Origin of the sequence: Methanosarcina siciliae T4/M, assembly GCF_000970085.1 — an archaeon.
Lineage (GTDB): Archaea > Halobacteriota > Methanosarcinia > Methanosarcinales > Methanosarcinaceae > Methanosarcina > Methanosarcina siciliae.
The window spans coordinates 1209936-1325278 of sequence record NZ_CP009506.1 but is presented as its reverse complement, the minus strand read 5'-3'; the positions used below and the strand labels follow the sequence as shown (position 1 = coordinate 1325278).

The following is a 115343-nucleotide window of genomic DNA, read 5'->3' as shown; positions in this document are numbered from 1 at the left end:
GCCCTTAAAAAAACGGAACTTGACGGACTTGACGGGCTTGATATCGCGGATGCCGGGGTCTGTGGACTTGATCTCCTGAACCTGCTCGACGGGGCAAGCAAAGTCATAATCGTCGATGCAGTCCTGACCGGCAACCGGAAAGGTTCGGTACACCGCATCGAAGGCGGGGACCTGATAGAGGGCACTGAGCTTCACACCCTGGTCTCGGTTCATGATCTCACAATTACCGATGTGTTGAGAATTGGAGAGCAGGTGCAGCACCTTCCGGAAATCGTGGTAATAGGGATAGAGATCGGAGAGCTGGCTACTGAATTCTCCAGGGATATCAGTCCTGAAGTCCTCGGGGCTGTGGATGAAGCTATAAGGCTTATCAGGAAAGAGATCTCTTCTCTACTTTGACCTTTTTTGTTTTTGTTTACTCCGGTACCCAGTTACTGTAGAGATACCACTCCAGTAAAGCCGTATCGCTATCGGTTTCTATGTCAAATCTCCAGTCAAGTGGCTCTTTACCAGCTATGGAAAACTCGAAATCGGCAGCGTCTTGAGCTTGAATCGTGGCACCCTGGGATTCTCCATTCTCGGCTTTTATCCGGATAGTTGACGCATGGACATGGAGATTTTTTACCTTAAAGTGCATCGATTGACCACCCTGAATTTCAAGGTAACTATCCTCGTTCCATATCCCTGAAGAGTGGAATTTGCGGCCCTGGCTGTTAACCGGGGGGATTTCCGGAGTCACAGGTGCAGCGAAAGGTGCAGTTGAAGGCGGCTTTGTTTTGACATGCCTGAGGGTATGTTCTGGTCTGGCCGAAACTTCCCGTACCGATGGAACAGGGGGTACGTGTACTTCTTTGACCGGGGGTAAAGGTTTAAGGCCCGGAACTGCCTCCACAGACGGAACTTTTGGTTCCTTTACAGGCGGGACGGGAGGTACTTTCGGCTCAACTGGGGATTCTCCCTCCAGTCTAACTGTAGACGCCCTTGGTGACCTGACCGGAGATTCCGGTTTTAATGGAGTTGAAATCTTTGACATCTGAGGTTCCGTTGATGGTGAAGTCGAAGGCTCCGGGGGTCCGGTGTAAAATTCTGAGTCAAGGTTGCCTATAGTCTCTGCTCCTATTATACCATCAACTTTCAACCTTCGCGCTTCCTGGTAACTTCTGACAGCTATCTCGGTTTCGCCTCCAAAGACGCCATTGGCTCCGACTTTTGGCACGGGAATACCAAGAATCATCAGAGCTTCCTGAACTTTCTTCACTGCAGAACCGCTGTCTCCTCTTTGAAGAACCCTTTCGTTGTCATAGCAAGCCTGCAAAACCTCGTCGCCTGCAAATATCCGCGACTTTAAATCGTGACCGTCCCCAATAGTCATATCATACCCCACTTGATGAATTCTATCTCATGATATGTAGTGTATCTTGTTTTTTTCTATATTAACTACAAATACTAAATTTAAAATTTCAATATATATCTCAATATATAAAATAGATATTAAAATATATAAATCTTTAGAAAAACTATATTTATTTTAACTGTAGTCGGGATATTTCGACAAATTGAAAAGCAAATCTAATAGGTAACGGAATAAGTAATAGACTACAGGATGGCGGTAATATATCCGTATGTCAGGTTAAAGAAGAATTCTTTTAAATTTGATATATTTGTAAATATTCTTTCTAATTAATATTTAATTTTCTTCAGAACTTATCCGCGTAAGAGCTGGGAGAGGTATAGTTTTCCCATCGAACCGGTGGACGAAAACCAGGAACTCGAAAAAAGTTATCTTCGATCTCTGGGGCTTAACAGGTTATTCAAGGCTGAAATAGGCTTTTCCATAATAGTCTTTTAATACAATAGCGTCTTTTTCTTATTATATCTCTATATAAAGAAATATTAATTATTCCGGGGGAAGCCGAACGAGTGAAGAATCTTTACTTGAAAAGTTTAAAAATCTCGACTTCATGAAAATGGACCGTCGGACTTTTATAAAAGCCGTCGGGGTACTGGGAGCTTCGCTGTTTTTGCAGACCTATAAAAGTGATCTGGCAAAAGCCCTTGAACTTTCTGAAACTAAAGTATTGTGGCTCCATGGGGTAGAGTGTAGCGGTTGCAGCATATCAATGCTTGACGGAGGGACACCCGATATCGTAGAACTGCTCCAATATTTAAACCTCAATCTGCTCTATCAGGAAATCCTGATGATGCAGCAGGGAATTTTCGTAGACGGAAAACCTGCAAATACCAGTGATCTGAACTCTGAGCTCCTGCTGGATGAGATTCTGGAAAATGAAAAAGGATATGTTTTTATTTCTGAAGGTGGAGTCCCGAACGGGCCTGATGGTACGGGTAAATATCTGGTAATCGGAGGCAGGACATATAAGGAAGTTTACGAGAAAGCTGCAAAAAACGCCTCGGTAATTATAGCAATCGGGCAATGTGCTACTAACAGTGGAGTAAATGCTGCGAAAAGTGATGTCAAAGAACTTCTTGACCACCGTGGGATCGCTTTTACGATGGAAGATTCTTCAAAAGGAATCATTGATCTGCTCGGAATTGATAAACCGGTTATCAACATTAACGGCTGTCCTGCTCACCCCGACTGGGTATTTCTGACAATAAGCGCGGTTGTCCTGGGAAAAATCAAGGTGCCTGATGATCTCCCTTACGTGCTGGACAGATGGAACCGACCGAAAGTTTTCTTCCCTCCGGATCATGTTATACACGACAACTGCCCACGCCGCGGATATTATGACCGCGGGGAGCTTGACCTGACAGTAGGCGGACCGAATTGCCTCTGGAAACTGGGGTGTAAAGGGCCGTATACCCATGCTGATTGTGCCACTCGTCACTGGAACGGACACCAATCTTTCTGTCCGCAGGCAGGGTCTCCCTGTATAGGCTGCGTACAGCCGGGGTTCCCGGACAGTACCAGGCCCTTTTTCGTGGAAAGTGAAGATGCCGGAATTGTCGGGACGCATCTTGATACTGTGGCAGGTGTGGCAATAGGAGGGGCACTTCTTGCTGCAGGTGTCCACGCTTTAAGAAGGACTGTTTTGAAAAAACCTGGGGAAAAAGAGGAAGTTGCGGAAGAGAATATTTCCGGGAAGACCGGAGGTGAAAAGTAATGGTACAGGTAACCGTAGATCCCCTTTCCAGAATTGAAGGACATTATAGGATTAATACTGAAGTCGATGGAGACGGCGTGATTACCGATGCCCAGAGCAGTGCTCTGCTCCTTAGAGGTTTTGAGAAATTTCTTATGAATCAAGACCCGAGAGATGCGGCCCTTTTAACCCAGAGGATCTGCGGGGTCTGTCCGGTTAGCCACAGCATAGCTGCAGCAAATGCTCTGGATGAACTCTTCGGAGTAGTCGAAGAAGTACCCCAAACTGCTCTTGTGATGAGAAATATTCATCAGGGTCTGAATTTCATAGCCAGTCACGCAGCCCACATCTATATACTCTGGGGCCCTGACCTTGCAAACCCGGCTTATCATGATATCCTCATGCAATACGGAGATACGGGAAATGCAGTGTGGGGAGAGTTGGCCGGACGTTTTATGCCTATAGTAAATCAGTTTAACGGAATACGTTATCCTGCCGGATCTTCTTACCTCGGTGCCATCGGGGAACAGCGTAATATGCATGATGCCATTTCTCTTGTTGCAGGCAAAATGCCTCATGCCGTTTTACAGCATGTAGGAGGAGTTGTTTATTCCCCGACGATTGCAGATATCAATGAGCTTGCAGCTTATGTTGAAAAAACTGCGAAGTTTGTTGAGGCATTTACTCTTGGGCTCTCTCCCGACACCTGGATTGAAAATACTTACAAAGCTTCTTCTCCGCAAAAAGCTGTCAATTTCGTCTTGGAACGCCTGCAGGAGCTTCTGGATAATTCCCTTGTGAGCAATGACTTCTCCCACTCCTCTGGCTGGGGAGATGTTCCTCTTTTTGCAGCTTTTGGCTCGGAACTGGTCGGAGAACAGCTTCTCGGGCTGCCCATCAGTATGAAAATGGACCGGGCAGGAGCTTATCCTGATCCAGATAAGATAGGTTTTCTTTCTTACGGAGTTTTCTTCAAGCCTGAAAATGGGGATGGGTATGACCCCACAAGCCCTGCTGATGACAGGGTTATCCCATCCGGGTATATGAACGGAAATCTGGAACTTGAAGAATTCGACTACAGAATAATCTCTGAAAGCATTAATCACTCTTTCTACATTGACGAGGAAGGAGACCGTCCTCCATGGAACGGAGTTACGGTTCCTGAAAGGGATCCTGACAAAATCGATTACACAAAAGGTTCGGAAAGCCGTTATTCCTGGGCAAAGGCCCCTAATTATGGGGGTATTCCCTGTGAAGTCGGGCCGCTTGCCCGCCTCATGATTATGGGAGAGCCCCTTACAACCGGACTGGTTCAGGCTTTCCGGGAAAACGGCTATTCTCCCGTAAACAACTATACCCGCATGATAGCAAGGATGCAGGAGGTCCTTGTAATGATATCCGAACTGATGAAATGGATTTTGCAGGATCTTGAGGCGGGGGCAAAGGTGGCAGTGCACACCGATCTTTCGATGGCAAAGAATTCGACAGGAATGGGCCTGTGGGAAGCTCCTAGAGGAGCTCTGGGGCACTGGATTGCTACAGGTTCGGATTCGATGGTTACCCTGTATCAGGCCGTGGTTCCGAGTACCTGGAACCTTGCTCCTCGGAATTCACGGGGAATTCCCGGTCCTGTTGAGCAGGCCCTCATAGGCACAAAAATCTCGGCTGCGGAAAATGCCCTGGGTGTTGACTATGCAAACCCTCTCGGGATTTTACATACGGGTCGCTCCTATGATCCCTGCCTTGCCTGTGCGGTCCATACAATCGACAGAACCGGAAAGCATCCGGAGCATACTATCAGGGTGCTTTAAGGGGGAATTGCTATGGTACGGTCTGCTGAGAAACCTGCTTCAGGAAAGATGGTAGTTGAGCGCTATACCTGGCTTGAGAGGATTACTCACCTGGTTCACCTGCTTGCCATGTTTATCCTTCTGATCACGGGGTTCAGGATCTACTTCGGCTGGGATTTCATGGCATTTCAGACTGCCCGGGCGATTCATATGATTGCGGTTCCTTTTTTTCTGGCCGCGAACTGGATCCTTGTCCCTTATAATATTTTTTCCTGCAAGGGGGAGAGATGGTGTGTCAGGTCCAGGATAGATCATTTCAGGGAAGCTTACATATTCGAAGAGGAGGATGCAGAACGCCTTTTTGGCATCATAAGGAATTTTTTCGGGAAAGGCAGATATCCTGCTTTTACTCTCTATGATGAACGAGAAGGGCATTACATTACAAAACTCCATCCCGTGCTCAAGCTGCTGATTATTTTCGAAAGCACCGCAATTGCCCTTATTGCCATAACAGGAATAGTGCTTTACGATATTAACTGGGCTCCTCTAGGGCTCCCTATATCCGAATGGATCCTTTCAATAACCTGGTATTTTACGTCTTTGCTTAACGTGAATGCGCTGAGCCTGATCCGTACTGTGCATCTGCTTGCAGGTTACTGGTTTGTCTTTGAGCTTGTTGTCCACGTGGGCATTCTTGAGTTTGACCCGGACGTATGGAAATATCACAAAGCGATCTTCTGGTCCGGAAAGGAAGATTTGTCAGATCGGAATTTTGTCAGGGTAATGGAAGATGATTGATTACTGAACTACTTGACTTAATGAGTTTGATAGAGGCTGATATGGCTGATAAGGATAGGACTAACGGACTTTATGAGTTTAATAGAGACTAATAACGGCTAATAAGAACAGAATTATTGGACTTATTGGAAAATAATAAAGGTTAATCAAAGATAATAAAGGATACATGTTAAAGGATACATGTGAATTAATTCGCTTAATAGACACAATAGAATACAATAGATATATCTAAACGATAATGGCCATAGAAATACATATTATTGGTGATTAATGGGGGTATTTTGTCCGGGAATCAATTAAAAAAGGCAGGAAAATGTCTTATTTCCATCTTTTATATTTTGTCATATATTAATATATAAATAAGTATGAAAATTTCCAAATGTTTATATATTGTTTCCGATATAATTAATATATGGGAATATGCATGTATGGACTGGTTTCAGTCAGAACGAAAGTCGGGCAGATCATCCTCAACCTTTTTATCCTTTTTTTGATGGTGATGCTAGGGTTATTTGTGGTTGAGGTTGCTCTCAAATGTTTGATAATTCAGGGCCCGTATTGAAAACTCGGCTTTTTATTTTTTCTCTTTCTTTTCTTTCTTTTAATCCTCTTTTTATACTTTTGAGCCCTATAGTGGATCTCAGCTTGGATGGTAATCCTGCTTGCCGATGGTCAGGGTTCTTACAGCGATTATTACACCCAGCAGGCAATAAATAATGATGTCACCGTTTATACTATTGGTCTTGGCAGTGGAGTCAACAGTGCTCTGTTAACCAACATCGCAACATCCGCCGACGGCCAGTATTTTCCCGTATCTTCCGCTGAAGACCTGCCGGATGTCTTCCGTACGATCTCAGGAGAAATTGAACCAACAGATACTGATGTAGGTGGGTTGCTTGATGGGGAAGAAGCCGGCAAATTAGTCGAGTATAACGGCAAACAATACTTCCAACTATTCAGCGATCCGATTACAGAACAATAGCGAGATTGTTTCTTTGATTTTTTTCTTAGTAAATACCGATCTGCTGCGTCGAACGTGACAACAGCGGTTTGTTACAGCGACTAAAGGTTTTACATAACAAGCCTTTAATTTGTCCTCTTGAGCCAGTAAAAAAGGACTGCGTACTCCTGAGGTTCAACCCGGACGGGAAATGCCAGTTCCAGACTCAGGCCTCGAAATAAGGTTTACCAGCCTTTAAGAAATAGATTGTTTTTGATATACTTGATGAAAAATTATCCGACTTATTCGGCCAGTATTTCTTTCCTAATTATTTCCTCTTTATCCATTTTTAAGTGGGAAACATCGCTGATTCCGTTACTGTCAAGTAATTTTCGTATTTCATCCATATGCAGTTTGTTTTCATCTTTTATTCTTATGAGAGCCTCTTCCCGGGTAATCAGGCCTTCTCTTACCATTTTGGAATAAAAATCATCTTTTTCTGTCATGTTGAGGGTTTTTAGATACATAAAATCTTTTAAATGACTTACAGTGCAGTCAAATCTCCAGGATGAACTGAACCTTCTCGGGCTTTCCCAGTTCAATTCCTTCTTGATTCTTGACAAAACTTCCTCTTCTTCCCAGGGAATGTAGTGAAATATGTCTATAAACTCAATATCCGGGGACAAAAATTTGGGTCCGAAGCTGTAAGGGTTCCCGTACAAAAATCCTGTTATCATTGTGGAAATACACATCGGATGGCAATACATAGGGTTATTTAACATTTCACCCGCAATTCCTCCAAACCCTTTTACGCCAAAACTTTTTTTTAAGATCTTCGTGTAAGTTTCGTCTGTTGAAACATTCAGTAATTCTCTTTTAAAAGATGTGTATTCATATGGATTGCCTCCTGTAACTATACATTTCACATCATACTTTTTTGCGCATTTAATCACATTCGGAAGAATCAATTTACAGGCAATACACATCATAGGTATGGATGCAGGAGACGGTTTACGAAGCCATGAAGTAAAATTATGTTTAAATGTTTTTTCATGAATATTATTCTTCAATTTGAAACTAACAACGTCAACATTTAACGCTTCTACAGCATTTTCAATATTGGTCTTAGCCTGGGGGTCAGTAAACGGATTTTCATAGTTAACTGCCAGAACTTTCAGGTTATAATCCTTTACAAGTTTGAGGAGTGCGTAACTGCTATCCCGCCCGCCACTTATTCCTATGGCACAATCATATTTGTTGCTATCTTTGCGATGCGAGTGCAATAATTCCCTAAGTTTTGGCTCCCCTTCATACTGGACTTTTATGTGAGAACGGCAAAAATTACAAACACCATCTTTATCAAAAATAATGTTTGGTGTTGTTTCAGGTAATATACACCTGCTACATCTTTTCAAGTATTCATTCTCTGTCATAACTCCCCCACCCCATGATTCACTTTGCTAATTTTGAATAATTTATAACTTTATGTTGAAGCTGGATTAAAAACGGTTTAATATTTTAGTTTCATCTGGAACTTTTTTACTTTTATAATCCCCCATATATATAATAGCATAAATGAACTTAAAATTAACTATTTTTAAATTTGGAACTTCTTTAATTTCATAATCAATCATATATATTATAGTATAAATATACTTAATATCAATTATTTTTTATAATAACTTGAGGGTATATCCGTCGGTGCTTTATTCATCGAATTCGTAACTTTTTTGGTTAAATAGGAGACTTAAAAAAGATTTTCCTGGTATTTGACAGGTCTAAATGCTTCACGAAATGTGAACATTGAGGAATTTTATGTTATGTAATAGAACAGGTGCCCGTTTAATACGGTTCTACTTAAATATCTAAAGAACAGCTAAAAAGCTGGTCTGAATTTTCTGCTTACTTTTTATCCTCTCATATTTTTCCTCTCATATTTTTCATTTCTTCTCCCCGTACCACTCATTCCTAGCTTCCACAAGCGCCCTGATATTTGCAAGCGGAGTCCTCGGGGCAATCCCGCAGCCAGGGGCAAGGATATCCACACCGCAGGAAAGGCACTGCTTTGCTTCGGCTTTCACGGCGTCAGGGGTTCCGAAGAGCAGGGTCCTTGAGGGGGAGACATTTCCTATTAACCTTGCCCTGCCGTTAATGGCTTCTTTTGCGGCTTTCAGGCTGACTTTTTCTTCGATGCTGATGGCTTCGAAACCGCATTCCGAAAGAGTTCCCAGGGTATCTCCGGCATCGCCACAGATGTGCAGGATTACGGGGCCTTTTACTTTTTTGCAGAGGCGTTCGTAGAAGGGTTTGACGGAGTTTTCAAGAACCGAAGGAGGCATCATTCTTGAGCCTACTATCCCGCCGTCGGGCATGGAGAGGGCGTCTGCACCGCAGTCGAAGAGGGCGTTTGCGTATTCGATGCAGATCTCGGTGCAGGTCTCCATGAAGGCACTGACGTAGTCGGGTTTTTTGATGGTCCAGATAAGGTAATTCTTGACTTCTGCAAGGTGGGTAAAAACAGTAAGGGGCCCTTCCATCCCTGCTATGAGGGGAGTTTCTTCTTTCCCGTTTTCTCCGCCTGTCCGGGCTGCAAGGATTTCGGTTGCTTTGAGGACGGTGGGAATTCTTCCTTTTTCGAGCAGGGCTTCAGGGACTTCCAATTTTTCCGGACCTCCGGAAAAAGGATGGGACAGGACTGAGGGCTGGATATCTTTCGTGCCCATCCGCACGTTGCAGCCCATGGTTTCGGCAAGCACGGTCAGGCAGTAGGGGTAGCGCACGGCTTCAAGGCCTGCAATTTCGTAGCCTGCAAGGGCGAGGGTTGCCATCTTTTCCGGGTCTGAATGAGCTTCCGGCCAGGCGGCGCCGGTCAGGTCCATCAGTTCAACGGTTCCGGTCTGGGTGACGGACAGGGCAGGGGTCATGTCAACTGGATTTCCGCGAAGAGCGTTAAGAAAATTTTTCCTGAGATTTCTTTCCATTTTTCTGGCTCCGATGTTTTAAAAATGATATTTTTTGAACTGATTTTTAAAATTCTTTAAATTATTCTTATCGCTTCATTCAAATCTGTTCCTTTTTTGGAGTTATTGCAAGTCCGGAAACAGGCGGGTTTTCGATACTTCCTGCATTTCAATTTCTTCCAGGATTTCGAACGCGAGATTTGCTGCAAGCTCATTTTCTGAAGCAAGTAATACCTGCATCCGATCTTTATCTTCTTTCGTACAAATTTTAATGAGGGCTACGACAGCTTCTGCTTTTACAAAGCGGTTCCGGTCATAAAGTGCATTGATCAGAGGTTCGATAGCTTTTTTGGGTTTTATCCTGCCAAGAGCTTTTGCCGCAGCAAACCGTGTAAAGTCGTCTCTATCGGCAAGAGCAAGAATAAGAGGTCCAACTGCAGTTTCAGCTTTAATCCTGCCCAGGGCTTCGGCAGCTCCCCATCTGCCTTCATTGTTTTCATTAAGGAGTGCATCAATAAGAGGTTCCACGGCTTTTCCGGATTTTACTTTGCCAAGAGCCCGGGCAGCTTCCCTTTTCACAAACCCGGATGAATCAAAAAGCATGGTATCTATCAGGGGTTCCAGGGCTTTTTCAGATCTTATCTGCCCGAGGGCTTCAGCTGCAAAACGCCGCACGTTTTCGTCTTTGGACTTGAGGGAATCGATTAATCGGGGAACAGCTGTCTCGGAAGCAAGGCACCCCAGTACTCCGGCCAGCAGCCTTCTGACTTCCTCATCTTCATCGTCAAGCGCATTAATCAGGGACTGAAAAGCTCTTTCAGGCCTGTTTCCGGATATATTTTCCAGAGCTCTGGCTGCTTCCCTCCTTACAAACTTATCTTCATCCTGAAAGGCATTATCAAGAATGTCGAAAACTTTATCCGATATCTGGTTCCGAGTCTCCTCAGAACTCGCCTCCTCAGAACTTATCTGGCCCAGGGCTCTTACTGCTCCCTGCCTCATGAAATGGTTATCTGACTCAAGCGCATGAATAAGCAGCTCAAGGACTTTTTCAGATTCCAGTTGCCCGAGTGCCTTTGCTGCTTCTTTTCGGACAAATCGGTTTTCATCCCCCAGTACCAGAAGAAGAGGGACAACAGCTTCCCCGGATCTTGCCATTCCGAGTGCCTTTGCCGCTTCCAGCCGAACCAGGTGGCTTTCATCACCGAGCCTCTTTACAAGTGCGTCAACAGCTGTTTTTGACCCTGCAATTTCGGGTCCTCTCTCTCCGAGGGCTTCAGCTGCCGCCTTTCTTACGAATTCGTTCTCATCCGAAAGCGCGGAAACAAGGAGATCAAGTGTTTTTTCCGAATTTAACACTCCGAGTGCTTTTGCTGCTTCTCTTCGGACGAAGTGGCTTTTGTCATCAAGTGTACAGATAAAAGTATCAGGGGTTTTATCCGATTTTATTGTCCCCAGTGCCTTTATTGCTATCCATCGTACAAATTCGTCCTCATCCTGCAGGGCATCCATGAATGGTTCAACAGCTCTTTCCGATCTCATCTGACCCAGGGCCTCGGCAGCTCCCCATCGAACAAGTTTATTCTCTTCCTTAAATGCTTTTATGAGAGGGGCTGCCGCTTTTTGAGGATTTGCCCTGCTCAGAGCTCCCATTGCCCCAAAACGGACAAAATCATCTTTATCTCCAAGTGCGGAAACAAGAGTTTCAAGAGCCCTTTCTGACTCTATCCGCATCAGTGCATTGGTTGCTTCCAGGCGGACAGCCCGGTTCTTATCCGCCAGTGCGTTCGTCAGCAGGTCGACAGCTTTTTCCGTCCCTATCATACTGAGAGCTTTTACGGTTTCGATCCTCACAGAGTAATCCTCATCCCCAAATGCGGCTGTTAGGGGGAGAAGGGCCATTTCCGATCCTGTCTCCCCGAGAACCCTTACAGCTTCTCTTTTCACTCCCGTATTCCCGTGTTCAAGCACTCCTGAAATGGCTTCAATTCCGCAGTCTCCAAGCCTGCCCAGGCTCCGGATCACTCTCATTTTTTCCAGCGTGTACCTGCTGTCCAGTTTTCCGGCAAGTAATGAACATAATTTTTCTTTTGTTTCGAGGCTTATCTTAGTGGCACATTTTGAAGCAAGTTCCGGGTTTTTGTCTAAAATTATGGAGTTTACCAGTTCTTCTCCCGATTCGACCATCTCCGAGATAAATATTACAACATTTTCCCATCCGGGGTGCCCGAATGCTTCTGAGATCCCTATCCCCTGCTCAAAGTGTTGTTTCAGCTTTAAAGCTGCAAAGTATTCCTGAAGGTCCCGATTTATCCCGAACTTTACTTCTGAATGGTCTCTGGTCAGGAGCCCCGGCCCGAAGCAGGCCTTGAGAAGCTTTCTTGCTTCTGTTTTTTTTGATTCTGTTTTTCCGGATGAATTTTGTTTTGTAGGATTTTGTTTTGTATATTTTTCTGCGGTTTTAAGGGCATATCCGTACTTGCAGGAAAGCGTGTGCTCGCACTGGAGCTTGAATGCCAGGTCCATTAGAAAACTTTCAATCTCTATTCTTTCGAAATCCACTTCTTCCGAGTCTGTTCTCTGAGTACTTTTGTCAGACAGTTTTTCAGGGTTTTTCGACTCTCTGCTTCCCGGACCGCAGTTTTCCATATCTTTGCCTTTTTTCATGGAGAGTATCTTTTCGGAACTGAAGAGATCTTCTTTAATCCCGGAATTCCTGAAAAGTTCTGAAATAAAAACCTGGTAAAGTTCTGCCCGATTTGAGGGGATATAATCAGGGTCAAAAGAAGCAAACTCGTGATTAAATCTCTTTTGTCCTATCATCCCCATTCGAGCGATTGAAGTTTTAATCCAGAGTTTGAGCAGCAGGGGATTTCGGAGAAAAGGATGCGAATTGATTTTATTCAGGCTTCTGTTTTTCAGAATTTTTGCCTGCCTTTTGTTAGGGACGGAACTCTCTATAAAGAGCCCTATTTTTTCATCTGAGAATTTCTCAAGCTCGCAAACGGCAAATGTACTTTTTATACTTCCAGAGGGGCCGTATCTTGAGGCGATAACGTATCTGCAGTCTTCATGATCGGAAATGAAATCGGAAATTTCGTCAAGGGGTGAAAAGCTCTCGGAAGATCTGAGCATGTCAAGCCCGTCTAAAAGCAGCAGGGCTTTTCCTTCGAGTAATTCTCTGAAAGCAGGTTCCATAACCCCTTTTTCTTTTGTTTTTGCTTTCAAATAAGCATAAAAAGAACCTTTAACATAAGAATCAAGGGCTACATAAATAGGAATGTATTCTTCTTTTTTTTCGAGATATTCTCCGGCACAGGTGGTATTCAGCCACTTGAGAGTACTCGTTTTTCCCGAACCTGCTTCTCCGTAAATTATCAGGCGCTTTTCTTTTTCTACAAGCTGGGAAATTTTGAATTCATGGGCAAGAAAAGTATTCTCCTCAAAAATACGGCGCGTGATAGGTAGTATTTCTCTTGCAGACATTTCAATATAGAGATCAGGCATTTCACCTGCAGCTTCAAGTATTATGTTTTTCAGATATTCTTCTGCGTCCCCGCATGAATTTCCTTCAGCTCTTTGCATAAAGTTCTCCCAATTTTATAAAGAATATCCCCATTTTCTTTTCAGTTCTATCCTTTTTGTCATGAGAAACTCTCTTTTTGTTATTCATGTTTTACAGGAATCTTTTAATTCCAGTTTACCCTGTGTTCTTTGTCCGGGGCTTTTACAGGCTGTTGTTTTCAGTCGGTGTCCCGGACTTTTTCCACGACTTTCTTATTATACGAATTCACAATATCGCTTCGGGTGATGAGGCCGAGGAGTTTAGTTTTGTCCATGCGGTCCACGACCGGGAGCCTGCCTATTTGCTTTGAACCAAGGCGTTTCAGGACTGCTTCAAGGGTTTCATCGGGGTAGGCGATTTCCACATCGTGGGTGGCTATATCCCCTATCTTTTTGTCGACTTCTCCGTACTTTACCTTGCTCCGGAGGTCTGAGAGTGTCACTATCCCTGAAAGCTTGCCTTTGGAATCAAGGACCGGGAAACCTGCATGACGGCTTGCTTGCATGAGGGCGATGAGAGTGCCCACGTTCTTTTCTTCGGAGACGGTCTGGACGTGTGTGACCATGGCATCCTTTACAAGCATGGATACCATGATATCGACTTCCCTGCCTTTCCTTATTTTGAACCCTCTCCTGCGTAGCCCTTCCGTAAAAATGGACTCGGAATAAATGGCATTGGACATTACGTTGCTCAGTACGCAGGCAAACATGAGGGGGAGGATGAGACTGTAGTCCCTGGTAATCTCAAAAAGAATCAGGATAGCGGTAAGAGGAGCTCGGGCAGTCCCGGCAAAGACTGCCCCCATCCCGACCATTGCATAGGCACCTGACTCGGCTATTGTCCCCGGGAACAGTACGTTTGCGGCTGTCCCGAAAGCTCCTCCCAACATCGCACCAGCGAAAAGGGAGGGGACAATCGTTCCTCCCGAACCTCCAGAGCCCAGGCTCAGGGAAAAGGCGATGATTTTCAGGAAGAGCAGGATCAGCAGGAGTTGGAAAGTGAACTCGTTATTCAGGGCATCCATTATTACATTATAACCCATCCCCAGGACTCTGGGGTAAAAAAGGCCGATTACTCCCACGGCAAGCCCTCCCAGGGCAGGTTTGAAGACCGGATGGAGGGGGATTCTCGAAAAAAGGTCTTTTGTGTAGTAGAGTGTCCGAATCAGCATTGTCGAGACGATCCCCGCAAGGAGGCCGAGGATAAGGTAGAGCCCTAGTTCTTTGTAGGGGCTCACCAGCTGGTAGGGAGATATCTGGATAGGCTTTATCCCGAAAAGCGTGCTTGAGACCAGAGTTGCAAAGACCGAGGAGATAACTATCGGAATGAAAGTCCTGGTTTCAAGCTCCCCGTAAATCACTTCTACTACGAAAACTACCCCTGCAAGCGGAGCGCTGAATGCAGCTGCAATCCCACCGGCAGCCCCGCAACCAAGGAGGGTCTGGAGTTGTCTTTCCGGGCTTTTCAGGATTCTCCCCAAAAGAGCCCCCGTCCCGGCCCCGGCGAGTACCCCCGGAGCTTCCTTTCCCAGGGCACCTCCAGAACTGATTGTGATTATCGAAGCAAAAACTTCCAGAAAAGTATCCTTGAGCTTGATCCTTGCTCCGCGGAGGGTTACGGTTTCTATGAGCCCTTCTACGCCGTATCTCTTTTTTATCAGATAGTGGGAGATTAACCCCACCAGCAGCCCTCCTATGGCGGGCATGAGTATTACATAATAGTATGGGAAGTCGTGTAAGGAGAATCCCTGCTGCATTCCGAAAAGAGTATTACTGTACTGGAGGGCGCGGTCATAAACTCCTATTACGAGGCCTGTCAGGAGTCCGATTAAAATTGCAATTGAATTGACCCTTGTAGCTTCGGTATCAAATCGGGTGATATACTCCATTAGCTTTGGGTATTCTTTTGTGTTGTGGAGTCTGAATCTGGACTCTGGACCAACTTCCAAATGTTCGCGCCTCGAGGTAATTTTTTGTGCTTAAAAATCTTTTTGAAAAAACAAATCTTCGGGGTTCCGAATTTTATTTTCCGGAAAATCTTTTTCTGCCCCAGAAGATTTCGAGCATTTATTTAAATGTATCTTTTAAAAATATATAAATATGTTTTTCGTCCAGCCCCCTCCTCTAAAATTCATATTTTTTCTTTTATTCTCTCTCTAATTATTAAATTTATGCGCTAAGTTATTTATCTATTTTTTCCGAATAAGTTCCAGTACATCACAGAGTTTCTTTGCAGTTTCGGAAACGGTCTGCATCCCTACGGCATCTCCCTCTGCCGGGTTCCAGGCAATTCCGCCGAAGTGGGCGTTGTCTCCGACCACAATCATTCCGTGAATGTGCATCCAGTCGTGAATGGACTGAATGGTTTTTTCCTGGCCTCCGTTTCTTGAGCCTCCGATTGAAAGAGCTGCTCCAACTTTATCCTTGAGTGCAAAGTCTTTGCGGCGAAGCAGGACACTCCTGTCAAAAAGAGCTTTGAGCTGGGCAGGGTAATTTCCCATGTATACGGGGGCTGCAACAATTATGCCGTCGGCTGCCTTCATCTTTTCATAAACTTTTTCCATATCGTCATCAATCACGCAGGAATCTTTTTCTCTGCAGGTTCCGCACGCTTTGCAGGGGGCAATATCCTTGTTTGAGAGAAAAAAGGTCTCGGTTTCAAATCCCTTTTCTTTTGCAAGCTTGAGAGCAACTCCAATCATTTTCTCACAGTTTTGCCCCCTTCTCGGGCTGCCTGATATCCCTAATATTTTCATTCGTATCATTCCGGAATTCTTTTATACAATTTGTCATTTATATTCATAATAATTGTTTTAAATTCTTACACCTTTGGTGTAAACTTCTCTCAAATATTTGTATATTTTGGGATTCATATCCTGACTTATATTTATAACGAGAGCACGAAATATATATTTTTTATTTTTATATATTTCTCTATGCTTTTTACGTAAATTTATATATCAAAACCCAGCTAACTTAAATTACTCTAATTATATAGGAGGTTGGTTGATTGGTAACATTTTTAGAGAAGATCAGTGAAAGAGCAAAGAAACTTAACAAGACAATCGCTTTACCTGAAACTGAGGATATAAGGACCCTCCAGGCAGCTGCCAAGATCCTTGAAAGAGGTATTGCAAATGTTGTCCTTGTCGGTGACGAAGCCGACATTAAGGCGCTCGCAGGAGATCTGGATCTCTCGAAAGCAAGAATTGTTAATCCTAAAACATATGAGAAAAAAGATGAATATATTAACGCTTTCTATGAGCTGAGAAAGCACAAAGGTATATCCCTCGAAAGTGCAGCTGAAGTTATGAGCGATTACGTTTACTTCGCAGTTATGATGGCAAAACTCGGAGAAGTAGACGGAGTAGTATCAGGCGCTGCCCACTCTTCTTCAGACACCCTGAGACCTGCTGTCCAGATAGTTAAGACTGCTCCAGGAGCAGCACTTGCATCCGCTTTCTTCATCATTGCCGTACCCGACTGTGAATACGGGTCCGACGGGACATTCCTCTTTGCCGACTCCGGCATGGTCGAAATGCCAAGTGTAGAGGATGTTGCAAACATTGCAGTTATTTCTGCAAAGACCTTCGAACTGCTGGTTCAGGACACTCCATATGTTGCAATGCTTTCCTACTCTACCAAGGGAAGTGCACACAGCAAACTGACCGAGGCAACAGTCGCTTCCACAAAGCTTGCACAGGAACTTGCTCCTGATGTTGCAATCGACGGTGAACTGCAGGTTGACGCAGCAATTGTCCCCAAAGTTGCAGCTTCAAAGGCCCCCGGAAGTCCTGTCGCAGGCAAAGCCAATGTCTTTATCTTCCCCGATCTGAACGCTGGAAATATTTCATACAAGATCGCTCAAAGGCTTGCCAAGGCTGAAGCATACGGTCCTATCACCCAGGGGCTGGCAAAGCCTATTAACGACCTGTCCAGAGGATGTAGCGACGAAGATATTGTTGGTGCCGTTGCAATTACCTGTGTCCAGGCTGCCGCCCAGGACAAATAATCGAAAATCTTTCGGAAGCGTTTTATTAACTTTCATACATATTATTATGTATCCGGTTTTATCTACCGGGAAACTCTAAACGTGATTTGAATACAATGGATTGAACTGGGGTTTACAAATGAAAGTACTGGTTATAAACGCAGGGAGTTCTTCTCTTAAATATCAATTAATTGATATGACAAACGAGTCCCCTCTTGCAATAGGGCTCTGTGAGAGGATTGGTATTGATAATTCTATCATCACTCAGAAGAGGTCTGATGGAAAGAAATTTGAAAAACAGGTAGACCTTGCCACTCACAAAGTAGCCCTTGAGGAGGTCGTCAATGCTCTGACGGATTCCGAGTTCGGTGTCATCAAAAGCATGGATGAAATCAATGCAGTCGGGCACAGAGTTGTGCACGGTGGGGAAAAGTTCACTGCCTCAGCTCTGGTTGATGAAAGCGTAGAACAGGCAATCAAGGACTGCTTTGAACTCGCTCCTCTACACAACCCTCCGAACATGATGGGAATTACTGCCTGTCAGGAGATCATGCCTGGCGTCCCGATGGTTGTTGTGTTTGATACGGCATTCCACCAGACACTTCCGGCATATGCCTATATGTATGCTCTTCCGTACGATCTGTATGAGAAGTATGGGGTCAGAAAATACGGTTTCCACGGTACTTCTCACATGTATGTTGCCAGAAGGGCTGCTGCTATGCTCGGAAAGCCCATAGAAGAAACCAAGGTTATCACCTGCCACCTCGGAAACGGCTCAAGCATTACGGCTGTTAATGGCGGAAAATCCGTTGAAACTACCATGGGCTTTACCCCGCTCGAAGGAGTTGCAATGGGCACCAGGTGCGGTTCGATTGACCCTGCAGTAGTCCCCTTCGTTATGGAAAAGGAAGGCCTTACAACCCGAGAAATAGACACCCTCATGAACAAGAAGTCAGGTGTGCTTGGAGTATCCGGGCTCAGCAATGACTTCAGGGACCTTGATGAAGCAGCTTCCCAGGGTAACCAGAGAGCAGAACTTGCCCTTCAAATTTTTGCGTATAAAATTAAGAAGGTCATAGGCGAATATTTAGCCGTGCTCAATGGTGCAGATGCAGTAGTCTTTACCGCAGGAATCGGAGAAAACAGTGCAAGTATCAGAAAGAGAATCCTCTCCGACCTTGAGGGTCTTGGCATCCAGATCGATGAAGAAAAGAACAAGATCAGAGGCCAGGAAATTGACATCAGTGTTCCCGAAGCAAAAGTCAGGGTACTCGTTATCCCGACTAACGAAGAACTCTCCATTGCAAGGGACACAAAGGAAATCTGTGAAACTGAAATGAAACTGCGAAAATCGGTTCCAATCTAAAATCAATACCAATCTAGTTGGATCTGATGGTAAAGGATATTTTTCCTTTGCCTCTCTTATTCTTTTTTTCCCGAATTGCGCCTCGGGAGTACGCGGTCCGTTTCGCTGCGCTCAAGCGGACTACTTGATGTGTTTTTAAGATATTTTTGCTCAAGAGGACTAACTTCTTGGCAAATGAATGTTATTTTCCCTGATTCAGGTAAACTGAGTTACAGATTTTTCATCCACGCAACCTTATTCACTATATCGTATCTTTCCTTACACTCTACACGGGAAATCAGTTTTTCTTTTCACGTCTTTCAACGGGTGGCTAGACAGGCTGTCGGTTTGTCTTTTATTCTGTTAGCTAAAATGGACTTTTCGGGGCTTGTAAGTAGAAAGCGAGAAACCTCTTTAGCTTTAATACCGCGGAATCCAGAATTTTATAACTTATATATGAAATTTATTCTCTTAAATGATAACTATCCTTAAGGGTATCTTATGGCTATGAAACAGGTAGACCTTTCTCTTTCGGAATCCGGTCCGGACAGAGTTTTGGCAGCTGAAATTCTCAGGGCTGCACGAGAGGCTGAGCGGTGCACGCTGGGCCTTGAATCTTTTGGTATTCTGAAAGCTTATGGTATTCCTGCAGTAAGGACTGCCTTTACAAAGACTGAAGAGGAAGCCTTCGGAGTTGCAGAAGAGATTGGTTATCCTCTTGTGATGAAAGTCGTCTCTCCGCAGATTTCCCACAAATCGGATGTCGGAGGGATCAGGCTCTCCCTGGAAAACGGAGATGAGGTGCGGGCTGCCTACCGCGACATGATGGAAAACATCCCTGAAAAAAGGCCTGATGCGGTTCTTGAAGGGGTCCAGCTGCAGCAAATGCTCTCAGGCGGAAAAGAAGTAATTATCGGGATGGTTCAGGACCCGACCTTTGGGCCCATGTTGATGTTCGGGCTTGGGGGGGTTTATGTGGAGATCCTCAAGGACGTGCAGTTTGCAATTGCCCCAGTGGACGAAGAAGAAGCAAGGGGGATGGTCACAGGGATTAAAACCTACCCGCTCCTCGCCGGAGCCAGGGGGGAAAAGCCTTCGGATATTGATGCTCTGATTGATGCCATTTTAAGAGTTTCAAGGCTTGTCTGCGATTTTCCGGAAATTGAAGAATTTGAGATCAATCCCATGATGGTTCTGGAAGAAGGAACAGGAGCTTGTGCAGTTGACATGAGGCTTAAGTTAAAGAAAAACTGATACTTTTGAGAAAAATTGTTACTTTGAGGAAGGCCCAAACTTTACAATAAAAATACGCATTTTACTGAAAGATCAAGTTGATTTCTTCTTTTCAGAGCCGGTCTTTTTTATCCCTTTGTTTTTCCTAACTTCTCCATAACCTGCCGGTTTTTCTTCTCTCTCGTTTTTCCAGTATTTTCATCTGGCCTATTTGTATATTATTTATCATTATTCTTTTATCAGCCGGCCCATTCCCTGTCACATTTATGGCTGGTTCTCTTATTTTTCAATATGTCAGCCCAAAATAATATTTCACTATCGGTTACGGGTGGTTTCAGAATTCTGAGACGTCTTGGGGTCAGGTCAAACTAAAATTATAACATTTGTTTCGTACATACTGGAGGTAGTTAATGAGGTGGTAGTACGATCCAGGAACGAAAAAGATTCGTGCTGGCTGTGGGTATCCTGCTCCTGTCAAGCATTGTCGCCATTGATCTTCTGCTTGAAGACTCACCGGTGGTGATCCAGCTTGATGGAGACGCATTCAAAGTTATAGATATACCATATGTGTACACGGTAAAAGAAGCGTATATCCTTCTTTTCTCCGGGTTTATGGGAGGGCTGGCTCTGGCTCAGGTTTTGCGGTCTTCAGGACTTCAGGAACCTGTTTTTTCCGCAACGGGCTCTGCAGCTCAGGTAAAGGCTCTCAATTTTGCGGCAGAAAAAGACAGAGAGGAGAAGTTTGAGGTTCTGGAACGTAGATTTGAAGTCTCTCCTGAGAATGCCTTTATTGAAAAGCCTCAATTCGAGAGGTCTAACATCGGCCCAACTGATGTTCTTTTACGAGCCCTTGAAGGAGATGAAAAAAAAGCTGTTGGACTTATTGTAGCAAAAGGAGGACGAATTCTCCAGAACGAACTCGTAAATTCTCTTGATTTTTCCAAAGCCAAGGTTTCCAGGGTTCTCATGAATCTGGAAAGAAGAGGCATAATAACAAAGAAAAAGTACGGACTTACCAACTGTATTTCGATAGCTGACGAGCTTCAGGATAGCGAGGCTGAGGAGTGAATGAAATGAAGAAAAGTACTCTAATTTCAATTTCAGTCATTTTACTGGTCCTGGTTCTGGGTGGGTTATGGTACTATGGAAGTGGGGCCGATGTAAAAATTACTGATATGTATGCTTCTCCTTTCGGGGCCGGTGACCCTGGAAAGCTGAACATAACGCTTCAAAATAACGGTTTAAAGCCCGTGGATATTTGGCTTGAGATTGAGAACGCTTTTGTGGATGAAACTGGGACGAGCTACTCAACATCAAGGCTGGTAATTTCCGATAATTCCACAGGTCCATGGGATGAAGGGTCAGTTTCTCTTCAGAGGCCGATAAGGCTTGTTCATGGAAATAACTCAGTCAGTGTATGGCTTGGGTATAAGCTTCCGGGAGAATACCCTGTAAAGGTTAGGGTAGTTCAGAATGGCAGACTTCTGGACGAAGACACTTATCTTGTAAATATCCCGCTTCCTGAACTACATCTTAAGCTTGAGAATGAACTTGAACGCAGAAATACCTCTGATGTGTATAAGGTTTATGGCTACCTTATAAATTACGGGCTGAGCTCTGCAGACAAAGTGAGTACTAACTTAACAGTGACAAACGAAAGAACAGGGAAAACTGTGTTTACATCTTCCGAGTTTTATTCCGTGGGCGGCCAGGATAAAAGTGCCCTAAGAGCCTGGCCAGGTTATCCATATGCAATTGTGGAAATTGCGCATGATAAACCCTCAGGAGATCCATATAAGCCTATCCCGATTGTGATTATCGGGCAAAACGGGGATCGCTTCCTGCTGAATATAACATCCAGATGGCAGGATCAGGTAACATCTGCCGAATTACATATTCCGGCTCAGGAGGAGGGCAGGTGAAGCATATGATAAAAAGAGATGAACTTTTCAGTTGCAAAAGTGCAAAACTTTTGATTCTTATGTTTTTGCTTTTCGGAATCTGTGCTGGCTGTCTTGAAAAGGATCCGGTAGAGGTCCGGGTGAATACACTGGTTCGGGGTCTCGGAGATGAGGACGAGAGAGTCAGTTCGGTTTCAGCTAATGAACTTTGCGCGATCGGAGAACCTGCAGTAAATCCTCTTATAAAAGCTTTAAAAGACGATAATCCGCAGGTTCGAAGCCTTGCTGCCCAAGCTCTTGGAAAAATAGGCAACAAAAAAGCTACAAATTCGTTAATAGAAGCTCTGAAAGACCCGGTTCCGGAAGTTCGTATGAACGCAGCTTTTTCACTTGGGAGACTTCAAGCCACTGAAGCTGTTGAACCCCTTATTGAGCTTTTGGAGGACGAAAACGGAGAGGTAGTTCGCTATACGGTAATTGCACTTGGAATGTTGAAAGATTCCAGGGCTACTGAACCTCTTTGTGAGGTTCTGAAACGCGATGATGCCAGTGCAAGCTATGATGGCAATTCGAATATACGCTCTGAGGCTGTATTTGCCCTTGGAGAAACTGGAGATCCGCGGGCAGTTGATACCCTCCTGAATCTATTAGATGATAAAGAAATTGGGAGTCATGCAGCTTCCAATCTTGGCCGTATTAAAGGGGAATATGTATTCGGAAAACTTATTAAGCTGCTGGACAGCAAAAATCCTACAGTCCGGATCAATGCCGTATCTGTATATGAGCATATTCAGGACCCTGATGCTGTTCCCATTCTTGTTAGGATGCTGAATGACCCTATTCCAGAAGTGCGCAGAGGAGCTGCTTACGCTTTGGGTCATTTTAATGAGTCTGAGGAAATTGCCCAGACTGAGCAGCCTCTAATTAATGCCCTCGGAGACAGTAAAATAGAGGTACAGGCAGCTGCGGCTGGTTCTCTTGGACGTATCGAGAGCAAAAAAGCTATACCACCCCTTGCTGAGCTCATTCAGTCTAAAGATTCTACTCTCTGCCAGACTGCTGCTATTCATTCCCTGGCTAGATATAAAGATCCTGAGGCTGCAGACGCTCTTATTGACGCTCTTGGAAATGAGAACTGGCATATTAGAATGGAAATTGTTTATTCTCTTATGGAAATTGGGGATGTCCGGGCGGTCGATCCTTTAATTTCCTTGCTTGGGGATGAAAATTATAAAGTAAGACAAGGTGCCGCAACTGGGCTTGGAAAACTTGGCGATAGGAAAGCTGTTGAGCCTATCATTAAGTCCCTTGAGACCGAAAGGGAGCAGAATGTCAGAATTTCGGAAGTTCGAGCTCTCGGGATACTGGGAGGACCAGAAGCTATCAAAGGTTTGAGCCGAGTCAGTACTGACAAAGACGAGTACAGAAACGTCAGGATCAATGCAGAAAAAGCGCTGGTAATACTTAACGAAGGGGGGACAGTGGATGTCTCCTTTTTTTATTAATTAGTATGTTTGCATTATGAAGATGCGGATTTAATGTAATAGTTTTGGATTGAAAAATTACAAGATGAACAAATTCCGCGAATATTTCAAATCTTTACAGTCTACGAGTTGTTGATTAATAACGTCAAACATTAGCGGACACTCCGCTAGGTTTGGAATTTCCAAAAAAATACTAAAATAAGGAGGAAACAATTTAATGAAGAAACATACGGTATTTTTGCTGGTTGCCTTTACTATTTTAATTTTAGTTGCTGCAGCTAACGCAAATGCAGTAGACAATGCAAGCAGTATAACCAACGTTTGCGATGTGGCCGGCGCCGACTATAAAAGTGAGAGTTGGTCTAACGGACAATATCCAGTAATCGATTTATTTGGAGAAAAAGAAGTCTCACTATTTACCACTAATGGAAATATTGGGAATTCACATGTTAACAAACTTGCCAAGTTAATTCTTGACAATAATGAAACTTACATCCTCAAAGACGGTGAAAAACTCGATCTCAGCAATGGATATGCTTTCGAAGCCAAGCAGATCAATATTGACAATGAGGAAATATGGTTTGAGTTCAGTAAAGATGGAAAATATATTGCTGATCAAATAGTCTCAGCCAGTACTGATAGCAACAAGACATGGACTGTTACCCTTGACAATGTTCAGGGTGAAAATAATATCGTTGTCATGAAAGTTCATATTAAAAATCTATTTGTGGGTGTGGAAAACTGTATCGTTTTTATCGATGGGATCTGGCTAATTGACTATACAAATGCTACAACTCTCGAGGTAGGCGATAAAATAGGAGAATTCACTCTTGAAAAAATCGTCAGCGGAGTAGATGAATCTAATCTGGGAGGTCTTGTTTTCGAAAGTACTGTGAACAATTCTTCTGTAACCTGTAATGTAATCGGTACCGATTATAAATTCAATAGCTGGTCTAATGTTGCAGCAGAGACTGCAAACACGGCAGATGCTGCAAGTACAGCAGATAATGTAAGCAATATAACCGACGTTTGTAATGTTGTTAGTACCAGTTACAAATGGGTGTCTAGTGAACAATATCCAGTAATCGATTTATTTGGAGATAAGTATGTTCCGCTGCTTACCACTAATGGAAGTATCTGGGATGCACACGTTAACAAGCTTGTCAAGTTGATTCTTGATAGTAATGAACGTCACGTTCTCAAAGACGGTGAAAAACTCGATCTCGGCCAAGGGTACGCTCTCGAAGCCAAGCAGATCAGTATTTCCAATAGGCAAGCCTGGCTCGAGTTCACAAAGGACGGAAAGTATGTTGCTGATAGAATAGTTACAATTGATGATGACAAAAATACAACATGGAATGTTACTCTTGACAATATTCAGGGCGAAAACAACGTTATTGTCATGAGAGTTCACGTTGACAGAGTAGGCGGATTTGTAGAAAATGATATCCTTCAATATAGTGATGTCGTGATTGACGGAATCTGGCTTACTGACTACTCAGATGCCAGAAACCTTAAAATCGGAGATAAAATCGGAGAATTCACGCTTGAAAAAATAATTAACAGAGAAAATGTCTCTAATCAGGGGAGCCTTGTTTTTAAAAATGCTACGGGATCTTCTATAAACTGTGATGTTGTTGATGCTAATTATAAATGTGAAAGCTGGTCTAATCAGTATCCATCAATCAATTTATTTGGAGAAGAGTATATTCCGTTGCTTGCCAATAGCGTCCCAGCACGGAAACCTTATAACGATCCAATCTGGGAATGTCACGTTGATAAGCTTGCTAAACTCGTTCTTGATAGCGATGAGAAACACCTCCTAAAGACCGGTGAAAAACTCGATCTCGGCCAGGGCTACAGTCTCCAGGTCAAGGAGATCGACGTTGATGGAGAGAGAGCTTGGATTGAATTCGATAAAGATGGAAAATATGTAGATGATACTATCGTTTTAACTTATCCTAATGAGCATTATTGGACTTGTTTACGTGACAATATTCAAGGCGAAGACAATATTCCTGTCCTGATAGTCTATGTTAGCAAAGTCTATCAGGACGGAAACGACAGTATTGTCCAGATTGACGGGATATGGCTAATTGATTATGAAAATGCCAGAACCCTCAAAATCGGGGATAAGATAGGAGAATTCACGCTTGAAAAAATAGTTATCGGGACAAATGAATCTAATCTGGGAAGTCTTGCTTTCAAGAAAACTCAAAATGTTGATTCTTTTTCACCCACATCCGAAAAGGTGCCAGTTGCATCTACTAACAAAAGTACAAGATCATTTATTCCGTGGGACTGGGACTTTTTGGAATTTATCACAAATAAAGGCAAATGAAGTTTCTTTATCGTGGTAAATTTTGCACTGTTGCAATATCTAACAAAGCATGCGGAGGGAGTAACATCTTAAAAGCTTTTGGAATAGCGGCACTTACGGTTTTAATACTGGTGGGTGTCACAGGTGCCTCACCATTTGCATATATTGCAGACTTAGAGAGTAACAATGTTTCTGTAATTGACACTGCTACAAATATTGTTACAGCTACGGTGAATATGGGAAACGAGCCCGCAGGAGTTGCAGTTAATCCGGACGGAACAAGAGTATATGTGACAAACTGCATGAGCAATAGTGTCTCTGTAATTGACGCAGCCAAAAATAAGGTAATAGACACAGTATACGTAGGAAGCTACCCTTATGGAGTTGCAATCACTCCGGATAAAACGAAGGTGTATGTTGCAAACGTTGCGAGCAACACTATCTCTGTAATTGACACGGCAACAAACAATGTTACAGCTACAGTAAAAGTAGAAAACTTGGCTTACAAAATTGCAGTTGCCCCGGACGGAAAAAAATTATATGCTTTGAACCACGGCATTCCTCCTGATTATCAAGGTACTGTTTCTGTAATTAACATAGCAACAAACACTATTACAACGACAGTAAATGTGGAAAAAGATCCACGAGGAATTGTAGTCAGTCCGGATGGAACAAAGGTGTACGTTGTTAACTCTAATGGTTATCCTTACTACAAAGGTACTGTTTCCGTAATTGACACTGCAACAAACAATGTTATAGCTACAGTGCCTGTAGGAAACTTGCCACAAGGAATTGCAGTCAGTCCAGATGGAACAAAGTTATACGTGACAATAGGTAATCCAGGCAGATATCCTTTAGAAAAAGTAGGTGGTGTAACTGCAATTACAGGTGCCGTTGATGTAATTGACACAGCCAAAAACGAGTTTATAGGCAGAGTGGGTGTTGGATCAGCTCCTCAAGAAGTTGCAGTCACTCCAGATGGAAATGAGGTTTATGTAGTGAACTCTGGGAGCAACACTACTTCTATAATTGATACAGCTACAAACAAAGTTAATGCTACGGTGCCTGTAGGAAGATCTCCTGTTGCTGTGGGGATTGGTCCGGCAACAAAATTCAGTTCTACTACTGAGCCAAACAGTACTTCTTTATTAAGCCCTATAAGTCAAACCGAGAACCAGATAAATGATACCGGGATGATAGTAAATGTAGGAACAGTAGATAAGCAGGAAAAAGAATCAATTCCTACTAAAGCACCAATTCCTTTTTTAAGCCCTATTTGGGAACTCATAACAATTATAGGGACAGTTGAATTTGTAAGAAAGATGAAGTAATAATGTGATTATGTTGGCACATTTTGTTATTTGACCCAGCAACTCTAAGCAAGGGAGATCTTACTTTTCTTCCTTGCTTTTCAATCAGTCTTGAATTAAACTTAAAAAATATCTTTATACCTATAAAATCAGGTCATTTATCATATTGTTTTCTTACTTTAGGAAATTGAACCGAAAACTTTTTAGAGAATTTTTCTAGCTGAAAGCCTGCTTAGAGGAATCTTTCGATACAGCAAAAGGCTTAGATGAAAATTTGTGAAATACTCTCAAATCTGGTCAATTACCCAGTAATAACCTCAAAAAGCCTTGAAATTGAAGTATTAAGCTCTCCAATAAAAAATTTCGAAAAGTATGTTCCGAAAAACAGGCTTCCAATTGAATTAAAACTCATAATAGAAATCAGGCTAGCCATTCTATGAAATAAGGATAAAATAAGACAGGTCTCAAAGCAGAATTATTCCAACATGAACAGGCTCGGATGTGATTCTAAGTGTTAAAGAACATATCAATGGTAATTGCATTTATGGTAACTGCATTTTTGCTTGTAACAAATATAGCATTCGCAAACACGATATCAGAAAATCCAAATCTTAACGTTGCATCGCTTGATAAGTTCCTCAATCTCGAAAAAGGAGTTGTAACAACTTCAACGGCATGGAGTCCTGATGGCAGTAAAGTTGTGTTTTCCTGGGAAAAACCCGAGGATTGTCTGGCAGAAGTGTATCTTGCAAACGGGAATGGGACAAATATACTTGAGCTTCGGTCTAAAGCTGAAAAGCCTTCCTGGAATAACTCGGAGGAGGTATTTTTTGTGCTGCAAGAAGGGGCTGTGGTGCTTGCCGACTATAAAGGAAATGTGATCAGGACTTTTCAGCCGGAGAACGAAGGGGAAGAATGTGTAAGTTTTTCTCTCAGTCCTGATAAAGAAAAAATAATAGTCACTTCTAAGGTCGAAAATGGCTATTTCCAGACTTATATTTCTGATATTGACGGATCAAAACTAAAAAAATATGTCTCTTATGATAGCGATACGAACTCGGAAGAATCTACCGTTTCCTGGCAGCCAGATGGTTCCCTCGTAGTGGTAAACAAAAAAGGAAATTTATACATTCAGGAGGGAGAAGAACATGAAGAACGTTTGCTTTATGAAGGCAATACTAGCAATCCCCTGTGGTTCCCGGATGGAAAGAAAATACTATTCGTTGAAAATGAAAACCAGCTGTATTCAATCGATATGGATGGAATCGACCTGTCCTTTATTACAAATTTCGGCCTGACTACCTCTTATTTCTGGAGCTTTTTCGGAGCTTCCCAGTTTTCAATAAGTCCGTCCGGAAATATTATAGCATTTACATCTTCCCTTGATCCGGCTAACGGAAAAATTCTTGAAAATGAGCCTATCCCGTCAACACGCCAAAACATCGCTGCTCCTTTATTTATTATTAATTGGATGGTTCCAACCTTACTCAGGTGACTCCTGCAGTAAAGGGTAGATATGACGTATCAGGAGGATGGAGGCCTGAGGAAAACAGTTCACTGTCAGATCTGTGATATTTTCCAGAGACGACAGCGGTTACGTTGGTGTTTCACTGGTTGAATTGGATTCAAGGAGCTCTTCTTCAGTCTGGAAAAGTATGCCTGTAAAGGAGATTCTCAGTAAAGAAAAAACGGGTACCTTTGGTGAAATTACAAGCAATGAATCTATATCCGCAAATACATCAAATGCCTACCATAAAGATACAAAAATAAAAATTTTCCCTGTATATTTATTAGTCTAGCAATAATTTCAAACGTTTGGGGTTCTGATAAAAGACCTTGATTTTTTCCGGGTCTTTATTGGTAACAGTCAGATGTTAGCGGGTGCTATGCTAGATTTTTGCAGGCCCCATAAAATATTCAATCACTTCATAAAAAAATAAGGAGTAATGAACAAAATGAAGAAACATACAGCAGTTTTACTGGCTGCTCTTGCTGTCTTTGTTGTAGTTGCAGCAGGCAATGTAAGTGCAGCAGACAATGTTAGCGATGGAAGCATTATTTGTAATGTTACCACTACCGGTTATGAGTGCGATAGCTGGTCTGATGAACAGTATCCTGTAATCGACTTATTTGGAGCGGAATATGTTCCGCTGTTCCCCACTGATGGAAATATCTGGGATTCGCATGTTAACAAGCTTACCGGTTTGATTCTTGACAGCAATGAAACGCAAGTCCTCGAAGCCGGTGAAATCCTCGACCTCGGGCAGGGTTACGCTCTCGAGGTCAGGGAGATTGACATTGACAGTGAGAAGGCCTGGCTTGAACTTACCAGGGACGGTCAATATATAGCCGATAAAAATGTCTCAATGGATACTGATGACAACAGGACATGGACTGTTGCTCTTGACGATGTTCAGGATGGAAACAATATTGTTGTCATGAAAGTCCATGTCAAAAATTTATTCGTGGGGTCAGAAAAAAGGATCGTCTGGATTGATGGAATTTGGCTTGCCGATTATGCAAATGCCAGAACTCTCAATGTCGGAGATGAATTCGGGGAGTTAGATGAATTCGGGGAGTTTACACTAAATCAAATCATTAATGGAACAGATGCATCTAACCTGGGAAGTCTTGTTTTCGGAAGTGTTTCAGTTACTGATGATACTCCAGTTACTTATGATACTTCAGTTAATGATACTTCAACCGCTGGTTTTTCTGCATCTCTTTCTTCTAAAAACGAATCGAATAAATTCACCAACACAAGTACAGAACCGCCTGCTTCCTGGTACTGGAACTTTTGGAAATCTTTCACAATGAAACTCAAGTAAAAACTGATCATACTGAATACAAATTGTCATTCAGTTTTCAGAAGAACAAATGGGTATTTGATTGTAAAGGCTCAAGGGTTCAGAGTCCGAAGAATCGAGAAGGTTTGAAACTCCGGACTAATAAGGGAAATAGAATTTCTGGCCTGATATGAATGATAAAATCTCCGGAAAAAGGAAAATAAAAGTTCCGGGCAGTAAAGAAAAATAGAATCTCGGAATAAAAAAGGAATAAGAGAAGAAATAAAAATGAGGTAACTGTAATGTTTTTGGGTTCTTTACTTTCGGGAATTGGAAAGGAGGTTGAAAGGTTTGGAGAGAACTGAGGATTTAATCCCCGTGCCTGTCCTGTCTATCTCGGAGGAGGTGTCTCTGCTTGCAAGGACTCTTTCAAGGCCCCTTCCGATGCAGATACTTAAACAACTTCAGGAAAAACAGATGTCTGCAGGCGAACTTGCCTCAGAGCTCGGTCTCCGCTTGAATACACTGACCTACAACCTTGAGGTGTTGAAAAAGGTTGGCTTGGTAAAGGTCAGAAAGGTAAAATGGAGCTGCAAAGGCCGTGAGGTTAAAATCTATGCCCCTGCGGAACAGCCGGTTTTGCTGGTGTCCCGGGAAGACGGGGAGAGCGACCCTTTTGTCCTGGATGTTCTGGAAAAAACTCTGGAAAACTGCCGGACAAATCTTTCCGGACAGACAGCCACTCTTTCCGAGGATCCAGGAAAAAAAGATGAGCGTGTACCCTCCTACAAAAAGCACAACGATCAGGACGCTCTCCCAGCCTATACCCGTTATGCCGTGCTTTTCCCTATTAAGGAGGTCCATGACAGGGGTTGAAACATGCTTCATAATTACAGTCTTACCTCTTTCGGTCTAACCTTTTCCAGTCTTACCTCTAAAAATCTTTTCAATCATCCACAAGTTCTATTGCGTCGGTCGGACAGACGTCTACGCATTGTTCGCATTCGATGCAGTCCTCAGGACGTGCCACAACTGCCCTTTTTCCTTCTTCTCTCTCTTCCGCGTCAAACAATTCCACAGGACATACATCGTAGCATTCAAGTGAACCAACACATTTATTGTAGTCAATTTTGGGGTGCATTTTCCATCTCTTCCGGATTCTCAATATATTGAGTTTAATTTATTCTGGAATTTTGATTTCCTTCTGAAATTCAGGCTTTAGCCGTTGTTTTATTCCTTTCTTTTCTAACCGGTTGTTTAGTTGTTTTATTCCTTCACTTTTTAACCGGTTGTCTGATCCCTCTGCTTTATCTTATCACAATAAGGGACTTAGAACTCAGCTCTCAACAAGCTCGATAGCTTCTGCCGGGCAGGCTTCCACACACTGCTCACACTCGATGCAATTTTCAGGGTTAGTTACCGCGGCTTTTTTTACATTATCGATCTCGTTAATGTCAAAAACTTCTGCAGGGCAGACCTCATAGCAGGCGAGAGCGCCGTTACATTTGTGATAGTCGATTACCGGATGCATACTTCCTCCATTTTATCTGGTTTTTACAAATTAGAAAGTTGAATTCCTGAGCTAATTACTGCTAATAATTGCTCTAAAAATTAGTGCCGATTGATAATTTCCAGCTTCATTAATCAGGTTCCGTACAGGATTTTACTGGATTTTAACATCTACGGTCTCTGTACTTTCCCTGTAAGGCACTTTTACATAGAGTTTTCCATCAACATATTTTGCAACAGCTTTTTCAGGGACGACCGCGCAGCAGAAAGCATAAGTCCCAACATACTCTACCCCGGTTTCTTCCCTTTTTGCTTTTACAAAAAAGCCTTCCTCGACCATTTTCAGTTTGATATTTTCTTTCTTTACCCCAAACATATCGATTTCAATGTCCAGATTCCCCTCATCGTCCGAACATGAAAATACGTCCGGTGACATCTTTACCATTGATATATTCGTACCCCCAGGCTGCTATATAAAAGTATAGAACAAATTCAAATAATAATTGCGGGATCGTTTTATTTATATTTTATGAACAATAACTTCGTTTTATATTTCCTCCAGCTTTCCCTTTCACTTGCTTCTTCTGCTTTCCCTTTCACTTGCTTCTTCTGCTTTCCCTTTCACTTGCCTCTTCTGCTTTCCCTTTCACTTGCCTCTTCTGCTTTCCCTCTCACTCGCCTCTACCACTTTTCCCTGCTGCTTACACTTTCCACTTTCTCCTACTGCTTACCCCCTACTACCTGTACCTTCCCCTTTCCCTTCCTACTTTTTCTATTGCCTTCCTCTCTCGAATTCTTCTTTGCCTGATCTTACTGCTCTTCTTTATCAGTTTCTTCTTTTTTTACTTCCACAGATCCCTGTTTTTGTCTATGAAAGCCTTCTGAACTTCTATTTTCGAAGCCGTATAAATTAGCGCTGCAGGGTGGTAGAGTTTCAGGATCATTCTTCCTTCATATTCTACAGGAACTCCCCATTCCAGTTTTCTTTCCGGGCAATATGCCTTTTCAGCTGTGTTGCCTAGAAGGATTATAATTCCGGGGTCAAGCAGGGTTATCTGGGCAATAAGGAAGGGTTTGCAGCATTCTATTTCACTCGCTTTTGGCCTTCTGTTTTCCGGAGGGCGGCATTTGACGGTATTTGCTACGAACCAGTCTTCTTCCGAGAGTCCCATATACTCAATTATTTTGTCCAGCTTTTTTCCTGCCCTTCCGGTAAAAGGTATTCCGGTTTCGTCTTCGGTTTTTCCGGGAGCTTCTCCTATGAACATTACTTTAGGGTTGCAGGACCCTTTTCCTATAACTCTTTTAGTCGCACTTTTCTGGAGAGGACATCGTGTACAGGCTATTGCTTCCCTTGCGACGGTCTCATACCCGTTCTCCACCAGTTTTTGGACCCTCTCTTCAAAATTTCCGCAGTTTTCTTCCTTGGCTGCCACAATTTTTAGCTCCTTCATTTTCCTTGTTTTTTGGGTAGTAATCCTGATATCACTCTTTACAGTACTCCTGAGAATACAGCTTTTTCCTGAAAATGGTATCCAATCAGTAAAATTTTTTATCCGATGTGAACGACCTTTTTCTTCCTTCTTTTCTTATAAAATCGGTAATCCATCTCTTGGGACTCAAACAGGAACAAACTTATTTATGTAAAAAATTCCATGACAAAGATAACCAATACTGAAAGAATAAGATTCTCAAATATTTTATCTTTCAGATTTTATTCTCCTATATATATAAAATCTCGTTTACAAAGGTGTGCTGAGGGTAATGACTTCCAGAAACTTTCTTACGATCGATGACTTTGACATACGCGGAAAGACGATTCTTTTAAGGGTCGACATGAACTCTCCTATGGACACACAGGGCCATATTTTGGATGATATGAGGATTAAAAGCCACATTGCGACCTTGAAAGACCTCGAGAGCGCAAAAGTCGTTCTGCTCGCTCATCAGAGCAGACCCGGGAAAAAAGATTTCACTACTATGAAACCCCATGCCCACCTGCTGTCCAGATATCTGGGTAAGCAAGTTACCTATGTGGATGACATTTTCGGGACATTTGCAAAAACCCATATCGCTTCTATGGAAGACGGGGACGTAATCATGCTTGAAAACGTCCGGTTTTATTCGGAAGAGAGCCTTGAAAGAACACCCACAGAGCAGGCCAATACCTATATGGTTAAAAAACTGGCGCCTTTTGTTGATATTTTCCTGAACGACGCCTTTGCAGTAGCTCACAGGTCGCATCTCTCGGTTGTAGGCTTTACCGAGGTCCTTCCGTCAGGCGCGGGCAGAGTAATGGAAAAAGAGCTTATTTCTCTGGATCGGGGAGTAAAAGGAGGAGAAAGGCCAAGCATTTTCGTGCTGGGTGGGGCAAAGGTAGACGATTCTCTTAGAGTGACCGAAAATGTCCTTACAAGTGGCGGGGCTGATAGGGTGCTGCTTACAGGTGTGGTTGCAAATGTTGCTCTTGCTGCTTCAGGAGTAAACATCGGGAAAGTCAACATGGATTTCATCAAATCTCAGGGTTACGAAAACCAGATTGAAAAAGCAAGAGGATTGCTTGCGAAGTTTGAAGACAGGATCGGCCTTCCAAAAGACGTGGCCTTAAATGATAACAAGGAACGCGTCGAAGTTCATATATCCGAGCTTAACTCCGACTCTCTGCCTATTAATGATATCGGGCTCGAAACTATTGTGGACTATACAAATGAAATCCAGAACTCCAAAACCGTTGTCTTAAACGGCCCTGCAGGAGTTTCCGAGATTGAAGATTTTGCCCTCGGGACTCACGAAATTATAAAAGCTGCCACGAAATCCGATTTCTCGATCATTGGCGGCGGTCACATCTCAGTTGAGGTTGCACATCTCGGCCTTGAACACCGCTTCTCGCATATCAGTACAGGTGGGGGAGCCTGTATTGATTATCTTGCGGGAGAAAAGCTGCCGGGAGTCGAATCTCTGAAGGCTGCCTACATAAAATATCAGGAAGCTAAAAAGCTTTAAGGATTTATTTCCTGCAAGTTCCGGCAGTCAGAAAATATTTTGCCTGGTATTTCCTGCAGGAATCCGGACAATACCAGAAATGTACTTTAACCAGCTCCGATAAACATACTGTTTACCAGCTTTCGTATCCAATCACATCTAACCTGTGATGATATTCCCGGGCTGGCATTTACAGGCTTCAAACCGAGAGACTTCAAGGCATAATTAATAGGTTATACGCAGTTTACAGGTGTTGGTTCAAGCATGCTTACAGAAACAGAAGGCAGGGCTGCAGTCAAGCTTGCAAGAAAAACCATTGAAACGCTTTTACTGGGGGGCAGGGTTCCCGGATCCCGGGATACAGGTACAGATCTTCCGCCGGTTTTCGGGGAAAACAGGGGAGTTTTCGTCACACTAACGGAAAAAGGAGTGTTGAGGGGCTGTATAGGGCATCCTTACCCTGACTCTACGCTTGAGCAGGCTATCATCGACTCTGCAATCTCTGCGGCAGTGCGCGACCCTCGTTTTCCTCCGGTCGGGGGAGAAGAGCTGGAAAGCCTGATTGTCGAGGTTACAATCCTGACTCAACCTGAAAAGATCAATGCCCCTCCTAAAGAACTTCCTGATAAAATAGAGATCGGAAAACACGGGCTTATCGTAAAACAGGGATACTGTCAGGGACTGCTGCTTCCTCAGGTCGCTCCTGAGAATGATATGGATTCCATAGATTTCCTGAGCCATACATGTATGAAAGCAGGCCTTTCTCCGGACGCCTGGGTCAAAGGAGCAGAAGTCTACTGCTTCGAAGGGCAGATCTTCAAGGAAAAGGAACCCGGAGGAGAAGTCATAGAAGAAAAGTTTTGAGGTTTCTGAACACCTCAAATTATGAAATTTTTTAAGGTCTGGTTTTAAGGTCTGGTTTTAAGGTCTGGTTTTAAGGTCTGGTTTTAAGGTCTGTCTATTTCTCGTTATTTTCCAATATTTCCATCTTTTCTTCGTTTCATATTTTTCTTTCATTCTTCCTTCATTTCATCTTTTTCTCTTCCGTCTTTTTTCTTTTCAAATTTTCTTTATTACGTTTGAGCAAGACGATTTCAACATTGTTTTATAGTGTAAGATATTTGTTATTTTTTGGATAATTCTCACTTTTAAGTTGAGTTGAGCAAGAAACATGAGCACCTGTAACCTGCAGAGAAATGCGTTTCCGGAATTTTTCAGCAATATTAATCATGAGCTCTATGTCCTCTCCTTTTCCAGGTTCTGCGAAGATCTGGGTTCGGGGATGCTGGTTGCTTTGATTCCTTTATATATCTCCGACCTTGGGGCATCTTTTTTTTCCGGGCTTCCACTTGTTACCAGAGCGGGGCTTGTAATTACGGTTTTCGGGCTTTTCAGCGCCCTTACGCAGCCTATTATGGGCAGGCTTTCGGACAGGTTTGACCGCAGGAGACCTTTCATCCTCTTCGGGTTGATAGGGTATACTTTCTTTTCTTTCCTTTATTCACAGGTAACGAGCTATGAGCAGTTGCTTTTTATCCGGCTGCTGCAGGGGATTACCGTAGGGGCAACCATACCTGCGGTTATCGCCATGGTTACGCATATCTCAACTTCCGAGACCCGGGGAAAAGCCGTAGGAGTATATACAACTATTAGAGGCGTCGGTTTCGGACTCGGGCCTGTTGTCGGGGGAGCAATAGCCAGGTACTGGGGTTTTGATGCCGGATTTTATTTCTGCGCCCTGCTCGGAGTGGTAAGTATGGGGCTTGTGACCTTTTTCGTAAAAGAAACTAGAGGCTCTCCTGAGCCGGTTTCCGAAAAAAGAAGTGGCAAAAAAAGCTACGCTTCGATTTATTCCCTTGCAGGCGCCATGCTGATGATGATGGTTGGGATAATGATGGTAGTTGCCCTTCTTCCCGAATATGAGGTAAGGCTTGAAGCGTCCGAGCTTTCCCTGGGAGTTGCAGTCTCAGCCTACATTTTTGCAAGGCTGCTTTTCCAGGCGCCTCTAGGAAGCCTCTCGGACCGGGTAGGCAGGAAGAAACTGATCGTTGGAGGCCTTTTCCTGAGCGTCCCGCTGGTAGTCGGGATGGGATACATCGTAAGCGTAGGCCAGCTTATCCTTTTCCGGGCTTTTCAGGGGCTTCTCGTAGCTGCAATAGACACGCCAGCAATGGCGCTTGCAGCTGATCTTTCGGACGGTTCTTCCTTAAGCTCAAGACTCAGCATAATAACAACGGCACAGGCAGCAGGAATGGCTTTCGGGCCTATCTTCGGAGGTTTCCTTGCGGGCTATATTACCTTTGTAACACCCTTTTACGCCTGCGCCCTGCTGATGCTCCTTGCGGGTTTTGTGGTTATCAAAAAAGTAGAGGAGCCGGAGAAAGTAATCTGACCCGGAAGACGCCCAGGCTCCGGAAGAAGAACGGTCTGGAAAAAACCTGAAGTTTCTTTTTCCCGGTGCTTGAGATTTTGCAAGCCTGTACCTTGCTTTTATGATCCCCCTTCCAAACCTCTTTTCAATATCAATTTCCGGGTTCTACTTTTCAGACTCACAATAAATTACAAAAAAGCCACTCTTTTAGAGTTTTTCCATGGTTATGTCAAAAAAGATGTCAGGTTAATAGGAAAAAGTTAATCAGTAAATGGTTGGAGGTAAAAAATGGTGGAGGAAAAATGGTTGGAGGAAAGATGTTTTTATGGCAGGCGTTTTTTAGTGGATTTTGCTCTTGTTAGCTGATTCGCAGTTTAGTGGAATCGACCTGAATACAATTCTGGACTTAAATTTAATGGGTTGGTCATGAAGGTTTGCCTGCAGGCTTGATAACCTGCAGGTCCTGTCGGCAAATCGGGTTTCTGCGGTTTTATCGACTCTAACGGTGTAGGTTTAATCGGTTTTGTTGGTTTTATTGCTTTCATCGTTTTGTGGTGATTAAAGCAGCCGTTCTCTTAGCAGTGAATCTGGCTATGTTAGTGTCCCGATCACTCGATCTGGATTCTTTTTTCGGTTAATACTTTTGTTTTTGGCATGGTGACGGTTAAGACGCCGTTTTTGAGCTGGGCGGTTGCCCCTTCTTCGGTTACACCTTCCGGCAGAGGAATTTCACGGTAGTAGCGCATGAAAGACCTCTCTTTTCTGAGATAGCCTTCCTTTTCGGTTTCCTCTTCTTTTCCTTTGGATGCGCTGATTACAAGGAAGTTCTCCTTCAGGCTCAGTTCGACATTTTCTCTGTCGATGCCCGGCAGGTCGGTTGTAACAATTACTTTGTTGTCTTCTTCCGCGACATCGGTTAATGGGGCAAGGGTCTCGCCTGCATATCTGCTTTCCAGTGCAGGAAATGTTCTCATCATCTGTTCCATGTGTTCCTGCATTCTTCTGATCTCATCAAACGGGTCCCAGCTGTACACGTCACGGGATGGTCTCTTAATTGGGAATTTCATGTACTAATTTCTCCTTAGATGATCTTTCTCCTTGGATGATCTCTAACTTGATCTGTAAGTAGTTCTGGAGGTGCGGAACAGTGCCGCCTTTTCTTTTTCCTCAGGAGGCTGCCTGAAAGACATGGAAACCTCGCCAAGGGATGGAGGTTTGAGAGTGGAGATTTTTCTTTTGCTTTCCCAGGTCTTGCAGGCATGATGGATGAGAGTTTCAAGCTCCCATCATCTTCTCGGTGGAGGAATAAATCCGTTTTTAAAGGTGGTACAGGTTCACCTTCAGTCTGTTCGCAGATTTTTTGGGCAGATAACTGAGTTTAACCTCACAGTTAGTATGTTATGGTTACTGTATGGTTGTTAGTATTGCTCAGTTACTAACACATAGTTAGTATTCATTATATTTATACTTTTTGTTAGTTCGCCTGTATTCAGTTTTCTCAAAACAGGATTTTTTTCAGGAGAAACGTATAATTAGCGGGCAGAATGGGCTTTTTCGTGTGGAAGGGAACCTCAGAATTCACTAAACAAATTCCCCCTGTAAAGAGAAAAACCGGAACTGAAGTTTGAACTAAATACTGTGTTATGTCACTTTACCTTATTAATCGATGACAGTTGATTCTCCATAATAATTAGGGCAGATCAAAAACATTGAAAATTAAAGTTCTTGGTCCCAGGGTATTTTCTGGGGGAGTTGCCTTATTTTTAGGAAAAGGTCTAATTTTCAGGCAAGTGCATGAATTTTCAGGTACTGGATACCGCGAAAAATGAAATTGACTCTCCGGTCAAAAGCACTTTTTTGGTTAAAAGCACTTTTTGGTTAAAGTTTTCAAAATCGAAGCATATATTTACTATTTCTACAATATCCAGTAGTTACTGGAAATTCCGTAAATAGGGAGTTGAAATGAATTCAGTAAAAAAAGAGTTTGAATATCTTGTGTATCAAGGGATAAAATCCCAGGGGCTCGATGAACTTTGTTCTAAATTATTAGCAATTCTTTACTCTGAACCGGGTTCGCTAACTTTAGAAGAGCTTTCTACGATGACCGGGTATAGTTTTTCATCAGTTAGTGCAGCAATGAAATTCCTTAGTGGAATAAAATTGGTGGAAAAAACAAAGAAAGCTGGTTCAAAAAAATTGTACTTCTCAGCTCAAAGAGATATGCTGACAATGACAATTAACGCAGTAAAATCCAAGACTGAAGTCATGATCAGCCCTGCGATTAAAGAGCTTCCGGCAATAATTGAGAGATGTAAAAATAGTAACGAAGAGGGCTCTGACGAACTGCTCAAAATAATCGAATATTATTATCAGCAAATAATTTCATTAGATTTAATTTATAAAAACCTTGTTGAATTTACAGAAAAAATCCAGAACGAGGTGAATAAAAAATGAGCCAGAGTACAAAGCTAACATATTTGTTTTTATTAGTTTTTACAATCAGCTTAACAGGAATTTCTACTGTTGAAGCAGAAATTTCCAGTTATGCATGCGTAAACGCAGAATTACAGGAAATAAATCCCAGTTCAATAGGTATCGATGAAGAATTCACCCTGGGAATTAATCTTGAGAGCTGCGGTACTAAAACTCCTGAAGATGTTACTTTTGAGATAATCAGCATTCCCTCAGATATAATAGTTACAGAGAATTTAGTTACTAAAGTTTCAAAATTAACTTATAGTACAAGTGAAAGGTACCTGATATATCACATGAGAACAACCCCTGATGCTAAACCCGGTCCTCATCTTATAAAAATGAAATTAACATATGCAAATAAACCCGTTGAAACGGAAAAATATTATGAAGTTGAAATAAGAGTGATAGGTGAAGATGCAGAACCAAGGATCTCTTCTGTCGAAACAAGTCCCGAATATATCTATGAGGGCGACACAGTTGACTTAAGGTTAGGCATAGAAAATTATGGGGAAGCAATAGCAAAATCTGTATCAGTTAATTTGGATCATGATTTTAAGGGAATTAAAACTTCTTCAATCGGAACTCTTGGCTTAAATGAAAGTCAAACTGCATTATTCAAGTTTAAGGCAAACAGGTCAGGAGAGTTTGAAATCCCTGTCATTATAGAGTATGAAGATGATTTTGGCAAGCAAAAAAACGAATATGACATTAATGTAACTGTGCTTGACAAAAAAGGAAATTTAAACCTCGCATCTGTAAAGGTTGATCCTGTTCTTCCTTATATGGGTGATACTGTAGAATTGACTATGAGGATCGAAAACTCCGGTGACAGGACAATAAACTCGATAAGAGCCTATGCTGACCATCCGTTCAAGGGATTAAAAGAATCCTTTATAGGAACTCTTGATCCGAATGAAGACGGGCCTGCGGTAATTACTTTTATAGCTGATCAATCAGGGGAATACGAAATCCCTGTTATCATAACGTACAGTGATGATTTTGGGGAAGAACAGATTGAAACGAAAATCAATCTTATAGTCCTGGAAACTAATGGTGGAGCAGGAAGAGCTGCAATCTTATTGCTGGTATTAGCAGTTATCGGAGGACTAATATACACAAATTATAGGACAAAAAAATCAAAAGATGAGGTAATCAGGCAGTTAATGGAAGGCAGCGGTAACCATCCTGACAACAAAGAAGAATGAGGGGTCCCCAGTATGATTAACGACATCAGGGTGGGAGCCCTCATTGCATACTTCAGTATAAAAAGAGGAAACAAAAAAACACTGATGTTCATAGTTTTTGTTCTCTCACTCATCTATATGAACTTAGTATTCCTTCCGTCAATGATTGGAGGAATGACAGTCCTATTTACCGGATTTATGCAGGACTACGCTTATGGGGATATTGTAATAGAACCTACAGGTGACAACACCTACATTAACAATGCCGATAACGTTTTGCAGAAAGTAAGAGCAGTCGAGGGTGTGAGAGCTGCAACAAAAAGACTGGATGTGGGAGCATCTATTGAGCATAAACAAAAAGTGGTAGGAGTAACCGTAACCGGGTTGCTTCCTACGGAAGAGCATGAAGTTTCAAAATACCCCTACATTATCAGTGAAGGAGATTTCTTAGGAGATCTCTCCCGGGACGAGATTATCATTGGGGCTATGATCGCAGGTACGGGTTTTGGGTCGGAAATCTATGATAACCTGGGTGAAGTAAGACCGGGATCGCTTGTTGAGGTGACATACAGCAATGGTGTGAAGAGAACCTATAAAGTAAAAGGCATAATGGAAGGCACGTTTGAACTTGTTGACCTTAATGCTTTAGTCCACTACAAGGAAATAGAGGAAGTCTATGGCCTGGAAGGAAGTAAAGCTACCAGTGTAGTCGTCAGGGTTGACGAGCAAGGGGGCGAAGCCCAGATACAGGACAAAATTAGAGAAGCAGGCGTGAATGAGCAGGTCTTCACATGGGCTGATAAGTCCGAAGCTCTCATAAAACAGGCAATGCAAAGCATGGGTGCTATAGATACCATGTCAAAGTTTGTGAGTTTGGTCGTAGGAGCAGCACTCGTACTTATAATCATCTATATCAACGTACTTAATAGGAAAAAAGAGATCGGTATTTTAAAGGCAGTAGGCATTACTCCGGGCTCAATAGTATTGTCCTATGCGTTCCTTAGCATGTTCTATGTTTCCTTAGGAATATTCACAGGATTAATACTATACTTTGCGCTCATGTTCTACTTCCAGGCGAACCCGGTAATATTCTACGAAACCATGGAAATAAGGCCCCAGATCGATCCTATGCTGCTTATTCAAAGCATATTTACCATGCTTATACTATCAGTGATGGCCGGAATACTCCCTGCCTGGAGTGTGTCAAGAGAGAGCATACTCAAAGCCATATGGGGACGATAAAAATGATCATAGTAAAGGACCTGAAAAGGTATTACGGAACAGGGGAAACAGCTGTCAAGGCTCTCAGGGGTGTTTCGTTTGAAATAAAAAAAGGGGAATTTGTAGCGATAATGGGCGCATCCGGAAGCGGAAAAACGACTCTCCTGAGGATACTGGCATTACTGGACGACGCAACGGATGGAGAATACACCATTCGGGGATTGCAGGTTTCCAGCTTGCCCGAAGCCGAAAGAAGCTATTACAGGCTAACGCAGGTCGGTTATGTTTTTCAGGACTATGCGCTTATTAACGAAATGAGTGCTGCAGAAAATGTTTACATTCTTTCCATGATGGAAGGAAAATCAAGGAAAGAATCTTATGAAACTGCTCTTGAAGCCCTGGATAAGGTTGGCCTGAAAGGAAAACACAATAGGGTTCCTGATGAATTATCCGGCGGGGAAAAACAAAGAGTTGCAATCGCAAGAGCCATAGCAAAAAAACCTGACATATTGTTTGCTGACGAGCCATGTGCAAACCTGGACACCAGCAACTCAAAACAGGTACTGGATGTTTTCAAAGAATTGAATGAAAAATATGGCCAAACAATCGTAATGGTAACACACGAACCTTGGCATACCGAGTATGTTGATAGAGTAATAACTCTCGAAGACGGCAACCTGGTTAGCGATGAGAAAAAACAAAAGAGGTAAAATGCCACTTCGAGTCTCTTTTTTGAAAATAGTTAATCTAAGTTTATGCTACTGAAAAGCCCACATCCCTGCAGAGCAGTTCGGCCTGCTTGAGGATGTTTTCAGTAGCGAGTTTCTGCATGTCCGGGGGGTAGCCGTATTTTTTCAGCAGTCGTTTTACACTTACTCTCATCTTTGCCTGGATGTTTTTCCTGAGAGTCCAGTCAACCCCTGCGTTTTGCCTGATGATTTTTACAAGTTCTGCGGCCATGAGCCGTAATGTCGCATCACCTAGGACGTCCACAGCACTTTCATTGTCTGCAAGTGCATCGTAAAATGCAAGTTCCTCTTCACTGAGGCCGGTAGTTTCACTTCTTTTGTCGGCTTCGTTTATCTTTTTTGCCAGATCGAGGAGTTCTTCGATAACCTGGATGGTATCAATGCCCCTGTTTTTGTATTCGTTGATCGCTCGCTCAAGCATTTCGGCAAAAGATTTGCTCTGAATCAGGTTTCTGCGTGACCTCGTCCTGATCTCATCGTACAGCAGTTTTTTCAGGACTTCATATGCAAGATTCTTTTGCGGTAGGTCCCGGACTTCGGCAAGGAAATCCTCGGAAAGGATCGAAATGTCAGGCTTTTTTATCCCTACTGCATCAAAGACATCGATAATTTCTTCATTTGCAATCGATTTTGAAACCAGCTCTTTTATTGCCGAATTCATTTCATACTTCGATTTTGCAGGCTTTCTGTCAACTTTTACAAGAATAGTTCTCACAGCCTGGAAATATGCAAGCTCGTCCCTTATCCGGTCTGCTTCTGGATGCGGGACAGAAAGGGCAAAGGCTTTGGAAAGCTCGGTTACATGCTGGATGAAACGCTTTTTTTCCTGCGTCCTCTCATCTTCCGTCCGGCCTTTCGAAAGGATGAAATCAGCTCCCTCCCTTACGATTGTAAGTTTTTCTTTCGGGAACGCTGAAAAAATCCTCATGTAATCAAAGCCATAGAAGATGTCCCGTACGATTTCATATTTTTCGAGCATCAGCTCAACAGCTTCGTCCTTGTAATCCGCAGGGCTTCCCCGGCCTCCGCTTCGCGTATAGTTTGCCATTGCATACTTGAGGTCGTAAAGGAGCCCTACATAGTCAACTATCAGCCCGCCGGGCTTGTCCCTGAACACCCGGTTTACGCGGGCTATTGCCTGCATGAGGTTGTGCCCCTGCAGCCATTTCATAAAGTACATGGTGTGCAGGCAGGGGGCATCAAAGCCCGTGAGCCACATATCGCAGACGATTACGAGCTTCAGGGGATCTGTTGGGTCCTGCATCCTGTCCCGGATCTTCGTCCTGAGGCGCTTGTTCCTTATATGAGGCTGCAGAACTTCGTCATCTGCGGCGCTGCCGGTAATGATTACTTTTATTTCGCCTTTGAGGTCGTCTTCACTGTGCCATTCCGAACGAAGGGCGACTATTTCGGAATAGAGGTCAGCGCACATCCGCCTGCTCATGCAGACGATCATGCCTTTGCCGTCCATGCCGTCCTCAAGCCTTTTCTCGAAATGGAAGACGATATCGGATGCAAGCTTTTTCAGGTTGTCTTCACTTCCAACCACAACTTCAAGCCGTGACCAGCGAGACTTGAGCTTTTCGGCTTCGTATGAATCCCTGTCGTCGGTTATTTTTGAGAAGTCTGCATCCAGTGTCTCTCTAGCCTCTTTGACAAGGTCAAGCTTTGAGAGACGGCTCTCATAGAAGATTTTTACAGTTACTCCGTCGTTTACAGCCTGCTCAATATCGTAAATGTCGATATAGTCCCCAAAGACCGCAGGCGTGCTCCTATCATCAAGTTCGATGGGTGTGCCGGTAAACCCGATGAAAGATGCATTCGGGAGAGCATCTCTCATATGTTTTGCAAAGCCGTAGGAGATTTCCGCAACCTTTTCATCTTCTACTTTCCTTTCCCGGATCTTTGCATCAAACCCGTACTGGCTGCGGTGAGCTTCGTCAGCAATTACAATGATATTTCTCCTTTCCGAAAGAGTCGGGAACTGGTCTTCTTCCCCTTCGGGAGAGAACTTCTGGATCGTGGTAAATACAATCCCACCCGAGGCAACTGCAAGGAGTTCACGCAGGTGAGCTCTTGTGTCCGCCTGCACCGGCTGCTGGCGCAGGATTTCGCTGCAACGGGCAAAGTTGTCAAAGAGCTGCCCGTCAAGATCGTTTCTGTCCGTAAGCACGACAATGGTCGGGTTGTCAAGTTCAAGCGCCAGTTTCCCCGCATAAAAGACCATTGAAAGGCTCTTCCCTGACCCCTGCGTATGCCAGACAACCCCGCATTTTCGATCCCCGTCCGGCATGGAAGCAAGTTTCGTCTTCTCCACAGCCCTGTTCACGGCATGATACTGATGATACCGGGCAAGTTTCTTGATAACTTTTCCCCGGTCGTCTTCAAACACAATAAAGTGCCTGACAAGGTCAAGGAGGATTTCCGGCCTGCACATCCCCCGGAAGAGAACCTCCATTGGAGGCACCTTAAAATCCGCAACCTTTTCCCCGTCAATAGTCTTCCAGGGCACAAACCATTCCCTGTTTGAAGTAAGCGTCCCGACCATTGCATCCTGCCCGTCACTGATCAGCAGGAAAGCGTTGTACCGGAAAAGTCCCGGAATCTCTTTTTTGTAAGTCTGAAACTGCCTGTACGCATCCCAGATAATTTCCTCGTCTTCAAACCCGCTCTCTTCGTCCGGCCTCTTTAACTCGACCACCACAAGCGGCAGCCCGTTTACAAAAAGGATAATGTCAGGCCTTCTGTTGTTTCCGTCCTCTACAATGGTAAACTGGTTAACTGCAAGAAACTCATTTTTTAGAGCTTCCGAAAAGTCAAAAAGCCATACCTTGTCATAAACGGTTTCCCCGTCCTGCCCCTGATATTCCACATCTACCCCGTTTACCAGCATATTGTGAAATGCCCGGTTGTTGTGCACGAGGTCCTGACTTTCAGCCCTGAGCACTTTTTTTATTGCTTCTTCCCTTGCTCCTGCCGGAATTTTCGGGTTCAGCCTGTCAACCGCAGCCCTGAGCCTGCGCGGCAGGATGACGGTCCCGAAGTCTTCCCTTTCGGCATCTTCCGTTTCGGGAGCAATGCCCGGGCCGTAGAGGTAATCGTATCCTAGCTCGGAGAGAATTTCAAGGGCTGCGGCTTCAACTTCGGATTCGGGGATGATGGCTGGGATGGGGATTTCTCCTTTCTTTTTTGTCTGGTTTTTAATTTTTAAGGGCAAGCTCTCGCTCAAAAAAGAGCTTTAGCTATTGAAACAAGAGCATAAAATTAGAATTGTGTATTTCAGTAAATTTATTTAAGTGTAGCTATTTTGTTGTTTTTCTTTTGAGAAAACGAAAGTCATGAACTACTGTCAGTTGTACCTGTTCCGGGTGGATAATTGGATTTTTTCTTATTGAAATCTACAGAAGATATCCTTCGATATTGGATTTTCAAAATACTAATCTGGATTAGTCTAATAATGATTAGTATTTTTTCTGTCAGCGGCGCAGTTCAGCGTTTTTAAATACTTTTTAATCAACTGAGCCAGCAAAAGGAATTGATTTGAATTAAAATCCAACAGGCGGTTTTGAAAAAATGTTTTTCTAAAACCGGGGAAACCGTATTAGCTTTACCGATTCTGTCTTGGCAGAGTTGCGTCTCTGCAGTGCGCTGTCCTTTTCGCTCCGCTCAAGAGGACTAATTGTTGGGTTGAGGTAGTGAACTGAGCTTAAGGGAAATAAGAGAAAATAGATTACAAATATCTTGACCAGTACAGCGTTATTAGCTATAACCGAGTCTGTCTTGTCCCGCTCGACGCAGGAGAGCGGTCTTTTTCAAAAGTTAATACAGGAAAAATAGAAGCGATGAAATTAATACATATTTATTAATGTCTCTATTACATAGGTAGTACAGCCCAAAACTTGGGATATTTCTTCATTCTTGGCCCCCAACTTGCCTTTTAGAATTTACTTCATAATTATTTTGTGTCATTACAGACTCTAAATACGCATCGTCAAGTACTTTAAGAATTATCCATTTATCCCTTGGATCAAACTTTATTTTTTCTTGACCGTTTTCTACAATTGTTTCTACACTCAAATTGTTTCGAACTATAGATCTCTTAATATCCTCCATGGTTATTGTTGAAAAGTAAGGTCGGTTGGCTATGTTCCTTAATTTTACTAACTTTTGCAAATGAGATGTACAAGATTCTGAAAATTCTGAAAAGTTTGCAATAGGAATACGTTCTTGAATACAATTCAAGCAATCTCCTGCAAGTTCCCTTAATAGATCATAGAATCTAAATATTGTTTGGAAATTATTTTTATTTATACTAAATACATAATTTTCAAAAGCTATGCAATCAATTCCCTCATCAAAAAGAAACCCTGTTTGTTCCAATCTCATGTACATGTTACCAGTCCAGACAGCGGCAAGTTTAGTTCCCCTAGATAGCTCTTTCTTCTTGCTGTATGTCCTAAACCAATATATCGGGCTCTCTGAATGTTCTGTTTGAATAATAATCACATAAAATCTAAGATTGTTGAAGAATTCATCTTCTGAATCGCTAAATAGAGGTATATCTACTGGATCTGGTATCCCCTGAAGAATGTCTGACAAATACTCAATTTCAGAAAGATCTACCCATTCAATTTCATGCTTTTCTGGCTTATAACCAGGGTTGTATTCTAATAGATTTATATCATAATTGCGGTGGTTTCTGCGTAGTGAGGAGTTAACTTTGTTTATAATTGCCAGAAATTTGTCTTTTAAATCTTCTGATATATTCAGACTACGATAAACAGGTGCTTCTGAATCACTTTCAAAAGATCCAAAACTTAGAGTGACATCTCCTCTGATTTCCTCAATATTTATTAAGTTTTCAAATACTTCCTGGGCAGTCATGTACTTTTCTCCATAAGAAGATAATCATTAATTTTAACTACTTTCAATTTTTCATTTTTTATCATCCTTTTTCTACGGCTAACTATAGTATAATTTGATCCAGTTGAGGTTTCAATTTCATAAATGTGGAATCTGAATGCGCAAAGTAGAGGATTGATATGAATCATATTTGAGTTGATATATATGATACCAAGAATTATAAAAAAGATGAAAATGCTTATAAGATTATTAAAATCATTAAAATCGAATCCAATAAACGGGAATATATATGTAATGATGTAAGCCATTACTTCAGCATCTTTTTGTTGGACTCTCGAAACTTCCAACTCTCTTGTACTTGTTATGTTTATTTTTCTACGAACTATTAAAAGACCAAAAATTGATATGATTGCCAAAGCGGTAGGAAGCAAAGACCAATAACCATAATCCTCTCTTGTCTGTAAAGTAACGATTAATAATAATGGAGAATAAGAGCTTATAAAAAGGAAGATTTTTGTAAAATTGGTAAACATCTATTCATCTCTTTTTTTACTGTACTCTAATTTTCCCAGAAATCAATTTTGGAAGTAATGAATCACGGATTGCACTAAGATTTTGAAATTCTTCAAGGTTTGATAACATTTTATGCATCAAGTTACCAACAATATTTTCGAATAATTCTATAAAATTCATAGAAGGTACAATTATTTGAATCTGCCTAAATGTTTTTGTTGTAATCGTATCAAAAACAGTACCATATGCGTTTTGTTTCATATCCTGAATGAGATTCAAAATTATCAAGAATAAGAAAAAGTCACCGTAATCGTATTTGCTTTTTAACCCATAATTAGTCTGATTGATCGCCATTTCCCCGGAAAGAATGCAAACGTTACCGACAGTTCCTCTGGCAGTTACAACGGTTGTATATTTTGGAAGCAACTTTGCATTACTTCTCTCAATTCCTTTTTGGGTAATTGTTTTCTCGGTAGTTAATATAAAAGTACCATTCGAACTTGTTACATCCTTTGCTGAAACCCAAGGAATTCCACCATCCCAGTATTCGCTGACTGATGTCTTAGGAGTTCCACCGCTTAAAAGGTTCGCAAAATCAAGAATATTTCCAACTCTCCACCCCTCCGGAATCTCCCCCAATTCCGAATCTACCATCCTGCCGCCGCTTGATTTGTAAGGATTTCCGTTTTTGTCCGGGAACTCGAAATCGATGAACCAGTGTTTGAAGAGAGTTTGGGCGATTTGTTCCAGGGCGGAGTTCATTTTGATATTGAGTTCAATTTTATCGTCAAGGCTCATTAAGATTTCAGATATCTTTATTTGTTCATCATATGGTGGAATTGGTAGTAGGGTTTTTCTAAGTTCTTTCTGTTTTATTCCCGTAACAGTAGTGCCTGATTCTCTCTTTTTTAGTTCATTTTCTACAGTTGGAGATTGTAAAACAAACCTTAGAAAATTATTGTGCAATATTCCCTGTTTTCCTCTTAAGGTAATAAGTCTTTGAGCCAGAGCAACTTTTCTTTCATCTAATTGGGCTACTTCTCCCATAGGTGCTTCCGTAGTGATTACAACATCACCAGGCTTTGGTAAGCCTCTTCGCATCCAACTTTCGTAATCTTCTGGAGAAATGAATTCATTAGGTTCAAGGATTCTACCGTTCTTGACTATTTTTGCTGTAATAAGGGGGACTCCAGAGTCAGTCTTTTTAGGAGTCTTTCCCCTGTAATCAATGATCGATTCCATAGCTTTTTCCAAGGTTAAAAGACCCCAATCTTCAGGAATCTTCCCGATCTCGGTTTCTTTAAATTTTTGAGTCATTTTTTCAATTCCAGAAGTTTTTCGTTGTTCCAGATTACTTTTCCAAGTTCAGTGTATAACTCTTGCCTCTCCAGAATGGCTTTTTTTGTGAAATGTTCGACTGGTTTGAATTTGAGGTTGAACTCATCTATGAATTTGAGGAATTGGGGGTTATTCTGGTAGCATTTTTCATTTAAGGAACGAGCCAGTATATTTTCACTGAAGTACATTTCCTGTTTTTCTTCGTAGGTTTTGTCTTTGTAACTTCTGTTTTTGTCCCTTGGGAGAATCAGGAGAGAACCGAATTTGTTCCGATATTTCAGGAAAGATTCTTCTGATTCGAATTCTTCAGTGTGCTGGTTGAAGTGGTTTGCTAAGACGTGTTCAATATCACAGGGATTTTTAACGTCTCTGTTTACGTAATCTTCGAAGGAATATGGAAGGCCTATTTCCCGATCAATAAAGTTTGTCATCCGCGAGATAATGTGAAGCATGTACCGCTTGGTAAAACCGTTGAGATAAAACCATCTTGCTCCGCTTACTTTGAATTCGGATTTATTAAAGTAGTTGTATAAGTATTCTGCAAGTTCATCAAGGGGCAGCCTGCGGATTTGTAGGGTTAAATCAAAGACTCTATTTTTTATTGCAGAATAATCAACAGTTTTAAAATTAAAAACTCTTGAAATAACAAATAGATCAACAAAACAAGAAACCAGTTTTATCTTTTTATTGGTAATTTCTTCGGGATCTTTTGGATCGATAGAAGCCATAATTAATTGATACTGGAGAGTGAAGCTGTTATTGGCGTTATAATAAACGTATTCGTAGTCTCTATCGAATTCATTGGAATACTTTAGCAATCTCTGGTAGATTTTAGAAAACTTAATGAAATCATTCTTTATAAAGAGTTCAAAGTTGTCGCTTTTATACAGTCCTATTTTTGACGAGTTTTCCCTCACCCACTTGTGAAATTCATTTCCTATGATATCAAAATCTCTGGGAACAGCATCTTTTTTTGTATCTCTTATTGAGGCCGCAAACTGAGCACGAAGCCAGTTCTTTATAAATGTCGAGTCGTTGTCCTTGTCTAATTCTTTTAAATTTAGGATTGTCTGTTTCCACATATCATTGCATTTGTTTCTTTCTTTGTCGTCTTTTATTTCCGAGAGCAAATAGCCTTTTAACATCTCAGTTTCGGTAAGGCTCAGCCCTCTGTCATTCATCGAAACAAATATCTTATGTGCATCCTGTTCAGTTTGCGTTATTATGCGAATGAAGTCCAGATTATCCAGAAGCCAGTCTTTGAAGAATAAAAGCGTCTGCCCTTTAACCTCTTCGGGGAAAAGTTCTTCGATATATTTATAATTTCGATAAATATTTCTGACACTTTCAGGCATATCCGTTGTGTCAAAGGTTTCATCATTTTTCAATGCCTTTAGGCATTCTTCTCGTTCTTCTACATTTAAATTAAAACTTTTTTCACCGGATTTTTTGAAGTAAAATAAATTTAAAACCTCTGCTTTTTCTTCACTATCTTCTAGATTATGATATAGATAAATTAAAAGAAGCGTCAGAGAAGTAAGTCTCTGTTGACCATCAATAATTGCATTTTCAGAGTCAGTCAGAACAATTGAACCCATGAAATAATGGCCATAGTAAGGTACGTCTTTAAGAGAATCATCTTCATTGTAATACTCTAAAAATTCACTTGTCAGGTCTTCAATCAACTCTTCAATCTGTTTTTTACCCCACATATATTCTCTTTGATAATAATGAACTGTGTACTTGACTCCAGTGAACAATTCTCTTAGAGTTTTTGGTGTACCTTCTATCTTTTTCATGTGCTCAACTCGATATTCTTTTTCTTTTTGTGCAACTGATATTATGAAAATACCGCTCTCCTTCGGCGAGCGGTACAAGACAAGTTAAAGACGGCTATTACAGCTCCCAGGTTTTTGAGTTCACAGAACCTTTTTTCTGGCTTTCTCAATTCTAGAATCTCAGAACTATTCAGCCTGAAGTCACAGTTCATACCCGAGCCCTGATAAATTCTCCTTTATCTTCTTCTCCAACTCCTCTGATTTCCTGAACTGCTCCGAAAGTTCAGCAGTCAGCCTCTCCATTTTCTCTTCAAACTCCTCATCGTCATCTTCGGTTTCTTCAAAACCTACATAACGGCCAGGGGTCAGTATGTAATCGTGTTTTTTGATCTCTTCGAGAGTTGCAGCCTTACAGAAGCCAGCGATATCTTCGTATTTTCCGCTCTCGAAATTTTCCCCGCGCCAGGCATGGTAGGTATCGGCAATCTTCCGGACTTCTTCATCTGTCAGTTCGCGGTGTGTGCGGTCCCTCAAAACTCCCATATTTCGGGCGTCAATAAAGAGGACTTCCCCGCGCCGGTCTCGAAAACCGCTGTTCTGCTTGTTGCGGGCAAGGAACCAGAGGCAGGCGGGGATTGCGGTGTTGTAAAAAAGCTGGCCTGGAAGGGCTATCATACAGTCCACAAGGTCGGCTTCGATGATGTTTTTCCGGATCTCGCCTTCGCCGGAGGTGTTTGAGGACATTGAGCCGTTGGCAAGGACGAAGCCTGCAATCCCGGTTGGGGATAGGTGGTGGATGTAGTGCTGGACCCAGGCAAAGTTCGCGTTTCCTCGGGGTGGGACTCCGAATTTCCAGCGGGGGTCTTCGGTCAGGAGTTCGCCTTTCCAGTCAGAGTCGTTGAAGGGTGGGTTTGAGAGGATGAAATCGGCTTTGAAGTCTTTGTGCAGGTCGTTATGGAAGGTGTCGCCCCATTTGATGCCGTCATTGTCTATGCCGCGGATGGCGAGGTTCATTTTGCAGAGACGCCAGGTGGTCTGGTTTGATTCCTGGCCGAAAACGGAGATGTTTTCAAGGCGGCCGTCATGGGCTTCAATGAATTTCTCGCTCTGGACAAACATTCCGCCTGAGCCGCAACAGGGGTCGTAGATCCGGCCTCTGTAGGGTTCTATCATTTCTACAAGGACCCGGACGATGCTCCTCGGGGTGTAGAACTGGCCGCCGCGCTTGCCTTCTGCATCTGCAAACATGCCGAGGAAATATTCGTAAACTCTGCCGAGCACGTCTTTGCTGCGACTTTCCTTATCTCCGAGGCCGATTGTGCCCACAAGGTCGATCAGCTCGCCCAGGCGCTGTTTGTCAAGCCCTTCCCGCGCGTAGTTTTTCGGGAGCACGCCTTTAAGGGTGTTGTTATCCCGCTCGATTGCGGTCATGGCGTCGTCCACGATTTTTCCTATCGTGGGCTGCTTTGCATTCTTTTTAAGGTGACCCCAGCGGGCTTCGGGTGGCACCCAGAAAACGTTTTCTGCAAGGTATTCTTCCGGGTCTTCCGGATCAGCTCCTTCCTCAACTTCCGAGAGCAGTTTTTCGTGCATCTCTTCAAAAGCATCCGAGATGTATTTCAGGAAAATAAGGCCGAGTACCACATGTTTGTATTCAGCTGCGTCCATATTGTTTCGGAGCTTATCAGCTGTCTGCCAGAGTTTTTCTTCAAAACCGAGGTTTGCGCCGTTTGAGCTTGCTTTGTTTTTTGCCATAGGTGATCAACGTTATATTTAATGTGCATTGGATACTATTATATTGTTATAAATGTGTTGATTTACTGTTTCCTGTTCTGGATTTCTTAATGCCGATAACCTAAGTTCCGTATTTTTAGGCGCATTTATAAAGTTCCTTGATTTTTTCGAATTTTTTGTTTTCGGCAAGTTCGAAAACATAAAGTTCAAGCAGATAGGAACATTCCCGGAAAAATCTTCAATATATCACTTCGGAAAAGTCGTCTTCTTCATTCCTTAAAAGGATAAAGTCTATATTTTCGTCGGACATCCCGTGTTTTTTAGCAAGCCTGTTGAAGTTCTTTTCATATTCCTTTTTCATGTTCTCTTCAGACAGGGCCAGAAAGGGCTAGTATAGGAATTGTTAGAAGTCAGGCTGGGACAACTGGTATGTGATAATTAAACGTTCGGTGAGAGAAGTCTCAATTGTTGCTTCATCTTTTTTTGTGATCTCAAGGGGCAGATATTACGGTTCCTCTGTTTTTGAGTTCGCTGAATCTTTTTCCGGCACTTTTCTTAATTATCACGGATATTTTATGCAGGAATTTTACGTATGGACTGGAATTATTGGGAAATATGTTAATTAGAATTAACATAATATTGAAAAATATGTTAATTAAGTTTAACGTAAAATTGAAAAATATGTAAATCATAATTATCATATGATTTTAAACCATGATAATTGGAATTAACATTTAATGCAAAAAGGCCATAGGGCATCCGGACATATCATTTAACAGCAGAAAAATTTCTCACGCAGAAGATTTCCCTGGGGGCTAAAACATGATCAATCTCGCAAAATATAATTTTCACTGGAGGGAGGGCTTCAGTTATGGATATGATGTGAAGAGGGGGCTTTTTGAAGAGCTTGTGAGATACGCAGATGTGAGGCCGGTTGTGGGAGTTGTAGGGCTCAGGCGGACGGGAAAGACTGTACTTTTAAAGCAGCTCATAGATTATCTTGTCGAAAAGGGAGTGAAAAGGGAGAGGATTCTTTATTTTTCGTTTGATGATGTTGGGGCTTCCCTTGAAGAAGTTATGAGCGAGTATCAGGCAAGGCTCGGGGTAGAGCTTGCAAAGGCGGGAAAAGGGGGGAAGCTTTACATCTTCCTTGATGAGGTACGGAAGCTTGAAGGCTGGCAGGAACAGTTGAAATATTACTACGATAGTTTTCCTGACCTCAAGTTTTTCATTTCAGGGTCTTCCTCGCTTTTTCTTAAACAGAAGGCTGAAGAATCCCTTGCTGGAAGGATTTTTCTCTTTCACCTGCCGGTTTTGAGCTTTAGGGAGTTCCTTGTGTTGAAAGGGGAAGGAGAACTGGCTGAAAAGCCTGAGTTTTTCAAGGAATTGGTAAAAGAGCAGGTTCTGCTATACGTAAGGCGGCAGTTCCCGGAACTCGTAACTGCAGATGAAGGCTTTATCCACCTTTATGTAGATTCAATTGTCGACAAGGTTGTCTATGAAGACCTGCCAAAAATTTTCCCGATAGAATACGAAGACTTGCTAAAACGCATCCTCTATATTGTAGCTTCAAGCCCCGGCATGATTACCGATTACGAAGCTCTTGCCAATGATCTCGGCATAAGCAGGGTAACTCTTACAAAGTACGTCTCCTATCTTGAAAGGGGTTTTCTCCTGCAAAAATGCTATAACTTCTCCAGAAACCTTCTCACAAGTGAAAAAAAGACAAAGCGGCTCTACCTTACAAGCCCGAGTCTTGTAGTGGACCTCTGGGAAGAACCGGAATTCGGAAGAGTCGTTGAAAACCTCGTGGTCAGCAGTTCCAGAGCAAAATTCTTCTGGCGAAGCGGAAAAGACGAAGTTGACTGCATACTTGTCCGGGATGGCGAGATTCTGCCAATCGAATGCAAATACAGATGCAGCATCCGGAAGAGAGACCTCAAAGGCCTGCTAAAATTTCTCACAACCTTTGAACTTCCTCACGGCTATGTCATAAGCGAGGATATAGAATCCGAGGAAATTATCGAAGGCAAAAAAATAAGCATAATCCCGCTGTGGAAATGGCTCTTGAATTTCTGATCTTTAGCTATGATCGTTCTCCCTTTTCGTCCTGTCTGATGCTTTTCCAACTTTATGAGAACAGGAAGCCGAAGCGAATCTTCTCTGCGGCAACTGTATCTTCTTATACATATGCTTTTTAAGAATTGGCTTTGTTCTCAGATTTTTTCTTTGAAACTTTTTTACTGCTTTTACATGTCTTTTTGTTTTTTATGTCTTCACCAGCTTTCTCTTCTACTTTTTCAGTAGATTCTTCAAGGAGGAGGCTTGTAAGAAGGTCCATATTTGTTTTCAGTTCCTCTAGCATTTCCGGGGGGAATTCTTCGGAATTTTCGGTGGCTTTCAGGGTTTTCTCAAAATAGGATATTGCATGAGCAGGGTCACTGTTGAGGTAGGCAGATCCCACAATAAAATGCATGGGGAAGAAGTTTTCATGTTTTTCATTGAACTTTTTGTAAAAATCCTGGATTTTTTCAAATTCTTCTTTTTCCGCAAGTTCCATTATATAATCCTGGACAAGTTCAACATAATCCGGGCCTTTGTCCAGCAGAAAATCGAATTTTTCATCATCGGTCATTAAAAAGAAACCGGTTTCAAGGTCATCTGCTATCCTATCCTCTTCCAAAATCTCTTCTAACGCCAGTTCTTCGAATAAGCCGCCCTCTCCAAAAATATCGTCCTCATCAAGGAAATCTTCAGCCTCTTTTTTCATGAGGAGCATATCAACCTGAGCCCCGGATATTCCCATTTTGCGGGCAAATTTTTTGAACTTGCTTTCGTATTTTTTCTCTTCGGCTTCTGAAAAAAAGTCAAGCACATACGTGATCCACTTCACATAGGCCTGTTTGTCCTCAAGCCAGGACCTGTTGTCAATGGACCACAAAACATAGTCAAGGACAAGGGTGAATTCATGGTCGTAAAGCAGGGATTCCTTAAGAGGTTCGACCAGGCTTTTTACAATTTCTTTTTCAAGGGGTTTTTCAAAGAAACTGATTGGCTTGTCGTGGTTTTCCTTTATATTCTTCAATGCCCTTATGACGTCTTTGTCCGTTACTTTCCGGTTCGCGTTGTAGTAATAGTCGGCAATTGAAAACTCGATTTCACTCAGATACTCGCTGTACTCGTATTCTTTATTGTAAATGCTTTTAATTTCCTTAATCTCCGGAGTATCCGGCACGAGAAATTCGGACAGGGATAAATCTTCTAAATCTTCTTCGACTAACTGATTGTTTTCATCAGGATTCATGAACACCGTTCTCTGTTTGACAATATATATCTATTTCTGATGGCCGGAATAGACAAATACAATTATTTTATCTAGTTTATTGGTCATTTTTTTCTTTTTCAAGTTTATTTCAAATCTGAAACAGAGCCAGACATAGTCAGACAGGGCTAATTTTAAGATAAGTATTATGCTCTCTATTTTTGATCTGCTGTATTTGTTTTTCCATAATTTCAAATGAAGTTCAATTATCACTTATTTTTCAATAACTTCCCAATGGCCACCTCTAGCAGGACCTAAACGCCGGAGAACTTCTTTTTTCTTTAATTTGGAGATGTTTTCTTCTACTTTTCTTTTTGAGATGCCTACGTTTTCAGCCAGTTCCCTGGTCGTAATGTCTGGATTTTGAAGAATTAAACCGATAATTTTCTTCTGATTTTCAGTTAGAGTTTCTTTTGTTATTTCACCGACCTTTTCACCGACCTTTTCACCGACTTTTTCACCGACTTTTTCAATACTTTTTCGTTTGAATGTGACAATGAATTGATTGCCAATTTCTCTAAAATCGGTGTCAGGCTCTTTTGTGAGGATGGTGTTTATTCCACGGCCCCATTTTTCTATAAGGTGAATTTCGTGGAAGATTTCAGCGATTAATTCGTTTCTTCTTTCGGAGACCATTTCGGATTTGATCTGTTCAATTGTGAGTCCGCCGTAAAGCCGGCCTTTGTTTCTTATTTCAACCCGGTTTTTGAAGATTGCGACATTTACGGAATCATATTCGTAATAGTCACGGTGGCAGAAAGCATTTACAACTGCTTCCCTTATGGCTTCTTCATTTATTTCCGGAACATCTATTCTTTTAAGACCTTCAAGTTTCATGCCAATATGGATGTTTTTCAGGATGTATTTCTGGGCTTCTTCTATAAGATCGAAAATGTCGCCTGTGAATTCCTGCATGTCTATGATATAGGATGTGTCACAGGTTGCAAAGGTCGCACATCGAAGTTTTGCATTAGGGAAAAAGGTTTCAGGGTTTTCTCCAAATATAATTACTGCAGCGTTGGTTAATTTTCTGTCTTCGATTAATTTCAGCTTTTTCAGTGAATTTTCAAGTCCGGTATATTTTTTTCCCGCTGCTTTTACAAATTCTCTTATTTTTTCTTCGCTGAGGTCTTCAAGGGTTGCATCTCTGCAAATTGCTGTGTCCCATTTAAGCTGGGAACGGTTTTTTCTAAGAATAATATCTTCAAGTTCTCTTCTGCTCAGAAGTTTATCTTCATCAGATATTCGTATATACGCTCTTCCATAGGCAAGATAAGGAATATCGCTTCCTCTAAATTCTATTTCAATGCAGTTTTTTCCCTTAATGGATACTTGCCTGATGCTCGGGTAAATTCTTGGTTCAATATTTGCAGAAATGGATTGTGAGATATTTCTTAAGGTGTCTTCTCCAATATCCTGGCCCAGAACAGTTCCGTCATCTTTTATCCCAAAGTATAACTTTCCTTCCTGATTCTTGTTTAGCATTGCAACTATGGAAATAATTCCAGGCTTTAATTGAGCTGTGGATTTTTTTAGCTCAAGGATTTCAGATTCTTTCAACCTTTCTTCAGAGTTCATACCCGAGTCCTGCCAGATTCTCCTTAATCTTCTTCTCCGGCTCCCCGGATTTCCTGAACTGCTCCGAAAGTTCTGCTGTCAGCCTTTCCATTTTCTCTTCAAACTCCTCATCGTCTTCTTCGGCTTCTTCAAAACCAAGGTTTGCGTCGTTTGAGCTTGCTTTGTTTTTTGCCATAGGTGATCAACGCTTTAAACAATCGTTTAATCAAAGCCGTAAACTGTTATAAAATTGTTGATTCTTAGCATGTTCAGAGCAGAAAAATTAAGCATAGCATTGTTCAACATCTCATGTAGTGTAGTACATCGATTCCAAATTTATTATGTAAATTAACATATAATTAGTTTTATATTTTTATGTATGGCTCGCATAAGTCGTCGTCCCAAATTATCACTTACACATGAAGAAATAAAATATTTGGAAAAACTAAGCCACTCTAGAAGTGAACCTGCAAGTCTTGTTCAAAGAGCTAAAATTGTGCTTTTAAGCTTTGAGGGAATAAACGATACAGAAATCTCTCGGCAACTAAACGTTGCTTATAATACCGTAAGATCTCGAATACAAAGAGTTCTGGATTTTGGGGTCATAAAAGGCCTGAAGGATAAAACAGGAGCTGGAAGACCAAGGACAATTACAGATGAATCCCGTGTATGGCTGATCAAGGTTGCATGTATGAAACCAAAGGACTTTGGGTATCCGCATGAAATCTGGACACAGAGACTCTTAACTAAATATGTAAAGGAAAACTGTATCAAGGAAGGACATCCGGAATTATCAAAGATCAGCCAGGGAACCATTTCAAAAATCTTGAATGCAAGTAACATAAAACCACATAAAACAAGGTATTACGCCGCCAAAGTAGACCCGGATTTTGATGAAAAAGCAAGGAAGGTCCTGGGCACTTATAAGGAAGTTAAAAAACTAAAAAAAGAATTCAAAAAAACACACATGAAATTCTTGGAATAACATGCCCAAAAAATGAAAGTCCTTTTCACTTACCTTTTTTGTATATTAACTCCATCATTCCCTTTGGACAGGAAGGTTGTTTTCTCTTTGGCTCTTCGAAGCCGTCAAAAAACTAACCATTGAATTGCCATCGAAGGCCCAAATGTGACTTTGATCACGGATACCAAATTGCCTTTTAGGTAATTCTACTGTCCTTGAAATGATGGAGTAATGTAAATTGGCAGGAGAAATAAACAAATCTTGCGGTTTAGATATTCACAAACGTTTTTTGATTGCTACTATCCTCTGTAGATCCGGTGAAAAACAGCAACAACGTTTTGATAGAGATGAAGATGGAATTTTAAGCCTTAGAAATTGGGTTACATCAGAAAAATGTGACGTTGTTGCATGTGAATCAACAAGTGACTTTTGGGTTCCGATTCATGACTCCTTGATAAAACATCTGCCTTTTATCGTTGGAAAATCTAAAAGATGTGCTAACAGACATTTTTGGAAAAAATGGTAGAGAGATCCTATCAGGGATCTGTTCAGGTAAAAATGTTAACCAGATTATACAAAACCTTTCTCCAAATGTTCGTAAAAAAAGCGCTCAGATCCGAGAACTTCTGGACAAAGAAATTTCCCAGAGTGCTGTAATCAGGCTTAATATATGTTTGAAGCTGATAAAGGATTTTGACGATTCAATCGAACATTTGGAAAAAGAGATTTTCAATTATGCTTATGGGAATCATAAGCAGGAAATGGAAATTTTAATGTCTGTTCCAGGTATAGGGGAACTTGGTGCGGCAACTCTAATTGCTGAAATAGGCAATTTTAAAGATTTTGCTTCAGGGGACAAACTTGCTTCATGGCTTGGACTGGTTCCTAATGTGTACCAATCTGCAGATAAATACCACAATGGAAGGATTACTAAGAGAGGACCAAAGGGAGCAAGGTGGATTCTAACACAGATAGCTCAGGCAGCAGCAAGGACGAGAAATAGCAAGTTAAAAGAGTTTTTTAACAGAAAAAAGAAGTCAATTGGACATGCAAAGGCAATTATTGCCCTGGCAAGGAAAATTGCAACAATAATATGGCATCTGATCACAAATGATGAGATGTACGAAGATGAAACGGGATATGTAAAAGGAGAAGGTCAAAGGAGGAAGATTGTTGAGACAGAGATATTTTCAGTTGATGAACGTATCTCAATAATTAGTGAAATATTCGCAATTGTTGAAAAAAAGAAACCTGACATTTAGTGAAGGGGAAGTATCATAAAGTACACATTCCGGACCCTGGCTTCAATTTAACAGGACAAAAATGTTACATTTACTTCCAACAGAATCAAAAATTCTGAATGAGGGTCCGGAGTGCGAAATCAGAGGGACTTTCATACCAAGAAAAAGGTAGATAGAGTAATCCTTTCATGTGATGAAAAAACAGGCATTCAAGCTATTGAAAATAAATACCCGGATATGATGCCAACAGAAGGAAAATATCCTATGATGGCAAGAGATTATGAGTATATTAGACATGGTACTCTTTCATTATTTGCATGTATTGATTTGATTACCGGGAAAGTTTATCACAAAGTTTTTGAAAAAGGTAGAAGTCGTGAATTTATTGAGATTATAAAAGAAATAGTATCAGATTACCAGGATACAAAAATCGTAGCAACTCTTGATAACCACAAAATACACACATCAGAAGAAACTAATAAATATATAAGTACCTTGGGAAAAGGGAAGTTAAAGTTCGTATTTACCCCAAAACATGCATCATGGTTGAATATTATTGAAAGTTTCATAAGCAAAATGAGTAGAGGCTTTTTAAAGGCAATAAGAGTAAAATCAATAATGGAATTAAAGAACAGGATCGATCAATACATAAATTTACTCAATGAGGAACCTGTGGTATTTGTGTGGAAATATAAAGTTGAAGGAGAAGACAGGATTCCCGGTGGAATTGCAATATGAAACAAATATGCAATTAATTAGGAATCGATGTAGTAGTGTCCTGTAGTTCCGATTTACAGAGAATATTTAAAGCAGGAATCAAAAGAAAAAATTAATGAAAAAAGAGCCTGGATCGCTCACAGCCCTTCTTTTTTACGTCCGAATATGAAAACAAGTCCTAATACCGCGGCAACTGGAAGAGCAACAGTGGGAAACTCGGGAATTTGTGTTGATATTGGGTCAGTATCTTCAGCAATAGTTATAGCATCATGTGTACACCAGCACCTACATTTACTATAAACAAACCCTTCAACTTCAATTTTTAAAGATCCTTCAGCTCCTGCTTTTGTTGATTTTACATATGCGTTTTCAGTGTTAGGATTAGAATACTTATACCACCATGCCCAAGGATCATCATCAGAATAAAAATACACCTCTTTTGAGGCAGAGTCACCATTTGCAGTCAACTTGCTGGGGTAAAATTCTTTTGGGAGAGTCACTTCCAGTCCGTCTGATGTTTCAGTAAGTGTAACTGTGACTTTATGCTTTGTCCCGCCTAAAATAATATCTCCGTAAGGTTCATAATTGAATGGAACCGTCAAAGCTTTGTTTAATTCCGTAAGTACAATCTGTCCGTCTGGATCTCCAATTAAGTTTTCGTCTTTTACAGCCGCTACAGCCGGTCCAGCCATACAGGCGATTAATAAACCGCCCACTAACAATGATAATATTTTTTTCATAATCTACCCCTACTTTCCAGAATTTCTACTCCACGATTTGGAAAGTCTTTTAAATTAGACTATATAAAATGTTTAATCCTGGAGGGTCCATTTAATAAGTTAATCTTTTCCATAAATACTCAAATATCACATCCTACCTAAGTAAATACTAGAATTATACTGTGTACATTCGGGTTTCCTGTACATAGGAAGCCGGGAATGAGATCTCGGGGGAGTAAGGAGTATCAAGAAATAATGACAAACTAACTAATGGATTACAGTCTATTTTTATCAAAACATTTTATAATGTCTACAGGTATATCTCTCGATAAATATATAAGGGTATACAGATTTAATTTCTAAAATAAATGATACTGATAACTTTAAGTTCTTTTCTCGAGTTGCGTTGGCAGAGTTGGCTCATGTATTATCGTTTTTAATGTGTTTTGCCCCGCTCAACGCAGGAGATCGGTCAGTCCCCCTCCACCCCCCTCAGGGATCCCCTAAATTCCGAATCAACCATCCTGCCACCGCTTGATTTGTAAGAGTTCCCGTTTTCATCCGGGAACTCGAAATGAAATAGATGAACCAGTGTTTGAAGAATGTCCGGGCAATTTGTTCTGGGGTGGAGTTCATCTTGTTGTTGAAAGTGGTTTTGCCGTTATGAGAGGAAATTCTTTAAGCAAAATGCTTTAAGACAAAAAACTACTTCTCAAAAAATGAACCGGGTTTCCCTGATCAAAAAGATTTATCGGACAGGTTGACCTCATGAAAAAGTATTCGGATAAAAGGCTGTCCGGCTTCTCCTTGCCCCTCTTTCCGTTTGATAGATGGGTTCTTTTGACAATCCGCATGTTTGCAATCAGTTTATTTTCTCGATCAGGGAAAGGAAGTTGCCTCTTAATCTTTCTTTTGTGGAGCCTGAAAGCTCATCGAGCTTATCGAGGGCTTTCAGTGCCAGTTCAAAATAGGACTTTGCAAGGGCGGGGTCTATCTCAAGGTAGGTTGCTCCCATGTAAACGTACAGGTAGAGGAAATCGTCGTATTTCGCGGTGAGTTTGCTGTAGAGTTCCTGGATTCTTCCGAATTCTCCTTTTTCTGCCAGTTCGGAGATGTAGATTCCCACAAATTCGTAAAACCCCGGGCCGTTTTCCATCAGAAAATCGAATTTTTCGGAATCTTCCATGGAAAGGAACCTTCTTTCCATCTCAGCGATCAGTTCTTCTTCGTCCGACTCCTCTCCTTCACCCCATCCTCCATTTCCCTCGTTTCCTTCACTTTCTGCCCCGTATTCCTCTACAAATTCGAAATAATCTTCCTCTTCCCCTTTCATGAGCATCAGATCTGCGTGTTTTCTGGAAAGACCCAGTCTGGCAGCTAGCTTTTTGATGCTTCTCTCATACTCTTCATTCTCTTCTTCCGTGAACAGGTTCATGACGTAAGCTGCCCATTTTATGTATGCCTGTTCGTCTTCCATCCATGCTCTGTTTTCTATAACGTCTAAAACGTAGTCTATTACCAGTTTCAACTCATGCTGAGTTCTCGGTTTTTCTTCAAGGACTTCTATAAGGTTTCTGACGATTTCTCTTTCAAGCTCCGGTTTGAAAAAAGCAATGTCTTTGTTGAAGTTTTTCCTGGTATTCTTTAATGCCGATATTGCATCCCTGTCCTTTGTTTTTCTGTCAGTCTCGCAAAAATGCCTGGCGATTGAATATTCGATTATTCCTATATACTCGGCATATTCGTACTCTCTGCCCCGCAGGCTTTTTATTCTCTTTACTTCCGGCGTATCGGGTAAAAGATGCCGGAAAAGTGAGTCTCCTCCTCCTTGAAAGGATCTGTCTCCCGCTTTATAATTCATGGCCCTTCTCTCCTTTACTTCCTGCCTTTCTTTTTTTCTTTCTTCTTCCTTTATTTATTCCCATTCCATCAAAAGCTGCAGGCAGCCTGTATGCTCGTCAACCTCTTCCCCGGCAGCTTTAAACCCTCTGCTTTCATAAAAGCGGGTGGCTTTTTCATTATCCTTATAGACATTCAGGGAGAGCCTGCCTTTCAGGGTTTTTGCATGCTCGAGGAGAGCTTTTCCTATGCCTTTTCCCTGCGCTTCGGGAGCTACAAAAAGGGCACATACACTCTCTCCGACAAGTGAAATAAAGCCTGAAACCTGTCCTTCCTGCTCACAAACATAATTTTCGGCAAGTGGCAGATACATTTCTTTCATTGCGGATTTCTGCGAAGCCCAGAATGAAGCCGAAACAAAAGAATGGGCAATGACCGATGCGTCGTACCAGATCCTTAACATTTCTTCAAGGTCTGTTTCTCTGTAAGTCCTGATCAATTTCTCAGATTCCTCTCTTTTGTTAGGATTATTTTATTTATCTAAAATTAAAATTATTCCCTCATATTTTGGATATTCTCAAAAAAGGTATGGTCTACTATGTAACAGTTATGCAGAAAAGGATAGACCGAAAAGGGTTCGGCCGAACAAGGCTTAACTGAAATGGTCCGAGTCAAAAATAAAAATTCGGATAATTTCTTCTCTTTTAATCCGATTCGATCTGCCTGATCAGGTCGCTGGCATATCTTTCGGATATTACCACATGCTGGTTGCAGGGCACAACCTTTACCAGTTTCCCGAATTGGGTCACATATACCTCGGGCCCGCGGGAAGTCCTCACTTTAGTAAAAGTGTATCCCTTTGGAAAGGTCATTTTTTTAACCTCCTACTTTTAATATGTCTTATCTTCCATATAAGTATTTTTAAAATTAATAATCATTATATTTGCGGCTACTGGATTTGAATATTTTTTATGATTTATCTCATTTGAGAGATAATTTATATTGGTTAAAAAAAAGACTTTTCATGAGTTTTCTACAAAAATAAAGGTCATTTTTACGACTCAGTTAACAGGCATAATCTCTTTGCATTTTTATGAGATTATCCCGGAAAAGGCGAGAGGAAATTTCAGAAAACGATAACTGAAGGTTCTTGAATGGTAAATGTTCTTGAAGGATAAAGGGACATTCCAGAGAAAGATAAAGGAAGTTTTCAGAACATTGTATATAAATATTTCATAAAGAGTATAAAAGAGATTTCAGAAAAGGTAAAGGACTGGTCTTTAGTAAAAACGGAGAGATAAATAGGAGGATAAGTGAAGTTAATAAGCTGATACCATGTTGTGTTTATATACAGGAAATTGTAAACCGAAAGAAAAAGGTTATCGGAATTTTTCCAGCATTTTCAGCAGTTCTTCTTCGTCTCTTGCCATGGAAACGATAGACATCTCAATCATCAGGTTCACGATACCGTCTGCAAATTCCCTGAAATCAGTCCTGAGTCCTATAACAGGTTTTCCTTTTGCATAGGCATAACCTATCTCCCAGGCGGTTCCTGAATCCACGTCCACCCCGTCAAGGACAGCGACAACAAGGTCGGAGGCATCCACACCTTCCGCGCACTTCATGAATATACATTCCTGGTTCTGACTTTCGCGTCCCAGTGCCGAATCTTCTGCTTCTTCCTGGGGCAAAAAAACGGAAAAGCCATTGTTGAGCAGCATATCCTTCAGTTTCAGGTTATATTCGAGTTCGGCACGCGAGAAGAGTGGACCTGCAAGGTAAATCATCTTTTTTTTGCTCATTATTTCCCTCCTGTTACTGGAAGTCAGCACTCATAAGAATTTTCTTGCATGAAAAAAGGCTGATAAAGGTGAAATAGTTTACCTTACAGCGCAATCTTTCCAGAGATATATGCTTTAATGAAGCTGATCTTAACCTGTCAGGAGCTATCTGGAATACTCTTATATCTCTAAAAATTTAAACTGTACTGTCTTAATATTAATTTTATGACTTTTTTATCCCGGGGGGCAATATGGCAGTCAGGAATATTTCAACATTAAGGGCCACAGATGAAAAGGGGATCGCTCCTTCAGGTCTGCTTTACCGAGGACGGAACTTCGCTTGAGTTCGAACATTCCGGAGGAGGTCCCCTCTTTTAATCCATAGTCTAAATTCATTCCGTAGTCTAAATTCCATAGTCGGAATAATCCAGCGCGGAAATAATCTTATGAGCTTACTCTTCTCCCGTCATCCGTACTTATAGCTCTCTTTCTGGTTTTTTTCGATAACAAGCTTAATTATCTTGTATTGACATTACAATGGCAGTGAGTACCCATGATCAAGGTAGGAATTATAGGAGCTTCCGGATACACAGGAGGAGAACTCCTGCGCTTACTTGTAAGCCACCCCGATGTCAGGCTTGAGCTGGCAACTTCCCGGAGTCTTGCAGGAAAACCCGTATCAAGCACCCACAGGCACCTCACCGGTTTTCTGGACTTAAAGTATGAAAATCCGGGTCCCGAAGAAATAAGGGAGCGCTGCGATATGGTCTTTGTAGCGGTGCCTCACGGGACTGCTATGAATTACGTCCCCGAGCTGCTCGACGGCAGTACAAAGGTAATCGACCTTAGTGCGGACTACAGGCTTGATATCCCTGTATTTGAAAAAATATACGGAATCAAGCACATCGACCCCAGGAAGGCAGTGTACGGGTTAGTGGAACTTCACCCTGAAGCTGCCAGGGAAGAGTTTGTGGCAAACCCCGGCTGTTTTCCTACCGGAGCAAACCTTGCAGCCGCCCCTCTCGCAGCAGCAGGTTTAATAGATATTGCAGTTTTTGATTCCAAAACAGGGATTTCAGGTGCCGGGATCTCGCCAACGGAAACCTCTCATTATCCGAACATCGCAGAAAACATTATCCCGTATAAGCTTACAGCCCACAGGCACAGGGCTGAGATTTTACAGGAGCTGACCAGGCTGGACGGAAAGCTCAGGAACATCAGCTTCACTCCCCATGTAATCCCGTCGATCAGGGGGATCCTTACAACTGCCCACCTCTTTACGAAAGAGCCTCTCTCGACCGGAGATGTGCAGGAAATTTATGAGAACTTTTACATGGACAAACCTTTCGTCCGGTTTCCGGGAGGAGTCCCTTCCCTTACCGCAGTTCGGGGGTCTAACTTCTGTGACATCGGTTTTGAAGCAGATAAGGAGAATAACAGGGTTGTGGTGCTCTCGGCAATCGATAACCTTGTCAAAGGCGCATCAGGGCAGGCTATCCAGAACATGAACCTTATGTTCGGACTGGCTGAGGCCCGCGGGCTCTGGCTGCCTGCAGCAGCTCCGTAAAGGTAGGGCAGGCGAGAACATATAACTGGTGACGAATTAAAATAAGAATGGAATTTTATCTTGGGGTAGTCCGATGAAAGTAAAAGATGTCATGAATCCTGACGTCGTCTACTGTAAGCCTGACGACACAGTCCGGGAAGCTGCAAAGCTCCTTAAGGAAAACAGTATTAGCGGAGCTCCTGTCCTTGAGGACGGACGGCTTGTAGGGATAGTAAGCGAGGCCGACTTGCTTAAGCTACTCGTAATTCCGGAAAAAGGAAATCTCTGGCTTCCAAGTCCTTTTGAAGTTATAGAGGTGCCGATAAGGGAACTCCTTAGCTGGGAAGAAACGAAAAAAATGCTTTCGGATGTTGGTTCTACAAAGGTTGGAGAGATGATGACAAAGGAAGTACACATAATCTCTTCCGAAGCCTCGGTTGAAGAAGCTTCCGAACTTATGGTCAGGCACAGGATCACCAGGCTTCCAGTAATGGAAAACGAACATGTGGTCGGGATTGTCACACGTGGAGATATTATCGAAGGCCTTGCAAAGCTTTGAGGGAAAGGAGATTTTTCATGAAGAAAATAGAGGGTGGAATTTGTGCGGTAAAGGGCGTAACTGCAAACGGGATAAAACCCGGTAAAATGGGAATTACAGTCATCCGGGCAGAAGGTCCTGCAGCAGGTGTTTTCACAAAAAATAAGGTCACTGCAGCTCCTGTTGTTCTTAGTAAAGGAGTAATTGAAACTCAGCACCGGCTTTCTGCTATAATTGCAAACAGCGGAAATGCCAATGCCTTTACTGGTGATGACGGTTTTCTGGATGCAATGGAAATGGCATCTGCACTTTCTGAAAGTCTTGACCTCGAACCTGATACTGTTGCAGTTGCCTCAACAGGAGTCATTGGCAGAAAGCTTGATGTTTCATGGATCAGGGAACACCTGCCTGAAGTCCTCGAGGGGCTTGGCAGTTCCCCCGAATGCAGCCTTGCAGCTACAAAGGCGATTATGACCACTGACAAAGCTGTAAAAGAGGTCGCTGTGGAACTCGACTGCGGAGTCAGGATAGGGGCAATTGCAAAAGGTTCGGGCATGATAGAGCCCAACATGGGCACCATGCTCTGTTTTGCATATACCGATGCCCTGGTGCCTGCTGATGTTCTTGATTCGGCTCTCAGGATAGCTGTGGACAAGACTTTCAACATGGTTGTTGTCGATGGAGACACAAGTACGAATGATATGGTGCTTTTCACCTCTACCTGTAAGTCCGGAATCAAGCCCTGTATGGAATGTCTCGATGAATTTGAGGATGCGCTTGTCTATGCGTTTACGGATCTTGCAAAAAAGATGGCAAGGGATGGGGAAGGCGCTACGAAACTGATCGAAGCCAGAGTCACAGGTGCAAAAACCTCTGAAGACGCCAGGCTTGCTGCAAAGGCTATTGTACGTTCTCCTCTGGTCAAGTCCGCAATCTTCGGGAAAGACCCCAACTGGGGCAGGGTTGTGGCTGCTGCCGGATATTCGGGCGCCGAACTTGAGCAGGAAAGGCTCTCCCTATCTTTCTCGGCAGAGGGAGAAACAGTCGAGCTTGTGAAGTCCGGGGAAGTTTCCAGGGCTTCAGACCTTGCGCTCCTGAAAAAGATAATGGCAAATGAGGAAATAATCATCATCCTGGACTTTGGAACGGGAGAGGAGTCCGCAACAGCCTGGGGCTGTGACCTTACCTATGATTATGTCAGGATCAATGCCGAATACACAACATAAACCTGTATTACTGTAGAGTTTGAATTGACCTTGAATTGATATGAATCTACAGTTTGATGTTTAATTGCTGTCGAATCTACAGCGTGATTTTGAGTTCGGATCGTTCTGGCCTGCCTTCAGGTCTCCAATCTGCACAAAGTTAAATAAAATAAACGTAAAATGGGAAATAGGGGAAGTATAACGCGGAATAAGCCGGGTGCTCAAAAACCCGTATTTATTCTGCTTTTGTTTTCCTTTATTCCAGTTCAATTCAATTTTTTAATTCTGGATGCTTTATTTTATTCCAGGGGGTTTACCGAAGTGGATATAGAAGAATGGGAACAGCGCCATAAAGAAGCGTTTTACGATGCAAAGGAAGCCCTTCCTTATCTGGACGGGATGTTTGTAGCTTATAACAGTAACATAGATGCTATCAGACATCTGAATGAAGAAGACCTGTCAAAGCTTTTCGGGCTTTTTGATGAGGCCGATATCCAGGACAGGGTAGCGGTATACCCGAGAGAGATTGCGGAACCTCTGGACTTTGTTGCCCGCCTGCTTATTTCCATGCGGGAAGGAAAAGCTGCAGAAGTGCCCTCATACACTTCAGATATTCATGAGTGGCTCAAGGAGCACCTGGGTTTTGACTACGCCCGCATGGGCGGGCAGGCAGGGATCATTTCAAATCTTCTCGGCCAACTGGGGTTAAATAAAGTGGTAGCATACGTCCCCTGGCTTTCCGAGGAGCAGGCTGAATACTTTAAGGCAAAGGGAAATATCCTGCACCCTAAGGTTGAAAACGGAAAAGTCTCCCTGAAGCCTCCGGGAGAAGCTTTCAATCCCGAGCTCGGGTCAAAGGTCAACTGGATCCTCGAGTATTCCAAAGACATGAGTGTGACCTGCGCCGGGAGCTCCTTCAAAGTACCGCGAGATAACCGTCTGATCATCTCTTCCCGTCCCAAATGGCTCCGGCTGGACATGGATAAGCAGATTTACGAACAGCTCGACACACTCCTTCCGGTTGACGGGGCAATGCTCTCAGGCTATCAGATGATAAAAGAGGAATACGAAGACGGTTCCACCTTTAAGGATTATGTCGAGAATTCCGTAAAGGTTATTGAAAAGCTGAAGTCCCTGAACCCGGAACTCCGCATCCATGTGGAACTCACATCCATCCAGAACCGGCTTATAAGAAAAGCCATCCTTACTGAAATTGTTGCCAGGCACGTCCATTCCCTGGGCCTTGACACCGTGGAGGTCGCAAATGCCCTGAATGTGCTCGGCTATGAGGAACTGTCCTATTCCGTGATCAAGAAAGGGGAAAACGGGATAATGTCTCTCTACCAGGGGGCTGTCCAGCTCATGAAAGACCTGGATCTTGAGAGGGTTCATGTTCATTCGCTTGGCTTTTACATCTGCATCCTGGCAAAAGGCCACCCTCTGACCCTGAAAGAACAGAGAGATTCTCTGCTCTTTTCCTCAGTCCTGGCAGCCGCCCAGGCTCTCAACGGAAATATCGAGAACCTTGAGGAAGCTGAAGCCGGGCTGGAAGTGCCGGTTTCAGCCAAAGGGCTGGAAGACCTTGAAAACTTCCAGCTATACTGCACAGGCAGAAGGCTCTGTACCCCTGACGAGTTTGAATACGGGTATATCTACGGGTCGGACCATGACGCTATTCTCATTCCTTCCAAGGTTGTCGAGAAACCTAAAGCTACAGTAGGGATAGGAGATACGATTTCTGCGGGAGCCTTTGTTGCCATGCTTGCGAAGATGAAACAGAAACAGACAGGAAAATGATTTTTCTGTGAGTTCTCCAAAGAAATTCTCCAAAGAAATTCTCCAAAGAAATTCTCCAAAGAAATTCTCCAAAGAAATTTTCCAGATAAAATTCTCCAATCAAAATTCTTTAAAATAAGTTAGGGGAAAGGCAGATTTCTTTTCCCTAACTCTCCTCGTAACGGATAGATAAATTCCCAACCTGAAAGCCTGAATTTGAGGCTGCTTTTCAATTCGAATCTACAGGAACCGGTTAGATGAACATACTTTGCGGTTATAATGTAAACATAGACTCCGTATACAGGATCAGCGGAGCTGAAATCTCGGAGTTGCTGAATACTTTTGAAAGGACTGAAATCCTTGAGAAAATAGAAAACCCACCCGGAAAAATCCTTTCTGAATCCGATTTTGCTGCAGGGCTCGCCTATTGTGTGAAAAACGGATGCGGAGCAGAGTGGCTTGTTTTTGAGCAGTCCGTATTTGAGTTTCTGAAGAACCGCTATTTTGAAAAATCCCTTGTGAGGATGGGTGGAAATGCCGGGATTATGGCAAATGCGCTTTCCGAACTCGGGGCTTCAAGAGTCATCCCAAATGTTGCAGTCCCTTCCAGGACCCAGCTTTCTCTCTTTTCGAAAAAAGCAGTTTATTTCCCGGATTCCCCTCTTCAGGCAAATGAAGAGTCCGGGGCAGAGTTCGGAAAGGACCTGAGCATCCCTTTCAGCAATCAGGATCCCATACATTTCGTTTTTGATTTTTCCGAAGGTGAAACCTTTTCCCTTTACGGAAATGAAATCAGGGCTCCGAGGGAAAACCGTTTCATTGCAACCTGCGATCATCTGAATTTCAAACTTTTTGTTAACCCTGCGTTTGAGACATATGCCCTTCAGCATGCCTGTGAGATTGACGGCGTACTTATATCCGGTTTTCACCTCCTGCTTGAGACTTATCCTGATGACAGTACCTACAGGAAAGTCCTTGAGGATTCTTTTGCCCGGCTTGAGGCCTGGAGAGCAAGGAACGAAAAGCTCAGGGTCCACCTGGAATTCGGGCATTTTGCAAGCAAAGAGATTGCAAATTCCGTTTTCCTTAAGTTTTCCGGGATCTCAAACAGTATCGGGATGAACGAGGACGAGCTCGCAATGCTCCGCAACCGGCACGGCATTCCTGCCGAGGGGATTTTGCGGATGGAAGCCGGAGCCGTAGGAAAGGCAGCCTGTGAACTTGCTTCCCGACACGAGATCGGAAAAGTTTTCATTCATACGAGGGAGTTTGTCCTGGCTGCCTTTAAGCCTGGAAACTCCGGTGGTTCCGGAATTTCGGGAAAATGGGACGATATTGACGCCCCTGCCCTGTTAAAGATCGCCGAAAAGAAACTTGAGGCTATGGGCTTCGGGCTCAGCTGTGCGGGAGTGTATGCAGCTTCGGGCAGGCTTGAGGGGCGGGAATTTGTGGAAAAGGAGGCTTTGAAACTTCAGGAGAGCCTGTTCGGAAGGGAGCAGCTGCAGATCTTCCTTAAAGCCTTCAACGGCAGGGCTTTGAGGCATGGAGCTTTTGCTTTCAGGGACGGGTATGTTCTCTGCATTCTCCCCACCCTGCTTTCAAAATCCCCACTGACCACGGTCGGACTTGGAGATACTTTAACCGCCGCAACTTTTCTAAGGGAGCTGGAGCTGGATGTACAGGCTTAAGCCCGAGATCTTCAACCTGGACTACACCCTTGACTGCGGACAGGTCTTCCGCTGGGAAAAGTCAGGAGACTGGTGGACAGGCGTTGTAGGAGACCATGTTATCCGGCTTTCGCAGGAGGAGGACAGCGGAGATCTGCTGATCGATTCCCAACTTCCCCCCGAATTTTTCTCTTACTATTTCCGCCTGGACGACAACCTGCCTTCGATCTACGAAAGCATAAACAAAGACCTCCTGATAAACAGGGCGATCAACAAATACAGCGGGCTTCGCCTGATTCGGCAGAACCCCTGGGAATGCCTGATCTCTTATATGCTCGCAACAGCTTCAAGCATCCCCACAATTCAGAAACGAATCTATCTTCTGAGCCGCTTTTTCGGCCAGGAACTCGAAGAAGGCTATTTCAGTTTCCCTGATCCCGGTACCCTTGCAGAAGCCGACCTTTCCCTGCTTGACAAATGCAAACTCGGCTTTCGGACCGAACGCATAAAAGAAGCGGCAAGAGAAGTGGCTTCAGACGAACTTGACCTTAACGTCCTCTACCGCCTGGAATACAGGTACGCCAGGGAACGCCTCATGAGGCTTCGCGGCATCGGGGAAAAAGTTGCCGACTGCGTCCTCCTGTTCGCCTTTGAGAAAATGGAAGCCTTCCCGGTTGATACCCATGTCAGGCAGATCATCCAGCATTACCATATCGATGACAGCTACTTTGAAACCTGCACGAACATGAGCTGTATGGGAGAATGGGGACGGAAATACTTCGGCTATTACTGTGGGTATGCTCAGCAGTATTTGTTTTATCAGAAAAGGCTGGAGGGTTTTGTTTCGCTGTATTAAATTTTCTTCACTAACTTCTTTTAGAATTAACTGCTGGATCTGATAATAGGGAATAGGGAAAAAGCTATGAACCGTAAAGACAGGAAGGAGGTCAGAAAGGCTTTTAATAATTCCCTGCTGGTGAACGATATCCGCCAGATGATCGAAGAAACCCGTTCGACTGTAGCGACTGCTGTTAATGCCGGATTGACGATGCTTTACTGGCATATCGGGAATCGCATCCGGGAAGAAATCCTCGGAGGTGAAAGGGCTGGATATGGACAGGAGATTGTCGTTTCGCTTGGACGAGAATTGACTGCTGAGTTTGGCCGGGATTTGAAGAGAAAAACCTGCGCCGTATGATTCAGTTCTCAGAAGCTTTTCCTGATGAGGGAATTGTCGCCGCACTGAGGCGACAATTAAGCTGGACGCATTTCAAGATACTCATGCCTATAGAAGATCCTCTCAAACGTGAATTCTATGCTGAGATGTGCAGAATCGAACGATGGAGCACCCGTACACTTCAAGAACGTATCGATTCTATGCTTTATGAGCGCACCGCCATTTCACATAAGCCGGAAGAAGTGATTCGTCATGAACTCTCTGCTCTGAGAGTGCAGGATCAGCTGACACCTGAACTTGTTTTCCGCGACCCATATGTCCTCGATTTTCTGGGGTTGAAAGACCGTTATCTTGAAAAAGACCTTGAGGATGCAATCCTTCGAGAGCTGGAAGCTTTTTTGCTTGAGCTGGGTGCTGGATTCGCTTTCGTTGCCAGGCAGAGGCATATCCAGATAGATAATGACGATTTCTATATTGACCTTCTTTTCTATCACCGATCCCTGCACAGGTTAATAGCTATTGACCTGAAGCTTGGAAATTTCAAAGCCGAATATAAAGGTCAGATGGGGCTCTACCTGCGCTGGCTGGATAAATATGAGCGTCAACAGGGAGAAGATTCTCCTCTTGGGATTATCCTCTGCGCCGGAAAAAAACAGGAACAAATCGAGCTGCTGGAGCTGAACCTTTCCGGTATCCATGTGGCTGAGTATCTGACCGAATTACCTTCCCGTGAGATGCTTGTTGAAAAGCTTCACCGAGCCATCAAGGTCGCAAGGGCCAGGCTGGAAGCATACAATAATTAAACGAAGAAAACTAAAATGAAGCGAAGCAAAATCTCAATTTCAACTGCCTGGAAATATAATCCAAAAAAGAGGGGTTCAGATTAATTTTTCAAGGACATCTTCTTTGTCATACTTCACTATTGGCAAGTTCAATTAAATCATTCCATGCCTGTTGTTTCTTTGAAATATGAGAAAAGTTTTGATTTAATTGATTTAATGCCTTGATACGCTCTTCGGGATCTTCACTAAAACATTGACAGTGAATTTCCTCTTGATCTATCAACTGCCCAACACTATAAGTTCCGATAAAGCTTAAAGCTTAAAACGGTTTCTTTTTTTCAGGATTAGGGTTTATAGTCCATTAATAGGGATTATGAGGAAAAACCACATTTTATCTTCTTATTTCAGGGTCTTTGGAGGCTCGCATTTATTTAGTCTAATTAACTTTACAAAGGTGAAAACAATTTAATAAATTATATATGTAATGACATTGAAACTTTACTAAGTATAATACACAGTTGATAAATTGTTGAATTGAATATCTGTGGGTATCTAGGAGATTTAAATACTGAAATGCAATTCTTCGACCTAACATTAGAATTTTAATTCAAAACAACATTGTTCCATCGCCATTTCTCTTTCTACAAAATTATAAACACCGGACTCATGAAGTGCCAATAATGAAAAGTAATTATGATCGACAGATTCTTGCCTTGAATGACGCAGAGTTAGAGAAATTCGTCAATGATTGGATTAGTTGCAAGGCTAAGGGTTACTTTGAAGTTGCTAGATTCTCTGGTGCTGGTGATTTGGGGCGAGATGTAGTCGGATTTCTTTCAAAAAAAAAGCACGAAGGGCCTTGGCATAACTATCAATGCAAACAGTATGGAAGGAAACTTCCTACGGAAACAGCTATTCTGGAAATTGGCAAAATACTTTATTACGCGAACAAAGAAGAATTTTCAGTTCCTGAAAGATATTTCTTTGTTGCTCCACGCGGTGTGAACCGGAATCTTGAAAAACTCATTTACAATCCCAGTCGGTTTAAGACAAAACTAATTGATGGGTGGGATCAGTACTGTTCTACAAAAATAATTGATGGTTCGGAGATCCCTCTTGATGGTGACCTAAAGGCATTCATATGTGCCTTCGATTTTTCGACTGTTGAACGTTTAACTCTTGATAATATCCTGAAAGACGCTTGCATTAATCCTGTGCTTCATAAATGGTTTGGTGAGGAACTAGGACCAGCACCCAAGGGTCAGACACCGGCAGAAGTTCAGGATTCAGAACTTCCTTACATAAAGCAGCTTGTCGGCGTATATAGCCAGCGGTGTGGACGAACTTTTGTTGACTATAAAGAGGTTGAAAAACATCATGAATATAATGTCCACCTGTTACTGCAACGTGAACGCTTTTATGACGCTGATGCATTTAAGCGATTTTATCGCGATAACACGGAGCCAGATGTTCTCGACTCGTTTGAAAAAGATATTTACCACGGGGTCATCGACACGTTTAATGCTGAACATAAAGATTTTCTAGCCCGCGTAAACGCTGTCATGACGCAGGCTTCAAACGTGCAGGTAGCTGGGCCACTTGCTAAGTATGCACGTGTTCCGGTCAAGCAAGGTGTTTGTCATCATTTAGCAAACGAGGGTGATTTAATAAAATGGCATCAATAAAAGATTTGGATGAACCAAGGAATGCAGTTTTATTCAATAGCCCTCTCGAGACTGGTGTGCGTGCGGTAGTTGTTCTTAATGCGGCCTATCCTAAAGCTTTTGACCTATCTCAAATTACATGGTTTGATCATCTGGTCGTCCATACAAGCGATATCGGAGGTCCAATGAGTCTTCATCCAGATCTGCCATCTCGTAGCGGTGAACTATTGGTTCGTCGGAGCTTAATTGAAGAAAGCTTAACGTTAATGCGCCGTCTACATTTAATTGATATTCTTGCTGATGAGCGTGGAATTGTTTATCAAGCCAGTGATGAAGCGTACTCTTTTGTTGAGTTGATGCGCTCTAAATACGCCTGTGATTTAAAAGCAAGGTCAGAGTGGCTCGCAGAAAATTTCTGTAATATGGATAAAGAACAAATGAAGAAGTTAATTACAGACAAATTAGGCAGATGGAGTATAGAATTTCAGCATGAAGCAATATCTTCGGGGTCTCGAATGTGACACACAAAGGATTGATTATTAGACATCTTGTGTTTACCGGACCTAATATGAAGCCAGCTGGCTTAGATTTCGAGCCGGGTTCAAACCTTATTTATGGAGCTTCAAATACTGGTAAGTCATTTACACTGAAATCGCTTGATTTTATGTTTGGAGGCAAAAAGCAGCTACCCGATTTTAATGAACGCAAGGGGTACGAAGGAATTTGGCTTGGTTTCTCTCTAGAAGGCGTAGGTGATTTCACCCTGTTCAGAGCAATTTCAGGAGGCTCATACAAACTCTATGATGGCCTCGTAAAATCGGCTCAAATTAGACAAAAAGTAAAAACTTTGTCTTCAATACATAATTCTAAAAAAGACAATAATTTATCTCAATTCTTATTAAAATATTTAGAACTTGCTGGGAAGCTTGTGGCCAAAAATATAGCAGGAGAACAAGATAGTCTGAGTTTTCGGAATCTTGTAGAAATCCTGTTAGTTAATGAAACGGATATTCAGATCGAAAGGTCACCTATTGAAAGCGGAAACAGTATGACTCGCACGAAAGAACGTAGCGTGTTTAGATTACTTCTCACTGGCACAGACGACAGTTCAATTGTGACTAATGATAACGAAAATACCTTCATAACATCAAAGACCGCTCGGCTTGAAATGATTGGAGAGATGATTATCAATGTCGAGTCAAAATTAGCGGAAAACTATCCGAATATCGATGATCTTCAAACCCAGCTTAAATTATTAGATGAGCAGTTCAAGCAAATTCAGATAGACCTCGAAAACGCTCAGAAGCCAATTATTAAACTAGTCGAAAAAAAAAGGTCTTTGTCGGTGGATATTTCGAAAATTAGTACAAGGCTGGAAGAAGTTCAACTTCATATAGAACGCTTTAAACAACTCGAAGAGGTTTATCTCTCTGATATTGAAAGACTAAAAGCATTAGAGGAAGCAAGTTTCATCTTGTCTCTTAGTAGTGATTTGGATTGTCCATTGTGCGGTGCACCTGCTGAAATGCAGAAACATACTGAATCATTAAGAAGTATCGGAGAGATGCAGAATGCATCACTTGTTGAAATTAAAAAAATCGAATTACAACGCTCCGACCTCAAAGATACTGTGCATAGCCTTGAATCTGAAAAAGAGAAGCTTAAAGCCGTACTTAATGATCTTAAAATTAATCTTGAGAAAGTCGAAAAGGAGATTTCTCTGCTTGTTCCAGATGTCAATAAGAGCCGTCTCGAACTTGGGAAGATCATTGAAGCTAGGGATCATGCAAGAAAAGGATTATCTTTTCTCGAACAGAGGGATGAATTATTCGTGAAGAGGAAGGAATTGAATAACCTTAAGAAACCCTCGAAAGCAGACAATCCTAAATTAAACCTTCCAGCAAATGAAGTGAATGAATTCTGCAAAGTCGTCAGCAAAGTACTCAAGCAATGGGAATTTCCTGGTGACTGCAATGTGTCATTTGATTACAAAACATATGATCTGAGAATTGATGGAAAACTACGCGTTGACAATGGTAAAGGTGTTAGGGCTATAATACATGCAGCCTTCAAGGTTGCACTTTTGTTGTATTGCCGTGATCGAGAACTTCCGCATCCAGGATTCGTGGTGCTCGATACTCCGCTATTAACTTATCGAGACCCGATGAAAAATCCAAGGTTAGGAGATTTAACAGATGATGAAAAAGCGCTCGCAAAAACTTCTGTAAAGGAGCGGTTCTTCGAACATTTAGCTTCGATATCTCCCCTAGGTCAGATCATAGTATTAGAGAACATTGATCCTCCCGAAAACATAGAGGATCTAGCTCACGTGCATTTGTTCTATGGAAACACTGGAGAGGGTCGATATGGCTTATTCCCAGTATCTACTAATGTATAAAAACAGATGCAGATGAGCAAAGGTCCATTCTCATATGAAATCTAAACCAGCTAATTGGACACGAATGTATTCATATATCAAACTCTTTTCACACCCATTTCCTCAAAAAAACCCTGAAATCCAGGTCTCTCAACATGCAAACGTCTGCATCTTCTACTATCTCAAAGCCTTTGCTGACGCTCTGATGCACATGTTTTCCGAGGGAGCAGTTTACAAGCTGTTCTTCAAGGAGCCCTTTTGCAGTGGGATATTTTCTCTGGACTTCAAAGACATACTTTCCGCCTTCTATATAGCCTCCGAAAACATTTTCAGCTCCTTCGTACTTGGCTTTGAACTTCTCGGCATGTTCCCTGACCCAGACCGGAGGACCGATTCTTTTCTTGACGTTGGGGAGGGTGCCAGAGATCAGTTCAATCATGATTACGGTTTCGGGCTTTCCTGACCAGACACCGGTTTTGATCACCGAAAAATCGTATTCGTGCAGGAGGGCAGCTGCAGCCTGTTCCATTTTGTAGAGCTGAGGGTAGAGGACATCGTCCACGACATCGGGGGTTTGGAAGACGATTGCGAGCTGGGAACTTTTCCGGCTTTCCAGCTTCTCAAGGAATTCTCTGTCTTCAAGTGGCGCGAGGGGGGGCGGGAAAAAGAATTTGAGTCCGGGGTTTTTCAGAAACTCCCGGCAGTGATCCATGAACATGCAGAACTTGTCAAGGGAGAGAGCTGCTGCAACGTTCCTTTTCGGGTCGGTCGGGTCTACCATTATCAGAGGTTCGTCGTGCTCCGTTTCCGAGTGCTGCATAATGTCTATTTTCTTGCCGGGTTTCCAGAAGCAGGCGGCTTTTACGGTGTTTTCGAAAGAGCCGTAGTGAATGATCAGGAGTTCGGTCAGATAGCCTGAAAAGCCCTGTGTTTTCAGCTCCGAGCCGTAGACTCCGCCTCCGCGCATGAACTGCTTCATGAGCAGGACATCGTCTTCCCGGCCTTTGATGTGGGTTTTTACGAATTCGTTGTGGAAGGGTGTCCTATCCACTGCGGATTTGAGCTGGCAGGCGGATGCGACCCGGAAGCAGGGGACGAGGTCAACGTCAAAGCCTTTGAAAACAATGTTCAAATAAGGGTGTTCAGCATGGCGGTCTTCGGCATGTTCTGCTTTTTTTGCCACTTCCCGCGCAATCTCCATGCCCCTGCTCTCCAGTTCTCCCCTGGAAGTCTCTTCGGGGAAGCTGATAAAAACATCAATGTCATGGGTACCCGAAAGCCAGGTGCCTCTTGCGGCAGAGCCGACCATTTTTACAAAAATATCCGCTACACAAAGTTTCTCTGCTGCCGCTTTTACCTCTGTTGCAAGTTCCTCCTGAACTGCCGTGAGTTTTTTTCTTTCGGTTTCCGTGGGTTTGATCTTTTCAAGTACGGCAAGTTTCAGGTCTTCTGGAATGCTTGTATCTTTTTCCATGCCCGGGACGGCTCCATATATTTTTTCTATTCTGAAGGTTAATTCTCGATTTTGAAGGTTGATTATTGAGTTTCTGAAGGTGAATTATTGGTTCGCTTCAGATGAATTTTTGATTTTCCGAAGGTCAGTTGGTGAATCCGAGATTGATTCTTTGTATTGCAGTTAATTTATATTGTAGTTATTCGTAGTTCTGCAGTTAATTAATTATTCTGAAATTTATTCTTGATTCTACAGGTCAGAAATCTTCTCTTTTAACTTATATTTTATGGATATCCGGGCAGAATTTCAAAAAGGATTGCTGTTCTTCGGGTTGGGGGATTGAAAATGCACTTCTTCGTGGGGGATGGGTCTCAGGTAAGGGGTATTCTCCGGAGCTTCCTGTAATAGAAAATATACACACTTTAAATAAAATAAGCAGCATTTTTTATCTCCCGAATCTTGTATTTTTGGAGGTTTGCCTTCTCTTTAACTTTAAGTTCCGTAGTCCCTGTCGGTTTATTTCGAATTTGATCAACCCATTCTGCCCTCGATCCGTTCTGCCTTCGATCCACTTCAGGTATCGATCCACCCCAAGTTTCATGAAAACCCGGTTGTGATAAAAAATGTTAGTCTGGCTGTACTGGATTATCACTCTTACAATTGCTACTTATGCATCCGTCTATGTTATTAAAAAAATGCCTGAAAATGGTTTTACCGTGCTCACCGCTTTTTATGTGGTTTACCTTGCGGCTTCCCAGGTCCTTGCCACGCGCATTATTGTCTTTGACCTCGGCTTTTCTTCTTTCTTCGCTCCTGCGGCAGTTTTCATCTATCCTTTTATTGCTCAGGTCGTGGATATGATCAATGAAGTCTATGGGGAGAGGAAGACACATATCTCCATCTTCATTGCTTTTGCGACCCAGGTCCTGTTCGTGCTCTTCATAGGTATGGTCACAAATCTCAGTCCCGCTCCTTTCTTTGAACTGGAAGACGCCTGGATGAGCCTCTTTGGGCTGAGCATCAGGATCACAATTGCAAGCTGGGTTTCTTTTCTGGTCTGTTCGAACCTTGATGCCTGGGTTTTTGCATCCCTCAAAAAACACTTTTTACAAAAAGAAAAAAACTTCAAGCACGATACCCTGATTAACCCTTACATCTGGCTTCGCTCGAGTGCAAGCGACTTTGTTAACCTTACACTGGACTCCCTGATCTTTGTCGTTATAGCTTATTACGGGGTTATGCCTGTCCTTCCTCTGGTTATAGGGCAGCTTATCAGTAAGAATGTAATCGGTTTTCTGGATAATCCCTGGTTCGTGCTTTACAAAAAACTGCTCAACAAGTAAAAAATTGATCTATAAGTAAAAAACTATTCTAAGTAACGATGATTGCTCCACAAGTAAAAAACTCTCTATAGTAAAAACATTTTTTCTTTCATTTTCAGGATTCCATATTTCATTTTCCCCTGCTTGTAATAACAACTACCCAAAAACCTTTATTCAATCCATGCAATACCTTGAACTGTATATTATTGAATATTTTAATATCTTTATCGTAAACGGGGATATTCGGGCTCAGGAAAAATTCCAGGGAGTGTTCTGGAAACTTTTTTGTTTCTATTTTTCTCTCTGGCCTTCCAAAAGCTTGCCCCCCTGCTCCATTATCTCAAAAGGAGGTCTAACTTGGGGACTAAAAAATATATAATTACGTTATGTCTGCTTCTGGCACTCGGATTGCTTTGCGAAACTGCAGCTGCAGTGATTTCAAATTCAACAGGCGACCGTATCTGGGATGAAAACGCAAATCAGAGTCTCACTTATACCTGGACTCCCCAGACGTATTCAGGCTTTTACTATGATCTGGATACCGGGGAAGGTTCCGAATATATGACGATCCACCTTACCGCCGGCAGCCGGAGCATCGCAAAAAACGGGTTGGAGTATGAGACAAAACCCATAGAAACGGAATTTGAATATGGAGACTGGGGTTCCTACCAGGTCATAGGGTTTATGGCTGAGAGGTATTTTGCCGGATACACCGAAAATTCCAGCTTTGTAAATGAAGAAATAAGTGTTATTTCGGACGGGCAGCTCTCGAAGATCCTGATCGATAGTGATGACCGGGAATCCATGTATACAGGATCTTCTCTTATACTTGAAGAAGGTTATTCCCTGAACATTGTCGAGGTAGATGTCAGCGGAGATAAAGTATGGGTCCAGCTCGAAAAGGACGGGGATGTAGTGGATAACGGCTTCCTTTCTTCCGACAGTGACTATGTTTATGAAACCGATCTTGGGGATACGGAAGATGTACCCCTTATTGCAGTCCACCTTGATCAGATCTTCAGTGGTGCGGAAACCAATGCTGTTTTTGTTGATGGGATTTTCCAGGTCTCGGACGAGTATGTCAAGATCGAGAATGGGGACAGATTCGAGAAAATGGAAATTAGTTCCACATCGAGTTCCGGAATCACAATGAAAAACCGGGATTCTTTTACTCTTAGCAAGGGAGACACCGTCGAAATAATGGGGATACTCAGCTTCCTGGTTGCTGATGACGATGACATCCGCTTTGCCCCCATTGTTGAGACTTCCGAGCCCGGAACCTACGAATTGAGGGGAACGGTCCACGATGAAGTGTTTGATACGACTGTCTGGACCCCGTTCAATTTTGAAGGCTTCTATTACAATATCGATGAAAATGTCTCCACCGAGAGCCTGACTCTCACCGAAGACATCAGTGGGAGGTCAATTGATGACGAGACACTTGTTTATTCCACCAGCCCTGCCCTTGTGAAATTCGAGCACGAAGACTGGGGGAGCTATGAGGTTATTGGCTTTATGGCAGAGAAGTATTTTGCAGGCTACCCTGATGATACTTTTGGAAATTCAAAGAGCGTGAGCGTGCTTTCGGACAATATCCTCGCAAAGGTCCTGATTGATGACGATAACAAAAAATCGATGTTTACGGGCTCTTCGCTTACACTTGATGAAGATTATTCCCTGGAAATTGCGGAAGTGGACGTCAATGGAGATACCGTATGGGTGCAGCTCAAAAAGGACGGAAATGTGGTGGATGAAGGTTTCCTTTCTTCTGACAGTGACTATGTCTATGAAACCGACCTCGGGGGTGCAGAAGATCTTCCTCTCATTGCAGTTCATCTTGATCAGATCTTCAGCGGTACTGAAACCAATGCTGTGTTCATAGAAGGGGTCTTCCAGATCTCCGAAGATTATGTTGAGCTTTCCCAGGGCGATTCATTCGGTGAGATGGAACTAAGCACGATTTCCAGCTCCGGAATCAGGATGAAGAACGAAGACTCGATCTCCCTCTCAAAGGGCAATACCATTGACTTGATGGGCAACGTTAAGTTCAGGGTTGCTGACGCCTCAGTCCTGCGCTTCTACCCCTATGTCGAAGTCGAGACTGCTGCCCAGGACCAGCTGGAAATAGAAACTCCTGATGTCCTTGTGGTCGGGCAGGCGGCAGAAATCCTGGTCACGGCAAGAAACGCTTCAGTCAGTGAGGTAGAACTCTTCCTTGATGACGAGAGCATAGGGACTACAGGAGACGACGGAACTCTTACGTATACTCCAACTGAGGAAGGAAGCTTCACCCTGTCTGCAAGCAAAGCAGGGTATATTTCCGGAACTGAAGATGTGGACGTTGTAGGAGCAGGGGTCCTGAAACTGCTGCTCTCAGTCTCTCCGGAAACCATCAATATAGGAGACCAGATTAGTATAAAAGCTACCGACTCTGTCGAAAATAAGCCTGTCTCCGGAGTGGATATCTACTTTGGAGGCCAGAAGGTTGAGGGACAGACGGGCACAGACGGCACTGTATCTTACGGGGTAACCGCTCCGGGTACATACACGGTAAATGCCACAAAGACAGGTTATGAAGAAGGCGAAACTATTGTCGAGGTTTCCGAAGACAAAGCCGTTTTTGAATATTCGGACTTCTCAATCGAGCCTGCTTCTGTTGAGGGCGGAGATGCCGTTACGATTCGGGTGAATGTTGAAAACACCGGTAATATTGCAGGAGAAACTGAAGTGGACATGCTGGTTAGCGGCGAATCCGTTGATTCAGAAACTGTGAGCCTGGATGCTGGTGCAAGTACAATTGTCGAATTCTCTCATACCGAGACGGAGGCAGGAAATTATACCGTTGAGGTAGGGGACATGAGCGGGACTTACGAAGTTACGAAGTCAACTCCTTTTGTCAGCGGAATTGCAACTCTCGGAATACTCGCCATCGCATTTGTACTGCTAAGGAAGAAAAGGAACTAATCTGAAAAAGAAGGAGTTTAACTAGAAACGAAGAAATTGACCGAAACTTCGGGTTTTAGAGATAATACCCGAATATAATTCGGTATTTCTTTTTTGGCAGGACCGGATATTTTGATTCTGATTTCCGGTTCTCAATCTCTTATTTGTTCTCAATCTCTTTTTTGATATTTGCTGCTCAGTATATTCAGATTTGATCTTTTCAGGTTTACCCGACAAAAGGGTAGGTAGTTTGGAAGTCAATATACTGGGTAAAATCAGTACAAATTATATAACCTACAAATAATATTTATAAACAGGGCTTTATAACATAATTTCAAGATAAAACACGAAAACAGGACGAAAAATAATGTATAAAAATTGAGAAATAGAATCAAATTCATATCGATTTTATCAATCTTAGCTTCAAGATTCAAACTTGTTATCATTTTTGTTAGATTTATATTTTCTTACTCCGATTACCATTGGCTGTTTGGAAGTAAAGGTGTCAGATAGTTTAACTCGTTGTGGCCACCGGTGAACTGTGGAAACAAAGATTAAACAGCATATCGTTAGCAGTATTTCTTCCGGATCACCTCCTACGAAATTTAATTTAAAATTCAGTTGATTGAACACTAACTGAAAACATAGGGGATAAACAACACATCCATAGCTTATTTCGAAGATCCTGATAAATCAGCATCAACTTATAAGCCAAAAACTCACCGAAAAAATAGTTCCATGAATTTTCCCTCCAGTATCGAAAAAATGTAAAAACGGCATGTAAGCAAAGTAAGAGATCCTTTAACGGGGCCCAAAATCCGCCTTATCTTCAACTCTTTCCAGAATTACGGTTAGCCTGCCGCTTCAAGGAGGTCCGAATTCCTTTCTCGGACACACCCTTTATCAGGACGTGACCGAGATTCCGCACAGGCTAACCAAACCCCTATGAAAACACAGGAGGATTGATATAACGAAATGGGGAAATATAAGATTTTCGTTTGACTTATTGCTCTTGCTTTTGATAAAGTTGATACCTTATTTAAAAACTTTTGATTTTCGGATATCCGTGAAAAACCAGTAGAACGGAAAAGAATCCGGAAACTTCTTCATTTTTAAGTGATAAGGCGAAGGACAATTTCCAGGCAGAAAAAGCAGAGCGGACTTCACACAAGGGTAAGGTTCAGCCAAAGAAAGGCCTCGTAAAGAAAGCAGGGAAAATTGAAGTGACTCTTCTGTCTCCTCTGCCGGATCAGGAATATGCCCCTAAGGACCTTGACGGAGACGGACTCTATGAAGACCTCACCGGAAACGGGGAGTTCAGTTTCGTAGACATAGTGGCTTACTTCCACAATATGGACTGGATAGAGGCAAACATGCCGGTGGAGTACTTCGACTTCAACGGGAACGGAAGAATAGACTTTGATGATGTAGTGGATATGTTTGCAATGATATAAGAAAAAGAAAAAAAAGAAAAAGAAAAAAGATGAAGGGAAATGGAGAAAATTTTCTCAGGTTCCCTTCTATTTTCCCTTTTTTCCTTCTTGAGTCTCATGGAGCCAGAAAAACTCTTCAGCAGTTTCCCTGAATATCATCATCGTTCCGGTGATTTCCTTTTAGGTCTCCCTTTTCAGTCCTCGAATTCGGAGAACTATCCCCTGGAAAAATCAGTGAGCTCCAGTATCTAACTCTCAAAAACAGAGGAAGCTGTGACATAAATGTTACAGCCATAGTCAGCGACTCCTCTGCTGGAGATGAGCTTTTCAGTCAGGGACTGATGCTGGACTCTCAGCTATGGAATAATTACTGGAAAGTAGTAGGAAAGAACAGTCAGGAAAACACTTCAGTAGCTCTAAAGGTTCCGGCTGATTATGCTGGTTCAGGGAACAAAAAAGGAACAATAACCTTCTGGGCGGAGGCAGCCGAATAAAGCTGTTATCCTCCTTTCTTTTTTTGAATAAAAGTTCAAGATTTATACTAAAAGAGGCAAGAGGGAAATTGTTAGTCAACCAGCTAAGAATAATTAGCCAAAGATTTTAATCTGTAGAACTCAAAGATAATCAATTAGTTCACTCAGATACAATTAGTTCAATCAATTATTTCAGGAAAGATCAAAATATCCGCAGAATATGTTCCGGATAAACCTTCAAAAACTCCGGTTGATCTGACACTTCAAAAGGTCCGAAACCTTATCTGACTGCAATATGGAATTCGAAATGCAGACAGACTCTTCCGCTCAGACCAAACGACAACCCCATAAAAACATAGGAGGTCTTCAAAAAAAATAAGAAATTGAGCACTTATTTTTCTTTACACAGTTCTAGTCTGAATTTTTCCCTGCTCCGGAAAGGCAGGTATGTCCTTCAGCAAAAATTTTGTGAACAATATAAATTTTTGCCTAAAGGGCGAATTTTAATTTGAGCTGTGTTTTTCATATTCGGCATTTTTCCGGATTTTGAAATGCTATCATTATCTGTTAGGTCACCGGAATTTTCTACAGCTAAGTAGTTCAAAACCGGTTGATCCCAGAATCCTCAGAATCCGTGAGAATAAAAAAACAGAATAAAAAAATTCAGTCGCTTCTTGCTTTCTTCAAAGGTCCGAAAATCCTTGAACCAAAAACAATTTTCTGTCCGGGCAAACCGATTATCAAATCGTAAAGTGTCCGGACATTTCCGTGCAGGTAGGCTGAACCCCTATGAAAAAAGAGGAATAGAAATGCAAAAAAAAAGGTTTTTTGTTCTGACAACAATAATGCTTTTACTTTCCATAGCCATGCTGGCCATGCCAGCTGTTGCTACCGGTGAAGCAACAATAACAAGAACGATTACTCCCTCAGAAGTATCTGACGGAGATACCTACAATGTAACCCTTACAGCTTCCTTCAATACTGACGAGGATTCCATCGTAATACACGAAGATCTTCCTGCAGACTGGAGTCTTACTGAAGTTGACAGTGGACGCTACATCTGGAACACTTCCGAGGAAGATTATACATTCCTGGATTTTTACGGCACAGTCAACCTCACCGGAGTCACTGACACCATAACCTACAGTGTCACAGTGCCCGACGGAACAGTATCCGGTACCTATGATTACGGACCAAGCTATGTTGCAGGTGAATCTGAAAGTGAGGAGGAATATGCATGGACGGTAAATACCACAGGCGATGACACTGTGACCATCAACGCGGTCAGCCTCAACATCTATTCTACTGCAATGGAGAACACCAATCCCGGAGCACCTGATCCTGGGATACCAGGTTTCGTAGGTCCGAACGGTGACGGCAAGACCGACTGCGGCACTGTGAACCCTATATTTATAACCTGGGCCAGCACGGTCGTGGACTACTCTCCAGCTAACCAGGTCATCGGGCCACCGTTTTCCGATCCGAGCAAGACCCTCGGTCCGGTGACCGGCGATAACTTTGACATCGTCAGCCTGGGAGATCTCAATCAAGATCAGATAAATGCAGGCGAACTACCTGGATCCGTAACTCTCGGGTTCGACTTGCCCATCGCTAATGGTGAAGGACCGGACCTGGCGGTTTTTGAGAATGGTTTCATCGTTTCAGGCACGGAGAGCATATTCGCCGAGCTAGCTTACGTGGAGGTATCCACTGACGGCATTGTCTTCGCGCGCTTCCCCTCGATATCCCTGACTTCCGGACAGGCAGGCGGATATGGGAGTATAGACCCCGCTTATGTATACAACCTGGCAGGGAAACACGTCAATGCTTATGGCGATTCCTGAGGCACGCCCTTCGACCTGAGCACCCTTGCGCAGGCACCCGAAGTGCTGAATGGGAGTGTGGACCTTAACTCCATCAACTACGTCCGCATTGTGGATATCCCGGGCAGCGGGGACTTCAAGGACTCCCAGGGCAACCCCATCTATGATGGCTGGGTGACATGGGGTTCGGGCGGATTGGACCTGGAGGCGGTTGGCGTCATCAACATTGGTGTGGTTAGCGCACCAGAGGCTAACTTCACCGCCGATGTGACCTCCGGGACCGCACCGCTTACGGTACAGTTCAATGATGAGAGCACTGGTGTAATACTTGACTATGCCTGGGATTTCGATAACGATGGGATTGTGGACTCAACCTCACAGAACCCCTTGTTCACCTACGAGGCTGCCGGCACATACACCGTCAATCTGACGGTATCCAACACCGGCGGATCGAGCACCGAGACCAGGGCCGATTACATCGTCTCCGTCCTGCCGGACTCACCGGTAGCCGATTTCTCCGTTGATGTGACCAGCGGTTACGCTCCGCTGACCGTGCAGTTCACTGACCTTACCACCAACAGACCAGTCAGCTGGGCCTGGGACTTCGAGTCCGATGGCATAATCGACTCGTACGAGCAGAATCCCTCCTGGACATATAATGCCGCTGGTAACTATACAGTGACTCTGACTGCCGCTAACCTGGCGGCTTCGGATACTGTCACCAGGGTCAATCTTACCTCAGTGGAAAATTTGCCACCGATGGCTGATTTCTCAGCTGATACTGTGGCCACGTTAATAGGATGCAGCGTGCAGTTCACCGACCTGTCTACGAACTCTCCGACTTCCTGGCAGTGGGACTTCAACAATGACGGTACAATTGACAGTACGATGCAGAATCCGAGCTACACATATACGACCGCAGGAACATACACCGTCAATCTGACGGTGAGCAACCCTGCAGGAAGCGGTGACGAGGTCAAGAGCGACTACATCATCGTGAATGAGCAGGCCTCTCCGGCCAGTGATTTCACCTACACCAGTGACGGCAGCTCTATCACCATCACTAAATACATAGGTGCGGGTGGTATTGTCCTCATACCCGCGGAGATAGAGGGACTGCCTGTCACTACTATCGGCACCAGTGCGTTCCGAAGCTGCTCTGCTCTGACAACTGTAACCATCCCGGACAGCGTCACAACCATCGGCGCCAGCGCGTTCCAAGGTTGCTCCGCTCTGACAACAGTGAGCATCCCAGACAGCGTCACAACCATTGGTGATTATGCATTCATGAGCTGCTCTGCTCTAACAACTGTGAACATCCCGAACAGTGTTATCAGTATTGGCAAGTATGCGTTCTCTAGTTGTTCTGCTCTGACCACATTGGCCATTGGCAGCGGTGTCACAGCAATTAGCGACGGCGCGTTCTATAACTGTCCTTCTGTGACCACAGTGACAATCGGTAGCGGCGTAACTAACATCGGTGCCAGCGCATTCCAAGGTTGCTCCGCTCTGACAACAATGAGCATCCCGGACGGTGTCATCAACATCGGTACCAGCGCGTTCCGAAGCTGCTCTGCTCTGACAACTGTAACCATCCCGGACAGCGTCACCAGCATCGGTAGCTCTGCGTTCTGCGGCTGCTCCGGACTGACAATAGTTACCATCGGAGGCGGGGTTACAAGCATCGGAGGGGTTACGAGCAGTAGCAGTTTTGCGTTCTCTGATTGCTCTGCTCTGGCCGCGATCGATGTCGATGCCGACAACAGTGTGTACACTAGCATCGACGGAGTCTTGTACAGCAAAGACGTCACAACTTTGATACGATGTCCGTCAGGAAAGACCGGGTCTGTATCCATCCCGAACAGCGTCACTAGCATCGGCAGCTATGTGTTCCCAGACTGCTCCGGACTAACAACAGTGACCATCGGAAGTGGGGTTACGAACATAGACAATTCTGCGTTCTCTGGTTGCTCTGCTTTAACCGCGATCAATGTCGATGCCGATAACAGTGTGTATGCTAGCATCGACGGGGTCTTGTACAACAAGGACATCACAACGTTGATACAATGTCCGTCAGGAAAGACGGGTTCGGTCACCATCCCGGACAGCGTCACCAGCATTGGCGACAACGCGTTCTATGGCTGCACTGCCCTGAACTCTGTGACCATCCCGGACAGCGTCACCGAAATCGGCACCAGCGCATTCCAGGGCTGCATCTCCATTACCTCGGTGAACATAGGAAACAATGTCACCAGCATCGGCAACTATGCATTCTGCGACTGTATCGCCCTGACCTCTGTGACCATAGGAAATAATGTCATCAGCATCGGCAGCTATTCGTTCAAGGGCTGCGCTGCCCTGACCTCTGTGACCATCCCGGACAGCGTCACCGAAATCGGCACCAGCGCGTTCCAGGGCTGCATCTCCATTACCTCGGTGAACATCGGTAGCGGTGTCACCAGCATAGGTAATTCTGCGTTCCGCCAATGTTCTGCCCTGACAACTGTAACCATCCCGGACAGCGTCACAACCATCCTCGGCTATGCGTTCCAGGACTGCTTCAGACTGACAACTGTGACCATCGGAAGTGGGGTTACGAGCATAGACAATTCTGCGTTCTCTGGTTGCTCTGCTCTAACCGCGATCAATGTCGATACCGATAACAGTGTGTATGCTAGCATCGACGGGGTCTTGTACAACAAGGACATCACAACGTTGATACAATGTCCGTCAGGAAAGACGGGTTCGGTCACCATCCCGGACAGCGTTACCACCATCGGCGACAGTGCGTTCTATGGCTGCACCGCCCTGACCTCGGTCACCATCCCGGGCAGCGTCACCACCATCGGCAACAGTGTGTTCCGTGGCTGCACCGCCCTGACCTCTGTGACTATACCGGACAGCATCACCAGCATCACCAGCTATGCGTTCTACGGTTGCACCAACCTGACCTCTGTGACTATACCGAACAGCGTCACCACCATCGGCGACTATGCGTTCCGTGACTGTACCGCCCTGACTTCGGCCACTATCGGCAACGGCGTCACCAGCCTCGGCAGATATGTATTCCGTGAATGCACCGCCCTGACTTCGGTGGTGTTCATGGGCAATGCTCCGACTGTGTACAGCAACTGGGTGTATGGATGCACCAACCCGGTGGTGTACTACTACGAAGGCGCTACCGGCTTCACCACGCCGACGTGGAACGGCGTCGCCTGTTACCCGCTGACAGCGGCCCCGGTGGCGGACTTCGAGGCCGACGTGACATCAGGAATCGGACCTCTGATTGTGAATTTCACGGATCAGTCCACAGGTTCACCTACTGCCTGGGCATGGGACTTTGACAACGACGGAAACGTGGACTCAACTGAGCAGAACCCCTCGTATACATATACTTCAACCGGTACTTACACTGTCAACCTTACGGTTGCAAATGCAAACGGAACCGATTCCGAGGTAAAGACTGATTACATCACAGTATCCGAACCATCTACGCCTGCAGAACCGGTTGCTGCTTTCACTGCTGATGTAATTGCCGGAACTGCTCCTCTAACAGTTAACTTTACCGACCAGTCCTCAGGTACACCTACTGCCTGGGCATGGGACTTCGACAACGACGGAAACGTGGACTCAAGCGAACAGAACCCGAGCTACACTTATAATGCAGCAGGAAATTACACCGTAAATCTGACTGTAGAAAATGCCGTTGGCATGGACTTCGAGTTAAAAACGGATTACATAGAAGTTTCCGAAGCTTCCGGGTCAACTGTAACTCTCTATTTCGACCCGGAAAGTTCCTCAGTTTCAGAAAACGAATCTACTGAAATAAATCTCGTTGCAAGCAATTTCCCTGAAGGCCTTTCGGGCTACAACCTGACCATTGCTATCGACGACCCGGCTGTTGCCGAGATAGTTGATATAGAGTATCCCTCCTGGGCTCTTATTACTGAGAACTCTACCCTGCCTGGAACTTCTATCTACATGAAGACTGTTGACCTGGAAGATGCCGTTCAGGAAGGAGCAGCAGATGTTGTGCTTGCTACTCTCACGGTTTCCGGAAAGGAGAAAGGATCTGCGAACCTTTCGATAGGGGTTAAACGTCTGGAGGAAGATTCAGGAGAAACTATAGAACCAGAGTTTTTAACCGGAAAAATTAAGGTGACCCTTCTGTCTCCCCTGCCTGATCAGGAATATGCTCCTAAGGACCTTAACGGAGACGGACTCTATGAAGACCTCACCGGAAATGGAGAGTTCAGTTTCGTGGATATAGTGGCATACTTCCATAACATGGACTGGATAGAGGAAAACATGCCGGTGGAGTACTTCGACTTCAACGGGAACGGGAGGATAGACTTTGATGATGTTGTGGATATGTTTGCAATGATATGATTAGGAAAAAAGAAAAAAAAGGAAGTAGATGGAGAAATAGAAGGAAAGAAAGCAAAATAGAGAAAAGATTCTCATATCCAGCTGATTATGCTGGTTGTGGGAATAAAAAAGACAATAACCTTCCGGTGGAGACAGCAGAATAGAGCTGTTTCCTCCTTTCTTTTTTGAATGAAAGTTCAGGATTTTTTACAGGGGGAAGAGCAACCTGACCGAGAACAGTTCAATTATTGTATAAATCAGGCTATTGTGTACCCGAGGACTTATGCAGGTGAACTGAAATCCATGTCATTAAGCATTAACAATTTGTGCCCACATAGACTTATTATCCAACTTGTTTTCTTTTTACACAACAGTCATTAGTATTTTTTTATGTATGTGGTAATTCAAATATTTTAATCTGTTGCTGCCCCTGCTGATATAATATCTCCAAGATCGATGAAAAACTCCTGTAAAGTTGAGCTGACACAGAAGTACAAAACAACGAATTGAATTCCAACCTGCAAAAAACTTAGTATTCATTAACTTCATGAGTGCATGGAAAAATTTTATAAATTATTTGAGTTAACAACAGCAGAAACCGGAGCATGCTCAATAACAGGGAAAAGAATAGCAGGTAAAAAAAATCTGGAATAGCATTTGAAAAATTTTCTTCATTCCTTCAGAGTCCTGAAGGAGCGTGTTACCTATAAGGGTAAGAATAATTAGCCAAATATTTTTATTTGTAGAAGCTACAAATATCAATCTGTTTAATTGTATCTAATTAGTTAGATCAAATATTTCTGAAAAACCTGGAACATTTAGACAAAATTATTCCATACATTACAAATTTGTATGCAGCTAAGATACGAAAATTCCTTAATAATTTGGTTGGTCTGACGCTTCAAAAAGGTCCGAAACCTGATCCGGTAGCCCCACCATACACTAAATATGGTCCGATTCTTTCGCCCAGAACGACCGCCAACCCCATAAAAACATAGGAGGATCTCAAAAAAAGAAACTAAAAACACTTGTTTTTATACACGGCTCTGCCTGAAATTTGTTTTAAACGAACTGAAAGTAAGGTATGCCCTTCATCAAAAATAGTGACAAGTATTGAAGCATTTTTTTTCTAAAAGGGCGAATTTTAATTTGAGCTGTGTTTTTCATATTCGGCATTTTTCCGGATTTTGAAATGCTATCATTATCTGTTAGGTCACCGGAACTTTCTACAGCTAAGTAGTTCAAAACCGGTTGATCCCAGAATCCTCAGAATCCGTGAGAATAAAAAAACAGAATAACAAAATTCAGTCGCTTCCTGCTTTCTTCAAAGGTCCGAAAATCTTTGAACCAAAAATAATTTCCTGACCTATCAAACCGCTTCTCAAATCATTGGTAGGCAGGACATTTCCGCGCAGGCAGGCTGAAACCCTATGAAAAAAGAGGAATAGAAATGCAAAAAAAAAGGTTTTTTGTTCTGACAACAGTAATGCTCTTACTTTCCATAGCCATGCTGGCCATGCCAGCTGTTGCTACCGGTGAAGCAACAATAACAAGAACGATTACTCCCTCAGAAGTATCTGACGGAGATACCTACAATGTAACCCTTACAGCTTCCTTCAATACTGACGAGGATTCCATCGTAATACACGAAGATCTTCCTGAAGACTGGAGTCTTACTGAAGTTGACAGTGGGCGTTACATCTGGAACACTTCCGAGGAAGATTATACATTCCTGGATTTTTACGGCACAGTCAACCTCACCGGAGTCACTGACACCATAACCTACAGTGTCACAGTGCCCGACGAAACAGTATCCGGTACCTATGACTACGGACCAAGCTATGTTGCAGGTGAATCTGCAAGTGAGGAGGAATATGCATGGACGGTAAATACCACAGGCGATGACACTGTGACCATCAACGGGACCATCCTCAACATTTATTCTACTGCAATGGAGAACACCAATCCCGGAGCACCTGATCCTGGGATACCAGGTTTCGTAGGTCCGAACGGTGACGGCAAGACCGACTGCGGCACTGTGAACCCTATATTTATAACCTGGGCCAGCACGGTCGTGGACTACTCTCCAGCCAACCAGAGCATCACGGCAGGGTTTTCTAATCCGAGCATCGCCCTCGGTCCGGTGACCGGCGATAACTTCAACATCGTCAGCCTGGGAGATCTCGATCAAGATCAGATAAATGCAGGCGAACTACCTGGATCCGTAACTCTCGGGTTCGATTTACCCATAGCTAACGGCGAAGGACCGGACCTGGCGGTTTTTGAGAATGGTTTCATCGTTTCAGGCACGGAGAAAATGTCCGCCGAGCTAGGTTATGTGGAGGTATCCACTGACGGCATCGTCTTCGCGCGCTTCCCCTCGATATCCCTGACTTCCGGACAGGCAGGCGGATATGGGAGTATAGACCCCGCTTATGTATACAACCTGGCAGGGAAACACGTCAATGCTTATGGCGATTCCTGAGGCACGCCCTTCGACCTGAGCACCCTTGCGCAGGCACCCGAAGTGCTGAATGGGAGTGTGGACCTTAACTCCATCAACTACGTCCGCATTGTGGATATCCCGGGCAGCGGGGACTTCAAGGACTCCCAGGGCAACCCCATCTATGATGCCTGGGTGACCTGGGGTTCAGGCGGATTAGACCTGGAGGCGGTTGGCGTCATCAACATTGGTGTGGTTAGTGCACCAGTGGCTAACTTCACCGCCGATGTGACCTCCGGGATCGCACCGCTTACGGTACAGTTCTATGATGAGAGCACTGGTGTAATAATACTTGACTATGCCTGGGATTTCGATAACGATGGGATTGTGGACTCAACTTTACAGAACCCCTCGTTCACCTACGAGGCTGCCGGCACATACAACGTCTCATTGACGGTATCCAACACCGGCGGATCGAGCACCGAAACCAAGGCCGATTACATCGTCTCCGTCCTGCCGGACTCACCGGTAGCCGATTTCTCCGTTGATGTGACCAGCGGCCCCGCTCCGCTGACCGTGCAGTTCACTGACCTTACCACCAACGGACCGATCAGCTGGGCCTGGGACTTCGAGTCCGATGGCATAATCGACTCGTACGAGCAGAATCCCTCCTGGACATATAATGCCGCTGGTAACTATACAGTGACTATGACTGCCGCTAACCTGGTGGCTTCGGATACTGTCACCAGGGTCAATCTGACCTCAGTGGAAAATTTGCCTCCGATGGCTGATTTCTCAGCTGATCCGGTGGCCACTTTAATAGGATGCAGCGTGCAGTTCACTGACCTGTCTACGAACTCTCCGACCTCCTGGCAGTGGGACTTCGACAATGACGGTACAATTGACAGTACGATGCAGAATCCGAGCTACACATATACGACCGCGGGAACATACACCGTTAATCTGACGGTGAGCAACCCTGCAGGAAGCGGTGACGAAGTTAAGAGCGACTACATCACCGTGAAAGAGCAGGCCTCTCCTGCCAGTGATTTTACCTATACCAGTGACGGCAGCTCTATCACCATCACTAAATACATAGGGTCGGATGATATTGTCCTCATACCCGCGGAGATCGAGGGACTGCCTGTTACTACTATCGGCACCAGCGCGTTTTACGGCTGCTCTGCCCTGACAACTGTAACCATCCCGGACAGCGTCACAACCATCGGCACCAGTGCGTTCCAGGTTTGCTCCGCTCTGACAACGGTGAGCATCCCGGACAGCATCACAACCATCGGCACCAGCGCGTTCCAGGATTGCTCCGCTCTGACCACAGTGACAATCGGTAGCGGCGTCACTACCATCGGCACCAGCGCGTTCCAGGATTGCTCCGCTCTGACCACAGTGACAATCGGTAGCGGCGTCACTACCATCGGCACCAGCGCGTTCCAGGATTGCTCCGCTCTGACAACTGTAACCATCCCGGACAGCGTCACCACCATCGGCGACAGCGCGTTCTGCGGCTGCTCCGGACTGACAATAGTTACCATCGGCAGCGGGGTTGCGAGCATCGGCGGGGTTACGAGCAGCAGCAGTTTTGTGTTCTCTGATTGCTCTGCTCTGATTTCTATCGATGTTGATGCCGATAACAGTGTGTACACTAGCATCGACGGAATCTTGTACAGCAAAGACGCCACAACTTTAATACGATGTCCGTTAGGAAAGACCGGTTCCATATCCGTGCCGGACTGCGTCACCACAATCGAAAGGGTTGCGTTCTATGGTTGCACCGGTCTTACCTCTGTGACTATTCCGGACAGTGTCACCAGCATCGGCACCTATGCGTTCACTGCTTGCTCTGCTCTGACTGCAATCGATGTCGATACCGATAACAGTGTGTACGCCAGCATCGACGGAATCCTGTACAACAAGGACATCACAACTTTGATACTATGTCCGTCAGGAAAAACCGGTTCTGTATCCATCCCGGACAGCGTCACCAGCATTGATGTCTCTGCGTTCTCTGGCTGCACCGGTCTTACCTCTGTGACCATTCCGGACGGTGTCACCAGCATCGGCACCTATGCGTTCTACGGCTGCTCCGGACTGGCAACTGTAACCATCCCGGACAGCGTCACCAGCATTGATGCCAGTGCGTTCCGTGGCTGCACCGCCCTTGCCTCTGTGACCATCGGAAACAATGTAACCAGCATCGGCTACTATGCGTTCCGCGACTGCTCTGGACTGACAACAGTGACCATCCCGGACAGCGTCACCAGCATCCCAAGCTATGCGTTCAGTGGCTGCTCTGGACTGACAGCAGTAACCATCGGCAGCGGAGTCACCAGCATAGGTGAGAATGCGTTCTCTGGTTGCTCTGCTCTGGCCGCAATCGATGTCGATACCGATAACAGTGTGTACGCCAGCATCGATGGTATCCTGTACAACAAGGCCATCACAACGCTGATACAATGTCCCTCTGGACAGACAGGTTCTGTAACCATACCGGACAGCGTCACCAGTATCGGGAGACTTGCGTTCCTCGACTGCAGTGCCCCGATTGTCATGGTGTTCGAGGGCAACGCGCCGACGGTAGCCACGTACTGGAATTATAATTGCCCTAATATAGCAGTCTACTACTACGAAGGGGCTACCGGCTTCACAACCCCGCTGTGGAATGGTGTTCCGTGCTACCCTGCTCTCGTCGCCGCGACCGGCAATTTCAGCTCGAACATCGTCTATGGCAGCGCACCGCTCACGGTAGAGTTCACCTATACGGGTGTGGGAGCGAACACGTTCGCCTGGGACTTCGACAATAACGGTACGGTGGACAGCACGATGAAGAACCCCAGTTACACCTACGATGTGCCGGGTACATATTCGGTCAGGCTGAATGTCAGCAACCCCTGGGGCAGCAACAGTGAGGTCAAGACCGACTACATCACCATAGTCGAACCGGTCGATAACTTTACCTATATCTCCGACGGCACCTCGGTGACCATAACCGGTTACATTGGTTCGGGCGGTGATATCGTCATACCGAGCACGATCAAGGGCATGCCTGTCACCACCATCGGCGCCAGTGCGTTTAAGAGCAATACCAACATCACCTCGGCGACCATCCCGGACAGCGTTACCAGCATAAGTGACTACGCGTTTCTAAGTTGCTCCGGACTGACAACAGTGACTATCGGCAGCGGAGTCACCACCATCGGCGACAGCGCGTTCTACGGCTGCACCTCCCTGACTTCTGTGACCATCGGAAACAATGTCACCACCATCGGCACCTATGCGTTCCGCGGCTGCACCGCCCTTACTTCGGTGACCATCCCGGACAGCGTCACCACCATCGGCACCTATGCGTTCTATGGCTGCACCTATCTTACCTCGGTGACCATCGGAAACAATGTCACCAGCGTCGGCAGTAGTGCGTTTCAGGACTGCAGCGCTCTGACATCGGTAACCATCCCGAACAGTGTCACCAGCATCGGCAGCAGTATGTTCCGCGACTGCACCGCCCTTACCTCTGTGATGTTCACGGGCAATGCTCCTGATTCTGTGAGCAGCAGCTGGGCGTCTGGATGTCCCGACCTGGTGGTGTACTACTACGAAGGTGCCACCGGCTTCACCACACCGATGTGGAACGGCGTCGCCTGTTACCCGCTGGCAGTGGCACCGGTGGCGGACTTCGAAGCCGACGTGACATCAGGAATCGGACCTCTGATTGTGAATTTCACCGACCTGTCCACCAGATCTCCGGATACCTGGGAATGGGACTTTGATAACGACGGAACTGTGGATTCTACTGAGCAGAACCCCTCGTATACATATGTTTCAGCCGGCACTTACACTGTCAACCTTACGGTTGCGAATGCAAACGGTACCGATTCCGAGCTAAAGACTGATTACATCGAAGTTTCTGAGTATTCGGGGTCAACGTTTACTCTCTCTTTCGACCCTGAAAGTTCCTCAGTTGCAGAAAACGAATCTACTGAAGTAAATATCGTTGCCAGTAATTTCCCTGCAGGGTTCTCAGGCTACAACCTGACCATTGCTTTTGACGACCCGGCTGTTGCCGAGATAATCTACATCGAGTATCCCTCATGGGCTCTGATTACTGAAAACTCTTCCCTGCCCGGGACTTCTATCTACCTGAAGGCTGTTGACGGAGAAGATGCCGTACAGGCAGGAGAGGCAGATGTTGTGCTTGCAACTCTCACGATTTCGGGAAAAGAAGCAGGATATGCTAACCTTTCTGTAGGAGTTTCCCGTCTGGATGACGATTCAGGAGAAACTATAGAACCATCCCTTTTAACAGGGAAAATCGAAGTGACTCTTCTGTCGCCCCTGCCTGATCAGGAATATGCTCCTAAGGACCTTGACGGGGACGGGCTTTATGAAGACCTCACCGGAAACGGGGAGTTCAGTTTCGTGGATATAGTGGCTTACTTCCACAACATGGACTGGATAGAGGAAAACATGCCAGTGGAGTATTTCGACTTCAACGCAAACGGAAGGATAGACTTTGATGATGTAGTGGATATGTTTGCAATGATATAAGAAAAGCTGAAAGAACTTAAGGGAAAATGGAGAAAACTAACAAAATTCTGTACACACATACGGTGAAACAGGAGAATACACTGTTAGCTTGAAAATTAAGAATGATCAAGGAAGTGATAAGGTCAGGAAGTCGAATTACATAATTGTTTCAAGTTCGACTTCCCTTCCTGTTGCTGACTTTGGAGACGGAACATCTTCAACCTAACAGAATCCTGTACACACATACAGTAAACACAGTAAACCAGGAGAATATACTGTCACCCAGACGGTAACAAAATTCTGCATATTTCTCACTTCAAACCTTATCATAAAATAATATAAATAAGATACGAGCAGGAATGTAAAAGAGAGGATATTAGATAACTCAGATAAAAACTCAAATAAAAATCATTAAAACTCAGATAAGATGCGAGCTTCCCTGGATGGTAAGGATAAAATGCTTGAATCCCTGACGGCCTTTATTATTGACTACGGTTACCTGCATCTTTTCGTCCTGAGTTTTCTGGCTTCTACGGTTTTGCCTCTCGGGTCGGAGGCTCTTGTTATCGCCCTTGTTTACCAGGGGTTTAGCCCTTTTGCCGTGGTTATGGTAGCTACCATTGGCAACTTTCTAGGGTCGTGTACTACTTACTATCTGGGTTTAAAAGGGAGAAATGTACTCGAAAGGTATCTTTCTCCTTCCCCTGAAAAGCTAGAGAAAAGTGAAAGGCTCTTTAACAAATATGGGGTCTATACCCTTCTTTTCACCTGGGTTCCGGGTATAGGGGACGCGATTACCATGGTTGCAGGGCTTATGCAGCTTTCTTTCAGGCCTTTTTCAATCCTTGTTTTCCTGGGAAAATTCGGGCGTTACTTAGTACTTGCTTATTCGGTAGTGTTTTTTAATGGTGGATTTTAAGGTCCTTAAATCACCAGTAAATTGTATTTATTGCTTTTTCTGCGGGCAACCCGGAGCTTTTTAAATCCGGGTTTTTTAGTTTTAGTTTTTTTCTTTTTTGCCTTGGTTTTCTTCCTATTGCAGGTGAACTTTCCTTATTTAACTATATTTCACATTTAAATCTTCTTATTTTTCTTCCACAGTATACCCTCTCTGACTATCTTGTTGCAAGATTTTTTCTCTAAAGGAACCAAATGGATATACTTATATAACTTTGGGTACAATATCTTTTTGCTAAAGCAATTTAAGTTGATTTTTATTTGCTTTGCTTGCCATTCTGACCTATCTTCCGGGTCTTAAAACGGAATATATCTGCGGCTATAACCTCCATTTTTTTATTTTTTTCATTTTGTTTCTTTTTCCTCTGGTTTCTCTGACATTTACACAACTTTACTTTCTATTTTTCACACTTATCATTTTTTAATTCTGAAATTCCCGGGACCTCTGTTCTATTTTTTAAATATATATAAATTTATATTTATTTCTCTTATTTTTATTGCATATTCTGTTTAATCGGTTTCTTGAATTCTTGAATTATACTTCCTTTTGATTCAAGTTTGCTTGTTTTGTTCTTTGTACTCCCAGTTTTGAGAACCTTTTTACGTTTCAACTAATTTTACAGGCTCTCATGCATCTGCTTCTGCCACACCGTAATCTTTATGTATTCAATAACTCAATCTAATTTTACTTAATATCAGTAATATTTACTTGATAATCTTACGGTGATCTTATGCATATAATGGAAGGTTTTTTACCGACTCCATGGTGGCAACTATGGTTTGTAGTATCAATACCAGTGATCGCATTTGGCATTTATAAAATGAACAATCTGATTAAAGAAAAACGCGAAGTACTGCCTCTTCTTGCTGTCGCGGGTGCATTTATTTTCGTGTTATCTTCCCTTAAACTGCCTTCGGTAACCGGAAGCTGTTCTCACCCCACAGGCACGGGGGTTGCAGCAATTATGTTCGGGCCGGCAATCACCGCAGTTCTCGGAACCATCGTACTTATTTATCAGGCAATTTTCCTCGCACACGGAGGACTTACAACCCTTGGAGCAAATGTCTTTTCTATGGGCATAGTGGGCCCTGTGGTGGCATATCTGATCTATAAAGCAGGAATGAAAGCAAATCTCAATTTCTATCTTGTGGTTTTCCTTGCTGCGGCTTTTGGGGACTGGGCAACTTATGTGACTACATCCGTTGAACTTGCTCTTGCGTATCCTGCGGGAGGAGCACTCACCTTTGCGGGCTTTATGAGTTCTTTTGAAAAATTTGCCGTAGTCTTTGCAGTTACTCAGGTACCTCTTGCAATCATGGAAGGAGCTGTCAGTGCCCTTCTCTTCAAGTATGTCATCAACGTTAAGAGTGATATCCTGGTCGAAATGAAAGTCATTGAAGATTCGGTAGTAAGAAAACTGAGAGGGATTTCCTCATGAGTAGAAAACTGGAACTTATTGTACTTGCAATTATTCTTATCTTCACAGCCCAGTTCCTTTATATGTCATCCACAACAGATGCCGAATATGGAGGGGCTGACGGAGAAGCCGAAAACGTGATAAATGACATCACCGGCGGAACCTACGAACCAATTGCAGAACCTATCTGGGAGCCTCCAAGCGGGGAAATAGAAAGCCTCCTTTTCGGTCTTCAGGCAGCTATTGGAGCATCGATCATCGGTTACTTCCTCGGCTACTACAAGGCCAAAAACCAGTATGAGAACGAGCTTGGATATAAAGGGAAAAAAAAACTCGAGAGTGAGAAGCACTCTCTTTAATCTCTTCTTTGCCATTTTTGCTTTCCTTCCTATCCGGGAGGAAAGTTTTTATCTTTTGCCTTTTATTTTTAATCCTTGATTTTTGCTTTCACCTACCTATCTGCAGGTTTCCCACATGACAAATATCCTTGATGATTATGCCCTCATGAGCCCTTTGAGGGAACGAAATAACTGGTTGAAGCTGTCAATAGTTCTTTTCGGATTGCTTGTGGGAGTTTCATCAACATCCCCTATCACTCCTCTTTTCATAGCCTTATGCATGAGCTTTACAACCCTTGTCCTCGGCAGGGCTCCCCTTAAATTATACCTGAAACTCCTGCTTGCCCCTCTGGGTTTTGCTCTTACGGGTGTGATTATTATTGCCTTCTTTTCAGGATCAGGGCAGGAACTTCTATCTTTCAAACTCGCCGGTTATCCTCTCTCGATAAGGGCAGATGGACTCGAGCTTGCCCTGCTGGTACTTTCAAGGTCTATAAGCGGGATGTGCTGCCTCTACTTCCTTGCACTTACAACGCCCATGATAGAACTCTTTGCCGTGCTAAAGGCTACCAGGCTTCCGGAATCTCTCATAGAACTTTCCATGCTGATTTACCGGTACATCTTTGTCTTCCTGGAAATGGCCCTTTCAATAAGGTATGCTCAGACCGTAAGACTCGGATATTCGAACTTCAGGCGTTCTATCCATTCAATGGGAATGCTGGCAAGTACTCTCTTTGTCCGCTCCTGGGAGCAGGGAGACAAACTCTTCCTTGCCATGAATTCCAGGTGCTACGATGGAAAAATGACTCTCTTTGAAGTACACAGACCTGTAGGGGCAATAGAACTGCTGCTAACCTCTGCCTACTTCCTTTCAGCTCTTGCACTTTTTTATTTTACAAGAAACATATCCATTGTTTGAGGTAACAGATCATGATCATTCTTGAGACCAGGGGCCTTAAGTACACCTACCCGGACGGGACTGTCGCTCTCCAGGACATAAATATCGAGATCGGAAAAGGAAAAAAGATCGCCTTTGTAGGGCAAAACGGCTCCGGAAAGTCCACGCTTTTCCTGCTTCTGAACGGGACATTAAAACCACAGGGAGGTGAAATCTTTTTCCACGGAGCTCCTTTTAAGTACGACTCAAAGTCCCTCCGGGAAATCCGGAAGTCTGTGGGAATCGTTTTTCAGAATTCCGATGACCAGATTTTTGCCCCCACAGTATACCAGGACGTGGCTTTCGGGCCTGCAAACCTGGATTATCCAAAAGAAAAGGTCGATGCCAGTGTACAGCATGCCCTTGAGCATGTAGGGCTTACCCACCTGAAGGATAAGCCCCCCCATCACCTGAGCGGAGGGCAGAAGAAGAGAGTTGCAATTGCAGGGGTGATGGCCATGGAGCCAGAAGTGATCATCCTTGACGAACCTCTCTCAAATCTTGACCCTGTAGGAGCGGACGAAATCATAGATCTGCTCAATGAATTCAACCAGTTAGGAAGTACGATAATCATTTCCACCCACGATGTGGACCTTGCTTACCGCTGGTCTGACTATGTGTACCTCATGTCAAACAGTAAGCTCATAGGGCAGGGAACCCCCGTGGAGGTCTTCAAAGAGCAGGAGCTCCTTAAAAAAGCAAGTCTGCGTCAGCCCACAACTCTTGAGATCTACCATGAAATTGCGAGGAGAGGGTTAGCATACGGCAAAAAATCCCCCAAGAATGTACCTGAGCTTGTCAACACTTTAAAGCCACTTGATCTGATGTGGGTTGAGATCCCTCCAGGAGTCCGGGAAGGAGACAGCCTGAATATCGGGGTTATGTATGGAGAATATGCGACCCAAGCCCCTTATGAAGCGATTAATGCTACAGTCCTGCATATCTACCCTGACGGCATGGCCATTGTTGAACTGAGGCGCAAAGGGATCAAAGCCGGTGGAGTGCTGATCTATGACATGGACAATTATTCTCTGGCGGAGGTCAGGCAGATCATTAAAGACGGGGAAATCGTCTCTGTTGGGGCAATGGGTAGACAAAGCAAGACCCTTGCCGAACAGGACGGAATCCATCTGGATGTGATTTCGGGTGTCATAGACAAGTCGATCCTTATGGCTCTCAGCGGAAAACGCTTTTTGATCCTCACTTCAGGCGGAATGGTGGACCATGCCCTTGAAAGGGTTAGGGAGTATGTGCACCAAAGCGGGATCGAATTTTCCGTGGGCGTTGTTAACAGGGAAGGCGGATTCAAATGGATTGAAGAGACCGATGAAAGCATTGAAATGCTTAAAATCTAACTTTTTCATTTTTTCATTTTTTCATTTTCTTTTTTCAGCGATTTTCCATTTATTTCCTATTTTTTGTCAGGTTCTTTGAATACTAATCAAGTTCCTCTGAACACTATTATATTATTTTGAATATTGGGGAATTTTTTTGAGTAAACTTCTCTCCTTCCTGAAAAACAATGATGACCATTTTGAGGAATAAATTAATAATATCTTAGCTCCAACATTGTTTGAGGGGGCAGGGTATCTGGTATTTTAATGATCTGAATTTTGCGATCAAAATTTTCCAACCAAAAATAAGCTGTCCTTTCTCAATGCTTTACGGTGGGAGGTCTGGTAAATATGTATTCGAAAGGTCTGGTGAAGAAGGATAAGTCTGAACTGAAGCTTCTATCCAAACTGTTAGTAATAATAGGTGCTTTGAACTGGGGTCTTGTAGGGATCCTTAATTTCGATCTGGTAGCAACTCTTTTTGGCAAGAAATCAATCCTCTCAAGGTTGGTTTATGCTCTCGTGGGCCTGTCTGGAGTCTACCTGATACTGATTTATAAGGAAAAATATGCAGACTTGAAAAAGCGTTGGTATACAAAAGGTGAGAAAAAGTATAGTGGTAAACAGTACAGCTGGAGCGGAGTTCAATAATAGATGGGAATTGCCTTTTCAAGCAGATTTGCTAGAATAGTTTCTTGCATATTTTCTTGAACAATATACGGGACCTTTGATGTTATATATGTTAGAAAGTTTAGATAGTAAGTCGTTTTTACAAACTGATCACAAAACAGGTCTAAAAAATGAATTAAAAAAGTACTCGACTTACTTCTGGACACTTTTATATATGCAGATCATCTGTAAAGGTGTGCCAAATCTAAATAAGCACAAACCGATTGAGCATAAACTGATAACATAAACTGATTTGCGACTTCTTTCTTTAGCTACCAGCTGAGTAAAATTTAGAAAAATTTGCATTGTAATGCCCGAAAAATTTCAATATCTATAAAACTTCAGCTCTCTTAATACAGGACATGCAGGAGATTATTTTTATCGATGAAGGCAGCCTTCCCACACCTGAAGGTGTCACAAGGGAGTGGGTAAAGGCTGCAGCTGAAAATCGAGATGAAGACGAAAAACTCTTTTCAATAATAGGTGAAGCTCTCCAGAGAAAAATAGATGTTGGGGTGCACGTTCCCACATATCCTCAGTTTAGAGATATGATAGGCCAGTTTCTCGATATCATAAAAGACGAAAAAAACTGTTCTGAGCCTTATGTATTGAAAGAGGAGAATGCAAAGATCCTTGAACTGGAAATAGTCGATGAAGTCGCAAAACAATACAAAAAAGAGACCGGAAAAACCCTTGAAGTACGGGTCTGTATTGCAGGCCCAACGGATCTGTATCTTCAGGCGTTCGGAGCAACGGCTTTTGAAGACGCATACCATATCCTTGCACAGGATGTTGAGAAATTCGTTAAGCAGGCATTTAAAACAGCAAGGAATTTCAAAATTAAAGTTATAGCTCTTGATGAAATCAGCCTGGGGTTAACCGATATGATTCAGTTTTCTGACGCTGATATCAAATCGGCTCTTACCGTTGCCTCTACCTATGCCCGGCAAGAGGGAGCGGATATGGAGATTCATGTGTATTCCCCATTGAAGTATGAACTCATATGTGAGACCCCTATCAATATCATAGGATTCGAGTATGCGGGAAACCCTTCCTACCTTGATCTTCTGGACAGGAAAGTACTGGAGGATTCGGATACTTATGTGGGAGTCGGAATCGCACGAACCGACATTTTCAGTCTTGTAAATATTGTCAATGAAAAGTACGGGATTAATGCCTGGAAGGAAAAGGTGTACATGCAAAAAACCATAACCGAACTGGAGACTCCGGATGTTATCAAAAAGAGGCTTGATACGGCTTATTCGGTTCTCGGGGATCGCATAAAATATGCGAATCCGGACTGCGGGCTGGCTTTCTGGCCGGACCAGGATATTGCTTTCAGGCTGTTTGAAAATACGGCAAAAGCTGTTAACGAATTTAATGAAGAAAAGAAGGATCAGTAGATGGATTAAACTAAGCTCTCATCCGAAAATTATTGTACATTCCAAAAATTATTGTGGCCTGCTGTAGAAAGAATTACAAGATTAGAAGGAATTATAAGAATCAAAAGGAATTCTAAGATTAGAAGGAATTCTAAGATTAGAAGGAATTCTAAGATTAGAAGGAATTCTAAGATTAGAAGGAATTCTAAGATTAGAAGGAATTATAGGATTACAATTCCATGTAAGTCTTCTTTAACAGAAGCGCATCTTCTTCCAGGTTCGGGCTTTCGCAGATGGCAAGCCCTTTAACCTCGAATTCTTTGAGAACCTTTAAGAGCTCGGGGTAGTTGAAGTCGGACTCTTTAAGGACCAGGTGTCTTTTTTCCCCGTTTCTGTTATACTCTATTCCCGAGATATGCATGTGCATGTTTGCAAGCCCTTCTTTTCCAAGGGAGTCTTCTACTTTCGAGAGGATTGCCCTAAACTCGGGATAGGAGTTTTCCTTTCCTTCCCTTGCATGTATGTGGGAAAAGTCAAGACAGGGCATTACCCCTTCGATTTCTTCACTTAAGGCAAGTACTTCTTCAAGGGTTCCAAACTGCGTACGTTTGCCCATGGTCTCAGGCCTGAGGACAGCGGGGATATTCTCGGCCCGGAGTTGCTCTGCAAGCTCTCCGAGGGCTTTTGAGACATTCTCGTAGACAGCCTGTTTATCGCTCTTCTGATAGAAGGCTGCGTGCAGTACTATCGACTCTGCTCCGCAGAGGCTGCCTATCCTTGCAGCCTGGTAAATCCTTTCCACGCTGGCTTTTAATTTCTCTTCTTCCGGGGAGTTCAGGTTGATATAGTAAGGGGCATGTACGCTCAGGGTCACGTTTTCTTTTCTGGCAGTGTTCAGCACGTTTCCTGCCCCTTTCTCTCTCATGCGCACCCCCTGCACGAATTCAAGTTCCATACAGTCGAGCCCGAGTTCCCTTATTCGCTCAATTCCTGCAGGGCTATTGCTGGCTTTTGCGCTTCTGGGAACTCCGGCAGTCCCAAAAAAAAGTTTATCAGCTGACATGTTTTTCAAGAATGTATCTTTTTAAGAATGCATCTTTTCAAGAACGTATCTTTTCAAGAACGTATCGTTAAAATGTATTTCAGAAATATATTTCAAGTCCCTTTTAAAAGGCATTCGATTCGGGAGATTGTTCTTCTCCCTCCCTTTCGAATATTTTTCCGGTTTAGAAAATTCCTACCAGGTCTTTTATCTGTTTTGCTCTTTCAGGGGACAATTTTTCCTCGACTACCGCAACCAGTTCCTCAAGGTCTTCGTCAAGGGATCGAATATCTTCCTTTCCTTCGAGGGCAAGCCCTACAAGGTAGTCAAGTTCTTCTGCGTTCAGTCTCTCGAGCCTTTCCCTGAAATCTTCCGGAGATTCGGCAAACTTGTGTGAAACCGGGCGCAGGATGAAAGGGAAATGGTGCCCCGCTTCCTTTGAGATCTGGTTTCCTCCTGCTTCGGGGGCAAGCTTGTTAAAAATATCAATGTCCATTTGTGTGAATTCTCTGGGCATATTACCACTTTATAACCCTATCCGGATTTATACCTGTTGAAGGAGGATATACCTGAAAACACAGCAATTTCAGGCATGAGACTCTTTTTTCAGTCTTCCGTGCCTGTCAATTTCCCCCTTTGAAATCCTTGTGGACGAAATCGGAGTCCCGTCTTCAGCCATTACATATTCAACGTACACAATTTCAAGAGGTTTTTTTTCCTTTTCTGCTCTGATTCGATTGATTTTCAGGGCAACCGGGTAGGTCTCAGGGGAGACTATTATGTAGTCGAAGTCTTCCTCTATAGTCGGGCCACAGGGATCGTTCAGCCTGGTAATTTCATATTTTTCTTTCGGAACCCCCATCTCATCTATGTACTCAAGCAGCCGGACTCTCCTATTTTCATAATTCTCGATATTGTGATCTTTTTGCAACATTTCGTCCGAGGTAAGCCCTATGTAGACTTTTCCGTTTCCTGCTATCTCAAATGCTTTTTCAATTAATCTGGCGTGTCCGTCATGAAGATACTGAAACGTACCGCCTACGGCGACCTTTGGCATGATGTGAGGATACTCTACTAAGTAAAAAGAATTTTTGGTTTTGCTCTGTTTTTTTCGGCTTTTTGAGAGCTTTCTTTATTTTTTTATCTATTTTCTTCTTTTCTTTTGAATGTTCAAGGGCCTGAAAAGAACTTTTATTATTCTTTTTTTTGGAAGATTCTTTCTAATTTATCAACGTGTTTTTCATGCATTTGAAAATACTTTCACCCCGCCTCCTCTAGCTATATATACCTGCGAAACTATTGGAAAACAACCATTATGCACCCTATATAAACATGTGCATTCAGGAGAATCTGTAATGAGCGAAATCAAACTTGAAGAACTGGCAGGAGTTGGTCCTGCAACCGCAGAAAAACTCAAAGAAGCCGGATTTAATACCGTTGAAGCCGTGGCCGTAGCCTCTCCTTCAGAACTTGCAAACACAGCCGAAATAGGGGAATCGACTGCTGCAAAAATTATCAATGCTGCAAGGCAGGCTGCTGATATCGGAGGATTTGAGACCGGAGATCTCGTCCTTGAAAGAAGGAAATTGGTAGGCAAACTTACCACCGGTTGTGTTGAATTTGACGAAATGATGGGTGGGGGTATAGAAACCCAGTCTATCACCGAACTGTACGGAGAATTCGGTTCCGGAAAGACCCAGGTGGCCCACCAGCTTGCAGTGAATGTCCAGATGGACAGAGAGCATGGGGGTCTCGATGGTTCCGTCATTATAATCGATACTGAAAACACCTTCAGGCCGGAAAGGATAACCCAGATGGTAAAGGGGCTTTCCGAGAAGTACGGAATGGAACTCGACCCTGAAGAATTCCTGCAGAACATCCATGTTGCGCGGGCATACAATTCCAATCATCAGATCCTCCTTGTGGATTCTGCAACAGACCTGGCAAACGAGCTCAAAGAAATGGGAAAACCCGTTCGTCTCCTGATCGTTGATTCTCTTATGGCTCACTTCAGGGCCGAATATGTAGGACGGGGAACCCTTGCAGACAGGCAGCAAAAGCTAAACAAGCATATGCACGGCTTGCTCCGCTTCGGAGACCTGTTCAATGCCTGCGTGGTTGTTACAAATCAGGTCATGGCAAAACCCGATGCCTTCTTTGGGGACCCCACAAGGCCCGTCGGAGGACATGTCGTGGGGCACACTGCAACCTTCAGACTCTACCTGCGGAAGTCCAAAGGGGAAAAGAGAATTATCCGTCTCGTGGACTCTCCCAGTCTCCCGGAAGGAGAAGCTGTTGTTGCAGTCACCACAGCCGGGCTTACCGACCAGTAAACATGACCGGTAAAAAAAGAGACCAGTAAAAGTTGAGCTCAATTATAAACTATGGCTCAATTATAAACTATGAATGGGGAAGCATTTTATCTCCCCTTTCCCATCTCTTTTCAATGAAATTCAAAGCTATTGTCGTTGACATTGACGGGACGATTACCTGCGAAAACAGGGAACTCCACCTCGGAGCTGTCAAAAAAATCCGTTCTCTTAAAGTCCCGGTAGTCCTTGCCACAGGCAACATCATCTGTTATGCCAGGACAGCATCAAAGCTTATTGGCCTTGAGGGGGCTGTGGTCGCCGAAAACGGAGGCGCGGTTACCGTCCGCTACGACCTGAACGGCACTTTTGAAGAAAGCCTGGAAGAATGTGAAAAAGCCTTTTCTTTCCTATCCGAACATTTCCAACTCACCAAACTCGATCCTTTCTACCGAAAAACCGAGATTGCTCTCCGCCGGGATTTTGACCTCGAAAAAGCCAGATCCCTTCTCGAGACTCAAAACTTTGATGTCGAAATGGTTGACACCAAGTACGCAGTCCATATCAAGAGTACCCGGGTAAACAAAGGTTCAGGCCTCCGGAAGCTTGCAGAAATGATGGGGCTTGAAGCTAAAGATTTTGTGGCCATAGGAGACTCAGAAAACGATGTAGAAATGTTTAAGGCTGCAGGTTTTGGGATTGCCGTTGCAAACGGTGATACGAAAATAAAGGAAGCTGCAGATTATGTGACTGAAGCCTCTTTTGGGAAAGGGGCAGTAGAAGCCTTTGAGTATCTGGAATCTAAAGGCTTGATTTGAAAATACTTTTAAAAAAGGATTAACTCCGACCCTTATTTCTCTGTTCAGAGATTCCGGTTCCACAGTCATTGGTGCAGGCGCTGAAGCAGGAGAACTTTATTCTTATCTTCCATAACTATAGGCTAAAGAGAATGTACCCGACTGACCGGGCACATTCACCAAATAACGCCAAACATGTTACTGCCCGATTAAGAGCCTATCCGAAAAGTCCTGCTGCTCTGAAAGTTATCCATGCGCATGCGAAATGTAGCATTGCTAGATAATTCTCAATCTTCTTTTCCCATCTAATCAGCAGCCTTCTGAATCTATTCAGCCAAGAATGTGTCCTTTCCACGACCCACCTTCTTGCCCTGTAACCTGGTATATCTCTTCTGATGTTTTCTTCTCCACGTTTCCTGATATGAGCAGTATATCCGTAATCATCTACCAATTGTCTGATATCAGGAAAATCATATCCTTTATCCATGCAGATATTCTGAGTTACTTTATGCGAAGGTCTTTCAATAATAATGGCATCAAACGTTCCTATCACAAGCATTTTATCGTGACGATTAGCTCCATCCACGACAACAGAAAGCGGTATGCCTTTACCGTCTGTTAACAGACTTCTTTTTGTACCTTTTTTGCCACGATCAGTAGGATTTGCTCCTGTTCCAGCTCCACCCAATGGTGCTTTTGTCATAGCTCCATCAATAGCTTGCCACTCCCACTCTAGCCCTTCTTCCTTATCATAATCCATCAGACCTGATTGCCACATTTTATCAAATAAGCCTGATCTTTGCCATTCCTGAAATCGATCATGTACAGTGCTTGGAGCTCCATAACATCTTGGCAACGCTTTCCATTGGCAACCTGTACGAAGGAGGTAGAAAATGCCATTCATTATTTTCCGATCATCCTCTCGCGGCCTTCCAGCTTTCTTTTTAGGTTTGGGCAATGGCAGTAAAGCTGTTATTATAGTCCACAATTCATCAGAGATCTCGTAGTCGTGTCCCGTTTTTCGTTTTGTCACTACAAAATATTACCCTGAATCGGAATTCATATATTTTTCGGATAGGCTCTAAGTCCACATAAAATAGTTTAAACAGCATTTTGTAACGGAAAAGTTATCTGGAATAAAAAAATGAGGGTGGGGGTAATCCCCTTTAAGACAGAACAGCTTTTTGATAATAGAAGTCTATACAATTGGCCTGACAATTGGCCTGACAATTGGCCTGACAATTGGCGTTTGCATCGGACTTAGTGCCATTCCGTTCCCTATCACAAATTTTAGGCAATGTGCTTCAGACGTTCTATGTTTCTCAGCACAAGTCTGCTTTCGGCTATGATTTCTTCTTCGATCTTACTGACAATGCGGTCCATGGGGACTGTAAGCCTGTACAGCTTGATCGGTCTGCCCTTCCCTTTTGATTTCTTTTCTTCCCGGATGTCAACCCAGTTGTTCTCGCGGAGGTACCGCATTGCAACACTGACTTCCGGCTGTCTCAGGCCAGATACCATTTCGATGTTCTGGGAAGATATTTCCCTTCCTTTTGCAAGGCAGGCAAGGGTAAGAGCAATTGGCCTGCTGACGTTAATCTTTCTAAACAATTCTATCATTTCATATTCGTTTGATCCCATGATGGGAATCTCGGTCGTTATGTCAGTAGTTTCTAAAGCTAAACCACTTTCATCTACCATTATAATCACCCGAAGAACCATTATAGAGTGAATTAATATAAATATTTACTTATCTTTTAGTTTTAATATAGATTTATATATAATTAAAATTTGAACTGTGGATACGGTTAACATTTAAATTTTTCGGGTTATTGCTTCCGTTTATCATTTATGCAAGTGGTTAACATTCCCTGCTGTTTCTTTCTTATTACTAAAATGCATGACGTGCTCTTGCTGATATCTTTATAAATTAATTACGTATTATGCCGGGATATGTCCCTGAAAATTGTACTATCTTTACTTTCATAAGAAATTCTTTTTAATTCAAAAGAGTCTCAAAAATAGTAATAATTATTAAAATTCCATATCTTTTCTTTATTAGTTTAAAAAGCTGTTTTTACTGCATTTAAATGAAAATGAAATAATGATCTGAAGTTTTTATCTCTTTTTAAATAATTGGGTGATTATATAGTATAAGCTGTATAATCCAATTATTTGAAGAAAGGTGGGGTTCTATTTATTAAAACGTTGGATGCCAGAGATACTGGATCATTATATAATGATTTTATGGGTCTCCACACCGAACCTGAACAAAAAAGAGAGGATAACAAACCCTTAGTTACACTGTTCAGGTTGTGGAGAGGTATTCCCTTATTCTCAGGTTTTTAATTTAAAACCGGCGCTTGATGTGAACCTATGGAAAATTTGTTAAGCTCAACTTTTTTCCGACTCTTCAGGAAAGACTCTTGAGACGTTCTATATTTTGAAGTATATTCCTGCTCTCGGCAATGACATTTTCTTCTATTGTGTCAATGATTGTTTCCATCTGGACTGTCAGTTTGTAGAGCTTTACAGGTCTGCCTTTGCCGTGGTTTTTCTTTTCTTCCCTCATATCTACCCACTCATTTTCACGCAGGTAGCGCATCGCAATGCTGACTTCCGGTTGTCTCAGCCCTGATACCATTTCTATACACTGGGAGGAGATCTCTTCTCCTTTTGAGAGGCATGCAAGAGTTAAGGCTACAGGCCTGTTTATGTTAAGCCTCCTCAAAAGCTCGACCATTTCGTATTCAACCTCTCCCATTTTAAAATTATTTTCTTCTGATATTTGCCCATTATCTGCCACAACTATCATCTGCCGTTTATACTGGTAGAGTACCTAACATTCGGCACCAGTATCATGTTTTATCCAGTATCATCAGATCATGGAAATATATTATTTTCAAATAAAATTTAATGAATTTTACAGCATTAAAATGGAGTTTTTCTTTTCATCTTCTTTCGTATAATATATTTTCTATTTGTTTAAATTTAAAATATGAGGAAGTTTCTGACAAATCTGGAGCCTCAGTCGATTTAAATAATAATACTCTCTCCCTATATATAATTATATGCATATAAAAACTTTCTGACAAAAATGACACAATTCCATAATTTAGTGATTTCTCATTTTTTTCCTGCCCTTAAACTTCAATTTCTCTGCTTCAAAAATAGATTTTACTAAAGCTTAAATGGAGAAAATAATCTGAACACTTCCATAAATGACTTTTGTAGTTTCTTAAGTAAATTTAATCTTTTTCATTTGAGTAAGTTTAATCTGATTTTCAATCCCTTTCTCAGTTTTAAACTGCTTCTCGTTATCGGTTTTTAGGCATTTTGGATAATAGTTTTCGATAAGGTTATTTGCCGCTGGCGCTCCTGGAAGATAATGGAACAAAGTAAAATTATCCGATCTACAATAAAATATTCTATTTGTTGAGTCAGAAATTGCGAAATGCCACTACTTTACTCTTTTCCAGTTTAACCAGGCATAAACAACCTGCATACAGATTCAGGGAATCTACAAATTGGGCAGGTACTTCTGCAGTCAGAGTTTTGTTATGTTTGACAAGTTTAAGGTCAATTCTTTTTTTAGGCCCCTTGTTAATAATATTGTTCGCATGTGCGGAATAAATGTTTTCGTCCTGATCTTCAGAGCCGGAATCCGGCAAAAAAGTTATGTTCTCAGGATGGATCCCCCAGGAAACTTTGTCTCCTGCTTTGAAGTTCGGAGATTCTGTTTTTATCCTCATGTCCCCACTTCTTAGCACTGCATTTCTCGACTCATCCTCATGTTCTTCCACATAAGCATCGTCAAAAATATTTGATATCCCTATAAGTTCTGCCACGTTCAGGTTTTTGGGATGATAAAAGATATCTTCCGGGGTTCCGAACTGCTGGACCTTGCCTTCTTTTAGAATTAGAATCTTATCAGCCAGCAGAAAAGCTTCTTCCAGGCTGTGAGTAATGAATAACAGAGGTACCTCTATCTTTTTTTGCAATTTTTTTATTTTATCGGCAAGTTCGGTCCTTATTTCCATGTCCAGTGCGGAAAAAGGTTCATCCAGAAGTAAAATCCCGGGTTTGGGGGCAAGAGCCCTTGCAAGGGCTACTCTCTGTTTCTGTCCGCCTGATATCTGTGAAGGGCGGCGGGCTTCAAGCTCTTCAATATGGAGCAGGTGCAGCATTTCCATAACCCTTACTTCCCTGTCCTCTTTTTCCCAACTTTTGAGGCCACATTCGATGTTTTTTCTTACTGTCATGTGGGGGAAGAGGGTATAGTTCTGAAATACGTAACCAAGATTACGTTTCTGAATTGGCAGGTTAATTTTTTTGTCTTTATCGTAGTATACTTTACTTCCTACAGTTATTTTTCCGCTATCAGGCTGTGTGATTCCTGAAATGCATTTGAACATCGTGGTCTTCCCGGACCCCGACGACCCAAAAAGCACCACAAGTTCGTTATCCATCTCAAAGCTGACATCCAGGGTAAAAGCTTTTCCAGGGCTTTTTTTTCCTTTGATTTCAGCTTCACTATAGCGTTTTTTAATATCAACTTTAATGCCCAATCTCATACCTCTAATCTTCCTGCGAATCTTCCGGTCAGTGCAATGGTCAGCAGGGACATAAAGACCAGGATTAAGACCAGCAACTGGGCAAGTTCGTTATTCCCTGCCTGAAAAGCGCTGTATATTGAGATCGACATTGTGTTCGTTTTTCCCGGGATATTTCCTGCCAGCATAAGGGTTGCTCCGAATTCTCCCATAGCCCTGGCAAAACTAAGTATGAGTCCTGCCAGTATTCCTTTTTTTGCAATAGGGAGGGTTATTTTCAGAGCGGTCTCAAGTTCACTTTTTCCAAGGATGTAGGCTGCATATTCGATTTCTCTGTCCACTGCTTCAATAGCTGCTTTTGCAGTATATACCATCAGGGGAAGGGAAACCGTATAGGCTGCAATAACTGCTGCCTGCCAGGTGAACATGATCCCTGTCCCCAGAAAATTCAGAATCATCTGCCCTAAAAATCCATTTCTTCCTACCAGGACAACAAGAAGGTAACCAATTACGGTAGGGGGAAGGACAAGGGGAAGAGTTAGTAATAGTTCCGCAAGTCCTTTTCCCCTGAAATCCCGCCTTGCAAACACATAAGCTATGGCTACGCCACTGAACAGTACGAAAAAAGACGATATAGCTGCTATCCAGAGTGTGAGTGATAAAGGAAACCATATCTTGTCCAGCATAGGTATCATTTCTTACGTTTTGATCTTACTTTTTAGTCTTAAGTTTTTAGCTTATGCTTTAGCTTCTGTTTCTAGCTTATGCTTTAGCTTCTGTTTCTAGCTTATGCCGTTGCGGATTCGGGAGTGAACCCGTATTCTTCGAGTATTTCCTGGCCTTCCTCTCCTGTTACGAAATCGATGAATTCCTGTGCTTCTTCTTTGTTCTCAGACGCCGAAACCACAGCTATCGGGTAGCTAATTGGGGTAGTTACAGGCACTGTTGTAACGATTTCGATTGTTCCTGGTTCTGCAGTCTTTGCATCGGTCATGTACACAAAACCTGCATCCACTTCCCCTCTTTCAACATATACAAGGACCTGTTTTACATCTTCGGCGAGTATTGTCTTTCCTTCCAGCTGGTCCCAGATGCCTGCTTCGGTAAGAGACTGGGTTGTATATTTGCCTACGGGGGCTGTTTCGGGATTTCCGATCGCGATCCTCTCAACTTCAGAAGAAGTCAGGTCTTCTATTCCGCTTATGTTGAGGGTACTGCTTGATGGGACTATGAGCACAAGGGAGTTCTGAGCAAAGTCTTCTCTTGAGCTGTTCTCAATTAACTCCTTTCCGGCAAGTATATCCATGTGGCTCTGGGAAGCTGAAGCAAAAACATCAACCGGAGCTCCTCCCTCTATTTGCGTACGCAGGCTTCCGGACCCTGCAAAGTTGAAGTTAACGTCTACACCAGGGTTTTCGGCTTCAAACTGGGATTCCATATCCGTAAAGACTTCGGTAAGGCTGGCAGCTGCAGAGACTAAAATAGTTTCGGACTCCTGTTCGGATACCGGGGTTTCTGCTGTGGGGGTACCTGTTTCGTTTACGGCTTCGCTTCCGTTTTCAGCACATCCTATTGCAAGGAATACACCTAATAATACTAACAGAACAATCAGTTCTTTTCGCATAACATCACCTACTCAAAATATTTTTTTTGTGATTGATTACACACACGGTTGAAATCAAAATCGATAACGAT

The 115343-nt window shown here is 43.2% G+C and carries 92 protein-coding genes and 6 pseudogenes (1 of these 98 only partly in view); 58 read left to right on the top strand and 40 right to left on the bottom strand.

All coding sequences use genetic code 11. The features are described 5' to 3' along the window. Positions 1-399, top strand: the 3' portion of a protein-coding gene (locus MSSIT_RS05710) for a hydrogenase maturation protease (protein WP_048170739.1). It extends 87 nt beyond the left edge of the window; only the last 399 of its 486 coding nucleotides appear in the window; its start codon lies beyond the left edge, outside the window; it ends in the stop codon at positions 397-399. 16 nt (positions 400-415) lie between these two features. Here MSSIT_RS05710 and MSSIT_RS05705 read toward each other — a convergent pair whose 3' ends face one another. Next, on the bottom strand, positions 416-1372 hold the full coding sequence (locus MSSIT_RS05705) for a peptidoglycan-binding domain-containing protein (RefSeq protein WP_048170737.1): 957 nt from the start codon (positions 1370-1372) through the stop codon (positions 416-418). A gap of 589 nt (positions 1373-1961) precedes the next feature. Between MSSIT_RS05705 and MSSIT_RS05700 the strand changes: the two genes are divergently transcribed. From MSSIT_RS05700 to MSSIT_RS05685, 4 genes are all read left to right on the top strand, one after another. Continuing rightward, positions 1962-3125, top strand: coding sequence for a hydrogenase small subunit (locus tag MSSIT_RS05700; protein WP_048170735.1), 1164 nt, complete (start codon positions 1962-1964; stop codon positions 3123-3125). Further along, positions 3125-4915, top strand: coding sequence for a nickel-dependent hydrogenase large subunit (locus tag MSSIT_RS05695; protein ID WP_048170733.1), 1791 nt, complete (start codon positions 3125-3127; stop codon positions 4913-4915). Before MSSIT_RS05700 ends, MSSIT_RS05695 begins: the two co-directional genes overlap by 1 nt. 12 nt (positions 4916-4927) lie before the next feature. Beyond that, positions 4928-5692 carry a cytochrome b gene (locus MSSIT_RS05690; RefSeq protein ID WP_048170732.1) on the top strand — a complete coding sequence of 255 codons (765 nt, stop codon included), beginning with the start codon at positions 4928-4930 and terminating at the stop codon, positions 5690-5692. 649 nt (positions 5693-6341) lie between these two features. Next, positions 6342-6674, top strand: a complete 333-nt coding sequence (locus MSSIT_RS05685; RefSeq protein WP_048170731.1) for a vWA domain-containing protein — start codon at positions 6342-6344, stop codon at positions 6672-6674. A 260-nt stretch (positions 6675-6934) separates the two neighbouring features. Here MSSIT_RS05685 and MSSIT_RS05680 read toward each other — a convergent pair whose 3' ends face one another. The 6 genes from MSSIT_RS05680 to MSSIT_RS05660 form a co-directional block, all read right to left on the bottom strand. After that, entirely contained in the window at positions 6935-8065 is a 1131-nt protein-coding gene (locus tag MSSIT_RS05680) for an adenine nucleotide alpha hydrolase family protein (RefSeq protein ID WP_048170730.1), read from the bottom strand. Between the two features lie 66 nt (positions 8066-8131). Beyond that, entirely contained in the window at positions 8132-8266 is a 135-nt protein-coding gene (locus MSSIT_RS25220; protein WP_269430111.1) for a hypothetical protein, read from the bottom strand. Between the two features lie 306 nt (positions 8267-8572). Continuing rightward, a complete protein-coding gene (mtaA, locus tag MSSIT_RS05675) occupies positions 8573-9613 on the bottom strand; it encodes a methylcobamide:CoM methyltransferase MtaA (RefSeq protein WP_048170729.1) in 1041 nt (346 codons plus the stop codon). Positions 9614-9715: 102 nt separating this feature from the next. Further along, positions 9716-13177 carry a HEAT repeat domain-containing protein gene (locus MSSIT_RS05670; protein ID WP_048170727.1) on the bottom strand — a complete coding sequence of 1154 codons (3462 nt, stop codon included), beginning with the start codon at positions 13175-13177 and terminating at the stop codon, positions 9716-9718. Between the two features lie 158 nt (positions 13178-13335). Then, positions 13336-15105 (bottom strand): chloride channel protein, encoded by a 1770-nt coding sequence (locus MSSIT_RS05665; protein ID WP_048170725.1) that lies wholly within the window; start codon positions 15103-15105, stop codon positions 13336-13338. A 240-nt stretch (positions 15106-15345) separates the two neighbouring features. Continuing rightward, positions 15346-15912: a flavodoxin family protein gene (locus tag MSSIT_RS05660; protein WP_048170723.1), complete on the bottom strand. Its 567-nt coding sequence runs from the start codon at positions 15910-15912 to the stop codon at positions 15346-15348. Between the two features lie 254 nt (positions 15913-16166). On the opposite strand from MSSIT_RS05660, the gene pta reads away from it, so the two are divergent. From pta to MSSIT_RS21110, 13 genes are all read left to right on the top strand, one after another. Further along, positions 16167-17168 carry a phosphate acetyltransferase gene (gene pta, locus MSSIT_RS05655; protein ID WP_048170722.1) on the top strand — a complete coding sequence of 334 codons (1002 nt, stop codon included), beginning with the start codon at positions 16167-16169 and terminating at the stop codon, positions 17166-17168. 118 nt (positions 17169-17286) lie between these two features. Then, positions 17287-18513, top strand: coding sequence for an acetate kinase (locus MSSIT_RS05650; RefSeq protein ID WP_048170721.1), 1227 nt, complete (start codon positions 17287-17289; stop codon positions 18511-18513). A 480-nt stretch (positions 18514-18993) separates the two neighbouring features. Continuing rightward, positions 18994-19746 carry an acetate--CoA ligase family protein gene (locus tag MSSIT_RS05645; RefSeq protein ID WP_048170720.1) on the top strand — a complete coding sequence of 251 codons (753 nt, stop codon included), beginning with the start codon at positions 18994-18996 and terminating at the stop codon, positions 19744-19746. 426 nt (positions 19747-20172) lie between these two features. Continuing rightward, positions 20173-20793 carry a helix-turn-helix transcriptional regulator gene (locus tag MSSIT_RS05640; RefSeq protein WP_048170719.1) on the top strand — a complete coding sequence of 207 codons (621 nt, stop codon included), beginning with the start codon at positions 20173-20175 and terminating at the stop codon, positions 20791-20793. 5 nt (positions 20794-20798) lie between these two features. Next, entirely contained in the window at positions 20799-21647 is an 849-nt protein-coding gene (locus MSSIT_RS05635; RefSeq protein WP_048170718.1) for a hypothetical protein, read from the top strand. A 5-nt stretch (positions 21648-21652) separates the two neighbouring features. Next, positions 21653-23131: a HEAT repeat domain-containing protein gene (locus MSSIT_RS05630; RefSeq protein WP_048174544.1), complete on the top strand. Its 1479-nt coding sequence runs from the start codon at positions 21653-21655 to the stop codon at positions 23129-23131. A 196-nt stretch (positions 23132-23327) separates the two neighbouring features. Next, complete coding sequence (locus tag MSSIT_RS21725; RefSeq protein ID WP_048170717.1) at positions 23328-25451, top strand: S-layer protein domain-containing protein; 2124 nt, start codon at positions 23328-23330, stop codon at positions 25449-25451. After that, the gene (locus MSSIT_RS05620; RefSeq protein ID WP_052721544.1) at positions 25448-26761 is read left to right on the top strand and encodes a beta-propeller fold lactonase family protein; all 1314 of its coding nucleotides are present in this window, start codon (positions 25448-25450) and stop codon (positions 26759-26761) included. The genes MSSIT_RS21725 and MSSIT_RS05620 overlap by 4 nt, the downstream gene beginning before the upstream one ends. A 245-nt stretch (positions 26762-27006) precedes the next feature. Next, entirely contained in the window at positions 27007-27180 is a 174-nt protein-coding gene (locus MSSIT_RS22930; protein ID WP_156157462.1) for a hypothetical protein, read from the top strand. A gap of 71 nt (positions 27181-27251) precedes the next feature. Further along, positions 27252-28235, top strand: coding sequence for a TolB family protein (locus tag MSSIT_RS05615; protein ID WP_148705001.1), 984 nt, complete (start codon positions 27252-27254; stop codon positions 28233-28235). Positions 28236-28308: 73 nt separating this feature from the next. Next, a complete protein-coding gene (locus tag MSSIT_RS21115; RefSeq protein ID WP_052721540.1) occupies positions 28309-28539 on the top strand; it encodes a hypothetical protein in 231 nt (76 codons plus the stop codon). A gap of 156 nt (positions 28540-28695) precedes the next feature. After that, positions 28696-29568 (top strand): S-layer protein domain-containing protein, encoded by an 873-nt coding sequence (locus tag MSSIT_RS05610; protein ID WP_048174542.1) that lies wholly within the window; start codon positions 28696-28698, stop codon positions 29566-29568. 309 nt (positions 29569-29877) lie between these two features. Beyond that, positions 29878-30402 carry an ArsR/SmtB family transcription factor gene (locus MSSIT_RS21110; protein WP_052721538.1) on the top strand — a complete coding sequence of 175 codons (525 nt, stop codon included), beginning with the start codon at positions 29878-29880 and terminating at the stop codon, positions 30400-30402. Positions 30403-30472: 70 nt separating this feature from the next. Here MSSIT_RS21110 and MSSIT_RS05600 read toward each other — a convergent pair whose 3' ends face one another. The 4 genes from MSSIT_RS05600 to MSSIT_RS05580 form a co-directional block, all read right to left on the bottom strand. Then, entirely contained in the window at positions 30473-30667 is a 195-nt protein-coding gene (locus tag MSSIT_RS05600) for a 4Fe-4S dicluster domain-containing protein (protein WP_048170715.1), read from the bottom strand. A 195-nt stretch (positions 30668-30862) separates the two neighbouring features. Next, a complete protein-coding gene (locus MSSIT_RS05595) occupies positions 30863-31057 on the bottom strand; it encodes a 4Fe-4S dicluster domain-containing protein (protein WP_048170713.1) in 195 nt (64 codons plus the stop codon). Positions 31058-31189: 132 nt separating this feature from the next. Next, positions 31190-31486 (bottom strand): Hsp20/alpha crystallin family protein, encoded by a 297-nt coding sequence (locus tag MSSIT_RS05590; RefSeq protein WP_082088895.1) that lies wholly within the window; start codon positions 31484-31486, stop codon positions 31190-31192. 391 nt (positions 31487-31877) lie between these two features. Then, positions 31878-32471 carry a uracil-DNA glycosylase gene (locus MSSIT_RS05580; protein ID WP_052721756.1) on the bottom strand — a complete coding sequence of 198 codons (594 nt, stop codon included), beginning with the start codon at positions 32469-32471 and terminating at the stop codon, positions 31878-31880. 316 nt (positions 32472-32787) lie between these two features. Between MSSIT_RS05580 and MSSIT_RS05575 the strand changes: the two genes are divergently transcribed. The 3 genes from MSSIT_RS05575 (at position 32788) to MSSIT_RS05565 (ending at position 36409) form a co-directional block, all read left to right on the top strand. Continuing rightward, positions 32788-34038 carry a phosphoglycerate kinase gene (locus MSSIT_RS05575; RefSeq protein WP_048170707.1) on the top strand — a complete coding sequence of 417 codons (1251 nt, stop codon included), beginning with the start codon at positions 32788-32790 and terminating at the stop codon, positions 34036-34038. A gap of 243 nt (positions 34039-34281) precedes the next feature. Then, positions 34282-34881 (top strand): TIGR00296 family protein, encoded by a 600-nt coding sequence (locus tag MSSIT_RS05570; protein WP_048170705.1) that lies wholly within the window; start codon positions 34282-34284, stop codon positions 34879-34881. A 307-nt stretch (positions 34882-35188) separates the two neighbouring features. Continuing rightward, positions 35189-36409, top strand: a complete 1221-nt coding sequence (locus MSSIT_RS05565) for an MFS transporter (protein WP_048170703.1) — start codon at positions 35189-35191, stop codon at positions 36407-36409. Between the two features lie 587 nt (positions 36410-36996). Here the strand turns inward: MSSIT_RS05565 and MSSIT_RS05560 are convergent. Together MSSIT_RS05560 and MSSIT_RS22925 are read right to left on the bottom strand one after the other, a co-directional pair. Beyond that, positions 36997-37455 (bottom strand): Hsp20/alpha crystallin family protein, encoded by a 459-nt coding sequence (locus tag MSSIT_RS05560; RefSeq protein ID WP_048170701.1) that lies wholly within the window; start codon positions 37453-37455, stop codon positions 36997-36999. 14 nt (positions 37456-37469) lie between these two features. Next, positions 37470-37649: a hypothetical protein gene (locus MSSIT_RS22925; protein ID WP_156158797.1), complete on the bottom strand. Its 180-nt coding sequence runs from the start codon at positions 37647-37649 to the stop codon at positions 37470-37472. A 701-nt stretch (positions 37650-38350) separates the two neighbouring features. Between MSSIT_RS22925 and MSSIT_RS21105 the strand changes: the two genes are divergently transcribed. From MSSIT_RS21105 to MSSIT_RS05540, 4 genes are all read left to right on the top strand, one after another. After that, positions 38351-38842 (top strand): GbsR/MarR family transcriptional regulator, encoded by a 492-nt coding sequence (locus MSSIT_RS21105; protein ID WP_052721536.1) that lies wholly within the window; start codon positions 38351-38353, stop codon positions 38840-38842. Further along, on the top strand, positions 38839-40068 hold the full coding sequence (locus tag MSSIT_RS05550; RefSeq protein WP_048170700.1) for a COG1361 S-layer family protein: 1230 nt from the start codon (positions 38839-38841) through the stop codon (positions 40066-40068). Before MSSIT_RS21105 ends, MSSIT_RS05550 begins: the two co-directional genes overlap by 4 nt. A 153-nt stretch (positions 40069-40221) precedes the next feature. Then, the gene (locus MSSIT_RS05545) at positions 40222-41289 is read left to right on the top strand and encodes an ABC transporter permease (protein ID WP_231590436.1); all 1068 of its coding nucleotides are present in this window, start codon (positions 40222-40224) and stop codon (positions 41287-41289) included. Positions 41290-41291: 2 nt separating this feature from the next. Beyond that, entirely contained in the window at positions 41292-41978 is a 687-nt protein-coding gene (locus MSSIT_RS05540; RefSeq protein WP_048174538.1) for an ABC transporter ATP-binding protein, read from the top strand. A 43-nt stretch (positions 41979-42021) separates the two neighbouring features. On the opposite strand, the gene MSSIT_RS05535 is transcribed toward MSSIT_RS05540, so the two are convergent. The 7 genes from MSSIT_RS05535 to MSSIT_RS25215 form a co-directional block, all read right to left on the bottom strand. Continuing rightward, a complete protein-coding gene (locus tag MSSIT_RS05535; protein WP_231590435.1) occupies positions 42022-45234 on the bottom strand; it encodes a type I restriction endonuclease subunit R in 3213 nt (1070 codons plus the stop codon). A 695-nt stretch (positions 45235-45929) separates the two neighbouring features. Then, entirely contained in the window at positions 45930-46901 is a 972-nt protein-coding gene (locus tag MSSIT_RS05530; protein ID WP_048170697.1) for a Kiwa anti-phage protein KwaB-like domain-containing protein, read from the bottom strand. Further along, a complete protein-coding gene (locus tag MSSIT_RS05525) occupies positions 46898-47413 on the bottom strand; it encodes a hypothetical protein (protein WP_048170695.1) in 516 nt (171 codons plus the stop codon). The genes MSSIT_RS05530 and MSSIT_RS05525 overlap by 4 nt, the downstream gene beginning before the upstream one ends. Before the next feature lie 16 nt (positions 47414-47429). Beyond that, positions 47430-48710 (bottom strand): restriction endonuclease subunit S, encoded by a 1281-nt coding sequence (locus tag MSSIT_RS05520; RefSeq protein ID WP_048170694.1) that lies wholly within the window; start codon positions 48708-48710, stop codon positions 47430-47432. Further along, positions 48707-50530, bottom strand: a complete 1824-nt coding sequence (locus MSSIT_RS05515; protein ID WP_048174536.1) for a DUF262 domain-containing protein — start codon at positions 50528-50530, stop codon at positions 48707-48709. Before MSSIT_RS05515 ends, MSSIT_RS05520 begins: the two co-directional genes overlap by 4 nt. Before the next feature lie 180 nt (positions 50531-50710). Next, entirely contained in the window at positions 50711-52264 is a 1554-nt protein-coding gene (locus MSSIT_RS05510; RefSeq protein ID WP_048170692.1) for a class I SAM-dependent DNA methyltransferase, read from the bottom strand. Positions 52265-52481: 217 nt separating this feature from the next. Beyond that, positions 52482-52604, bottom strand: coding sequence for a hypothetical protein (locus MSSIT_RS25215; protein WP_269430810.1), 123 nt, complete (start codon positions 52602-52604; stop codon positions 52482-52484). Positions 52605-53065: 461 nt separating this feature from the next. Between MSSIT_RS25215 and MSSIT_RS05500 the strand changes: the two genes are divergently transcribed. Next, positions 53066-54322, top strand: coding sequence for an ATP-binding protein (locus MSSIT_RS05500; protein ID WP_048170688.1), 1257 nt, complete (start codon positions 53066-53068; stop codon positions 54320-54322). A 118-nt stretch (positions 54323-54440) separates the two neighbouring features. On the opposite strand, the gene MSSIT_RS05495 is transcribed toward MSSIT_RS05500, so the two are convergent. From MSSIT_RS05495 to MSSIT_RS05480, 3 genes are all read right to left on the bottom strand, one after another. Continuing rightward, positions 54441-55547, bottom strand: a complete 1107-nt coding sequence (locus tag MSSIT_RS05495; protein WP_048170685.1) for a hypothetical protein — start codon at positions 55545-55547, stop codon at positions 54441-54443. 231 nt (positions 55548-55778) lie between these two features. After that, positions 55779-57143 (bottom strand): ATP-binding protein, encoded by a 1365-nt coding sequence (locus MSSIT_RS05485; RefSeq protein ID WP_048170681.1) that lies wholly within the window; start codon positions 57141-57143, stop codon positions 55779-55781. Then, positions 57133-57318 carry a hypothetical protein gene (locus tag MSSIT_RS05480; protein WP_048170679.1) on the bottom strand — a complete coding sequence of 62 codons (186 nt, stop codon included), beginning with the start codon at positions 57316-57318 and terminating at the stop codon, positions 57133-57135. The genes MSSIT_RS05485 and MSSIT_RS05480 overlap by 11 nt, the downstream gene beginning before the upstream one ends. 183 nt (positions 57319-57501) lie before the next feature. Here MSSIT_RS05480 and MSSIT_RS05475 point away from each other — a divergent pair. From MSSIT_RS05475 to MSSIT_RS05465, 3 pseudogenes are all read left to right on the top strand, one after another. Then, positions 57502-58083: pseudogene (locus MSSIT_RS05475) on the top strand (helix-turn-helix domain-containing protein); the annotation flags it as partial. A gap of 241 nt (positions 58084-58324) precedes the next feature. Further along, positions 58325-59348, top strand: a pseudogene (locus MSSIT_RS05470) (IS110 family transposase). A 129-nt stretch (positions 59349-59477) separates the two neighbouring features. Continuing rightward, positions 59478-60065: pseudogene (locus MSSIT_RS05465) on the top strand (IS630 family transposase); the annotation flags it as partial. Between the two features lie 116 nt (positions 60066-60181). Here MSSIT_RS05465 and MSSIT_RS24590 read toward each other — a convergent pair. The 5 genes from MSSIT_RS24590 to MSSIT_RS05445 form a co-directional block, all read right to left on the bottom strand. Then, a complete protein-coding gene (locus MSSIT_RS24590) occupies positions 60182-60784 on the bottom strand; it encodes a PEF-CTERM sorting domain-containing protein (protein WP_048170677.1) in 603 nt (200 codons plus the stop codon). Between the two features lie 841 nt (positions 60785-61625). Then, the gene (locus MSSIT_RS05455; RefSeq protein ID WP_048170675.1) at positions 61626-62624 is read right to left on the bottom strand and encodes a hypothetical protein; all 999 of its coding nucleotides are present in this window, start codon (positions 62622-62624) and stop codon (positions 61626-61628) included. A gap of 54 nt (positions 62625-62678) precedes the next feature. Next, positions 62679-63101 carry an N-acetyltransferase gene (locus tag MSSIT_RS05450; RefSeq protein ID WP_048170673.1) on the bottom strand — a complete coding sequence of 141 codons (423 nt, stop codon included), beginning with the start codon at positions 63099-63101 and terminating at the stop codon, positions 62679-62681. A 205-nt stretch (positions 63102-63306) separates the two neighbouring features. After that, positions 63307-63474 (bottom strand): hypothetical protein, encoded by a 168-nt coding sequence (locus tag MSSIT_RS22920; protein ID WP_156157457.1) that lies wholly within the window; start codon positions 63472-63474, stop codon positions 63307-63309. Between the two features lie 507 nt (positions 63475-63981). Further along, positions 63982-64404, bottom strand: coding sequence for a nucleoside 2-deoxyribosyltransferase (locus MSSIT_RS05445; protein WP_048170670.1), 423 nt, complete (start codon positions 64402-64404; stop codon positions 63982-63984). A gap of 532 nt (positions 64405-64936) precedes the next feature. On the opposite strand from MSSIT_RS05445, the gene argC reads away from it, so the two are divergent. The 8 genes and pseudogenes from argC (at position 64937) to MSSIT_RS25830 (ending at position 73095) form a co-directional block, all read left to right on the top strand. Continuing rightward, positions 64937-65950, top strand: a complete 1014-nt coding sequence (argC, locus tag MSSIT_RS05440) for an N-acetyl-gamma-glutamyl-phosphate reductase (RefSeq protein WP_048170668.1) — start codon at positions 64937-64939, stop codon at positions 65948-65950. Between the two features lie 73 nt (positions 65951-66023). After that, on the top strand, positions 66024-66488 hold the full coding sequence (locus MSSIT_RS05435; protein ID WP_048170666.1) for a CBS domain-containing protein: 465 nt from the start codon (positions 66024-66026) through the stop codon (positions 66486-66488). Positions 66489-66505: 17 nt separating this feature from the next. After that, positions 66506-67693 (top strand): bifunctional ornithine acetyltransferase/N-acetylglutamate synthase, encoded by a 1188-nt coding sequence (argJ, locus tag MSSIT_RS05430; RefSeq protein ID WP_048170664.1) that lies wholly within the window; start codon positions 66506-66508, stop codon positions 67691-67693. A 300-nt stretch (positions 67694-67993) separates the two neighbouring features. Continuing rightward, positions 67994-69469 (top strand): ADP-specific phosphofructokinase, encoded by a 1476-nt coding sequence (gene pfkC, locus MSSIT_RS05425; protein WP_048170661.1) that lies wholly within the window; start codon positions 67994-67996, stop codon positions 69467-69469. A gap of 236 nt (positions 69470-69705) precedes the next feature. Continuing rightward, positions 69706-71136, top strand: a complete 1431-nt coding sequence (locus MSSIT_RS05420) for an ADP-dependent glucokinase/phosphofructokinase (protein WP_048170659.1) — start codon at positions 69706-69708, stop codon at positions 71134-71136. Next, positions 71123-71971, top strand: a complete 849-nt coding sequence (locus tag MSSIT_RS05415; protein WP_048170657.1) for a DNA-3-methyladenine glycosylase family protein — start codon at positions 71123-71125, stop codon at positions 71969-71971. Before MSSIT_RS05420 ends, MSSIT_RS05415 begins: the two co-directional genes overlap by 14 nt. Before the next feature lie 66 nt (positions 71972-72037). After that, a pseudogene (locus MSSIT_RS25835) lies at positions 72038-72447 on the top strand (DUF1016 N-terminal domain-containing protein); the annotation flags it as partial. Next, positions 72439-73095, top strand: a complete 657-nt coding sequence (locus tag MSSIT_RS25830) for a YhcG family protein (protein WP_331456187.1) — start codon at positions 72439-72441, stop codon at positions 73093-73095. The pseudogene MSSIT_RS25835 and the gene MSSIT_RS25830, both read left to right, overlap by 9 nt. 106 nt (positions 73096-73201) lie before the next feature. Here MSSIT_RS25830 and MSSIT_RS22915 read toward each other — a convergent pair whose 3' ends face one another. Continuing rightward, positions 73202-73357, bottom strand: coding sequence for a hypothetical protein (locus tag MSSIT_RS22915; protein ID WP_156158796.1), 156 nt, complete (start codon positions 73355-73357; stop codon positions 73202-73204). Between the two features lie 397 nt (positions 73358-73754). On the opposite strand from MSSIT_RS22915, the gene MSSIT_RS05405 reads away from it, so the two are divergent. From MSSIT_RS05405 to MSSIT_RS05395, 3 genes are read left to right on the top strand one after another with little or no spacing between them, the layout of a single operon-like run. Beyond that, entirely contained in the window at positions 73755-74759 is a 1005-nt protein-coding gene (locus MSSIT_RS05405) for an ABC-three component system protein (protein ID WP_048170655.1), read from the top strand. Further along, positions 74747-75259: an ABC-three component system middle component 2 gene (locus MSSIT_RS05400; protein ID WP_048170653.1), complete on the top strand. Its 513-nt coding sequence runs from the start codon at positions 74747-74749 to the stop codon at positions 75257-75259. Before MSSIT_RS05405 ends, MSSIT_RS05400 begins: the two co-directional genes overlap by 13 nt. Next, positions 75256-77136 (top strand): coiled-coil domain-containing protein, encoded by a 1881-nt coding sequence (locus tag MSSIT_RS05395; RefSeq protein WP_048170652.1) that lies wholly within the window; start codon positions 75256-75258, stop codon positions 77134-77136. Before MSSIT_RS05400 ends, MSSIT_RS05395 begins: the two co-directional genes overlap by 4 nt. 88 nt (positions 77137-77224) lie before the next feature. Here MSSIT_RS05395 and cca read toward each other — a convergent pair whose 3' ends face one another. Next, positions 77225-78589: a CCA tRNA nucleotidyltransferase gene (cca, locus tag MSSIT_RS05390; RefSeq protein ID WP_048170650.1), complete on the bottom strand. Its 1365-nt coding sequence runs from the start codon at positions 78587-78589 to the stop codon at positions 77225-77227. 602 nt (positions 78590-79191) lie between these two features. Here cca and MSSIT_RS05385 point away from each other — a divergent pair. The 16 genes and pseudogenes from MSSIT_RS05385 to MSSIT_RS05315 all read left to right on the top strand — a co-directional run bounded on the left by MSSIT_RS05385 (position 79192) and on the right by MSSIT_RS05315 (position 104968). Further along, complete coding sequence (locus tag MSSIT_RS05385; protein WP_048170647.1) at positions 79192-79911, top strand: queuosine precursor transporter; 720 nt, start codon at positions 79192-79194, stop codon at positions 79909-79911. A gap of 336 nt (positions 79912-80247) precedes the next feature. Continuing rightward, positions 80248-82854, top strand: coding sequence for an S-layer protein domain-containing protein (locus MSSIT_RS05380; RefSeq protein WP_048170645.1), 2607 nt, complete (start codon positions 80248-80250; stop codon positions 82852-82854). Between the two features lie 1187 nt (positions 82855-84041). After that, positions 84042-84287: pseudogene (locus MSSIT_RS05375) on the top strand (hypothetical protein); the annotation flags it as partial. A gap of 320 nt (positions 84288-84607) precedes the next feature. Beyond that, positions 84608-84760: a hypothetical protein gene (locus MSSIT_RS22910; RefSeq protein WP_156158795.1), complete on the top strand. Its 153-nt coding sequence runs from the start codon at positions 84608-84610 to the stop codon at positions 84758-84760. 788 nt (positions 84761-85548) lie between these two features. After that, entirely contained in the window at positions 85549-86583 is a 1035-nt protein-coding gene (locus tag MSSIT_RS24575) for a hypothetical protein (protein ID WP_231590434.1), read from the top strand. Between the two features lie 42 nt (positions 86584-86625). Beyond that, the gene (locus MSSIT_RS05365) at positions 86626-90951 is read left to right on the top strand and encodes a leucine-rich repeat protein (protein WP_231590433.1); all 4326 of its coding nucleotides are present in this window, start codon (positions 86626-86628) and stop codon (positions 90949-90951) included. Further along, entirely contained in the window at positions 90948-91094 is a 147-nt protein-coding gene (locus MSSIT_RS22905) for a hypothetical protein (RefSeq protein ID WP_156158794.1), read from the top strand. The genes MSSIT_RS05365 and MSSIT_RS22905 overlap by 4 nt, the downstream gene beginning before the upstream one ends. Before the next feature lie 1286 nt (positions 91095-92380). Further along, positions 92381-93415, top strand: coding sequence for a hypothetical protein (locus MSSIT_RS24570; protein ID WP_231590432.1), 1035 nt, complete (start codon positions 92381-92383; stop codon positions 93413-93415). A gap of 42 nt (positions 93416-93457) precedes the next feature. Beyond that, on the top strand, positions 93458-97933 hold the full coding sequence (locus MSSIT_RS05355) for a leucine-rich repeat protein (protein WP_231590431.1): 4476 nt from the start codon (positions 93458-93460) through the stop codon (positions 97931-97933). A 406-nt stretch (positions 97934-98339) separates the two neighbouring features. Further along, positions 98340-98831 carry a YqaA family protein gene (locus MSSIT_RS05350; RefSeq protein ID WP_231590430.1) on the top strand — a complete coding sequence of 164 codons (492 nt, stop codon included), beginning with the start codon at positions 98340-98342 and terminating at the stop codon, positions 98829-98831. Between the two features lie 769 nt (positions 98832-99600). Then, positions 99601-100308, top strand: a complete 708-nt coding sequence (locus MSSIT_RS05345) for an energy-coupling factor ABC transporter permease (protein ID WP_048170637.1) — start codon at positions 99601-99603, stop codon at positions 100306-100308. Then, positions 100305-100646, top strand: a complete 342-nt coding sequence (locus MSSIT_RS05340; RefSeq protein WP_048170634.1) for an energy-coupling factor ABC transporter substrate-binding protein — start codon at positions 100305-100307, stop codon at positions 100644-100646. The genes MSSIT_RS05345 and MSSIT_RS05340 overlap by 4 nt, the downstream gene beginning before the upstream one ends. Positions 100647-100761: 115 nt before the next feature. Further along, positions 100762-101544 (top strand): cobalt ECF transporter T component CbiQ, encoded by a 783-nt coding sequence (cbiQ, locus tag MSSIT_RS05335; protein ID WP_048170633.1) that lies wholly within the window; start codon positions 100762-100764, stop codon positions 101542-101544. A gap of 11 nt (positions 101545-101555) precedes the next feature. After that, positions 101556-102917 carry an energy-coupling factor ABC transporter ATP-binding protein gene (locus MSSIT_RS05330; protein WP_048170631.1) on the top strand — a complete coding sequence of 454 codons (1362 nt, stop codon included), beginning with the start codon at positions 101556-101558 and terminating at the stop codon, positions 102915-102917. 330 nt (positions 102918-103247) lie between these two features. Continuing rightward, the gene (locus tag MSSIT_RS05325; RefSeq protein ID WP_048170629.1) at positions 103248-103547 is read left to right on the top strand and encodes a DUF378 domain-containing protein; all 300 of its coding nucleotides are present in this window, start codon (positions 103248-103250) and stop codon (positions 103545-103547) included. A gap of 380 nt (positions 103548-103927) precedes the next feature. Further along, the gene (locus MSSIT_RS05315) at positions 103928-104968 is read left to right on the top strand and encodes a methionine synthase (protein WP_048170626.1); all 1041 of its coding nucleotides are present in this window, start codon (positions 103928-103930) and stop codon (positions 104966-104968) included. A gap of 208 nt (positions 104969-105176) precedes the next feature. Here the strand turns inward: MSSIT_RS05315 and MSSIT_RS05310 are convergent, their stop codons facing one another. From MSSIT_RS05310 to MSSIT_RS05300, 3 genes are all read right to left on the bottom strand, one after another. Then, positions 105177-106010 (bottom strand): TIM barrel protein, encoded by an 834-nt coding sequence (locus tag MSSIT_RS05310; protein ID WP_048170624.1) that lies wholly within the window; start codon positions 106008-106010, stop codon positions 105177-105179. Positions 106011-106173: 163 nt separating this feature from the next. Further along, positions 106174-106506 (bottom strand): hypothetical protein, encoded by a 333-nt coding sequence (locus tag MSSIT_RS05305; RefSeq protein ID WP_048170622.1) that lies wholly within the window; start codon positions 106504-106506, stop codon positions 106174-106176. 69 nt (positions 106507-106575) lie between these two features. Beyond that, entirely contained in the window at positions 106576-107046 is a 471-nt protein-coding gene (locus MSSIT_RS05300; RefSeq protein WP_048170621.1) for a phosphopantetheine adenylyltransferase, read from the bottom strand. 298 nt (positions 107047-107344) lie between these two features. Here MSSIT_RS05300 and radA point away from each other — a divergent pair, with 298 nt between their 5' ends. After that, positions 107345-108322 carry a DNA repair and recombination protein RadA gene (gene radA / locus MSSIT_RS05295; RefSeq protein ID WP_048170620.1) on the top strand — a complete coding sequence of 326 codons (978 nt, stop codon included), beginning with the start codon at positions 107345-107347 and terminating at the stop codon, positions 108320-108322. A gap of 113 nt (positions 108323-108435) precedes the next feature. Further along, positions 108436-109116 carry a phosphoglycolate phosphatase gene (locus MSSIT_RS05290; RefSeq protein WP_048174532.1) on the top strand — a complete coding sequence of 227 codons (681 nt, stop codon included), beginning with the start codon at positions 108436-108438 and terminating at the stop codon, positions 109114-109116. A gap of 196 nt (positions 109117-109312) precedes the next feature. Here the strand turns inward: MSSIT_RS05290 and MSSIT_RS05285 are convergent, their stop codons facing one another. The 7 genes and pseudogenes from MSSIT_RS05285 to modA all read right to left on the bottom strand — a co-directional run bounded on the left by MSSIT_RS05285 (position 109313) and on the right by modA (position 115272). Next, complete coding sequence (locus tag MSSIT_RS05285; RefSeq protein WP_048170618.1) at positions 109313-110128, bottom strand: IS5 family transposase; 816 nt, start codon at positions 110126-110128, stop codon at positions 109313-109315. Positions 110129-110385: 257 nt separating this feature from the next. Continuing rightward, positions 110386-110796 (bottom strand): transcriptional regulator, encoded by a 411-nt coding sequence (locus MSSIT_RS05280; protein ID WP_082088891.1) that lies wholly within the window; start codon positions 110794-110796, stop codon positions 110386-110388. Between the two features lie 712 nt (positions 110797-111508). Further along, the gene (locus tag MSSIT_RS05275; protein WP_048170616.1) at positions 111509-111910 is read right to left on the bottom strand and encodes a transcriptional regulator; all 402 of its coding nucleotides are present in this window, start codon (positions 111908-111910) and stop codon (positions 111509-111511) included. A 365-nt stretch (positions 111911-112275) separates the two neighbouring features. Continuing rightward, positions 112276-112501, bottom strand: a pseudogene (locus MSSIT_RS21705) (ISNCY family transposase); the annotation flags it as partial. Positions 112502-112535: 34 nt separating this feature from the next. Further along, positions 112536-113669: an ABC transporter ATP-binding protein gene (locus MSSIT_RS05270; RefSeq protein ID WP_052721531.1), complete on the bottom strand. Its 1134-nt coding sequence runs from the start codon at positions 113667-113669 to the stop codon at positions 112536-112538. Then, positions 113666-114343, bottom strand: coding sequence for a molybdate ABC transporter permease subunit (gene modB, locus MSSIT_RS05265; RefSeq protein WP_048170614.1), 678 nt, complete (start codon positions 114341-114343; stop codon positions 113666-113668). The genes MSSIT_RS05270 and modB overlap by 4 nt, the downstream gene beginning before the upstream one ends. A 92-nt stretch (positions 114344-114435) precedes the next feature. Further along, positions 114436-115272, bottom strand: a complete 837-nt coding sequence (gene modA / locus MSSIT_RS05260) for a molybdate ABC transporter substrate-binding protein (protein ID WP_048170612.1) — start codon at positions 115270-115272, stop codon at positions 114436-114438. Positions 115273-115343: the final 71 nt, after the last annotated feature.

Coding starts and splice junctions, on each gene's coding strand:
- MSSIT_RS05705 (WP_048170737.1), bottom strand. CDS start 1,372: ATGACTATTGGGGACGGTCACGATTTAAAGTCGCGGATATTTGCAGGC.
- MSSIT_RS05700 (WP_048170735.1), top strand. CDS start 1,962: ATGAAAATGGACCGTCGGACTTTTATAAAAGCCGTCGGGGTACTGGGA.
- MSSIT_RS05695 (WP_048170733.1), top strand. CDS start 3,125: ATGGTACAGGTAACCGTAGATCCCCTTTCCAGAATTGAAGGACATTAT.
- MSSIT_RS05690 (WP_048170732.1), top strand. CDS start 4,928: ATGGTACGGTCTGCTGAGAAACCTGCTTCAGGAAAGATGGTAGTTGAG.
- MSSIT_RS05685 (WP_048170731.1), top strand. CDS start 6,342: ATGGTAATCCTGCTTGCCGATGGTCAGGGTTCTTACAGCGATTATTAC.
- MSSIT_RS05680 (WP_048170730.1), bottom strand. CDS start 8,065: ATGACAGAGAATGAATACTTGAAAAGATGTAGCAGGTGTATATTACCT.
- MSSIT_RS25220 (WP_269430111.1), bottom strand. CDS start 8,266: ATGATTGATTATGAAATTAAAGAAGTTCCAAATTTAAAAATAGTTAAT.
- mtaA (WP_048170729.1), bottom strand. CDS start 9,613: ATGGAAAGAAATCTCAGGAAAAATTTTCTTAACGCTCTTCGCGGAAAT.
- MSSIT_RS05670 (WP_048170727.1), bottom strand. CDS start 13,177: ATGCAAAGAGCTGAAGGAAATTCATGCGGGGACGCAGAAGAATATCTG.
- MSSIT_RS05660 (WP_048170723.1), bottom strand. CDS start 15,912: ATGAAAATATTAGGGATATCAGGCAGCCCGAGAAGGGGGCAAAACTGT.
- MSSIT_RS05650 (WP_048170721.1), top strand. CDS start 17,287: ATGAAAGTACTGGTTATAAACGCAGGGAGTTCTTCTCTTAAATATCAA.
- MSSIT_RS05645 (WP_048170720.1), top strand. CDS start 18,994: ATGGCTATGAAACAGGTAGACCTTTCTCTTTCGGAATCCGGTCCGGAC.
- MSSIT_RS05635 (WP_048170718.1), top strand. CDS start 20,799: ATGAAGAAAAGTACTCTAATTTCAATTTCAGTCATTTTACTGGTCCTG.
- MSSIT_RS05630 (WP_048174544.1), top strand. CDS start 21,653: ATGATAAAAAGAGATGAACTTTTCAGTTGCAAAAGTGCAAAACTTTTG.
- MSSIT_RS21725 (WP_048170717.1), top strand. CDS start 23,328: ATGAAGAAACATACGGTATTTTTGCTGGTTGCCTTTACTATTTTAATT.
- MSSIT_RS05620 (WP_052721544.1), top strand. CDS start 25,448: ATGAAGTTTCTTTATCGTGGTAAATTTTGCACTGTTGCAATATCTAAC.
- MSSIT_RS22930 (WP_156157462.1), top strand. CDS start 27,007: ATGAAAATTTGTGAAATACTCTCAAATCTGGTCAATTACCCAGTAATA.
- MSSIT_RS05610 (WP_048174542.1), top strand. CDS start 28,696: ATGAAGAAACATACAGCAGTTTTACTGGCTGCTCTTGCTGTCTTTGTT.
- MSSIT_RS05600 (WP_048170715.1), bottom strand. CDS start 30,667: ATGCACCCCAAAATTGACTACAATAAATGTGTTGGTTCACTTGAATGC.
- MSSIT_RS05595 (WP_048170713.1), bottom strand. CDS start 31,057: ATGCATCCGGTAATCGACTATCACAAATGTAACGGCGCTCTCGCCTGC.
- MSSIT_RS05570 (WP_048170705.1), top strand. CDS start 34,282: ATGCTTACAGAAACAGAAGGCAGGGCTGCAGTCAAGCTTGCAAGAAAA.
- MSSIT_RS05565 (WP_048170703.1), top strand. CDS start 35,189: ATGAGCACCTGTAACCTGCAGAGAAATGCGTTTCCGGAATTTTTCAGC.
- MSSIT_RS05560 (WP_048170701.1), bottom strand. CDS start 37,455: ATGAAATTCCCAATTAAGAGACCATCCCGTGACGTGTACAGCTGGGAC.
- MSSIT_RS22925 (WP_156158797.1), bottom strand. CDS start 37,649: ATGCCTGCAAGACCTGGGAAAGCAAAAGAAAAATCTCCACTCTCAAAC.
- MSSIT_RS21105 (WP_052721536.1), top strand. CDS start 38,351: ATGAATTCAGTAAAAAAAGAGTTTGAATATCTTGTGTATCAAGGGATA.
- MSSIT_RS05550 (WP_048170700.1), top strand. CDS start 38,839: ATGAGCCAGAGTACAAAGCTAACATATTTGTTTTTATTAGTTTTTACA.
- MSSIT_RS05545 (WP_231590436.1), top strand. CDS start 40,222: ATGACAGTCCTATTTACCGGATTTATGCAGGACTACGCTTATGGGGAT.
- MSSIT_RS05540 (WP_048174538.1), top strand. CDS start 41,292: ATGATCATAGTAAAGGACCTGAAAAGGTATTACGGAACAGGGGAAACA.
- MSSIT_RS05530 (WP_048170697.1), bottom strand. CDS start 46,901: ATGACTGCCCAGGAAGTATTTGAAAACTTAATAAATATTGAGGAAATC.
- MSSIT_RS05525 (WP_048170695.1), bottom strand. CDS start 47,413: ATGTTTACCAATTTTACAAAAATCTTCCTTTTTATAAGCTCTTATTCT.
- MSSIT_RS05520 (WP_048170694.1), bottom strand. CDS start 48,710: ATGACTCAAAAATTTAAAGAAACCGAGATCGGGAAGATTCCTGAAGAT.
- MSSIT_RS05515 (WP_048174536.1), bottom strand. CDS start 50,530: ATGAAAAAGATAGAAGGTACACCAAAAACTCTAAGAGAATTGTTCACT.
- MSSIT_RS05510 (WP_048170692.1), bottom strand. CDS start 52,264: ATGGCAAAAAACAAAGCAAGCTCAAACGGCGCAAACCTCGGTTTTGAA.
- MSSIT_RS25215 (WP_269430810.1), bottom strand. CDS start 52,604: ATGAAAAAGGAATATGAAAAGAACTTCAACAGGCTTGCTAAAAAACAC.
- MSSIT_RS05500 (WP_048170688.1), top strand. CDS start 53,066: ATGATCAATCTCGCAAAATATAATTTTCACTGGAGGGAGGGCTTCAGT.
- MSSIT_RS05495 (WP_048170685.1), bottom strand. CDS start 55,547: ATGAATCCTGATGAAAACAATCAGTTAGTCGAAGAAGATTTAGAAGAT.
- MSSIT_RS05485 (WP_048170681.1), bottom strand. CDS start 57,143: ATGAACTCTGAAGAAAGGTTGAAAGAATCTGAAATCCTTGAGCTAAAA.
- MSSIT_RS05480 (WP_048170679.1), bottom strand. CDS start 57,318: ATGGCAAAAAACAAAGCAAGCTCAAACGACGCAAACCTTGGTTTTGAA.
- MSSIT_RS24590 (WP_048170677.1), bottom strand. CDS start 60,784: ATGAAAAAAATATTATCATTGTTAGTGGGCGGTTTATTAATCGCCTGT.
- MSSIT_RS05455 (WP_048170675.1), bottom strand. CDS start 62,624: ATGAATTATAAAGCGGGAGACAGATCCTTTCAAGGAGGAGGAGACTCA.
- MSSIT_RS22920 (WP_156157457.1), bottom strand. CDS start 63,474: ATGACCTTTCCAAAGGGATACACTTTTACTAAAGTGAGGACTTCCCGC.
- MSSIT_RS05445 (WP_048170670.1), bottom strand. CDS start 64,404: ATGAGCAAAAAAAAGATGATTTACCTTGCAGGTCCACTCTTCTCGCGT.
- argC (WP_048170668.1), top strand. CDS start 64,937: ATGATCAAGGTAGGAATTATAGGAGCTTCCGGATACACAGGAGGAGAA.
- MSSIT_RS05435 (WP_048170666.1), top strand. CDS start 66,024: ATGAAAGTAAAAGATGTCATGAATCCTGACGTCGTCTACTGTAAGCCT.
- argJ (WP_048170664.1), top strand. CDS start 66,506: ATGAAGAAAATAGAGGGTGGAATTTGTGCGGTAAAGGGCGTAACTGCA.
- MSSIT_RS05420 (WP_048170659.1), top strand. CDS start 69,706: ATGAACATACTTTGCGGTTATAATGTAAACATAGACTCCGTATACAGG.
- MSSIT_RS05415 (WP_048170657.1), top strand. CDS start 71,123: ATGTACAGGCTTAAGCCCGAGATCTTCAACCTGGACTACACCCTTGAC.
- MSSIT_RS25830 (WP_331456187.1), top strand. CDS start 72,439: ATGTGCAGAATCGAACGATGGAGCACCCGTACACTTCAAGAACGTATC.
- MSSIT_RS05405 (WP_048170655.1), top strand. CDS start 73,755: ATGAAAAGTAATTATGATCGACAGATTCTTGCCTTGAATGACGCAGAG.
- MSSIT_RS05400 (WP_048170653.1), top strand. CDS start 74,747: ATGGCATCAATAAAAGATTTGGATGAACCAAGGAATGCAGTTTTATTC.
- cca (WP_048170650.1), bottom strand. CDS start 78,589: ATGGAAAAAGATACAAGCATTCCAGAAGACCTGAAACTTGCCGTACTT.
- MSSIT_RS05385 (WP_048170647.1), top strand. CDS start 79,192: ATGTTAGTCTGGCTGTACTGGATTATCACTCTTACAATTGCTACTTAT.
- MSSIT_RS22910 (WP_156158795.1), top strand. CDS start 84,608: ATGCTGGACTCTCAGCTATGGAATAATTACTGGAAAGTAGTAGGAAAG.
- MSSIT_RS24575 (WP_231590434.1), top strand. CDS start 85,549: ATGCAAAAAAAAAGGTTTTTTGTTCTGACAACAATAATGCTTTTACTT.
- MSSIT_RS22905 (WP_156158794.1), top strand. CDS start 90,948: ATGATTAGGAAAAAAGAAAAAAAAGGAAGTAGATGGAGAAATAGAAGG.
- MSSIT_RS24570 (WP_231590432.1), top strand. CDS start 92,381: ATGCAAAAAAAAAGGTTTTTTGTTCTGACAACAGTAATGCTCTTACTT.
- MSSIT_RS05350 (WP_231590430.1), top strand. CDS start 98,340: ATGCGAGCTTCCCTGGATGGTAAGGATAAAATGCTTGAATCCCTGACG.
- MSSIT_RS05345 (WP_048170637.1), top strand. CDS start 99,601: ATGCATATAATGGAAGGTTTTTTACCGACTCCATGGTGGCAACTATGG.
- MSSIT_RS05340 (WP_048170634.1), top strand. CDS start 100,305: ATGAGTAGAAAACTGGAACTTATTGTACTTGCAATTATTCTTATCTTC.
- cbiQ (WP_048170633.1), top strand. CDS start 100,762: ATGACAAATATCCTTGATGATTATGCCCTCATGAGCCCTTTGAGGGAA.
- MSSIT_RS05330 (WP_048170631.1), top strand. CDS start 101,556: ATGATCATTCTTGAGACCAGGGGCCTTAAGTACACCTACCCGGACGGG.
- MSSIT_RS05325 (WP_048170629.1), top strand. CDS start 103,248: ATGTATTCGAAAGGTCTGGTGAAGAAGGATAAGTCTGAACTGAAGCTT.
- MSSIT_RS05315 (WP_048170626.1), top strand. CDS start 103,928: ATGCAGGAGATTATTTTTATCGATGAAGGCAGCCTTCCCACACCTGAA.
- MSSIT_RS05310 (WP_048170624.1), bottom strand. CDS start 106,010: ATGTCAGCTGATAAACTTTTTTTTGGGACTGCCGGAGTTCCCAGAAGC.
- MSSIT_RS05305 (WP_048170622.1), bottom strand. CDS start 106,506: ATGCCCAGAGAATTCACACAAATGGACATTGATATTTTTAACAAGCTT.
- MSSIT_RS05300 (WP_048170621.1), bottom strand. CDS start 107,046: ATGCCAAAGGTCGCCGTAGGCGGTACGTTTCAGTATCTTCATGACGGA.
- radA (WP_048170620.1), top strand. CDS start 107,345: ATGAGCGAAATCAAACTTGAAGAACTGGCAGGAGTTGGTCCTGCAACC.
- MSSIT_RS05290 (WP_048174532.1), top strand. CDS start 108,436: ATGAAATTCAAAGCTATTGTCGTTGACATTGACGGGACGATTACCTGC.
- MSSIT_RS05280 (WP_082088891.1), bottom strand. CDS start 110,796: ATGGTAGATGAAAGTGGTTTAGCTTTAGAAACTACTGACATAACGACC.
- MSSIT_RS05275 (WP_048170616.1), bottom strand. CDS start 111,910: ATGATAGTTGTGGCAGATAATGGGCAAATATCAGAAGAAAATAATTTT.
- MSSIT_RS05270 (WP_052721531.1), bottom strand. CDS start 113,669: ATGAGATTGGGCATTAAAGTTGATATTAAAAAACGCTATAGTGAAGCT.
- modB (WP_048170614.1), bottom strand. CDS start 114,343: ATGATACCTATGCTGGACAAGATATGGTTTCCTTTATCACTCACACTC.
- modA (WP_048170612.1), bottom strand. CDS start 115,272: ATGCGAAAAGAACTGATTGTTCTGTTAGTATTATTAGGTGTATTCCTT.